The organism is Burkholderia sp. AU33423 (assembly GCF_002223135.1).
Lineage (GTDB): Bacteria > Pseudomonadota > Gammaproteobacteria > Burkholderiales > Burkholderiaceae > Burkholderia > Burkholderia lata_D.
In genome coordinates this window covers 1,766,658-1,879,334 of the sequence record NZ_NKFH01000004.1, presented here as the reverse complement: position 1 = coordinate 1,879,334, position 112,677 = coordinate 1,766,658, and the positions used below count along the sequence as shown (strand labels likewise).

General features: G+C 66.9%; 104 protein-coding genes and 7 tRNA genes (2 of these 111 running past the window's edge). 72 read left to right on the top strand and 39 right to left on the bottom strand.

Translation table 11 applies throughout. From position 1 onward, the window contains the following. The 3 genes in view from cyoB to cyoD are tightly spaced (each overlapping or abutting the next) and all read left to right on the top strand, a layout consistent with a single transcriptional unit that may run on beyond the window. Nucleotides 1-1,269, top strand: partial view of a cytochrome o ubiquinol oxidase subunit I gene (gene cyoB / locus CFB50_RS11455; protein WP_069248320.1) — the 3' portion only. 738 nt of this gene lie to the left of the window's left edge; the window shows 1,269 of its 2,007 coding nt (coding positions 739-2,007); its start codon lies off the left edge, out of view; its stop codon occupies nt 1,267-1,269. Next, a complete protein-coding gene (cyoC, locus tag CFB50_RS11450; RefSeq protein WP_069248319.1) occupies nt 1,269-1,877 on the top strand; it encodes a cytochrome o ubiquinol oxidase subunit III in 609 nt (202 codons plus the stop codon). Before cyoB ends, cyoC begins: the two co-directional genes overlap by 1 nt. Next, on the top strand, nt 1,878-2,210 hold the full coding sequence (gene cyoD, locus CFB50_RS11445) for a cytochrome o ubiquinol oxidase subunit IV (RefSeq protein WP_009692722.1): 333 nt from the start codon (nt 1,878-1,880) through the stop codon (nt 2,208-2,210). 107 nt (nt 2,211-2,317) lie between these two features. On the opposite strand, the gene CFB50_RS11440 is transcribed toward cyoD, so the two are convergent. Next, complete coding sequence (locus CFB50_RS11440) at nt 2,318-2,617, bottom strand: DUF4148 domain-containing protein (protein ID WP_089445898.1); 300 nt, start codon at nt 2,615-2,617, stop codon at nt 2,318-2,320. A gap of 216 nt (nt 2,618-2,833) precedes the next feature. Here CFB50_RS11440 and CFB50_RS11435 point away from each other — a divergent pair, with 216 nt between their 5' ends. The 3 genes from CFB50_RS11435 to CFB50_RS11425 are packed head-to-tail and all read left to right on the top strand — an operon-like array spanning nt 2,834 to nt 5,596. Continuing rightward, entirely contained in the window at nt 2,834-3,508 is a 675-nt protein-coding gene (locus CFB50_RS11435) for a response regulator transcription factor (RefSeq protein WP_089445897.1), read from the top strand. An 11-nt stretch (nt 3,509-3,519) separates the two neighbouring features. Next, entirely contained in the window at nt 3,520-4,911 is a 1,392-nt protein-coding gene (locus CFB50_RS11430) for a sensor histidine kinase (RefSeq protein ID WP_089445896.1), read from the top strand. A gap of 19 nt (nt 4,912-4,930) precedes the next feature. Beyond that, nucleotides 4,931-5,596 carry a response regulator transcription factor gene (locus CFB50_RS11425; protein WP_089445895.1) on the top strand — a complete coding sequence of 222 codons (666 nt, stop codon included), beginning with the start codon at nt 4,931-4,933 and terminating at the stop codon, nt 5,594-5,596. 73 nt (nt 5,597-5,669) lie between these two features. On the opposite strand, the gene CFB50_RS11420 is transcribed toward CFB50_RS11425, so the two are convergent. The 4 genes from CFB50_RS11420 to CFB50_RS11405 all read right to left on the bottom strand — a co-directional run bounded on the left by CFB50_RS11420 (nt 5,670) and on the right by CFB50_RS11405 (nt 11,832). Further along, nucleotides 5,670-5,927, bottom strand: a complete 258-nt coding sequence (locus CFB50_RS11420) for a hypothetical protein (RefSeq protein WP_089445894.1) — start codon at nt 5,925-5,927, stop codon at nt 5,670-5,672. A gap of 113 nt (nt 5,928-6,040) precedes the next feature. Continuing rightward, a complete protein-coding gene (locus tag CFB50_RS11415; RefSeq protein ID WP_089445893.1) occupies nt 6,041-7,456 on the bottom strand; it encodes an efflux transporter outer membrane subunit in 1,416 nt (471 codons plus the stop codon). Then, a complete protein-coding gene (locus CFB50_RS11410) occupies nt 7,449-8,624 on the bottom strand; it encodes an efflux RND transporter periplasmic adaptor subunit (RefSeq protein WP_089445892.1) in 1,176 nt (391 codons plus the stop codon). Before CFB50_RS11410 ends, CFB50_RS11415 begins: the two co-directional genes overlap by 8 nt. After that, the gene (locus CFB50_RS11405) at nt 8,614-11,832 is read right to left on the bottom strand and encodes an efflux RND transporter permease subunit (RefSeq protein ID WP_089445891.1); all 3,219 of its coding nucleotides are present in this window, start codon (nt 11,830-11,832) and stop codon (nt 8,614-8,616) included. The genes CFB50_RS11410 and CFB50_RS11405 overlap by 11 nt, the downstream gene beginning before the upstream one ends. A gap of 296 nt (nt 11,833-12,128) precedes the next feature. Here CFB50_RS11405 and CFB50_RS11400 point away from each other — a divergent pair, with 296 nt between their 5' ends. The 6 genes from CFB50_RS11400 (at nt 12,129) to CFB50_RS11375 (ending at nt 19,171) form a co-directional block, all read left to right on the top strand. Next, the gene (locus tag CFB50_RS11400) at nt 12,129-12,494 is read left to right on the top strand and encodes a hypothetical protein (RefSeq protein ID WP_089445890.1); all 366 of its coding nucleotides are present in this window, start codon (nt 12,129-12,131) and stop codon (nt 12,492-12,494) included. A gap of 141 nt (nt 12,495-12,635) precedes the next feature. Beyond that, a complete protein-coding gene (locus CFB50_RS11395; RefSeq protein ID WP_089445889.1) occupies nt 12,636-14,507 on the top strand; it encodes an extracellular solute-binding protein in 1,872 nt (623 codons plus the stop codon). A gap of 52 nt (nt 14,508-14,559) precedes the next feature. Beyond that, nucleotides 14,560-15,603 carry a microcin C ABC transporter permease YejB gene (locus CFB50_RS11390; protein WP_089445888.1) on the top strand — a complete coding sequence of 348 codons (1,044 nt, stop codon included), beginning with the start codon at nt 14,560-14,562 and terminating at the stop codon, nt 15,601-15,603. Between the two features lie 48 nt (nt 15,604-15,651). Further along, nucleotides 15,652-16,749: an ABC transporter permease gene (locus CFB50_RS11385; RefSeq protein ID WP_089445887.1), complete on the top strand. Its 1,098-nt coding sequence runs from the start codon at nt 15,652-15,654 to the stop codon at nt 16,747-16,749. Next, entirely contained in the window at nt 16,746-18,368 is a 1,623-nt protein-coding gene (locus CFB50_RS11380) for an ABC transporter ATP-binding protein (RefSeq protein ID WP_089445886.1), read from the top strand. The genes CFB50_RS11385 and CFB50_RS11380 overlap by 4 nt, the downstream gene beginning before the upstream one ends. A gap of 128 nt (nt 18,369-18,496) precedes the next feature. Continuing rightward, nucleotides 18,497-19,171, top strand: coding sequence for a C40 family peptidase (locus CFB50_RS11375; protein ID WP_069248306.1), 675 nt, complete (start codon nt 18,497-18,499; stop codon nt 19,169-19,171). Nucleotides 19,172-19,321: 150 nt separating this feature from the next. Here CFB50_RS11375 and CFB50_RS11370 read toward each other — a convergent pair whose 3' ends face one another. Then, nucleotides 19,322-20,236 carry a patatin-like phospholipase family protein gene (locus CFB50_RS11370; RefSeq protein WP_089425949.1) on the bottom strand — a complete coding sequence of 305 codons (915 nt, stop codon included), beginning with the start codon at nt 20,234-20,236 and terminating at the stop codon, nt 19,322-19,324. Nucleotides 20,237-20,514: 278 nt separating this feature from the next. Here CFB50_RS11370 and gltX point away from each other — a divergent pair, with 278 nt between their 5' ends. The 9 genes from gltX to CFB50_RS11325 all read left to right on the top strand — a co-directional run bounded on the left by gltX (nt 20,515) and on the right by CFB50_RS11325 (nt 23,901). Continuing rightward, nucleotides 20,515-21,924 (top strand): glutamate--tRNA ligase, encoded by a 1,410-nt coding sequence (gene gltX / locus CFB50_RS11365; RefSeq protein ID WP_069248305.1) that lies wholly within the window; start codon nt 20,515-20,517, stop codon nt 21,922-21,924. A gap of 128 nt (nt 21,925-22,052) precedes the next feature. Further along, nucleotides 22,053-22,128, top strand: a tRNA-Ala gene (locus CFB50_RS11360). 138 nt (nt 22,129-22,266) lie between these two features. Continuing rightward, nucleotides 22,267-22,342: transfer RNA gene (locus CFB50_RS11355), tRNA-Glu, on the top strand. A 79-nt stretch (nt 22,343-22,421) separates the two neighbouring features. Beyond that, nucleotides 22,422-22,498: transfer RNA gene (locus CFB50_RS11350), tRNA-Asp, on the top strand. Nucleotides 22,499-22,561: 63 nt separating this feature from the next. Further along, nucleotides 22,562-22,637, top strand: a tRNA-Glu gene (locus tag CFB50_RS11345). A 78-nt stretch (nt 22,638-22,715) separates the two neighbouring features. Then, nucleotides 22,716-22,792 (top strand) — tRNA-Asp (locus tag CFB50_RS11340). A gap of 66 nt (nt 22,793-22,858) precedes the next feature. After that, a tRNA-Glu gene (locus tag CFB50_RS11335) sits at nt 22,859-22,934 on the top strand. Between the two features lie 73 nt (nt 22,935-23,007). After that, nucleotides 23,008-23,084 (top strand) — tRNA-Asp (locus tag CFB50_RS11330). Nucleotides 23,085-23,436: 352 nt separating this feature from the next. Further along, complete coding sequence (locus CFB50_RS11325; RefSeq protein ID WP_179254171.1) at nt 23,437-23,901, top strand: GNAT family N-acetyltransferase; 465 nt, start codon at nt 23,437-23,439, stop codon at nt 23,899-23,901. Nucleotides 23,902-23,927: 26 nt separating this feature from the next. On the opposite strand, the gene CFB50_RS11320 is transcribed toward CFB50_RS11325, so the two are convergent. Next, nucleotides 23,928-24,803, bottom strand: coding sequence for an AraC family transcriptional regulator (locus tag CFB50_RS11320; RefSeq protein WP_089446091.1), 876 nt, complete (start codon nt 24,801-24,803; stop codon nt 23,928-23,930). Between the two features lie 258 nt (nt 24,804-25,061). On the opposite strand from CFB50_RS11320, the gene CFB50_RS11315 reads away from it, so the two are divergent. Continuing rightward, on the top strand, nt 25,062-25,475 hold the full coding sequence (locus CFB50_RS11315) for a gamma-glutamylcyclotransferase family protein (RefSeq protein WP_089445884.1): 414 nt from the start codon (nt 25,062-25,064) through the stop codon (nt 25,473-25,475). A gap of 135 nt (nt 25,476-25,610) precedes the next feature. On the opposite strand, the gene aceB is transcribed toward CFB50_RS11315, so the two are convergent. Then, nucleotides 25,611-27,203, bottom strand: coding sequence for a malate synthase A (aceB, locus tag CFB50_RS11310; protein WP_089445883.1), 1,593 nt, complete (start codon nt 27,201-27,203; stop codon nt 25,611-25,613). A gap of 67 nt (nt 27,204-27,270) precedes the next feature. After that, complete coding sequence (locus tag CFB50_RS11305) at nt 27,271-28,032, bottom strand: haloacid dehalogenase type II (protein ID WP_089445882.1); 762 nt, start codon at nt 28,030-28,032, stop codon at nt 27,271-27,273. A gap of 157 nt (nt 28,033-28,189) precedes the next feature. Between CFB50_RS11305 and CFB50_RS11300 the strand changes: the two genes are divergently transcribed. Together CFB50_RS11300 and CFB50_RS11295 are read left to right on the top strand one after the other, a co-directional pair. Beyond that, the gene (locus tag CFB50_RS11300) at nt 28,190-29,095 is read left to right on the top strand and encodes a LysR family transcriptional regulator (RefSeq protein WP_069248301.1); all 906 of its coding nucleotides are present in this window, start codon (nt 28,190-28,192) and stop codon (nt 29,093-29,095) included. 159 nt (nt 29,096-29,254) lie between these two features. After that, nucleotides 29,255-29,689 (top strand): universal stress protein, encoded by a 435-nt coding sequence (locus CFB50_RS11295; RefSeq protein ID WP_031399397.1) that lies wholly within the window; start codon nt 29,255-29,257, stop codon nt 29,687-29,689. Between the two features lie 199 nt (nt 29,690-29,888). On the opposite strand, the gene aceA is transcribed toward CFB50_RS11295, so the two are convergent. From aceA to CFB50_RS11280, 3 genes are all read right to left on the bottom strand, one after another. Further along, nucleotides 29,889-31,196, bottom strand: a complete 1,308-nt coding sequence (gene aceA, locus CFB50_RS11290) for an isocitrate lyase (RefSeq protein ID WP_069248300.1) — start codon at nt 31,194-31,196, stop codon at nt 29,889-29,891. A 411-nt stretch (nt 31,197-31,607) separates the two neighbouring features. Next, nucleotides 31,608-33,158: a DEAD/DEAH box helicase gene (locus CFB50_RS11285; protein WP_089445881.1), complete on the bottom strand. Its 1,551-nt coding sequence runs from the start codon at nt 33,156-33,158 to the stop codon at nt 31,608-31,610. A 363-nt stretch (nt 33,159-33,521) separates the two neighbouring features. Beyond that, the gene (locus CFB50_RS11280) at nt 33,522-33,791 is read right to left on the bottom strand and encodes an acyl-CoA-binding protein (protein WP_011352486.1); all 270 of its coding nucleotides are present in this window, start codon (nt 33,789-33,791) and stop codon (nt 33,522-33,524) included. 148 nt (nt 33,792-33,939) lie between these two features. Here CFB50_RS11280 and tsaB point away from each other — a divergent pair, with 148 nt between their 5' ends. The 4 genes from tsaB to CFB50_RS11260 are packed head-to-tail and all read left to right on the top strand — an operon-like array spanning nt 33,940 to nt 37,190. Next, nucleotides 33,940-34,707: a tRNA (adenosine(37)-N6)-threonylcarbamoyltransferase complex dimerization subunit type 1 TsaB gene (gene tsaB / locus CFB50_RS11275; protein WP_089445880.1), complete on the top strand. Its 768-nt coding sequence runs from the start codon at nt 33,940-33,942 to the stop codon at nt 34,705-34,707. Continuing rightward, a complete protein-coding gene (gene rimI, locus CFB50_RS11270; protein WP_069248297.1) occupies nt 34,704-35,204 on the top strand; it encodes a ribosomal protein S18-alanine N-acetyltransferase in 501 nt (166 codons plus the stop codon). Before tsaB ends, rimI begins: the two co-directional genes overlap by 4 nt. After that, nucleotides 35,191-36,228: a uracil-DNA glycosylase gene (locus CFB50_RS11265; protein WP_089445879.1), complete on the top strand. Its 1,038-nt coding sequence runs from the start codon at nt 35,191-35,193 to the stop codon at nt 36,226-36,228. The genes rimI and CFB50_RS11265 overlap by 14 nt, the downstream gene beginning before the upstream one ends. Then, nucleotides 36,225-37,190 (top strand): DUF1853 family protein, encoded by a 966-nt coding sequence (locus CFB50_RS11260; protein WP_069248295.1) that lies wholly within the window; start codon nt 36,225-36,227, stop codon nt 37,188-37,190. Before CFB50_RS11265 ends, CFB50_RS11260 begins: the two co-directional genes overlap by 4 nt. Before the next feature lie 18 nt (nt 37,191-37,208). Here the strand turns inward: CFB50_RS11260 and thiD are convergent, their stop codons facing one another. Further along, nucleotides 37,209-38,018 (bottom strand): bifunctional hydroxymethylpyrimidine kinase/phosphomethylpyrimidine kinase, encoded by an 810-nt coding sequence (gene thiD, locus CFB50_RS11255; protein ID WP_089445878.1) that lies wholly within the window; start codon nt 38,016-38,018, stop codon nt 37,209-37,211. Nucleotides 38,019-38,076: 58 nt separating this feature from the next. Further along, nucleotides 38,077-39,384: a lysophospholipid transporter LplT gene (gene lplT, locus CFB50_RS11250; RefSeq protein WP_069248293.1), complete on the bottom strand. Its 1,308-nt coding sequence runs from the start codon at nt 39,382-39,384 to the stop codon at nt 38,077-38,079. Between the two features lie 218 nt (nt 39,385-39,602). Here lplT and alr point away from each other — a divergent pair, with 218 nt between their 5' ends. The 3 genes from alr to CFB50_RS11235 all read left to right on the top strand — a co-directional run bounded on the left by alr (nt 39,603) and on the right by CFB50_RS11235 (nt 42,473). Further along, nucleotides 39,603-40,673: an alanine racemase gene (alr, locus tag CFB50_RS11245; RefSeq protein ID WP_069248292.1), complete on the top strand. Its 1,071-nt coding sequence runs from the start codon at nt 39,603-39,605 to the stop codon at nt 40,671-40,673. An 11-nt stretch (nt 40,674-40,684) separates the two neighbouring features. Next, nucleotides 40,685-42,061 (top strand): DNA repair protein RadA, encoded by a 1,377-nt coding sequence (gene radA, locus CFB50_RS11240; RefSeq protein ID WP_069248291.1) that lies wholly within the window; start codon nt 40,685-40,687, stop codon nt 42,059-42,061. A gap of 145 nt (nt 42,062-42,206) precedes the next feature. Further along, on the top strand, nt 42,207-42,473 hold the full coding sequence (locus CFB50_RS11235) for a DUF2866 domain-containing protein (protein WP_039342663.1): 267 nt from the start codon (nt 42,207-42,209) through the stop codon (nt 42,471-42,473). Between the two features lie 194 nt (nt 42,474-42,667). On the opposite strand, the gene CFB50_RS11230 is transcribed toward CFB50_RS11235, so the two are convergent. After that, nucleotides 42,668-44,599, bottom strand: a complete 1,932-nt coding sequence (locus CFB50_RS11230) for an ATP-binding cassette domain-containing protein (RefSeq protein ID WP_089445877.1) — start codon at nt 44,597-44,599, stop codon at nt 42,668-42,670. 136 nt (nt 44,600-44,735) lie between these two features. Between CFB50_RS11230 and CFB50_RS11225 the strand changes: the two genes are divergently transcribed. Beyond that, nucleotides 44,736-45,215 carry a glutathione peroxidase gene (locus CFB50_RS11225; RefSeq protein WP_047850708.1) on the top strand — a complete coding sequence of 160 codons (480 nt, stop codon included), beginning with the start codon at nt 44,736-44,738 and terminating at the stop codon, nt 45,213-45,215. Nucleotides 45,216-45,278: 63 nt separating this feature from the next. Here CFB50_RS11225 and cls read toward each other — a convergent pair whose 3' ends face one another. The 6 genes from cls to dapC form a co-directional block, all read right to left on the bottom strand. Then, nucleotides 45,279-46,718, bottom strand: a complete 1,440-nt coding sequence (gene cls, locus CFB50_RS11220; protein WP_089445876.1) for a cardiolipin synthase — start codon at nt 46,716-46,718, stop codon at nt 45,279-45,281. 108 nt (nt 46,719-46,826) lie between these two features. Then, the gene (gene prmB, locus CFB50_RS11215) at nt 46,827-47,735 is read right to left on the bottom strand and encodes a 50S ribosomal protein L3 N(5)-glutamine methyltransferase (protein ID WP_089445875.1); all 909 of its coding nucleotides are present in this window, start codon (nt 47,733-47,735) and stop codon (nt 46,827-46,829) included. Nucleotides 47,736-47,746: 11 nt separating this feature from the next. After that, a complete protein-coding gene (gene dapE / locus CFB50_RS11210) occupies nt 47,747-48,886 on the bottom strand; it encodes a succinyl-diaminopimelate desuccinylase (RefSeq protein ID WP_089445874.1) in 1,140 nt (379 codons plus the stop codon). A gap of 90 nt (nt 48,887-48,976) precedes the next feature. Next, nucleotides 48,977-49,345: an ArsC family reductase gene (locus tag CFB50_RS11205; protein ID WP_069248286.1), complete on the bottom strand. Its 369-nt coding sequence runs from the start codon at nt 49,343-49,345 to the stop codon at nt 48,977-48,979. Then, on the bottom strand, nt 49,345-50,172 hold the full coding sequence (dapD, locus tag CFB50_RS11200) for a 2,3,4,5-tetrahydropyridine-2,6-dicarboxylate N-succinyltransferase (protein WP_006478479.1): 828 nt from the start codon (nt 50,170-50,172) through the stop codon (nt 49,345-49,347). Before dapD ends, CFB50_RS11205 begins: the two co-directional genes overlap by 1 nt. A gap of 43 nt (nt 50,173-50,215) precedes the next feature. Next, nucleotides 50,216-51,448 (bottom strand): succinyldiaminopimelate transaminase, encoded by a 1,233-nt coding sequence (gene dapC, locus CFB50_RS11195; protein WP_089445873.1) that lies wholly within the window; start codon nt 51,446-51,448, stop codon nt 50,216-50,218. 159 nt (nt 51,449-51,607) lie between these two features. Between dapC and CFB50_RS11190 the strand changes: the two genes are divergently transcribed. From CFB50_RS11190 to def, 5 genes are all read left to right on the top strand, one after another. Then, nucleotides 51,608-52,549 carry a DMT family transporter gene (locus CFB50_RS11190; protein WP_089445872.1) on the top strand — a complete coding sequence of 314 codons (942 nt, stop codon included), beginning with the start codon at nt 51,608-51,610 and terminating at the stop codon, nt 52,547-52,549. A 139-nt stretch (nt 52,550-52,688) separates the two neighbouring features. After that, a complete protein-coding gene (smc, locus tag CFB50_RS11185; RefSeq protein ID WP_089446090.1) occupies nt 52,689-56,201 on the top strand; it encodes a chromosome segregation protein SMC in 3,513 nt (1,170 codons plus the stop codon). Nucleotides 56,202-56,286: 85 nt separating this feature from the next. After that, the gene (locus CFB50_RS11180; protein WP_089445871.1) at nt 56,287-57,570 is read left to right on the top strand and encodes a cell division protein ZipA C-terminal FtsZ-binding domain-containing protein; all 1,284 of its coding nucleotides are present in this window, start codon (nt 56,287-56,289) and stop codon (nt 57,568-57,570) included. 166 nt (nt 57,571-57,736) lie between these two features. Beyond that, on the top strand, nt 57,737-59,812 hold the full coding sequence (gene ligA, locus CFB50_RS11175) for an NAD-dependent DNA ligase LigA (protein ID WP_089445870.1): 2,076 nt from the start codon (nt 57,737-57,739) through the stop codon (nt 59,810-59,812). Further along, nucleotides 59,809-60,342, top strand: coding sequence for a peptide deformylase (gene def, locus CFB50_RS11170; RefSeq protein WP_089445869.1), 534 nt, complete (start codon nt 59,809-59,811; stop codon nt 60,340-60,342). The genes ligA and def overlap by 4 nt, the downstream gene beginning before the upstream one ends. A 92-nt stretch (nt 60,343-60,434) precedes the next feature. Here the strand turns inward: def and CFB50_RS11165 are convergent, their stop codons facing one another. From CFB50_RS11165 to map, 3 genes are read right to left on the bottom strand one after another with little or no spacing between them, the layout of a single operon-like run. Further along, the gene (locus CFB50_RS11165; protein ID WP_089445868.1) at nt 60,435-62,441 is read right to left on the bottom strand and encodes a pseudouridine synthase; all 2,007 of its coding nucleotides are present in this window, start codon (nt 62,439-62,441) and stop codon (nt 60,435-60,437) included. A gap of 16 nt (nt 62,442-62,457) precedes the next feature. Continuing rightward, nucleotides 62,458-65,034, bottom strand: coding sequence for a [protein-PII] uridylyltransferase (locus CFB50_RS11160; RefSeq protein WP_089445867.1), 2,577 nt, complete (start codon nt 65,032-65,034; stop codon nt 62,458-62,460). 45 nt (nt 65,035-65,079) lie between these two features. After that, nucleotides 65,080-65,895: a type I methionyl aminopeptidase gene (gene map / locus CFB50_RS11155; protein WP_012328760.1), complete on the bottom strand. Its 816-nt coding sequence runs from the start codon at nt 65,893-65,895 to the stop codon at nt 65,080-65,082. Nucleotides 65,896-66,273: 378 nt separating this feature from the next. Here map and rpsB point away from each other — a divergent pair, with 378 nt between their 5' ends. The 16 genes from rpsB (at nt 66,274) to CFB50_RS11070 (ending at nt 81,895) form a co-directional block, all read left to right on the top strand. Continuing rightward, nucleotides 66,274-67,014 (top strand): 30S ribosomal protein S2, encoded by a 741-nt coding sequence (gene rpsB / locus CFB50_RS11145; protein WP_006752149.1) that lies wholly within the window; start codon nt 66,274-66,276, stop codon nt 67,012-67,014. A gap of 163 nt (nt 67,015-67,177) precedes the next feature. Beyond that, nucleotides 67,178-68,059: a translation elongation factor Ts gene (gene tsf, locus CFB50_RS11140; protein ID WP_069248279.1), complete on the top strand. Its 882-nt coding sequence runs from the start codon at nt 67,178-67,180 to the stop codon at nt 68,057-68,059. A gap of 163 nt (nt 68,060-68,222) precedes the next feature. After that, on the top strand, nt 68,223-68,936 hold the full coding sequence (pyrH, locus tag CFB50_RS11135) for a UMP kinase (protein ID WP_011352459.1): 714 nt from the start codon (nt 68,223-68,225) through the stop codon (nt 68,934-68,936). 91 nt (nt 68,937-69,027) lie between these two features. Continuing rightward, nucleotides 69,028-69,588, top strand: a complete 561-nt coding sequence (frr, locus tag CFB50_RS11130) for a ribosome recycling factor (protein ID WP_039342717.1) — start codon at nt 69,028-69,030, stop codon at nt 69,586-69,588. A gap of 49 nt (nt 69,589-69,637) precedes the next feature. Continuing rightward, complete coding sequence (gene uppS / locus CFB50_RS11125) at nt 69,638-70,420, top strand: polyprenyl diphosphate synthase (RefSeq protein WP_069248278.1); 783 nt, start codon at nt 69,638-69,640, stop codon at nt 70,418-70,420. Continuing rightward, nucleotides 70,414-71,235, top strand: a complete 822-nt coding sequence (locus CFB50_RS11120) for a phosphatidate cytidylyltransferase (protein ID WP_089445866.1) — start codon at nt 70,414-70,416, stop codon at nt 71,233-71,235. The genes uppS and CFB50_RS11120 overlap by 7 nt, the downstream gene beginning before the upstream one ends. Nucleotides 71,236-71,250: 15 nt before the next feature. Beyond that, nucleotides 71,251-72,447 carry a 1-deoxy-D-xylulose-5-phosphate reductoisomerase gene (locus CFB50_RS11115; RefSeq protein WP_089445865.1) on the top strand — a complete coding sequence of 399 codons (1,197 nt, stop codon included), beginning with the start codon at nt 71,251-71,253 and terminating at the stop codon, nt 72,445-72,447. Between the two features lie 11 nt (nt 72,448-72,458). After that, a complete protein-coding gene (gene rseP, locus CFB50_RS11110) occupies nt 72,459-73,829 on the top strand; it encodes an RIP metalloprotease RseP (RefSeq protein WP_089445864.1) in 1,371 nt (456 codons plus the stop codon). A gap of 61 nt (nt 73,830-73,890) precedes the next feature. Then, a complete protein-coding gene (bamA, locus tag CFB50_RS11105; protein ID WP_069248274.1) occupies nt 73,891-76,200 on the top strand; it encodes an outer membrane protein assembly factor BamA in 2,310 nt (769 codons plus the stop codon). Between the two features lie 64 nt (nt 76,201-76,264). After that, a complete protein-coding gene (locus tag CFB50_RS11100; protein ID WP_179254170.1) occupies nt 76,265-76,762 on the top strand; it encodes an OmpH family outer membrane protein in 498 nt (165 codons plus the stop codon). A 16-nt stretch (nt 76,763-76,778) separates the two neighbouring features. Further along, nucleotides 76,779-77,858, top strand: a complete 1,080-nt coding sequence (gene lpxD, locus CFB50_RS11095) for a UDP-3-O-(3-hydroxymyristoyl)glucosamine N-acyltransferase (protein ID WP_089445862.1) — start codon at nt 76,779-76,781, stop codon at nt 77,856-77,858. A gap of 129 nt (nt 77,859-77,987) precedes the next feature. Next, nucleotides 77,988-78,455 (top strand): 3-hydroxyacyl-ACP dehydratase FabZ, encoded by a 468-nt coding sequence (gene fabZ / locus CFB50_RS11090; RefSeq protein WP_011352450.1) that lies wholly within the window; start codon nt 77,988-77,990, stop codon nt 78,453-78,455. Between the two features lie 58 nt (nt 78,456-78,513). Continuing rightward, nucleotides 78,514-79,302, top strand: a complete 789-nt coding sequence (gene lpxA / locus CFB50_RS11085; RefSeq protein WP_089445861.1) for an acyl-ACP--UDP-N-acetylglucosamine O-acyltransferase — start codon at nt 78,514-78,516, stop codon at nt 79,300-79,302. Between the two features lie 3 nt (nt 79,303-79,305). Further along, nucleotides 79,306-80,475, top strand: coding sequence for a lipid-A-disaccharide synthase (gene lpxB / locus CFB50_RS11080; protein ID WP_046545976.1), 1,170 nt, complete (start codon nt 79,306-79,308; stop codon nt 80,473-80,475). Beyond that, nucleotides 80,472-81,116, top strand: coding sequence for a ribonuclease HII (gene rnhB / locus CFB50_RS11075; protein ID WP_089445860.1), 645 nt, complete (start codon nt 80,472-80,474; stop codon nt 81,114-81,116). Before lpxB ends, rnhB begins: the two co-directional genes overlap by 4 nt. Beyond that, nucleotides 81,113-81,895, top strand: coding sequence for a TrmH family RNA methyltransferase (locus CFB50_RS11070; protein ID WP_089445859.1), 783 nt, complete (start codon nt 81,113-81,115; stop codon nt 81,893-81,895). The genes rnhB and CFB50_RS11070 overlap by 4 nt, the downstream gene beginning before the upstream one ends. Before the next feature lie 96 nt (nt 81,896-81,991). On the opposite strand, the gene ppsR is transcribed toward CFB50_RS11070, so the two are convergent. Continuing rightward, nucleotides 81,992-82,807: a posphoenolpyruvate synthetase regulatory kinase/phosphorylase PpsR gene (gene ppsR / locus CFB50_RS11065; RefSeq protein ID WP_011352445.1), complete on the bottom strand. Its 816-nt coding sequence runs from the start codon at nt 82,805-82,807 to the stop codon at nt 81,992-81,994. A gap of 376 nt (nt 82,808-83,183) precedes the next feature. Between ppsR and ppsA the strand changes: the two genes are divergently transcribed. The 3 genes from ppsA (at nt 83,184) to CFB50_RS11050 (ending at nt 87,239) form a co-directional block, all read left to right on the top strand. Next, complete coding sequence (gene ppsA, locus CFB50_RS11060; RefSeq protein ID WP_069248268.1) at nt 83,184-85,583, top strand: phosphoenolpyruvate synthase; 2,400 nt, start codon at nt 83,184-83,186, stop codon at nt 85,581-85,583. Between the two features lie 252 nt (nt 85,584-85,835). After that, nucleotides 85,836-86,270: an NfeD family protein gene (locus tag CFB50_RS11055; RefSeq protein ID WP_046545972.1), complete on the top strand. Its 435-nt coding sequence runs from the start codon at nt 85,836-85,838 to the stop codon at nt 86,268-86,270. Nucleotides 86,271-86,303: 33 nt separating this feature from the next. Then, on the top strand, nt 86,304-87,239 hold the full coding sequence (locus CFB50_RS11050) for an SPFH domain-containing protein (protein WP_069248266.1): 936 nt from the start codon (nt 86,304-86,306) through the stop codon (nt 87,237-87,239). A gap of 240 nt (nt 87,240-87,479) precedes the next feature. Here CFB50_RS11050 and smpB read toward each other — a convergent pair whose 3' ends face one another. Further along, nucleotides 87,480-87,926: an SsrA-binding protein SmpB gene (smpB, locus tag CFB50_RS11045; protein ID WP_039342760.1), complete on the bottom strand. Its 447-nt coding sequence runs from the start codon at nt 87,924-87,926 to the stop codon at nt 87,480-87,482. 98 nt (nt 87,927-88,024) lie between these two features. Between smpB and CFB50_RS11040 the strand changes: the two genes are divergently transcribed. Both CFB50_RS11040 and CFB50_RS11035 read left to right on the top strand, forming a co-directional pair. Next, nucleotides 88,025-88,462, top strand: a complete 438-nt coding sequence (locus CFB50_RS11040; RefSeq protein ID WP_034188832.1) for a type II toxin-antitoxin system RatA family toxin — start codon at nt 88,025-88,027, stop codon at nt 88,460-88,462. A gap of 4 nt (nt 88,463-88,466) precedes the next feature. Further along, on the top strand, nt 88,467-88,790 hold the full coding sequence (locus CFB50_RS11035; RefSeq protein WP_069248265.1) for an RnfH family protein: 324 nt from the start codon (nt 88,467-88,469) through the stop codon (nt 88,788-88,790). 54 nt (nt 88,791-88,844) lie between these two features. On the opposite strand, the gene CFB50_RS11030 is transcribed toward CFB50_RS11035, so the two are convergent. From CFB50_RS11030 to CFB50_RS11020, 3 genes are all read right to left on the bottom strand, one after another. Continuing rightward, nucleotides 88,845-89,828: a DMT family transporter gene (locus CFB50_RS11030; protein ID WP_089445858.1), complete on the bottom strand. Its 984-nt coding sequence runs from the start codon at nt 89,826-89,828 to the stop codon at nt 88,845-88,847. A gap of 136 nt (nt 89,829-89,964) precedes the next feature. After that, nucleotides 89,965-90,651 (bottom strand): Vgb family protein, encoded by a 687-nt coding sequence (locus tag CFB50_RS11025; protein WP_089446089.1) that lies wholly within the window; start codon nt 90,649-90,651, stop codon nt 89,965-89,967. A 31-nt stretch (nt 90,652-90,682) separates the two neighbouring features. Further along, the gene (locus CFB50_RS11020) at nt 90,683-91,903 is read right to left on the bottom strand and encodes a helix-turn-helix domain-containing protein (protein WP_089445857.1); all 1,221 of its coding nucleotides are present in this window, start codon (nt 91,901-91,903) and stop codon (nt 90,683-90,685) included. 114 nt (nt 91,904-92,017) lie between these two features. On the opposite strand from CFB50_RS11020, the gene CFB50_RS11015 reads away from it, so the two are divergent. The 6 genes from CFB50_RS11015 (at nt 92,018) to guaA (ending at nt 97,712) form a co-directional block, all read left to right on the top strand. Then, the gene (locus CFB50_RS11015) at nt 92,018-92,782 is read left to right on the top strand and encodes a DUF899 domain-containing protein (protein WP_089445856.1); all 765 of its coding nucleotides are present in this window, start codon (nt 92,018-92,020) and stop codon (nt 92,780-92,782) included. 28 nt (nt 92,783-92,810) lie between these two features. Then, nucleotides 92,811-93,617 (top strand): DUF2182 domain-containing protein, encoded by an 807-nt coding sequence (locus CFB50_RS11010; RefSeq protein ID WP_089446088.1) that lies wholly within the window; start codon nt 92,811-92,813, stop codon nt 93,615-93,617. 73 nt (nt 93,618-93,690) lie between these two features. Next, on the top strand, nt 93,691-93,852 hold the full coding sequence (locus CFB50_RS39490) for a hypothetical protein (RefSeq protein ID WP_179254145.1): 162 nt from the start codon (nt 93,691-93,693) through the stop codon (nt 93,850-93,852). Between the two features lie 51 nt (nt 93,853-93,903). After that, entirely contained in the window at nt 93,904-95,364 is a 1,461-nt protein-coding gene (gene guaB, locus CFB50_RS11005) for an IMP dehydrogenase (RefSeq protein ID WP_011352433.1), read from the top strand. Between the two features lie 6 nt (nt 95,365-95,370). Continuing rightward, on the top strand, nt 95,371-95,976 hold the full coding sequence (locus tag CFB50_RS11000; protein WP_089445855.1) for a hypothetical protein: 606 nt from the start codon (nt 95,371-95,373) through the stop codon (nt 95,974-95,976). Nucleotides 95,977-96,092: 116 nt separating this feature from the next. Then, on the top strand, nt 96,093-97,712 hold the full coding sequence (gene guaA / locus CFB50_RS10995) for a glutamine-hydrolyzing GMP synthase (RefSeq protein WP_089445854.1): 1,620 nt from the start codon (nt 96,093-96,095) through the stop codon (nt 97,710-97,712). 56 nt (nt 97,713-97,768) lie between these two features. Here the strand turns inward: guaA and CFB50_RS39485 are convergent, their stop codons facing one another. Then, nucleotides 97,769-97,939 (bottom strand): hypothetical protein, encoded by a 171-nt coding sequence (locus CFB50_RS39485; protein ID WP_179254169.1) that lies wholly within the window; start codon nt 97,937-97,939, stop codon nt 97,769-97,771. A gap of 264 nt (nt 97,940-98,203) precedes the next feature. On the opposite strand from CFB50_RS39485, the gene CFB50_RS10990 reads away from it, so the two are divergent. Further along, complete coding sequence (locus tag CFB50_RS10990; protein WP_089445853.1) at nt 98,204-98,497, top strand: hypothetical protein; 294 nt, start codon at nt 98,204-98,206, stop codon at nt 98,495-98,497. A 156-nt stretch (nt 98,498-98,653) separates the two neighbouring features. On the opposite strand, the gene CFB50_RS10985 is transcribed toward CFB50_RS10990, so the two are convergent. The 9 genes from CFB50_RS10985 to CFB50_RS10945 all read right to left on the bottom strand — a co-directional run bounded on the left by CFB50_RS10985 (nt 98,654) and on the right by CFB50_RS10945 (nt 105,799). Beyond that, nucleotides 98,654-99,271: a 3'-5' exonuclease gene (locus tag CFB50_RS10985; RefSeq protein WP_089445852.1), complete on the bottom strand. Its 618-nt coding sequence runs from the start codon at nt 99,269-99,271 to the stop codon at nt 98,654-98,656. 350 nt (nt 99,272-99,621) lie between these two features. After that, nucleotides 99,622-100,086 (bottom strand): acetyltransferase, encoded by a 465-nt coding sequence (locus CFB50_RS10980; protein WP_089445851.1) that lies wholly within the window; start codon nt 100,084-100,086, stop codon nt 99,622-99,624. A 115-nt stretch (nt 100,087-100,201) separates the two neighbouring features. Next, a complete protein-coding gene (locus CFB50_RS10975; RefSeq protein ID WP_089445850.1) occupies nt 100,202-100,693 on the bottom strand; it encodes an NUDIX hydrolase in 492 nt (163 codons plus the stop codon). A 50-nt stretch (nt 100,694-100,743) separates the two neighbouring features. After that, nucleotides 100,744-101,628: an NAD(P)-dependent oxidoreductase gene (locus tag CFB50_RS10970; RefSeq protein ID WP_089445849.1), complete on the bottom strand. Its 885-nt coding sequence runs from the start codon at nt 101,626-101,628 to the stop codon at nt 100,744-100,746. A 97-nt stretch (nt 101,629-101,725) separates the two neighbouring features. Further along, nucleotides 101,726-102,013 carry a gamma-butyrobetaine hydroxylase-like domain-containing protein gene (locus tag CFB50_RS10965; protein WP_089445848.1) on the bottom strand — a complete coding sequence of 96 codons (288 nt, stop codon included), beginning with the start codon at nt 102,011-102,013 and terminating at the stop codon, nt 101,726-101,728. Then, entirely contained in the window at nt 102,010-103,005 is a 996-nt protein-coding gene (locus CFB50_RS10960) for a HEAT repeat domain-containing protein (RefSeq protein WP_089445847.1), read from the bottom strand. Before CFB50_RS10960 ends, CFB50_RS10965 begins: the two co-directional genes overlap by 4 nt. Before the next feature lie 31 nt (nt 103,006-103,036). Further along, nucleotides 103,037-103,282, bottom strand: coding sequence for a 4Fe-4S dicluster domain-containing protein (locus CFB50_RS10955; RefSeq protein ID WP_089445846.1), 246 nt, complete (start codon nt 103,280-103,282; stop codon nt 103,037-103,039). 10 nt (nt 103,283-103,292) lie between these two features. Further along, nucleotides 103,293-105,032, bottom strand: a complete 1,740-nt coding sequence (locus tag CFB50_RS10950; protein ID WP_089445845.1) for a fumarate reductase/succinate dehydrogenase flavoprotein subunit — start codon at nt 105,030-105,032, stop codon at nt 103,293-103,295. Continuing rightward, nucleotides 105,029-105,799 (bottom strand): GntR family transcriptional regulator, encoded by a 771-nt coding sequence (locus CFB50_RS10945; RefSeq protein WP_089445844.1) that lies wholly within the window; start codon nt 105,797-105,799, stop codon nt 105,029-105,031. The genes CFB50_RS10950 and CFB50_RS10945 overlap by 4 nt, the downstream gene beginning before the upstream one ends. A 323-nt stretch (nt 105,800-106,122) precedes the next feature. Between CFB50_RS10945 and CFB50_RS10940 the strand changes: the two genes are divergently transcribed. From CFB50_RS10940 to CFB50_RS10910, 7 genes are all read left to right on the top strand, one after another. Further along, complete coding sequence (locus CFB50_RS10940; RefSeq protein ID WP_089445843.1) at nt 106,123-107,343, top strand: MFS transporter; 1,221 nt, start codon at nt 106,123-106,125, stop codon at nt 107,341-107,343. A gap of 277 nt (nt 107,344-107,620) precedes the next feature. Then, nucleotides 107,621-108,022: a DnaJ family domain-containing protein gene (locus CFB50_RS10935; RefSeq protein WP_006478536.1), complete on the top strand. Its 402-nt coding sequence runs from the start codon at nt 107,621-107,623 to the stop codon at nt 108,020-108,022. After that, entirely contained in the window at nt 108,019-108,615 is a 597-nt protein-coding gene (tadA, locus tag CFB50_RS10930) for a tRNA adenosine(34) deaminase TadA (RefSeq protein ID WP_089445842.1), read from the top strand. The genes CFB50_RS10935 and tadA overlap by 4 nt, the downstream gene beginning before the upstream one ends. 118 nt (nt 108,616-108,733) lie before the next feature. Next, entirely contained in the window at nt 108,734-109,672 is a 939-nt protein-coding gene (gene ldcA, locus CFB50_RS10925) for a muramoyltetrapeptide carboxypeptidase (RefSeq protein WP_089445841.1), read from the top strand. Nucleotides 109,673-109,981: 309 nt separating this feature from the next. After that, nucleotides 109,982-110,686: a GntR family transcriptional regulator gene (locus CFB50_RS10920; RefSeq protein WP_089445840.1), complete on the top strand. Its 705-nt coding sequence runs from the start codon at nt 109,982-109,984 to the stop codon at nt 110,684-110,686. 150 nt (nt 110,687-110,836) lie between these two features. Continuing rightward, nucleotides 110,837-112,321, top strand: coding sequence for an NCS1 family nucleobase:cation symporter-1 (locus tag CFB50_RS10915; RefSeq protein WP_089445839.1), 1,485 nt, complete (start codon nt 110,837-110,839; stop codon nt 112,319-112,321). 10 nt (nt 112,322-112,331) lie between these two features. After that, nucleotides 112,332-112,677, top strand: partial view of an aspartate/glutamate racemase family protein gene (locus CFB50_RS10910; RefSeq protein WP_089445838.1) — the 5' end (the start) only. 446 nt of this gene lie beyond the right edge of the window; only the first 346 of its 792 coding nucleotides appear in the window; its start codon is at nt 112,332-112,334; the stop codon falls past the right edge of the window.

Genomic DNA, 112,677 nt, shown 5'->3' with positions numbered 1-112,677 from the left:
GCGACGCTCGCGCTGCTCGGCCTCGACCGTTACCTCGGCATGCACTTCTTCACGAACGAAGCCGGCGGCAACGCGATGCTGTACCTGAACCTGATCTGGGCATGGGGTCACCCAGAGGTGTACATCCTGATCCTGCCGGCGTTCGGCATTTTCTCGGAAGTCATTTCGACGTTCGCGAAGAAGCCGCTGTTCGGCTACAAGACGATGGTGTACGCGACCTGCGCGATCATGGTGCTGTCGTTCCTCGTGTGGCTGCACCACTTCTTCACGATGGGCTCGGGTGCCAACGTGAACGCGTTCTTCGGCATCATGACGATGATCATCGCGATCCCGACCGGCGTGAAGGTGTTCAACTGGCTGTTCACGATGTATCGCGGCCGGATCGAATTCACGACGCCCGTGCTGTGGACGATCGGCTTCATGGTCACGTTCACGCTCGGCGGCATGACCGGCGTGATGATGGCGATCCCCGGCGCGGACTTCGTGCTGCACAACAGCCTGTTCCTGATCGCGCACTTCCACAACGTGATCATCGGCGGCGTGCTGTTCGGTTATCTCGCGGGCTTCAACTACTGGTTCCCGAAGGCGTTCGGCTTCAAGCTGAACGAGAAGCTCGGCAAGGCGGCGTTCTGGTTCTGGCAGATCGGTTTCTACGTTGCGTTCGTGCCGCTCTACGTGCTCGGCTTCATGGGCATGACGCGCCGGATCAACCATTACGACAACCCGGCCTGGCATCCGTGGCTGCTGGTCGCCGCATTCGGCGCCGTGCTGATCGCGATCGGCATTGCATGCCAGCTGCTGCAACTGGTGGTCAGCATCCGCAACCGCAACCTGCCCGAGTATCGCGACACGACGGGCGATCCGTGGGGCGGCCGCACGCTGGAGTGGGCGACCTCGTCGCCGCCGGCCGACTACAACTTCGCGGTGATCCCGCACGTGCGCACGCTCGACGCGTATGCGGACATGAAGGCACACGGCGAAGGCCGGCCGAACCCGGCCGCGATTCGCGACATCCACATGCCGTCGAATACCTGCGCGGGCCTCGTGGTCGCGATCTTCAGCCTGGTGCTCGGCTTCGCGCTGGTGTGGCACATCTGGTGGATGGCGATCGGCGGGCTCGTCGGGATCGTCGCGACGCTCGTGATCTACAGCTCGCGTGACAACGACGGCTATTACATCCCCGCGTCGACGGTGCGGAAGATCGAAGACAAGCAGCCGACGAAGCGCGTGGCTGCGCGCGTCGACGACGTGGAACTGGAGGCCAACTGATGTTGCAGAAAACCTTGAGCGCAACCCTGCTCGAGCACGACGACCATCCGCCGTCGCATTCGGTGTTCGGGTTCTGGCTGTACCTGATGACCGACTGCGTGATCTTCGCGGCGCTGTTCGCGACGTTCGCGGTGCTCGGCCAGCAGTATGCGGGCGGCCCGACCGCGAAAGACCTGTTCGATATCCCGGGCGTCGCGGTGGAAACGGGCGCGCTGCTGCTGTCGAGCATCACGTACGGTTTCGCGATGCTCGCTGCGTACAAGCAGCGGCGCGGCGCGCTGCTCGCGTGGCTCGCGGTGACGTTCGTGCTCGGCGCGGCGTTTCTCGTGATGGAGCTGCGCGAGTTCTCGCACCTGATCGCGGAGGGCGCAGGCCCGCAGCGCAGCGCGTTCCTGTCGGCGTTCTTCACGCTGGTCGGCACGCACGGGCTGCACGTGACGGCCGGCCTGCTGTGGATGATCGTGCTCGCCGGGCAGATCGTGTTCCGCGGCGGCGACCTGACCGATCGCGACCTGCGACGCCTGACGTGCCTGAGCCTCTTCTGGCACTTCCTCGACATCGTGTGGATCTGCGTGTTTTCCTTTGTCTATCTCGCGAGCGTGATCTAAATGGCCCATTCGCATTCGTCTCAACTCGAAGAAGGGCACGGCAGTGTCGGCGGCTACGTCGCCGGTTTCATCCTGTCGGTGCTGCTCACGGCCGCGTCGTTCGGCCTCGTGATGGGCGGCGTGCTATCGCCGCACGCGTCGCTGGTCGCGCTGGCGGTGCTCGCGTTCGTGCAGATCGTCGTGCACCTCGTGTACTTCCTGCACATGAACGGCTCGTCGGGCCAGCGCTGGAACGTGATGGCGTTCAGCTACACGGTGCTGACCGCGGCGATCCTGATCGTCGGCACGCTGTGGGTGATGCACAACGTCAGCATGAACATGATGTCGCGCTGAGCGGCAGCAAAGCGCAGCGATCGATATCCATGCGCGTTCACGAACAAAAGGCGGCACGCGAGTGCCGCCTTTTGTTTTTCCGGGCCGTGTTGTGCCGGGCAGCGGGATCAGTGCCGTGCGCCCGCATCCGCCGTCAGCGCATGCGTGCAGTCGGCGCGGTACTCGGCGGCGAGCCGATCTTTCGCACCATCGAGATCGTCGGGGTAATACGGGCTCGCATGCGCTGGCTCGTAGCCGACCTGTTCGAGTTCGGTCAGCTCGCGCACGAGGTCCGTATGCGTGACGCCGTGACCGGTGTGGACGAACGGATACGCGTTGCATTCCTGCGGCGTCAGGTGCGGTGCCGCGAACGCGGCGGTGCTGGCGCATGCGAGCAGCATGCAGGCGACGGTAGTCGACAGTTTCATCCGGTAGCTCCTGGTTGCGCGGCCCGATGCCGCATGACGCCAGCGTAGGCGGCGCGCACGACGGGGCGGGCGACGCACGGATGAAACATGTTTCACGCGTGCGCCTCCGCACCGGATGAAGCATTTTTCATGTAACGCCGAACGGCGATCAGGGCGTCTACGATAGTCGCGGGCGCCTCGCGTGCGCCCGTCATGATGTTCATTGCGAGGGCAACCATGCGAGTACTGACGGTCGAGGATGATGCGGTGACCGCGAACGAAATCGTCGGCGAACTGACCGCGCGCGGGTTCGAGGTCGACTGGATCGACAACGGCCGCGAAGGCATGCTGCGCGCGATGAGCGCGTCGTACGACGCGATCACGCTCGACCGGATGCTGCCGGGCGCGGACGGCCTCGCGATCCTGACCGCGATGCGCACGGTCGGCATCGATACACCGGTGCTGATGCTGAGCGCGCTCGGGGATGTCGACGAGCGCATCCGCGGGCTGCGCGCGGGTGGTGACGATTACCTCACGAAGCCGTTCGATTCCGGCGAGCTGAGCGCCCGCATCGAGGTGCTGCTGCGTCGCCGGCAGGCGTCGGGCGTGCCGCAGCAGACGCTGTTGAAGGTCGGCCCGCTCGAACTCGACCTCATTTCGCGCTGCGCGCGTCGAGGGGCCGACGAGATTCCGCTGCTGCCGACCGAGTTCCGCGTGCTCGAATTCATGATGCGCAATGCGGGGCAGACGATCACGCGCACGATGCTGTTCGAGACCGTGTGGGGCTATCACTTCGATCCCGGCACCAACCTGATCGACGTCCACATGGGCCGGTTGCGCAAGAAGATCGATCCGCCCGGCGCGACCCCGATGATCCAGACGGTACGCGGCTCGGGCTACATGCTCGCATGACGGAGGCGCGGATGGATGCGGCTCGCGCGGCGAACTTCACGCGCCGCTGGCACACGACGACGTTCCGGTGGCTGTGCGCGTATGCGGCGATCTTCTCGGTTTCGCTGCTCGTGCTCGCGGGCGTGATCAGCGTGGCCGCGACGCACACGATGGCGCGCGACACCGACGAGGTGCTCGCGTGGCAACTGATCTATTTCGATTCGATTCCCGATGCGGAGCTGCCGCTCGCGATCCACCGGAGGCTCGAGCACGAGCACATGCATACCAGTTTCTACGGGCTGTTCGACACGAACGGGCGCCGCGTGGCCGGCGACATCGCGACGCTGCCCGCGCTGCGCACGGATCGCCACGGACGCACGCTGAACCGCACGCTTGCGCCGCTCGACGGCCAGCCCGCGCCGATCACGCGCGCGATGGCGGTACGCCGCGACAACGGGATGACACTGGTGGTGGCACGCGACCTGTCGCATTTCATCCAGATCCGCGATGTCGCGATCCGCGGGCTCGTGATCGGCGGCGTGATGATCCTGATCGCGGGCATCGCGGGCGGCAGCATGCTCGGCATGCGGCAGATGCGCCGCGTCGCCGCGATCCGGCGCGTCACGCGGCAGATCGCCGAGGGCGATCTCGGCAAGCGGCTGCCGGTCGGACGCTACGACGAACTCGACCTGCTCGCGCATCTCGTGAACCACATGCTCGACGAAGTCGAGCGGCTGATGGGCGAGGTACGCCATACCTGCGACGGCATCGCGCACGATCTGCGCACGCCGCTCGCACGCGTGCATACGATGCTGGCGCGGCTCGCGGAGCAGCCGTTTTGCGCGGATGATCCCGCGTCGTCGGCATTGCTCGCGTCGGCGCGCGACGAGACCGACCGCTTGCTCGAGCGCTTTCGCGCGATGCTGCGGATCTCCGAGATCGGTACGTTGAGCCGGCGCGGAGGCTTTGCCGCGGTCGACGTCACGGCCTTGCTGCGCGACGTTTGCGAGCTTTATGAACCGCTGGCCGAAGCCGTCGACGTGTCGTTCGAACTCGCCGCGACATCGGTCGACCGCATTCACGGCGATCGCGCGTTGCTGTTCGAGGCATTCAGCAATCTCGCGGACAACGCGATCAAGTTCACGCCGCCGGGCGGCCGCGTGCGCGTCGCGCTCCATTCAACGCCGAGCGGGCCGCTCGTGCGGATCGAGGACACCGGGCCCGGCATCCCGCCCGGTGAACGCGACGCGGTGCTCGAGCGTTTCTATCGGGGCGAGCGCACGCGCCATGTGAGCGGCTCGGGGCTTGGGCTGAGCATCGTCTCGGCGGTGATGCGCGTGCACGGCTTTGCGCTGCGAATCGGCGATGCACCGCTGGCCGGTGCGGCGATCACGGTCGAATGCTGGCCGCGCTCGCTCGCATGACGGCGTCGGGGAACGAACGATGCGCATCCTGCTGATTTCTCCGCCGAACCCGGAGGCCGCGCGGCTCGACAAGGCATTTCGCGAGAGCACGCATGGCGTCGAGCGCGTTGACGAATGGCGCGACGGCTGTTTCGTGGCGGAGCAGGACCGGTTCGATGCCATCGTGATCGTTGCGCCCGACACGGCCGCCGCCCCGGTGATGCTCGAGGCATTGCCGCGACTCGCCGCATCGGCCGGCGGCGCGACGCTTGCCGCGATCGTTGCCGGCACGACACCTGCGCAGCGCGCACGGATGTTGCAGGCCGGTTGCGATGTGTGTCTTGCCCATCCCTGTTCGTTCGTGGAACTGCACGAGCGGTTGCGCGCGCTGTGGCGCCGAACTGGCGTAATCGGGATGCGCGAGCCGGTCCGGCTCGACACGGCCACGCGCGCACTCGAGGAGCGTGGCCGGAGGCTGGCGCTCAGCACGCGGGAATTCCGTCTCGTCGAATGCCTGCTGCGGGAAGCGGGGCGACCGGTCGGACGCGACGCCGTGCTGCGTTATGCATGGGGCGATGCCGACGTCGAACCCGAGACGGTCAATGCGCTGGTCGTGCGATTGCGGCGCAAGCTGGCCGCACACGCGTTTTCCGCGCGCATCGAAACGGTCGCGCGATTCGGGTTCAGGTTCGACGCGGGCGGATGACGATGCGGGATCGCGCCGGGCTGGTGGAGGGTGCGCATGCCGCGCGTCGCGCGGCAGGCTCGAGTGCGTGCGGTCAGTGCGAATAGAGTTCGCGGTTGAGCTGCGCGAGCTGGCCGTCGTGTTCGGCGCGGACGAGTTGGCGATACACCTGCGCGCGTGTCAGCGGCGTGGCCGGCCGTGCGTTCCATGCCGGTTGGGACGACGACGGTGCGGTCGCGGTCGCGGCGAACGTCCGCGGTGCAGTCGCGGTGTCGGGCTGCGTTGCGCTGGCCCGGCCGGGCAGCGCGACACACAGGGCGGAGAGCAGGGTGGCGAACATCAAAGTCCTCATGGCGTGATCCTTGTCGAAGGTCGGAGGAGACCGGTGTCGCGGATGCGATACCGGCCTGAAACACGTTATCGGGTGCGCCCGTGCGGGCGCCGGGCGCGCCGATGAAGAAACGTTCATGAACGCGCGTCGTGCCAGCCGCCGCCGAGCGCGCGCACGAGCCCGACGGATGCTTGCAGGCGTCGGGCGTCGACGTCGAGCGCCGCGATCTGCGTATCGAGTTCGGTCGTCTGCGCGGTGACCACGTCGAGATAGCTGACCGCGCCGTCGCGATAGCGCGACATCGCCAGCGCAAGCGAATGCCGCGCCGCGATGAGTGCCGCGTTGTCCTGGTCCGATTCGTCGCCGAGGCGGTGCAACTGGGCAAGATCGTCCTCGACGTCGCGGAACGCCTGCAGCACGACCGCGCGGTAGCGCGCGCCCTGTTCGTCGAACTGCGCGCGCGCATGGCGTACGCCGGCGGCACGCCGGCCCCCGTCGAACAGCGTCATCGCGAGACGCGGCCCGATCGACCAGATCGCGTTGGGCGCGGCGAGCCAGGGCGAAAACGTATCGCTCTGGAACCCGGCGTCGAGGCCGAGCGACAGGTCGGGAAAGTACGCGGCGCGTGCGACGCCGATCCGCGCGTTCGCGGCCGCGACGCGGCGTTCGGCGGCGGCGACGTCGGGCCTGCGTTCGAGCAGGGTCGACGCGAGTCCCGTCGGAATCGACGGCACGCCCGGCAGCGCAGCAACGGGCGGCAGCAAGAACGTCGACGCGGATTCCCCGACGAGTGCCGCGATCGCATGCTCGTCGAGCGCGCGACGCGCGGCGATGTCGGACGCACGTGCCTGGGCGAGCGCGAGTTGCGTTTGCGCACGCGAAACGTCGAGTCCCGATGCGAGGCCGCCGTGATGGCGGCTGACCGTCAGTTGCCACGCACGGCGGTATGTGTCGATCGTCTGCGCGAGCGTGTCCGCTTCACGGTCGAGCCCCGCAAGGTCGAAGTAGGTGCTGGCGACGCCGGCCTGCAGGCTGAGCCGGACCGACGCGAGATCGTCGTCGGCCGCCTGCGCGTCGTCACGACCGGCCGCGACCGCGTTGCGGACCTTGCCCCACAGATCGACGTCGTAGCCGAACCCCGCTTCGAGCGAGTTCGACTCATAGGTATCCGGCTGACCGCTGCCGCGCAGCGGCCGGCGCGCGGACTGACGGTCGCGGTCGGTCTCGGCATCGATCCCCACGGTCGGCAGCAATGCCGCATGCGCCTCGTCGAACAGCGCGGCGGCTTCATCGTGCCGCGCGACGGCGGCGGCCAGGTCGGGATTCGCGCGCGCGACGAGCGGTTCGAGCCGGTCGAGTGTCGCGTCGCCGTACACGCGCCACCAGCCGTCACGCGGCAGGCGATCGGCTGGTACGGCATCGACCCACGCGCCCGTTTCGCGAAACGCGGTCGGTACCGGAACGGCCGGCGCGCGATAGGCCGGTGCCAACGAGCAGCCGGCGAGCAGTGCGATGCTGCCCAGCCACACAGCGAGCAGACGGTCAGCCATGCGCACGCTCCGTCGCCGCGGTGCCGGCGATACGCACGGGGTCGCCATCCGCGAGCGAATCGGGTGGATTGTCGATCACGCGGTCGGCGGCCGCGAGCCCCGATGCGATCTCGACGCGCGTGCCGAGATCGGTCGCGATCGATACGTTGCGCAGCCGCGCATGCCCGGTGGCATCGAGCACGGCGACTTGCAACCCGTCGTGGCGGAAGATCAGCGTGCTTGCCGGAATCGACAGCGCATGCGCGGCGCCGGGCATCGCGATCCGCACCTGCGCGTACTCGCCCGGGAACAGCGTGCCTGCCGGGTTGGCGATCGAGAACTGCGCGAGCAGCGTGCCGGAAGCCGGATCGATCGATTGGGCGGAATCGGCGAGCGTGGCGTCGAACGTCATGCCGGGCCGCTCGGGCACGGTCAGCGCGACACGCATGCCTGCGCGGATCGCGGCCGCGTCGTCTTGCGGCACGTGGACGTACAGCCGCAGCCGCCGCGCGTCCGAGACGGTGAAGAGCTCGGCGCCGTTGCCGCTGCCGGCGTCGATCAGTGCGCCGACATCGGTCTTGCGGGCCGTCACGATGCCGTCGAACGGTGCGGTGAGCCGCTTGAACGATTCGAGCGCTTCCAGCCGCCGTACATTGGCGGTGCTCGCCGCGACGGCCGCGCGTTTCGCGTCGAGGTCGCTGCGTTTCTCGTCGGCCTCCTGCTGCGAGACGGAATCCTGCGCGAGCATCTCGGTCCAGCGGGCGGCCGTGACGGCCGCAAGCCGTTCGTTCGCGGTCGCGCTCTCCAAGTCGGCACGTGCCTGCTGCAACTGCTGGTCGAGATCGGGCGTGTCGATCGACGCGAGCAACTGGCCGGCTTTCACATGCGCGCCGATGTCGGCGTACCACGCGTGCAGGTAGCCGGGCACGCGCGCGTAGATCGGCGCGTCGACGTACGCGTCGAGCCGGCCGGGCAGCACCAGCGCGTCGGCCGCGGCCGGCTGCGGCGCAACCGTCGCGACGGTCGGGATGGCCTGTTGCACGGTCCAGGCGGCGACCGCGTGCGCATCGTGCATGCGGGCGACGAGGCCGGCCGCCGCGACGGCGAGCGCGGCGATGGCGCCCGCGATCGCGAGCGGTTTCAGATAGCGCGGCGTGCCAGGGGGGCGGACGTCGAATTCAGTGGACATGCTGTTCTCCCGGAGTGAGGGGCAGGGATTCGGAACGGGGCGCGCGATCGCGCCGGTGGACGAGACTGAACACGACGGGCACGAACACGAGCGTGGCGACGGTCGCGCACAGCAGGCCGCCGATGACCGCACGGCCGAGCGGCGCGTTCTGCTCGCCGCCGTCGCCGAGACCGAGGGCCATCGGCGCCATGCCGATGATCATCGCGAGTGCGGTCATCATCACAGGCCGAAAGCGCGTGAAGCCGGCCTCGAGCGCGGCGACCGCCGCATCGGCGGTGTGCGCGAGCCGTTCGCGCGCGAAAGTCACGACGAGGATGCTGTTCGCGGTCGCGACCCCCATGCACAGGATCGCGCCCGTCAAGGCCGGCACCGACAGCGGCGTGCGCGTGACGAACAGCATCCAGACGATGCCGGCGAGTGCCGCGGGCAGGCCGCTCACGATCACGAATGCGTCGCGCCACGAATGGAAGTTGACGACGATCAGCAGGTAGATCAGCAGGACCGCGCCGGCGAGGCCCGCGAGCAGCCCGCCGAATGCGCCGTTCATCGTCTGTACCTGGCCGCGCACGGTCACGCGCGATCCCTTGGGCAAGCCGGCCGCGCTCGCGCGCAGCACGCGTTCGATGTCGGCGCTGACCGCGCCGAGATCGCGATCCTGCGTCGTCGCGAAGATGTCGTACAGCGGGGCGACGTCGTAGTGCGACACCACTGCGTCGGTCTGTCCGCGCACGATCGTCGCGAGGCCGCCGAGCAGTTGCGGCGCGCCCGAGCGGCCCGTGACGGGCAGCGCGCGCAGGTCCGACAGCGACGTCATCCGGTACTGGGGCGTCTGCGCGACGATCGGATACGACACGCCGTTGTGCGGATCGAGCCAGTAGGTCGGCGATACCTGGCTCGTGCCGGACAGGCTGGCGACCACGGCATTGGTGACGTCCTGCTCGGTGATGCCGAGTTGCGCGGCCCGCGTACGGTCGACCGATACGGTGAACTGCGGATAGGTCGACGCCTGCTGCACGCGGGCGTCGGCCACCCCCGGCACGCTGCGGATGCGCCGCAACAGCTCGGTCGCATAGGCGCGGTTGGCGGCGCGATCGGGGCCGGTTACCTGCACGTCGATCGGCGCGGGCGCGCCGAAGTTGAGGATCTGGCTCACGATGTCGGCGGGCAGGAACGAGAACGTCACGCCAGGAAACGCGCGCGGCAGCAGCGTACGCAACTGCTTGACGTAGTCGGCGGTCGGCGCGTGGTCCCCCGTGAGCGACACGAGGATATCGCCGTCCTGCGGGCCGATCGTGCCGCTGTTGCTGTACGTGAGGTTGATCCCGCTGTTCGGCAGCCCCATGTTGTCGACGATGCTCGCGATCGCGTGGGGCGGCACGACGCCGCGTACCGTCTGCTCGACGTGGTCGAACAGCGCGGCCGTCTCCTCGATGCGCGTGCCGATCGGTGCGCGCACGTGAATCGCGATTTCGCCCGCGTCGACCGACGGGAAGAAATTGCGGCCGAGCCAGGGCACCAGCACGAACGACACGGCCACCGCCGCGAGGAACAGCGCGACGAAACGTGCGCGGTGGACGAGTGCGAGGCCGAGCACGACGCGGTAGCCGGCGCGCAGTGCGGCGAAGCGGCGCTCGAACCCCTGCTGGAACGCCACGAGCGGATTGCGCGCGCGTGGCGGCGGGAAAGGCGCGCCGTGCGGCGCGAGTGCGGCCGCCGGATGCGCGGCATGCGGTTTCAACAGGTAACGGGCCATCATCGGCACGAACGTGCGCGACAGCACGAACGACGCGATCATCGCGAAGATCACGGCTTCGGCCATCGGCACGAACAGGAAGCGGGCCACGCCGTCGAGCAGCAGCATCGGCACGAACACGATACAGATGCACAGCAGCGACACGAAGGCCGGCGCGACGATCTGCGACGCGCCGTCGAGGATTGCATCGCGCACCGCCTTGCCCTGTTCGAGGTGCCAGTTCACGTTCTCGATCGTGACCGTGGCATCGTCGACGAGAATGCCGACCGCGAGTGCGAGCCCGCCGAGCGTCATCACGTTGAGCGTCTCGCCCGCGGCCGCGAGCGCCGCGATCGCGGCCAGCACGGCGAGCGGAATGGACGCGGCGATGATCAGCGTCGAGCGCCAGCTGCCGAGAAACAGCAGGATCATCGCGGACGTGAGCGCGGCGGCGATCAGGCCTTCGCGCGCCACGCCGCTGACGGCGCCCTTGACGAACACGGACTGGTCGCCCATCACGACGAGCCTGAGCGACGGCGGCAGGGTCGCCTCGATGCGCGGCAACTGCGCCTTGACGCCCGAGATGATGTCGAGCGTCGACGCCGAGCCGCTTTTCAGTACGCTCATCAGCACCGCGCGCCGGCCGTCGACGCGCACGATGTTGCCCTGCGGCGGATAGCCGTCGCGCACGTGCGCGACGTCGCGCATGAAGATCACCGCGCCGTTCACGCTCCGGATCGGCAGCGCATTGAGCTGGTCGATGGTCAGCGGGCTGTCGTTGAGCCGGATGTTGTACTCGAAGCCGCCGATCTTCTGCGTGCCGGCCGGGATGATCTGGTTCTGCTGCGCCAGCGCGGTCGCGACATCCTGCGCGGACAGCCCCTTGGCCTGCAGCGCCTGCGGATCGAGATCGATCTGCACCTGGCGCACCTTGCCGCCGTACGGCGACGGAATCGCGACACCCGCGACCGACAGCAGCTGAGGCCGGATCACGTTGGTCGCGTAGTCGCCGAGCTGCTGTTCGTTCAGCGTGTCGCTCGTCAGCGCCAGTTGCAGCACGGGCACGGTCGATGCGTTGTAGTTGAGGATCTGCGGCGGCGTGGTGCCCGGCGGCATCTGCTTGAGCACGGTCTGCGAGATCGACGTGACCTGCGCGGTCGCGGTGCGGATGTCGACGCTCGGCTGGAAGAAGATCTTGACGATCCCGAAGCTGCGGAACGATTGCGACTCGATGTGCGCAACGTCGTTGACCGTCGTGCCGAGCGTGCGCTCGTAGTAGGTGACGATGCGTCCGGCCATGTCGGCCGGTTGCAGGCCCGCGTAGTTCCACACCACGCTGATGACCGGAATCCGGATGTCGGGGAAGATGTCGGTCGGCGTGCGCAGCGCCGCGAGCGGCCCCGCGATCAGGATCAGCAGCGCGAGGACGATGAACGTGTAGGGGCGCGCGAGCGCGAGTCGGACGAGTTTCAGCATCGGCGAGGTCTCCGCCGGCGCGGGGCGCCGGCCTGTCAGCGAAGTGCCGAAGCGCGGCGGGAGCCCGGTTCGGCTCGCGCAGTGTGCGTGGCGCCGCTTAACGCGGGGCGCGGGGCAGGATGAAAGATGTTTTAGGAATGGTCCGTGAGGGGCCGGACGGGCGCCGATTGTTACAAGACGTTAGCGCGGGCTTCTCGTTGCGATGCCGCGCATCAGTTCTTACAAAGTGGAAATATGCGGGGACGGCGCTTGCCGTTATAGTCGAATCACACATGAAACAACCAGAAGAGGAATCCATGAAGACCTTGCGTGTTGCCTCGCTCTTGACCGGTATGACGGCCTTGTTCGTGTCGGGCGCAGCAATGGCGGGAGTCAATGTCGGGATCAATCTCGGCGTTCCGGCGCCGGTCTACGTCGCGCCCGCACCCGTGTATGCGCCGCCGCCTCCGCCGCCGGTCGTCTATCAGCCTGCGCCGGTCTACGCGCCCGCCCCGGTGTACGCACCGGGACCGACCGTCGTGATCGGCTGGCACGGCGACCGCTACTGGGACGGCCGTCGCTACTGGGGCCGTGACGAGTGGTACCGCCGTCACGGCCGCGGCTGGGGCGATCGTGGCGATCGCGGCCACTGGGACAGCGGCCGCCACAACGGCTGGCGCTGATCGGCAGGGCGCGCCCGCGTGACGCGCGCCCCCGATCCGCTCGTGAAGAAACCGCCCGCGTGGCGGTTTTCTTTTGGCTCGCCGGCTTGAATGGGTAGAATCGTCCCTCGTTACTACCCTCATTCGACCGACAGGGCCTCTATGACGAAGGGTTCGCCCCGGGCCGCCGCCGCGCGCGTCCGCCGTGCGATACGAACTGCCGGCCGCACGGCCGTGGTGTTCGTGCTGCAGGCGGTGCTGGCCGCGACCGCCGCGCACGCGGTCTACGCCATTGCGCAGTACGGCGAGCCGAAGTATCCGCCGGGCTTCAGGCATTTCGACTACGTCAACCCGGATGCGCCGAAGGGCGGCACGCTGGTGCTCGCGAACCCGAACCGGCTGACGTCGTTCGACAAGTTCAACCCGTTCACGATGCGCGGCAATTCCGCGCCGGGCCTCGACATGCTGTTCGAGAGCCTCGCGACCGGCAGCTCGGACGAGCCGGCCTCCGCGTACGGGCTACTCGCCGACGACATCGACATCGCACCGGACCGCCGGTCGGTTACGTTCCACCTGAATCCGCGCGCGCGCTTCTCGAACGGCGAGCGCGTCACCGCCGACGACGTCAAGTTCTCGTTCGACACGCTGAAGAGCAAGCAGGCCGCGCCGCAGTTCGGCGCCTATTTCGCGGAGATCGCGAAGGCCGTGGTCGTCGATCCGGCCACCGTGCGCTTCGAATTCCGCAGCACGAACCGCGAATTGCCGCTGATCGCCGGCGGCGTGCCGGTGTTTTCTCGCAAGTGGGGCTTGCGCGCGGACGGCTCGCGCATCCCGTTCGACCAGCTCGCGTTCGAGCAGCCGATCGGCAGCGGCCCGTACCTGATCGACCATTACGACAACGGCCGGACGATCACTTACCGGCGCAATCCGACGTACTGGGGCGCCGAGCTGCCGGTGCGGGTGGGCACCAACAACTTCGAGCGGATCGTCTACAAGCTGTACGGCGACGGCGTCGCGCGGCTCGAGGCGTTCAAGGCCGGCGAATACGACGTGCTCGTCGAGTACATCGCGCGCAACTGGACGCGCCGCGACGTCGGCAAGCGTTTCGACAACGGCGAGCTCGTCAAGCGTGAATTCCGCCAGCACAACGGCGCCGGCATGCAGGGCTTCTTCATGAACCTGCGCCGGCCGCTGTTTCGCGACGTGCGCGTGCGCCAGGCGCTCGATCTCGCGTTCGACTTCGAATGGCTGAACCGCCAGCTGTTCTACAGCGGCTACACGCGTATGAACAGCTACTTCGCCGACACCGACCTGCAGGCAACCGGCACGCCCGGCCCGGGCGAGCTGAAGCTGCTGGAGCCGCTGCGCGCGCAGCTCGACCCGGCCGTGTTCGGTCCGATGGTCACGCAGCCGAACACGAATCCGCCGGGCTCGCTGCGCGCGAACCTGCTGAAGGCGCGCGCGCTGCTCGTGCAGGCCGGCTGGACCTATCGCGACGGCGCGCTGCGCAACGCGAAAGGCGAGCCGTTCACGTTCGAGATCCTCGACGATTCCGGCGCGGCGATGGAAGGGATCGTGGCGGCGTACCAGCGCAACCTGGCGAAGCTCGGCATCGACGCACGTTTTCGGACGGCCGATTACGCGCTGCTGCAAAAGCGCCTCGACGCGTTCGACTACGACATGACGACGATCCGCTTGCCGGGCGTGCAGGTGCCGGGCGCCGAGCAATACTCGCGTTACGCGAGCAAGTTCGCCGACGAGCCGGGCTCCGACAACTTCATCGGGCTGAAGTCGCCGGCCGTCGACGCGCTGCTGCACGCGCTCGGTACCGCGCAGACGCGCGAAGACCTGCTCGACGCGACGCACGCGCTCGACCGCGTGCTGATGCACGGCTACTACGCGGTCCCGCAGTGGTACAGCACGACGCACCGGGTCGCGTACAAGCGCACGCTTGCCTATCCGCAGACGCTGCCGCTGTACTATTCGGCCGAGGGCTGGGTCGTGTCGACCTGGTGGGCGAAGCCCGATCACTGACCCACGCCGCCCTGACGTCCAACCCCGCCTACCGATCGCGAGTCGACGCCCTATGTGGAGCTACATCCTCAAACGCCTGCTGCTGATGATCCCGACGCTCATCGGCGTGCTGACCCTCACGTTCGCGGTGATCCAGTTCGTGCCGGGCGGCCCCGTCGAACAGGCCGTGCAGGAATTGCGCAAGGGCGCGACGGAGCAGGGCGCGGTGCCGTTCGGGTTGCGGGCGCACACCGGCGTCGACGCGCAGCAGCTCGCGCAGCTCAAGGCGCTGTACGGCTTCGACAAACCGCCGCTCGAACGCTACTGGCTGATGCTCAAGCGCTTCGCGCGCTTCGATCTCGGCGACAGCTATTTCCGCCACCAGAGCGTGTGGTCGCTGGTCGTGCAGAAGCTGCCCGTGTCGATCAGCATCGGGCTGTGGACGTTCTTCCTCACGTACCTGATATCGGTGCCGCTCGGCATCGCGAAGGCGGTGCGCAACGGTTCGCCGTTCGACGTCGCGACGAGCCTCGTCGTGCTCGTCGGCTATGCGATTCCGGGCTTCGTGCTCGGCGTGCTGCTGCTCGTGCTGTTCGGCGGCGGCTCGTTCTGGCAGCTGTTCCCGCTGCGCGGGCTCACGTCGGACAACTTCGCGCAGCTGTCGCTCGTCGGCAAGGTGCTCGACTACCTGTGGCACATCGCGCTGCCGATCACGGCGTCGGTCGTCGGCAGCTTCGCGGTCGTCACGATGCTCACGAAGAATGCGTTCCTCGACCAGATCCGCCGGCAATACGTGCTGACCGCGCGTGCGAAGGGGCTCTCCGAGCGCAACGTGCTGTGGAAGCACGTGTTTCGCAATGCGATGCTGCCGCTGATCGTCGGCTTTCCGGCCGCGTTCATCGGCGCGTTCTTCACCGGCAGCCTGCTGATCGAGACGCTGTTCTCGCTCGACGGCCTCGGGCTGCTGTCGTACGAATCGGTCGTGCGGCGCGACTATCCGGTCGTGCTCGGCACGCTGTACCTGTTCACGCTGATCGGGCTCGCGACCAAGCTGATCTCCGATCTCTGCTATGTGTGGGTCGATCCGCGCATTCAATTCGACACCCTGGAGCGCTGACATGAAACCGTCCGTCTGCATGCCCGGCGTCACCGGGCGAGGTGAGCGATGAACCGGGCCGTCGTGTCATCCCGCATCGACGCGGCGCGCGCCCGCGTGTCGCCGTCGCCCGCGCGCCGCGTATGGCAGCGCTTCAGGCAGCAGCGCCTCGGCTACTGGAGCTTCGTGATCTTCTTCGTCGCGTTCGCCGCGAGCGTGGCGGCGCCGCTGTGGTCGAACGACAAGCCGCTCGTCGTGCGTTACGACGGCCAGTACTATTTCCCGCTGTTCCACGCGTATCCGGAGACGACCTTCGGCGGCGATTTCCCCACGCCGGCCGACTATCTCGATCCGTACGTGCGCAAGCGGCTCGAGGCGCCCGGCAACTTCGTCGTCTACCCGCCGAACCGTTACAACTACGACACGCTGAACTACTTCTCGAACGTGCCGAACCCCGCGCCGCCGTCGCGCGCGAACTGGCTCGGCACCGACGCGCAGGGGCGCGACCTGCTCGCGCGGCTCGTGTACGGGTTCCGCGTGTCGGTCGAGTTCGGGCTGATCCTGACCGTGATCGGCACGCTGCTCGGGATCGCCGCGGGCGCCCTGCAGGGCTTCTTCGGCGGGCGCATCGACATCGTCGGGCAGCGGCTGATCGAGATCTGGAGTTCGCTGCCCGAGCTGTACCTGCTGATCATCTTCGCGTCGATCTTCGAGCCGAGCTTCCTGCTGCTGATCGTGCTGCTGTCGCTGTTCGGCTGGATCGGGCTCGCCGACTATGTGCGCGCGGAATTCCTGCGCAACCGCACGCAGGACTACGTGCGCGCGGCCCGTGCGATGGGCCTCACGAACTGGCAGATCATCTGGCGCCACGTGCTGCCGAACAGTCTCACGCCGGTGATCACGTTCCTGCCGTTCCGGATGAGCGGCTCGATCCTCGCGCTCACGAGCCTCGATTTCCTCGGACTCGGCGTGCCGCCGCCAACCCCGAGCCTCGGCGAGCTGCTCGCGCAGGGCAAGGGCAACCTCGACGCGTGGTGGATCTCGCTGTCGACCTTCGGCGTGCTGGTCGCGACGCTGCTGCTGCTGACCTTCATGGGCGATGCGCTGCGCAACGCACTCGATACGCGGATCGCCGATTCGGTGCGCGCGGCGGGAGGCCAGCGATGAGCGAACCGGTCGTATCGACGCAGCACGAGCCGCTGCTGGCGCTCGAGCATCTGAACGTGCGCTTCGGCGACACGGTCGCGGTGGACGACGTGACGCTCGCGATCGGTCGCGGCGAGCGCGTCGCGCTGGTCGGCGAGTCGGGCTCGGGCAAGAGCGTGACCGCGCTGTCGATCCTGCGGCTGCTGCGCGACGCCGACGTGCGCGGCGCGATCCGCTTCGCCGGACAGGACCTCGTCGGCAAGAGCGAGCGCGAGATGCGCGGGCTGCGCGGCTCGGACATCGCGATGATCTTCCAGGAGCCGATGACCGCGCTCAACCCGCTGTATACGATCGGCGTGCAGATCGGCGAGACGATCGTGCTGCACGACGGCGTGTCGGCGGTCGAGGCGCGCAAGCGCGCGATCGCATTGCTTGCGCGCACGGGCATCGCGGAGCCGGAGAAGCGCGTCGACAGCTATCCGCACCAGTTGTCGGGCGGCCAGCGCCAGCGCGCGATGATCGCGATGGCGCTCGCCTGCCGGCCGCGCCTGTTGCTGGCCGACGAGCCGACCACCGCGCTCGACGTGACGATCCGCGCGCAGATCGTCGATCTGCTGCTCGAACTGCAGCGCGAGGAAGCGGAAAAGCGCGGGATGGCGATCCTGCTGATCACGCACGACCTGAATCTCGTGCGGCACTTCGCGGATCGCGTCGCGGTGATGGAGCACGGCCGGCTCGTCGAGAGCGGGCCCGTCGAGCGGATCTTCGCGGAACCCGAGCATCCGTACACGCAGCGGCTGCTGAACAGCCGGCCGCAACGCACGGTCACCCCGGTGATGCCGATCGCGCCCGTCGTGCTCGACGCGCAGCACGTGAGCGTGCAGTTCGCGCGCAAGCGGCCGGGCATCGCGGGCTGGTTCGGCTCGGTGCCGGTGACGGCCGTCGCGGACGTGTCGGTGTCGGTGCGGCAGGGCGAGACGCTCGGCATCGTCGGCGAATCGGGGTCCGGGAAGTCGACGCTTGCGATGGCGCTGCTCGGCCTGCAGAAGACGGCCGGCGGCACGATCGAATTCCAGGGGCGCGCGCTGTCGACCTATCGCGGCCGCGAACAGACTGCGCTGCGCTCGAACATGCAGGTCGTCTTTCAGGATCCGTTCAGTTCGCTTTCGCCGCGTCACACGATCGAGCGGATCGTCGGCGAGGGGCTCGAGCTGCATCGCCCGGACATGACGCCCGACGCGCGGCGTGCGAAGTCGCTGGCGGTGCTGCGCGAAGTCGGCCTCGACCGCACGGTGCTGCACCGTTATCCGCACGAATTCTCGGGCGGGCAGCGCCAGCGGATCGCGATCGCGCGGGCGCTGGTGCTGGAGCCGCGCATCCTGATCCTCGACGAACCGACGTCCGCGCTCGACGTGTCGATCCAGCAGCAGGTGCTGAAACTGCTCGCGAATTTGCAACAGAAATACAACCTCGGCTATGTCTTCATCAGCCATGACCTGGAGGTGATCGGGGCGATGGCGCACCGCGTCGCGGTGATGCAGGACGGGGCCGTCGTCGAGTCGGGAGAGGTGACCGATATCTTCACCAGGCCGTCACATCCTTACACACAAAAGCTGTTGAAAGCGGTCTGGAAAGCGTGATAGGCGGCCAATGGTCTGACCATCTCGATTGTATTTATTAATTTGTTTTGACAAACGATTACGCGCTGGCTAGTATCGACCGAAATTTTCCGCCAATCAGCTGATTTTTAAGCAAATTCCATCGACCAATGCAGCATCGATCCCTGACCCAGGCATGCGCGCGCACCATCGCCGGGCTGTTCATCGGCGCCCTGTTTGCAGCAGCTCCCGGCGCGTTCGCCGACGAAGTCAGCAGTTTTAACCAGAATGTCACGAATTCGACGCAGAACGCGTCGAGTTCCTCCCTCCAGCAGACCAGCGCGCAGCCGTCGAGCGGCGGCGCGAAGTCGTTCCTCGCGGGCATGGCCGGCAAGGCAGGCGACGTGGTCGTCGGCGCGCTGAACATGATCGGCGTGCGCTATCGCTGGGGCGGCAACTCGCCGGATTCGGGCCTCGACTGCAGCGGCTTCGTGCGCTACGTGTTCCAGGACACCCTCGGCATGTCGCTGCCGCGTCGTGCGGAAGAGATGAGCCGCGTCGGCGAGAAGGTGAGCATGAGCAACCTCAAGCCGGGCGACCTCGTGTTCTTCAACACGATGCGCCGTACGTTCTCGCACGTCGGCATCTATATCGGCGACAACAAGTTCGTGCACTCGCCGTCGACGGGCAGTACGATCCGCGTCGACGATCTCGACAGCGGCTACTGGGAAAAGCGATTCACCGGCGCGCGCCGGCTCGAATCGGAGTTCCCGATGAAGCCGGAAGACCTGCGTCAGCGCGTGCGCGCGACGATCGGCGACGATTCGGCGAACGGCAACAACTGACGTTCGACGGCCGGTCCGGCCGGATCGAAAAAACCCTGTCACCGAAAGGCGGCAGGGTTTTTTGTTTTGGCGCGGTGCAAAAAACGGTGAGCTGAAAACCGTTTCGCCGTTGGCAGGCCGGCGGCGCGCGCCGGCCCGCGCATCGCGTGGTTACGCGGCAGCCACGCCGCGTGCTGCCGCGAGCTTGCGCTGCAGTTCCGGCATGATCCGCGCGACGGCTTCCTCTCCTGCGAGAATCGCCGCGTTGCGCTGGTTGAAGTCGCTGCCGCCCATCGCGTTGAGATTCGGACGGATCACGACGTCCGCGTACTTGTCGAGTTCGTAGGTCTTGATCGTCTGGCCCATGATCGTGAAGGTCTGCAGCAGCATCTCGATCGGGTTGTTGGTTGCCGCGCCGTCCGGCCGGGACGAGATGTCGACCGCGATCACGAAGCTCGCGCCCATCTTGCGCGCATACGACGCGGGCACCGGGCTCACGAGGCCGCCATCCACATACTCGCGGTTGCCGATCTTCACCGGCTCGAACACCGACGGCACGCTGCACGATGCGCGCACGGCGAGCCCCGTATTGCCTTGCTGGAACAGGATCGGCTGGCCGTTCTGCAGATCGGTCGCGACGATGCCGAGCGGCTTCGCCATCTTCTCGATCGGCCGGTTGTTGAGTGTCTTGTTCAGGAAGTTCTGCAGCGCGACGCCTTGCAGCAGCCCGCGCGAGCGGAACGGCAGCGCCCAGTCGCTGATCGCCGCCTGATCCATGTCGAGCGCGATCTTGTTGATCTGCAGTGCGCTCATGCCCGATGCATAGAGTGCGCCGACCACCGAGCCCGCGCTCGTGCCCGCGACGATCTCGATCGGGATGCCACGCGCCTCGAGCGCTTTCAGCACGCCGATGTGCGAGAAGCCGCGCGCGGCGCCGCCGCCGAGGGCGATGCCGATCTTCACGGGCTTTTCCTGCGGCAGCGCAGCGCCGGGGCGGGATTTGTCGCCGAACGACGTGCAGGCGGCGAGGCTGGCGGACGCGGCGGCGATCGTGAAGTGGCGGCGCGACAGGCGAGGGGACGACATCGAATGGTTCTCCGGCGGCTTGGCGGCGGGTTACACGGCCCGCGGCGGCGATAGGTTCCGAGCGGCCGCGCAGGGGTTCCGTGCGGCCGGCGCCGCGCCGGCTGGCGGCCGCGGCGCGCACATCATAAAGCAAGCGGCGCGCTTGGCGCGATGTCCGGCGCGAGTATAATTCCGGCTTCTTTCCCGTTCCGGGCGTCGCCGGCCCCTTGCTGTCCGGGCTGCCGCCGTCGATCCCGCGTCGAATCATTCATGCGCCCCAGGCGTTCGAGTTACCGTTTATGACCCGTCCTGTCCGTACCCGCTTCGCGCCGAGTCCCACCGGCTTCATCCACCTCGGCAACATCCGCTCCGCGCTCTATCCGTGGGCGTTCGCCCGCAAGATGAAGGGCACGTTCGTGCTGCGCATCGAGGATACCGACGTCGAGCGTTCGTCGCAGGAAGCGGTCGACGCGATCCTCGAAGGGATGCAGTGGCTCGGCCTGGATTTCGACGAAGGCCCGATCTACCAGATGCAGCGGATGGACCGCTATCGCGAGGTGCTCGCGCAGATGCTCGAGAAGGGCCTCGCGTACCCGTGCTACATGTCGGCCGAAGAACTCGACGCGCTGCGCGAACGCCAGCGCGAGGCCGGCCTGAAGCCGCGCTACGACGGCACGTGGCGTCCGGAGCCCGGCAAGGTGCTGCCGGAGCCGCCGGCCGGCGTGAAGCCGGTGCTGCGCTTCCGCAATCCGTTGACCGGCACGGTCGTGTGGGACGACGCCGTGAAGGGGCGTGTCGAGATCTCGAACGAGGAACTCGACGACCTCGTGATCGCGCGCCCGGACGGCACGCCGATCTACAACTTCTGCGTGGTGGTGGACGACATGGACATGGGCATCACGCACGTGATCCGTGGCGACGACCACGTGAACAACACGCCGCGCCAGATCAACATCCTGAATGCGCTCGGCGGCGAGCCGCCCGTCTATGCGCACTTGCCGACCGTGCTGAACGAGCAGGGCGAGAAGATGAGCAAGCGGCATGGCGCGATGAGCGTGATGGCGTACCGCGACGCGGGCTTCCTGCCCGAAGCCGTCGTCAACTATCTCGCGCGCCTCGGCTGGTCGCACGGCGACGCCGAGATCTTCTCGCGCGAGCAGTTCGTCGAGTGGTTCGATCTCGAGCATCTCGGCAAGTCGCCCGCGCAGTACGACCACAGCAAGCTGAGCTGGCTGAACGCGCATTACATCAAGGAAGCCGACAACGCGCGCCTCGCCGAGCTGGCGAAGCCGTTCCTCTCCGCGCTCGGCATCGACGATGCGGCGATCGCGACGGGCCCTGCGCTCGAAGCGGTGGTCGGTCTGATGAAGGATCGTGCGACGACGGTCAAGGAGATCGCGGAAGGCGCCACGATGTTCTACCGTGTGCCGGCACCGGAAGCCGATGCGCTTGCGCAGCACGTGACCGATGCGGTGCGTCCGGCGCTGGCCGATCTCGCTGCTGCGCTGAAGGCGGCCGACTGGACGAAGGAGGCCGTGTCCGCCGCGCTGAAGTCGACGCTCGGCACGCACAAGCTGAAGATGCCGCAACTCGCGATGCCGGTGCGCCTGCTGGTGGCGGGTACGACGCATACGCCGTCGATCGATGCGGTGCTCGTGCTGTTCGGTCGCGATGTCGTGGTGTCGCGCATCGAGGCGGCGCTGGCCTGAGGTTCGACGGCGAGCGAAGCTGCCCGAGCGTGACATCGCGGCAGCTTCGCAAAAAATTTCGCTCGAATCGCAAAAAGGGTATTTACAAGTTCGAAGTAGCTCCATATAATCTCATTTCTGTTCTGCAAGGGGGTATAGCTCAGCTGGGAGAGCGCTTGCATGGCATGCAAGAGGTCAGCGGTTCGATCCCGCTTACCTCCACCATCAGAACAAGCTGGGTTGATTTGCGAAGCAGTGGTAGTAATAAATGCTTCACAAAATGATTCAAAGCAGTTAGAATTTCGGCCTTCGCTGTTGATTGAAAAATGAATAGCGAAAGTCAGACAGATCTGAAAAGATTTTGTCCCCTTCGTCTAGAGGCCTAGGACATCACCCTTTCACGGTGAGTACAGGGGTTCGAATCCCCTAGGGGACGCCAGATTCAGCGGCGTTTCGTAGAAATGTCGCAACGCTTGCAGGAACGTAACCGACGTCCTGCAGGTGAGGGTAAGAAAGCTGGAGCGGTAGTTCAGTCGGTTAGAATACCGGCCTGTCACGCCGGGGGTCGCGGGTTCGAGTCCCGTCCGCTCCGCCAGAACGAAGCCCGTTCAAGACGTTTTTGAGCGGGCTTTTGTATTAAGGATGTAAGCAGTACGTTGTCCCCTTCGTCTAGAGGCCTAGGACATCACCCTTTCACGGTGAGTACAGGGGTTCGAATCCCCTAGGGGACGCCAGATTCAGCGGCGTTTCGTAGAAGTGTCGCAACACATGCAGGAACGTGACGATGTCCTGCAGGTGTGAGTAAGAAAGCTGGAGCGGTAGTTCAGTTGGTTAGAATACCGGCCTGTCACGCCGGGGGTCGCGGGTTCGAGCCCCGTCCGCTCCGCCAGAACGAAGCCCGTTCAAAGAACGATTTTTGAACGGGCTTTTGCATTAAAGATGTAAGCAGTACGTTGTCCCCTTCGTCTAGAGGCCTAGGACATCACCCTTTCACGGTGAGTACAGGGGTTCGAATCCCCTAGGGGACGCCAGATTTCGGCGTCGTTCGAACAAACGATGCGCCGGCAGGAAGCAACCGACGCCTGCCAGGCAAGTAGCAAGACTGGAGCGGTAGTTCAGTCGGTTAGAATACCGGCCTGTCACGCCGGGGGTCGCGGGTTCGAGTCCCGTCCGCTCCGCCAAAAAAATGAAGAAGCCCGCCTTGTGCGGGCTTTTTCATTTGCGTTTCCGGTTGCGCCCGCTGGCGGGCGCGTGACTGCGGAGTGGAGGAAGCTGCCTGCGCAGCTTCCGGCGGGACTCGAAGGGATGCGCGTGCACGCGCAGCCGCGGCCTGCGGGATGTAGGCGAGTCCCGTCCGCTCCGCCAGAAAATGAAGAAGCCCGCCCTGAGCGGGCTTTTTCATTTGCGTTTCCGGTTGCGCCCGCTGGCCGCGTAACCGCCGGTCATCCTGTGTCGAGCCGCTACGAGAAATCCGCGATTGCATCCGCACGCGACTGCGCTATCGTGGCGGCATGCGTTCTTGACCCCTGCGCGATGCTCGATCCGACCGACCTGCGACTCCTTTATCAGCTCCGGCCCGCGGAGGCTGGCGATTTTCCGTTTGCCGAAGCGCTGACGCACGGCAACATGGGCGGCTACTACAAGCGGCATGGGCTCGTGTGGCGCAGTGACCTGTTCTACGCGAGCTGGCGCGATTCCGAGAACTTCATCCTGGAAGCTGACGGCGAGCGCATCGGCGTGCTGCGCGTGACCGAGGAGGGCGACTCGCTGCACATCCGCGACGTACAGATCGCGGCCGGTCACCGCGGGCAAGGCGCCGGCACCTACTTGCTCGACATGTCGCACCGCTGGGCGCGCGCGCGCGGGCTGCACGAACTGCAACTGCGCGTGTTCGTCGACAATCCAGCCGCGCGTCTCTACCTGCGCATGGGCTATCAGGTTACCGGGTCGCGGCTCGCGCAACTGGGCTCGATCCGCCACATGGTGCGACCGGTCTGAAGTCCTGACGACCTGGCGCGAGGCGTTCAGCGGGCAGCGTCGATCGCGTCGTCGTCGGGGGTTTCGTCGTCCGCGCGGCTGCCTTCCGGGCCGCGGTGCTCATAGCCGCGCAGCATGAATGCGCGCGGGCTTTCTCCGAATGCACGCCGGAACATCGCCGAAAACGCGCTCTGGCTCTGGTAGCCGAGTTCGCGCGCGATATGCGACAGCGGGCGCCCCTGGTTCAGCAACGGAATGGCCCGCGCCAGCAGCGCCTGCTGGCGCCACTGCGAAAAGCTCACACCCAGTTCCTGCTTGAAGAGCCGCGAAATCGTGCGCGTGCTGGCACCGACCTCGCTGGCCCAATGCTCGAGCGACTCCGCGTGGGCCGGTTGCGCGAGGACCGATTCGCACAGCATGCGCAGCCGTTTTTCGTCGGGCATCGGCACCGCGAGCGGCAGCGGCTCGGCGTGACTCAACTCGTCGAGCACGAGTCCGCACAGCAGGCGCTCGCGCGTGGCGCTCAGGTCGCGCGCGTCGAGTGCGACGATCAGTTCGCGCAGGAGTCCCGTCACTTCGACGACGCGGCACGCGTCGAGCCCGTCCGGCACGATCGACTCGTCGATATACAGCGTGCGCAGATACGCCTCTTCGACGATCACGACCTCATGCGTCACGCGCGGCGGCACCCAGATCGCGCGGGACGGTGGCACCATCCATGTCGTGCCGGTTGTCGCGACGCGCAGCACGCCGCGCGAGGCGTACGCGAGCTGCGCCCACGCATGCGTATGCAGCGGGATGCGGTGCCCGGTATCGACCTGCCGGGCGCGCACGCGCATCGGATGGGCGGCGGTCGGCGCGAATTCGGGCGGAATGTCGATGACGTACGGGTTCGGTACGTCGGCTTGGAACGGCGGGTTCATGGACGATTCGGGCAGCGCGGCGGCGATGCCGTTATTGTAGAAGGCGCCGCGAAAGTGCATGCGGCGGTTTGTCGGGCGATCATGCCGCGTTCAAATGAACTTTGTGTGGGGCCCCGGCGATTTTCGGACTGCCCCGGGGCCGGGCGCGCTTGCGGGTTCGAACCATCCGGCCGGTATCGTGGTCTATCGATGCGCGGGCGATTTCGCCACGAATCGCGTGCGAACACGGCAACATACGAATCAAAGAGGAGAACCACGATGCGCTACGTATTCGTCTACGGCACCCTGAGAAACGGGGAGGTCAACGACATCGGCCACGCGGCCGCCAAGTACGGGATTGCCGCGCCGACGCTGCTCGGTGCCGCCGCGCTGCCGGGCGAACTGTACGATTTCGGCACGTATCCGGGAATGATCGCCGGGTCGGCCGGCAAGTCGCTGGTCTGGGGCGACGTCTACGAGGTCGACGACCAGCTCGTTCCCGTGCTCGACGAAATCGAGCGCGTGTATCCGGGCGTCGACTCGCTGTTCAAGCCGGAAGACGTGACCGTCGAGCTCGGCGGCCGGCAGTACGCCTGCCTTTACTATCCGGTCGCCGAGCACGCGATTGCCGGGCGTCCGCGCATTGCGTCGGGCGACTGGGTTCAGCACCGGCGCGAGCGGGAAGCCGTCTGACCGGTTGCGCGGCCGCCGCGGTAGCGGATCCGGCCGCAAAAGAAAAAGCGCCCCGAGGGGCGCTTTTTTTGATGCCGTCATCGCATGCGACCGGCGCAGACGCAGGGCCGGCCCCGGTCGAGGCGGGCAGCGACGTCAGATTTCCTCGTACAGCGGCAGCGTCAGGAATTCGGTGAAGCCTTCCGACGTCGACATCTGCTCGAAGATCGCCGCGGCGCGCTCGTACGGCTGCGTGTTGCCGCCGACCGAGCGCTTCACGTTGTCGAGTTCGGCCTTCGCGAATTCACGCACGAGTTCCGCGGTGACCTTGCGGCCGTCGTCGAGCACGCCCTTCGGCGAGCGGATCCATTGCCACACCTGCGAACGGGAGATCTCGGCCGTGGCCGCGTCTTCCATCAGGTTGTGGATCGGCACGCAGCCGTTGCCGTCGAGCCATGCGCCGAGGTAGTGGATGCCGACGTTGATGTTGTTGCGCAGGCCGGCTTCGGTGATCGGCGCTTCCGGCTGGAAGTCGAGCAGGTTCTTGCCTTCGACCTGCACGTCGTCGCGCTGCTTCGCGATCTGGTTCGGCTTGTCGCCGAGCACCTTGACGAACTCTTCCATCGCGATCGGCACGAGGCCCGGGTGGGCCACCCAGCCGCCGTCGTAGCCGTCGGTCGCGTCGCGCTGCTTGTCCGAGCGCACGCCGCCCATGGCCTTGTCGTTCGCTTCCGGATCGTTCTTGATCGGGATCAGCGCGCTCATCCCGCCGATCGCCGGCGCGTTGCGCTTGTGGCAGGTCTTCAGCAGCAGCAGCGCGTACGCGCGCATGAACGGCACCGTCATCGTGATCTTCGAACGCTCGGCGAGGCAGAAATCGCGGTCGTTCTTGAACTTCTTGATGGCCGAGAAGATGTAGTCCCAGCGGCCGGCGTTCAGGCCCGAGCTGTGTTCGCGCAGTTCGTACAGGATCTCGTCCATCTCGAACGCGGCGAGGATCGTCTCGATCAGCACCGTCGCGCGGATCGTGCCGCGCGGCACGCCGACGCCTTCCTGCGCGGCGACGAAGATGTCGTTCCACAGGCGCGCCTCGAGATGGCTTTCCATCTTCGGCAGGTAGAAGTACGGGCCCGAGCCGCGCGCGAGCAGTTCCTTCGCGTTGTGGAACAGGAACAGCGCGAAATCGAAGATGCCGCCGGACACGCGCTGGCCGTCGACCGTCACGTGCTTCTCGTCGAGGTGCCAGCCGCGCGGACGCACGATCAGCGTCGCGACCTTGTCGTTCAGCTGGTACGACTTGCCGTTCTGCTCGAGCGAGATCGTGCGGCGCACCGCGTCCTTCAGGTTGATCTGGCCGTCGATCTGGTTCGTCCAGCTCGGCGCGTTCGAATCCTCGAAGTCCGTCATGTACGAATCGGCGCCCGAGTTCAGCGCGTTGATGATCATCTTGCGCTCCACGGGGCCCGTGATCTCGACACGGCGGCATTGCAGGTCGGCCGGCAGCGGCGCGACCTTCCAGTCGCCTTCGCGGATCGCCTTCGTCTCGGCCAGGAAGTCTGGGCGCTCGCCCGCGTCGAGGCGTTTCGTGCGCTCGACGCGCGCCTGCAGCAGCGCCTGGCGGCGCGGCTCGAACGTGCGGTGCAGCGCTGCGACGAGTGCGAGCGCTTCGGGCGTCAGGATTGCTTCGTAACCCGGCTTGATTTCGCCGGTGATCGCCATGCCTTGCGGCAGCGTGATCGGGGTGCTCATGAGTCTCATCTCCTTGGTCGGTCAGTTGCGGTTTCGGTGAAGGGGGAAGGCGGCAGCGCTGCGAACGTCATGCACCCGGGCTGGGGCGCGTGCGGTTTGCGGGTCTGCCGGACGGAGCCGGGGTGGCGAGGAATGCGAGCAGGTCGGCCATGCCGGAGCCGGTGCCGTCGGGCGGCGCGCCGAGTTCCTCGGCGGGCGCGCCCGTGCGGTTGAGCCAGAACGTCGTGTAGCCGAACCAGACGGCGCCGGCGACGTCCCACGCGTTCGACGACACGAACACGATGCCGCGCCGGTTCGGCCCGAACGCGTCGGTGCCGAGCGCGTAGGCGGCCGGGCTCGGCTTGTACGCGCGCACGGTGTCGGCCGACAGCACGCGATCGAACAGCCCGGACATGCCGGCGCTCTTGATCGCGATGTCGAGCATCTGCGGCGTGCCGTTCGACAGGATCCCGAGCGGCGGGCGCGGGTCGAGCGCGCGCAGCTTGCGCAGCGCGGGCACCGTATCGGGATAGGTGGACAGGCACGCGTATTCGTCCATCAGCCGCTTCTCGGCCGCGCCGTTCAGCGCGAGCCCGAGCCGGCGCGCGGCGAACCGCAGCGCATCGAGCGTGATGTCCCGGAACGGGCGATAGCGGGCGCCGGCCGGATCGGCGAGCGTGCGCAGTTGCGAATATTCGATTTGCTTGCGTCGCCACAACTGCGACAACCGTTCCCCGTGACCGGGAAACATCTGCTCCGCCGCGGCCAGGACCGCACGCACGTCGAACAACGTGCCGAATGCGTCGAAGAGGATTGCGTCGGGAGAGGAGAGTGTCGTTGTGGCCGACATAGCCTTGCGCTCCAGTTTCAGAGGTCAGGTGAATTCTATTCGTGATCGTATGTGCTAAAAAAGACGCTAAACATCACTTGATCTTTTACTTTCATATACATAATCTTGAGCGGTTTAAGCCATTTGAAGGGCGGCAGCGCGCCGCCCCCTGTGAGTCATGGACCGGTTCAAGCAGATCGAAACGTTCGCCGCGGTCGCGGCAAAGGGCAGCCTGTCGGCGGCCGCGCACGCGGAAGGTGTCGCGCCGGCGATCATCGGCCGCCGGCTCGACGCGCTCGAGGAGCGGCTCGGCGTGAAACTGCTGGTGCGCACGACGCGCAAGCTCACGCTGACGTTCGAGGGTTCGGCGTTCCTCGAGGATTGCCAGCGCGTGATCAACGACATGCAGAACGCGGAGGCGAGCGTGTCCGCCGGCGGCGTCAAGGCGAGTGGCCACCTGCGCATTTCCGCGCCGGCCGGCTTCGGCCGGCGGCACGTCGCGCCGCTCGTGCCCGAATTCAGCGTCGGGCATCCGGACGTATCGGTCACGCTCGACCTGTCCGACCGGATGGTCGACCTCGTCAACGAGGGGTTCGATTGCGCGGTGCGGCTCGGCGAGCTGCCCGACTCGTCGCTCGTGTCGCTGAAGCTCGGCGAGAACCGCCGCGTGTGCGTCGCGTCGCCCGCGTATCTCTCCCGGCGCGGCACGCCGGCCACGCTCGCCGAGCTGGCGCGGCACAACTGCCTCGCGCTCGCGGCAAATGCGAACCAGCAACGCGGCTGGACGTTCCAGGAAGACGACAAGGTCGTGTCGATCCGCGTGAACGGCACGATGGAATGCTCGGACGGTGCGGTGCTGCACGAGTGGTGCCTCGAGGGTCATGGGCTCGCGTGGCGCTCGTGGTGGGAGGTCGGCGAGGACATCGCGGCCGGCCGGCTCGTCAGCGTGCTCGACGCGTTCGCTGCCCCGCCGATCGGCATCCACGCGGTGTTCCCGCAGCGCAGGCATCTGCCGCTGCGCGTGCGGCTGTTTCTCGATTACCTGAAGCACACGTACGAGCAGCCTGGATATTGGGGCGAGTAGGCCACGCGTGCCCGCGCGTTTCCGATATGAGGGCGAACCCGCTGCGCGGCCCGGCCGCGTGCTTTCACGTCCTACAATCGAAACTGGCATGCTCCACGCGACGCAGCCGGACCGCCCGGAAGCGCGGCGCGCGGAGTGCGATTGACGAAGGAGGGCGCGATGTTCCGGCACATCCTCGTTCCAACCGACGGTTCCGAACTGTCGCAGAAGGCGATCGACGGCGCGATCGACCTGGCGCGCGCGGTCGGTGCGCGGGTTACGGCCTACGCGTGCCTGCCGCAGTATCCGTACTCGCCGTTTTCCGAAGTGATCATCGAGCCGCCCGCCGATTTCCGGGCGCGCAGCGAGCGCGAGGCGCGCGCGCACCTCGACGAGGTCGAATCGGCCGCGAAGGCGGCCGGCGTCGATTGCGACACCTGGACGAGCGTGCATCCGTCGCCGTATCTCGGCATCATCGAGGCGGCCGAACGCGGCGGCTGCGACGTGATCTTCATGGCGTCCCACGGTCGCCGCGGGCTTGGCAGCTTGCTGATCGGCAGCGAGACGCAGCGCGTGCTGACCCATACGAAAATTCCGGTGATCGTGTATCGGTAGGGCGGCGCCCTGGAAAAAAGGCGCGCCGGACGGAGCCGGCGCGCGTCATTGCTGGCGGCCCGCAGGCCGCGCGGCCGGTCGCGCGATCGGTATCGCGCGCCTGCCGTCTCCTCCCTGATTGTTGTTCGGTGGCCGATGCCCGCCGTCGCAAGACGAGGTCGGGCATCGGCATGACGCGTGGCGCGTCGTGTTTTTCTGCTTACGCGACCTTCTTGCCGTCGAAGAACTGTTCGTCCTCGGTCGAGCCGTGCAATGCGGTGGTCGATGCTTCGCGCTCGACCGTCTGCGTCACGGCGTCGAAGTAGCCGGTGCCGACTTCGCGCTGGTGCTTGACCGCCGTGAAGCCCTTGTCCGCCGCCGCGAACTCGGCCTGCTGCAATTCGACGAACGCGCTCATCTGGGTGCGGGCATAGCCGTGCGCGAGGTTGAACATCGAGTAGTTCAGCGCATGGAAGCCGGCCAGCGTGATGAACTGGAACTTGTAGCCCATCGCGCCGAGCTCCTTCTGGAATTTCGCGATCGTCGCGTCGTCGAGGTTCTTCTTCCAGTTGAACGACGGCGAGCAGTTGTACGACAGCAGCTTGCCCGGGAACTGCTTGTGGATCGCTTCCGCGAACTTCTTCGCGTACTCGAGATCCGGCTTGCCCGTTTCGCACCAGACCAGGTCGGCGTACGGTGCGTACGCGAGACCGCGCGAGATCGCCTGTTCGATGCCCGGCTTCGTGCGGAAGAAGCCTTCCACCGTGCGCTCGCCCGTCAGGAACGGCTTGTCGTTGTCGTCGACGTCGGACGTGATCAGGTCGGCCGCTTCCGCGTCGGTGCGGGCGACCAGCACGGTCGACGTGCCCATCACGTCGGCCGCGAGACGTGCGGCCGACAGCTTCGCGACGGCCTCACGCGTCGGCACGAGCACCTTGCCGCCCATGTGGCCGCACTTCTTCACCGAAGCGAGCTGGTCCTCGAAGTGGACGCCCGACGCGCCGGCTTCGATCATCGCCTTCATCAGTTCGAACGCGTTCAGCACGCCGCCGAAACCGGCTTCCGCATCAGCGACGATCGGTGCGAAGAAGTCGACATAGCCTTCGTCGCCCGGGTTCTTGCCTTCCGACCACTGGATCTGGTCGGCGCGCGTCAGCGTGTTGTTGATGCGCTTCACGACGAGCGGCACCGAGTTTGCCGGGTACAGCGACTGGTCCGGGTACATTTCGCCCGCGACGTTCGCGTCGCCGGCCACTTGCCAGCCGGACAGGTAGATCGCCTTCAGGCCGGCCTTCACCTGCTGCATCGCCTGGTTGCCGGTCAGTGCGCCGAGTGCGTTGACGAACGGCTCGTTGTTGACGAGGCTCCACAGTTTTTCCGCACCGCGCTTGGCGAGCGTGTGCTCGATCGGGATCGAACCACGCAGCCGGACCACGTCCTCAGCCGAGTAGCTGCGCTTGATGCCTTTCCAGCGCGGATCGGTTTCCCATTGCTTTTGCAGTTCCTGTGCCTGTTGCTGTCGCGACATGATGAGCTCCTTGATGCGGTGCGATGCCTGATGGGTTGACTCTGACGATGTTGAGGCTGTTCTCGAAGCCGGAAGCGGTGCGTTCGGTTTCGTGAGGTCTTGTATAAGAGTCTAGGCAAATCGACTGGAGCGGGACAGGGGGCGGGTGGAGGCGTCGGGTAAATTTTTAATTGTTTTAAATCAATAACTTGAAATTGTAATTTCGGGATAAGAAATGCTTTTTCCCATCCTGCAATCGCCCCGGTTGTGCCGCGCAGCATGATTTTTTACGACACAAAAAAATTTTCCGTATCGTGAAATGTAGGGCGGGGCGAAAAAAAACCGGCGCGGATGCGCCGGTTGGCTGGATGGGCAAGGCGGTTATCCGCGGGTCTGCCCTCCGTGGGGCGGCCCATGGCCGCCCGTGCGTGCTTACGACGCGGAGTTGCTGCGACGCGGGCCGCCGCTGCGCTGGCCGTCGCGACGCGGGCCGCCGTCGCGGCTGCCGCCCGGCTTGCCGCTCCAGCCGCCGCCATTGCCGCCACCGTAGCTGCGGCCGTTGCCGTTACCGTTGCCGCCATAACCGCCGCCCGGCTTGCCGCCGAAACGACGACCGCCGTTGCCGCCGCCCGGACGGCCACGGCCACCGGTGCCGCCGTTGCGCGGGGGCGCCTTGCGCGGCTCGAAGCCTTCGATCACGTTGACCGGCAGCGGCGAGCGCACGAAGCGCTCGATGCGCTTGAGCGCGCCTTGCTCGGCGTGGTGCACGAGGCTCACTGCCGTGCCCGAACGGCCTGCACGGCCCGTACGGCCGATACGGTGCACGTAGTCTTCCGCGAACTTCGGCAGGTCGTAGTTGAACACGTGCGTGATGCCCGGGATGTCGATGCCGCGTGCCGCGACGTCGGTGGCCACCAGCACGCGCACACGGCGCTCGCGCAGCGCACGGATCGTGCGGTTACGCGCGCCCTGCGGCAGGTCGCCGTGCAGCGCGGCCGATTCGAAGCCTGCGTCGGCGAGACGGCCGGCGAGCTGGTCGGCGTCGATCTTGGTCGCCGTGAAGATGATCGCCTGGTCGAGCGCGTCATCGCGCAGCAGGTGATCGAGCAGGCGATCCTTGTGGTCGCGGTCGTCGACGTAGTGCACGGTCTGCGCGATGTTCGCGCGCGACTCGAGGCGCTGCTGGATCTCGATACGTTCCGGATCCTTCAGCAGGCGGCTCGTCAGCGAACCGATCTTGCCGTCGAGCGTGGCCGAGAACAGCATCGTCTGGCGCGACGCGGGGGTGGCGGCGACGATCGTTTCGATGTCATCAATGAAGCCCATGTCGAGCATGCGGTCGGCTTCGTCCAGCACGAGCATCTTCAGCTCGGACAGGTCGATACGGCCGCGCTCGAGGTGGTCGAGCAGACGGCCCGGCGTGGCGACCAGGATTTCCGGGTTCTTCGCGAGCAGCATCAGCTGCTGGCCGTAGGCGACGCCGCCGAGGATGCTGACCGTGCGCAGGCGCTTCAGGTGCTTGCCGTAGGTCGTTGCGGCCGTGGTGACCTGCATCGCGAGTTCACGGGTCGGCGTCAGCACGAGCAGGCCCGGGCGCGCGACGGGTTGCGGGCGGCGCGCGCGGCGGTCGCCCTGGTTCGGTTCGCGCGGCGCGCGCGGTTGCTGCGCCTGCGCCTTCTGGAGCTGCGCGAAACGTTCGATCGCGGGCAGCATGAATGCGGCGGTCTTGCCCGAACCGGTCGGGCTCGAGACCAGCAGGTCACGGCCGGCGATGCCGGCCGGAATCGCGCGCTGCTGGACCGGCGTCGGCTTCACATAGCCGGCGGCCTGCAGCGCGGAGACGATCTCCGGCGACAACCCGAGCGACGCGAAGTTCGGCTCGTCCGACGCCGGTTCGACCGCGGCCGGTGCGGCGGCGTCGTCGAGACCGAGCGCCTGGTCGGCGATCGCGTTGAGCGGGCTGGAGTTGATGCTCGAAGTCATAACAATCCTTGAAACACAGTGGGTGAAACGTCGGCGCCAATCGCGCATACCCAAGTCGTCGGATTCAGCGAGCAAATCGGGAAACGGGGGTGCAATCCGCCGAACCGTCGGCGGATGAGGCATTAGAAGCTGTTTTGGGTGCGGCGCGCTTCAGGAGCGTGGCCGCCAGCCTGATAAGTGACGACCGTGAAGGTCGAAGCAGGAGGGGACAGGTTCTAAACCGGATTGGAGCTTAACGCTACGAGGCGCCAGGCCGGAACGGCTTGCGAGCCGAGCGCGGAAGATGACGCAGGCAGCATTATAAAGAGATTTGCTGCGCTGCGCCACTGATTTGATTGCCTATTGCGGCAGGGGGCGATTCGGTCAGGAAGCCGTGCCGTTCTTCAGCGATTCGACGAGTTCGATGTACTGCTGCTTCGCTGCATCCTGCGACGTGCCCTTCAGCGCATCCCACGCGTCGTATTTGTATTTGCCGACGATGTCGGTGAAGCCCGGCTTGTCGCCATGGGCGTCGCCGTCGGTCGCCTGCTTGAAGAGTGCGTACAGGCGCAGCAGGGTCAGGTTGCCCGGCCGTTCCGTCAGTTGCTTGACGTCGATCTGGGCCTGGTCGAATTGGGCGGTGAGTTCGCTCATCGGGTGTCTCCGTAAGGGTTTCAGGTCGGGCGATCTTAACAAGCGGACCGCCGCGCGGGGTCGAGCGATCCTTCCAAACCGCCACCCGGTGCGGCGCACACGCACGGAACGGGCCCGATCGCCCGTGGGAGCGGGGCGCCGCATTACAATGTCGCCCATGACGCAAACAGTGCTCCTCGCCATCGATACGTCGACCGAATACTGCTCGGTCGCGCTGCTGCGCTCGGCCCACGCCGATGACGCCGTTTCCACCCCGCAAACCTGGGTCCGCCACGAGCTGACGGGCGCCGTGTCGAGCACGCGCGTGCTGCCGGCCATCCAGGACCTTTTCGCCGAATCGGGGCTGACGCTCGCCGATTGCGACGCGATCGCGTTCGGCTCAGGCCCCGGCTCGTTCACGGGCCTGCGTACCGCGACAGGCATCACCCAGGGTCTCGCGTTCGGGCGCGGGCTGCCGGTCGTGCCGATCGGCACGCTGCTCGCGTGTGCCGAGCACGCACGTCTGCGCGCGCCCGGCACGACCCGCGTGCTGGCCGCGCTGGATGCGCGGATGGATGAAGCCTACTGGGCGGATTTCGCGTGGGACGACAGCACCGGCGACTGGCGCACGCTGCATCCGGCTTCGCTCGATGCGCCGGGCGCCGTCGGCGTGCCCGATGCACCGTTCACGCTCGCGGGCAATGCGGCCGCCGCGTTCGGCGCGCAGTTGCCGGCTGCGGCGCACGCGGCCGTGATCGACGGCGACGCGATGCCGCACGCGCTGGCGGTCGCCCATGCCGCCCTGCGTGCGTTCCGCGCCGGCCGTGCGGTGCCCGCCGACCAGGCCGCGCCGGAGTACGTGCGCGACAAGGTCGCGCAGACCACCGCCGAGCGCGTCGCGGCACGGGCCGCGCAGACGGGTGGAGCGAAGGGATGACGGGCGTCCTGCTGAGCGACCGCTATCTGGCGCCGATGACGGATGCCGATCTCGACGAGGTCGTCGCGATCGAGCACGTCGCATACGAATTCCCGTGGAGCCGCGGCAACTTTGAGGATTCGTTGCGCAACGGCTATCTGGGCGTGTGCCTGCGGCACGTGACGGGTTCGTTGATCGGCTATTGCGTGCTGATGCCCGTGGTCGACGAGATGCACCTGCTGAACCTGTGCGTCGCGCCGGCCGCGCAGTGCGCGGGCGCGGGCCTGGCGCTGCTGCGCGAGGCCGTGCGCATTTCGCGCGCGGAAGGGCTCGACGGCGTGCTGCTCGAGGTGCGGCCGTCCAATCTGCGCGCGATCCATCTGTACGAGCGTTTCGGCTTCTTGACGATCGGCCGGCGCAAGAATTATTACCCGGCGAAGCATCGCAGCCGCGAGGACGCGATCGTGATGCGTCTGACGCTGAACAAGGACAAAGGGGACGCGCATGGCATGGGCTGAAGCGGCGCTCGAGGAAATGGGCCTCGCGCAGATCTGGGTGCGGCGCGGGCAAAGCGCGGATGAAGGCACGGTCGAAGGCGCGACAACCGAAGCGCACACCGCCGCGCAAACCGGTGCCGTGGACGCCACACCGGCCGTCGCGACCGAGCGACCTGCGCGGACCGCGCGTACGCCGGTGCAAGGCGACGCACCGCCGGCGGTGGCGCGAAGCGTCGATGCGGCGCCGGCTCGCGAGCCGGCCGCCGCCCCGTCGCGCCGCGTCGACGACGGCGATCGCGCGCCTGCACCGGTCATGCCGGTCGCGTCGACCGACACGATGCCGCCGATGGACGACATGCCGCCTGCCGGACCCGACGATTTCGCGTGGTTCGATGCGGCGCCGCCGGGCGATCCCATGCCGGTGGCCGAATCGCGCCCCGTCGGTACGCCGGTTGCCGCGCTCGACTGGGATGCGCTGGCCGCGCGCGTGGCCGACTGCACGCTGTGCGGTCTGTGCGAGAAGCGGGCCAACACCGTGTTCGGCGTCGGCGACCGCGAAGCGGACTGGATGCTGATCGGCGAAGCGCCGGGCGAGAACGAGGACAAGCAGGGCGAGCCGTTCGTCGGCCAGGCCGGCAAGCTGCTCGACAACATGCTGCACTCGCTGTCGCTCAAGCGCGGCGACAACGTGTACATCGCGAACGTGATCAAGTGCCGGCCGCCCGGCAACCGCAATCCCGAGCCGGACGAGGTCGCGAGCTGCGAGCCGTATCTGCAGCGCCAGGTCGCGCTCGTGAAGCCGAAGCTGATCGTCGCGCTCGGCCGCTTCGCCGCGCAGACGCTGCTGAAGACGGACGCGAGCATTGCGTCGCTGCGCGGCCGCGTGCATGCGTACGAAGGCGTCCCGGTGATCGTGACCTACCATCCGGCATACCTGCTGCGCAGCCTGCCGGACAAGTCGAAGGCGTGGGCCGACCTGTGCCTCGCGCGCGACACGTTCCAGCGCGCAGAAGGCGGCGACGCGAACGGGCCGGCCGGACAATGACGACCGGCGCGGCGTTCGCATTCGTCGATACGCTGCACGACGTCGCGGTTCGGGATCTGGGCTGGCTGCTGGCCAGCCCGAGCCTGCTGACCGCGGTGCCGGACGCGCCGCTGGCGCGCCCGTGGCTGGATGCGGTGGGACAGTCGGCCGTCGAAGCATGGCTCGCCGCGCTCGATGCGCAGCCCGAGCCGCTGCATCGCGCGCTCGACGGTTTCCGGCCCACCCGGCTCGGCCGCTACGCCGAATGCCTGCTCGAGTATTTCCTGACGCACGGGCCGTCGCTGCGGCTCGTCGCGGCCAATCTGCCGCTGCGCAGCAACGGCAAGACGCTCGGCGAAGTCGATTTTCTCGTCGATGCCCCGGACGGGCAGCGCCTGCACTGGGAACTCGCGGTGAAGTGCTACCTGTGCGCACCGGTGCAAGCCGGTGCATCGCTTGCCGATTTCGTCGGCCCCAACCTCGTCGACCGGTTCGACCGCAAGCGCACTCGGTTACTCGAGCACCAGCTGCGGCTCGGCGATCGCGACGGGTTTGCGCGGCTCGGCTACGGCGCGCCGTCCGACGCGCAGATGTTCATCAAGGGCTGGTTGTTCTACCCCTACGGCGCTCCGCTGCCGCCGGTGTCCGCGGAAATCGCGCCGGATCACCCGCACGGTTTCTGGCTGACGCACGCGCAGTGGCCGGCCTGGGCGGCCGCCCAGCGTGCCGGCGTCGCATGGAGCGTGTTGCCGCGGCTTGCGTGGCTGGCGCCGCGACGGGCTGCCGCCGGTAGTGGATTCGAACCCGAAACGCTGGCGGCTACGCTGGAACTGCCGCCGGTGTTGACGACGCGCGAGGCACCCGCGCTGATCGGCATCCATGAAAAGGGTAGTGACGGCACGTGGCGCGAAACGGCGCGCGGCTTCGTCGTGCCGGACGACTGGCCGGTACGCGCCCAGGCGTTCGCGGCGCAGGATCACTGACGCCGCGCCAGCCGGCGCTCACCACCAGCGATGGAAGTGATGGACGGGGCCGACGCCGTGACCGACGTCGAGGTGGCCGCTCGCGGCGATCGCGCCGGTCAGGTAGGTCTTGGCTTCGCGTACCGCGCTTTCAAGGTCGGGCTGCTGCGGCAGCAGCGCGGCGATCGCCGACGACAGCGTGCAGCCGGTGCCGTGCGTGTTGCTGACCGGCAGGCGTGCGCCGTCGAGCCGGACCGTGCGGGTCGCTTCGACGAGCCAGTCGGGGCTCGCGGACGCGTCCGGCAGGTGACCGCCTTTCATCAGCACGGCGCGCGCGCCCGTCTGCAGCAACGCCTGGCCTTGCCGGACCATGTCGTCCTCGGTGGTTGCGGGCACATCATTCAGCAGCGCGGCCGCTTCGGGCAGGTTCGGCGTCACGACCGTCGCGAGCGGCAGCAGCGCGTCGCGCAACGCGTCGACGGCATCGGGTGCGAGCAGCGCGTGCGCGCTCTTCGAGATCATCACCGTGTCGAGCACGACGAAGCGCGGCGTGTAGCGCCGCAGCGCGTCGGCGACCGCGTGCACGATCGCCGCGTTCGCGAGCATCCCGATCTTGACCGCATCGATGCGGATATCGCCGAACACCGCGTCGAGTTGCGCGGTCACGAACGCCGCGTCCGGCGCATGCACACCCGTCACGCCGCGCGTGTTCTGCGCGGTCAGCGCGGTGATCACGCTCGCGCCATACGCGCCGAGCGCGGAAAAGGTCTTCAGGTCGGCCTGGATGCCTGCGCCGCCGCCCGAATCGGAGCCGGCGATCGTCAGGATGTTGGGTATCGGGTGCGTCATGAGGGCAACGCGCCGGTTCGAGGGCCGGCGCCGGCGGACGGAAACGGGAAGTGTAGCGTCAGTGCCGCGATTCGCCGATCAGCGCGACCGAGTCGAACTGGCGCTGGTTTGCCTGGTGCCGGCGCATCACGAGCCACATCGTCAGGCAGACGAACGTGCCGAACAGTACGATCACGACGCCGACCGGCACGTCGAGCCACACGAGCACCGCATACAGGCACAGCATCACGAGCACCGACAGGTTCTCGTTGAAGTTCTGCACCGCGATCGAGTGGCCGGCCGACAGCAGCACGTGGCCGCGATGCTGCAGCAGCGCGTTCATCGGAACGACGAAGTAGCCGGACAATGCGCCGACGCACATCAGGAAGATGTACGCGATGATCAGGTACACGGGCATGCGCAGGTGGCCGATGTGCACGGCCCAGTTCGACGGGAACAGGTCGCGCGTGTAGAACGCCATCAGCATCACCGCGATGCCCATGATGATGCCGACGGGCAGCACGGTCAGCGACTTCTTCAACGGGATTCGGGCGGCGGCGGCGATTGCGCCGGCCGCGACGCCCACGGCGACCACGGCCTGCAGGATCGCGCCTTCCGACAGCGACATGCCGAGCGACACTTCAGCCCACTTCAGCACGATGAACTGCAGCGTCGCGCCCGCGCCCCAGAACAGCGTCGTGACCGCCAGCGAGATCTGGCCGAGCTTGTCGCGCCACAGCACCATGAAGCAGTCGGCGAAATCCGTGAGGAGCTTGACCGGGCCGCGTTCCTGCTTCGGGTAGCGGGCGCCCGTATCGGGGATGCGCAGGTTGAACAGCGCGGCGATCACGTAGATCGCCATGATGATCGCCATCGCCGCTTCGGCGGGCGTGCCGATCCAGGCTGGCGTGTGTGCGATCACGTGCGACGCGATGTGCGGGCTGATCAGCGCACCGCCGAGCACGGTGCCGAGAATGATCGAGCTGACGGTCGTGCCTTCGATCCAGCCGTTCGCGGCGACCAGCCGGTCGGCCGGCAGCAGCTCGGTGAGGATGCCGTATTTCGCGGGCGAGTAGGCCGCCGCGCCGAAGCCGACGATCCCGTACGCAATCAACGGGTGGGCGCCGAACAGCATGATCATGCAGCCGACGACCTTGATCGAGTTGGTGATGAACATCACGCGGCCCTTCGGGCGCGAATCCGCGAAGGCGCCGACATAGGCCGCCAGCACCACATAGGACAACACGAAGAACAGCTTCAACAGCGGTGTCATCCAGTTGGGGGCGTGGAGGTCTTTCAGCAGGGCGATGGCGGCGATGAGGAGCGCATTGTCGGCCAGCGACGAGAAAAACTGCGCGGCCATGATGGTGTAAAAACCTTTTTTCATCTGATGCGATGCTTTCGTCGCTGCGGCAGGGCCGCGTAGGCCGCCTGGTATGCGATCGGCTTATTCCGTTCGAAATGGGTTGTGCGCACGGCTTTATAACATGAAAATACGCCAATTCGGACTAGCAAGATTCCCCGATCGTTCCGCAAATTGTCGGCTTCAGTGCTCAAAAGGCGCGGTAAGCTGATGATTCGCAAGCGTCTTTACGTAAATTTCCCATGCCGCGCCCGATCTCCGCCACCATCCATACCGCCGCTCTCGCGAACAATCTCTCCGTCGTCCGCCGCTTTGCCGGCCCGTCCAAGGTCTGGGCGGTCGTCAAGGCCAACGCGTACGGTCATGGTCTCGCGCGTGTGTTTCCCGGCCTGCGCGGCACCGACGGCTTCGGCCTGCTCGACCTCGACGAGGCCGTCAAGCTGCGCGAGCTCGGCTGGGCCGGCCCGATCCTGCTGCTCGAAGGGTTCTTCCGCTCGACCGACATCGACGTGATCGACCGCTACAGCCTGACGACGACCGTCCACAACGACGAGCAGATGCGGATGCTGGAAACGGCGCGGCTGTCGAAGCCCGTCAACGTGCAGCTCAAGATGAACAGCGGGATGAACCGGCTCGGCTACCAGCCGGAAAAATACCGCGCCGCTTGGGAGCGCGCCCGCGCGTGCCCCGGCATCGGCCAGATCACGTTGATGACCCATTTTTCGGACGCGGACAACGAGCGCGGCGTCGCCGAGCAGCTCGCCACGTTCGAGCGCGGCGCGGAAAGCATCGCCGGCGCGCGCAGCCTCGCGAACTCCGCGGCCGTGCTGTGGCATCCGGACACGCACTTCGACTGGGTGCGCCCGGGGATCGTGCTGTACGGCGCGTCGCCGTCCGGGCTGTCGTCGGACATCGCCGATACCGGGCTGAAGCCCGCGATGACGCTTGCGTCCGAGCTGATCGCGGTGCAGACGATCGGGAAGGGCCAGGCGATCGGCTATGGCTCGACGTTCTCCGCGCAGGCACCGATGCGGATCGGCGTGGTCGCGTGCGGTTACGCGGACGGCTATCCGCGGGTCGCACCCGAAGGCACGCCGGTGATCGTCGACGGCATCCGCACGCGGATCGTCGGTCGCGTGTCGATGGACATGATCACCGTCGACCTGACCCCGTGCCCGCAGGCCGGCGTCGGTGCGCGCGTCGAGCTGTGGGGCAACGCGCTGCCGATCGACGACGTCGCCCGCCATTGCGGCACGATCGGCTACGAGCTGATGTGCGCGGTCGCCGGCCGCGTGCCCGTGCGCGCGGAATAAGGGCGTCGCGCGTGGCCAAACAGAAAACCGTATACGTCTGCAGCGAGTGCGGCGGACAGACCCCGAAGTGGCAGGGCCAATGCCCGTCGTGCCAGGCCTGGAACACGCTGGTTGAATCGGCCGCCGAGGCGCCGTCGGCCCACCGTTTCCAGTCGCTCGCCAAGCGGGCGCCCGTCCAGCGTCTCGTCGACATCGAAGCGGCCGACGTGCCGCGCTTCTCGACCGGTATCGGCGAATTCGACCGCGTGCTCGGCGGCGGGCTGGTCCCGGGCGGCGTCGTGCTGATCGGCGGCGATCCGGGCATCGGCAAGTCGACGCTGCTGCTGCAGTCGCTCGCGGATATCGCGAGCGAGCGGCGCGCGCTCTATATCAGCGGTGAGGAGTCGGCCGCGCAGATCGCGTTGCGCGCGCAACGGCTTGCGCTGCTCGACGGCGGTGCGGCGGCGGATGAACTGAAGCTGCTCGCCGAGATCCAGCTCGAGAAGATCCAGGCCGCGATCGACACGGAACGGCCGGACGTGGCCGTGATCGACTCGATCCAGACCGTCTATTCGGAAGCGCTCACATCGGCGCCGGGCTCGGTCGCGCAGGTGCGCGAGTGCGCGGCGCAGCTCACGCGCATCGCGAAGCAGTCGGGCACCGCGATCATCATGGTCGGGCACGTGACGAAGGAGGGCAACCTGGCCGGCCCGCGCGTGCTCGAGCACATCGTCGACACCGTGCTGTACTTCGAAGGCGACACGCATTCGTCGTTCCGGCTCGTGCGCGCGTTCAAGAACCGCTTCGGTGCGGTCAACGAACTCGGCGTGTTTGCGATGACCGAGCGCGGGCTGCGCGGCGTGGCCAACCCGTCCGCGCTGTTCCTGTCGCAGCACGAGCAGGTCGTGCCCGGTTCGTGCGTGCTCGTCACGCAGGAAGGCACGCGCCCGCTGCTCGTCGAAATCCAGGCGCTCGTCGATACGGCGCACGTGCCGAACCCGCGCCGGCTCGCGGTCGGCCTCGAGCAGAACCGGCTCGCGATGCTGCTCGCCGTGCTGCACCGGCACGCGGGCATCGCGGCCTTCGATCAGGACGTGTTCCTCAACGCGGTGGGCGGCGTGAAGATCACCGAGCCGGCCGCCGACCTCGCGGTGCTGCTGGCGATCCATTCGTCGATGCGCAACAAGGCGTTGCCGAAGGGGCTGATCGTGTTTGGCGAAGTCGGGCTGGCGGGCGAGATCCGGCCGTCGCCGCGCGGGCAGGAACGGCTGCGCGAAGCCGCGAAGCTCGGTTTCACGTCCGCGCTGATTCCGAAGGCGAATGCACCGAAGCAGCCGATCGAAGGGCTGAACGTGATGGCCGTCGATCGGCTCGAACAGGCGATCGACCGCGTACGCGATCTCGAGTGACCGGCCCAGAGGGCGCCCGGCCATGCGTGCGGGCGATCTGTCGCGTAATTCGTTGTAAAGAAGATGTAGGCTTCTGTAACCCGACGGACATCGCTTTTCCCTATCCTTTGCCGGATTGTCGAACCGCGCAATGCGAAGGGATCCTATGTTGAAATCGTATGGGGAAGCGCCGAGCGGACGCCTTTACAACCTGCGTGGCTGCCGCGTGTCGGAGCCGATTCGCCAGCCCTGGGGCGGCGGATGCCGGATCGTCGAATGGATCGACGACGAGGGGCGCCTGGCGCGCAAGGTCGTGTCCGAGGACGTGACGGAAGCGGAAGTCGCTGCGGCGATCCGGCGGCCAACCGAAGGGCGCCGGCACCTGATGGGCGACGACGAGCAGATGCCGCGCGACACGTTGCCTCGACGCTGAGCCGGCAACTCGGCGAATCGGGTGACTGCGGTAATGAATGAACAGGCCGGGCCGGCGCGCCCGGCCTTGTCGTATCTGGGGCCGCCTACGGCCCGATGGTCTGTCGAGGTACTGCGATGCCGAGGTGTCGCGGCGCGGAGCCAGTCGGCACGCAGGGCTGGGCGGCGTATCGGTTGGCCGTGCCGCGACGGCGGTCAGCCGATCTGCTCGAGTTCTTCCTGCGCGGCGAGCCAGTCGGCCTCGACCGTTTCGAGACGCGTGTTGACGTCCCCGAGCTTGCGGATCGCATCGGTCAGTTCCGTCTTGCGCTCGGCCTCGTAGCTCGCCGGATCGGCGACGAATGCGTCGAGGCGCGCCTTCTGCGCGTGCAGCGTCTCCATTTCCTTTTCGAGCTTCGTGATGCGCGTCTGCAGCGGCTTCTTCAGCACCGACAGGCGCTGCCGCTCCTCGGCGGCCTGACGCTTCTGGTCCTTGCGGTTGGCCGCGGCACCCGCGCCCGCCGACGCCGCGCTGTCGGCCTTCGCGGCGGCGCGCTGCTCGGCCGCGTGCTGCAGCAGCCAGTCACGGTAGTCGTCGAGGTCGCCGTCGAACGGCTGCAGCCGGTGCTTCGCGACCAGCATGAACTGGTCGGTCGTCGCGCGCAGCAGGTGGCGGTCGTGCGAGACGAGGATCAGCGTGCCTTCGAACTGCGCGAGCGCCATCGTCAGCGCATGGCGGGTTTCGAGGTCGAGGTGGTTGGTCGGTTCGTCGAGCAGCAGCAGGTTCGGCTTCTGCCAGATGATCAGCGCGAGCGCGAGGCGTGCCTTTTCACCGCCCGAAAACGGCCCGACCGGGGTGGTCGCCATGTCGCCCGAGAAGTTGAAGCCGCCGAGGAAGTCCCGCAGCTCCTGTTCGCGCGTGTCGGGCGCGAGCCGTGCCAGATGCGCGAGCGGGGAATCATCTTCGCGCAGCGTTTCGAGCTGGTGCTGCGCGAAATAGCCGATCGTCAGCCCCTTGCCGTCGCGGACGTGCCCCGACAGCGGCGCGAGCGTGCCGGCCAGCGTCTTGATCAGCGTCGACTTGCCCTGGCCGTTCGCACCGAGCAGGCCGATGCGCTGGCCGTTCTGGATCGACAGCGCGACGCGCTCGACGATCGGGATTTCCGCTCCGCCGTCGGCGTGGTAGCCGCAGCGGACGTCTTCCATCACCATCATCGGGTTCGGCGCGGCATCGGGCGTGCGGAATTCGAACGTGAACGGCGACGCGATGTGCGCGGGCGCGATCAGCTCCATCTTCTCCAGCGCCTTCATCCGGCTCTGCGCCTGCTTGGCCTTGGTCGCCTTGGCCTTGAAGCGGTCGACGAAGCTCTGCAGGTGTTCGATCGTCTTCTGCTGCTTTTCGTAGGCGCTTTGCTGCAGCGCCAGTTGCTGCGCGCGCAGCACTTCGAACTGCGAGTAGTTGCCGCCGTAGCGCTTCACCTGGCGGTTTTCCAGATGCAGCGTGACATTGCAGATCGAATCGAGGAATTCGCGGTCGTGCGAAATCACGACGAGCGTGCCGGGGTAGCGGTGCAGCCAATCCTCGAGCCAGACGATCGCGTCGAGGTCGAGGTGGTTCGTCGGTTCGTCGAGCAGCAGCAGGTCGGAGCGGCACATCAGCGCCTGCGCGAGGTTCAGGCGCATGCGCCAGCCGCCGGAGAAGCTCGCGACGGATTCGCGCGTCTGCGCGAGCGTGAAGCCGAGGCCGAGCAGCAGCGCCTCGGCACGGGCAGGCGCGGTATAGCCGTCGGCGTCGGCGAACGCCGCGTGCGCGTCGGCTTCGGCGGCGCCGTCATGTGCGGCGGAGGCGGCGGCGATGCGGGCCTCGATCTCGCGCAGCGCGGCGTCGCCGTCGAGCGTGTAGTCGAGCGCCGAGCGGTCGACCGCGGGCGTTTCCTGCGACACATGGGCGATCCGCCACGACGGCGGCATCGAGAAATCGCCGCCGTCCGAGTGCAGCTCGCCGCGCAGGACCGAGAACAGGGTCGACTTGCCGGCGCCGTTCGCGCCGATCAGGCCGGCTTTCTCGCCGGGATTGAGCACGAAGGAGGTCGACTCGAACAGCGGCTTGGTGCCGCGCGCAAGGCTGAACTGATTGAAACGGATCACGGCGGAAATGACTGGCCAAAACCGCTATTCTAGACTGCGCGCCGCTCGCGCCGGGCATTGGCCATTCGGCGGATGCCGCAACGGGGCAATTTCGCCTAGACTCCACGTCGATCCGGTTTCGTAAAAGGAGTGCCCGATGTCCACCCTGTATTCGTTCAGCGCAGAGACGCTTGCCGGCGCGCCGGCCTCGCTCGATGCGTATCGCGGCAAGGTGCTGCTGATCGTCAACACCGCGAGCGAGTGTGGTTTCACACCGCAGTACGCGGGCCTGCAGAAGTTGTACGACCAGTACGCGGCACGCGGCTTCTATGTGCTCGGCTTCCCGTGCAACCAGTTCGGCAAGCAGGAGCCCGGCGACGCCACACAGATCGGCGCGTTCTGCGAGCGCAATTACGGCGTCACGTTCCCGATGTTCGCGAAGATCGACGTGAAGGGCGACCATGCGCATCCGCTGTACCGCTACCTGACCGACGAGGCGCCCGGCATTCTCGGCCTCAAGGCGATCAAGTGGAATTTCACGAAATTCCTGGTCGATCGCGAAGGGCGCATCGTCAAGCGCTACGCGCCGTCGACCAAGCCGGAGGAAATCGCCGCGGATATTGACAAGCTGCTGTGACGGCTGCCGGCGGCGTTCACGGCGCCGGTGCGGGTCGCACGGGCGCCGCCGCCGTCCGGGCCGTCAGAGGATCGGTGCGAACAGTCGCGCGACGTGCATCGCGATGCGCCGCCAGGCGGGCGATTGGCGGTATTCGCTCGCATCGACCTCGTACGCCTGCGCGAAATCGGCATCGAGCATCGTCTCGACCTCGTCGGCGAACGTGCGATCGACGGTCAGCACCATGATCTCGAAATTGAGGCGGAACGAACGGTTGTCTAGATTCGCGCTGCCGATCGCCGCCGCGATGCGGTCGATCAGCACGACCTTCTGGTGCAGGAAGCCGGGCCGGTAGCGGAACACCTTGACGCCCGCATCGACCAGGTCGCGCGCGTACAGCTTCGACGCCTCGAATACCACGTAGTGATCGCGCCGGCTCGGGATCAGGATGCGAACGTCGACGCCACGCATCACGGCGAGCTTCAGCGCGGAGATCACGGCTTCGTCGGGGACGAGGTACGGCGTGGTGATCCAGACCCGCTCGCGCGCGGCGTTGATCGCCTCGACGAAGAACAGCGAGCCCGTCTCCTGCTTGTCGGCTGGCCCCATCGGCACCGCGAGGCAATGCATGTTGTCGCCGGGCAGTGCGGGCGGCGGCAGCGCGAGCGGCGGCAGCTTCTGCGTTGCCCAGTGCCAGTCTTCGGCGAACACGTACTGGATGCTCGCGACCACCGGGCCGCGGATCTCGATGTGCGTGTCGCGCCACGGCGACAGGCGCGGCTTCGCGCCGAGATACTCGACGCCGATGTTGTGGCCGCCGACGAACGCGCGATTGCCGTCGACGACGACGATCTTGCGGTGGTTGCGGAAGTTGAGCTGGAAGCGGTTGACGAACGTCCGGTTGGTCGCGAACGGGTGGACCTCCACGCCGCCCCGGCGCAGCGTGTCGACGTAGCTGTGCGGCAGGTCGAAGCTGCCGATGCTGTCGTACAGCAGGCAGCAGCGCACGCCCGCTGCCGCACGCGCGAGCAGTGAGTCGCGCATCATCCGGCCGAGTGCATCGTCGCGCACGATGAAGAACTGCACCACCACGTAGTCGCGCGCGGCGTCGATGGCCGCCAGGATCGCCGAGAACGTCGCGTCGCCGTTCACGAGCGTGCGCACCGAATTACCGCCGAGGAACGGCATGCCGCCGAGCCGCGTGAGCGCGAGCACCGCGGCCTGGCCGATTGCGTCGGCGGCCGGCCCGTCGGTCGCGTCGGTGCTGAGCCAGGGCGAGCGCGGTGTGTGCATGCGCAACATTTCCAGCTCGTGGCGCCGGGCGTCGACGTAGCCGGAGAACTTGCTGCGGCCGAGGAACAGGTACGGAATGAGCGTCAGGTACGGCATGGCTGCGAGCGAGACGGCCCACGCGATCGCGCCTTGAGACGTGCGCGTATTCATGATCGCGTGGAATGCCGCGACGATCCCGAGCACGTGGATGGTCAGGATCAGGGTGCCGAGATGTAGCCAGTCGAGGGTCATGGGCGCGTGACGGACTCCTGAGGTCGTGCGGCCGGGCGGCCGCCTACGCGCATCTTACCCAACCGTGCGGCGCAACGGTGCACCGCACGGTGGGCGAGCCGGACAGGCTCAGGCCTTGCGGGGCAGGTCCGACGCCTGGATCAGGAACACGGCGTCGTCGCCCGCGCTGGTGGGCAGCCACGTGAGCTCGAGGCCGCCGAACGCGGCTTCGACGTGTTCGCGCTCGTTGCCGATCTCGACGACGAGCACGCCGTCGTCGTGCAGCCAGCGATGGGCCTCGGCGACGATACGTCGCACGATGTCCATCCCGTCATCGCCACCCGCGAGCGCCATCTCCGGCTCGTGCCGGTACTCGGGCGGCAGCGCGGCCATCGACGACGCGTTCACGTACGGCGGGTTCGTCAGGATCACGTCATAGCGCGAGCCCGGATCGGTGCGGAACGCGGGCAGCGGCGCGTAGAGGTCGCCGCGGTGCAGCGCGACGCGGTCTTCGAGGCCGTAGTCGCGTACGTTGATCTCGGCGACTTCGAGGGCCTTGTCGGACAGGTCGACCGCATCGATCTCGGCGTTCGGGAACGCGCTCGCCGCGAGGATCGCGAGGCAACCGGAGCCCGTGCACAGTTCGAGCACCGCGCCGACCTGCTCGGGGTCGGCGACGTACGGCTGCAGCCCGTCGTCGAGCAGTTCGCCGATGAACGAGCGCGGCACGATCACGCGTTCGTCGACGTAGAAGCGGTGGCCGTGCATCCACGCTTCATGCGTGAGGTACGCGGCCGGCACGCGGTCGGTCGCGCGCCGTTCGATCACGGCGAGCACGGCCGCGATTTCGTCGGGCAGCAGCCGCGCGTCGAGGAACGGCTCGAGCGTGTCGAGCGGCAGGTCGAGCGTGCGCAGCACGAGGTAGGCCGCTTCGTCGTACGCATTGTCGGAGCCGTGGCCGAACGCGAGCTTCGCCTTCGAGAAGCGCGTGACCGCGTAGCGCAGCAGGTCGCGAACAGTGGCAAAAGGTGTCGTCATGCGAGGCTCCATCAGGCGATCAGTTGTTCGAGCACGCTGCGGTACACGTTCTTCAGCGGGTCGACGAAGCGCACTTCGATGTGCTCGTCGATCTTGTGGATACTGCCGTTAGGCGGGCCGAACTCGATCACCTGCGGGCAGATGCGCGCGATGAAACGGCCGTCCGACGTGCCGCCCGTGGTCGACAGCTCGGTCGTGATGCCGGTCTCGGCGCGGATCGCGTTTTCCAGTGCGCCCGACAGCTCGCCGCGCGGCGTGAGGAACGGCAGGCCGCTCACCGACCACTTCAGCGTGTATTCGAGGCCGTGCTTGTCGAGGATCGCGTGCACGCGTGCCTGCAGGCCCTCGACCGTGCTGGCGGTCGAGAAGCGGAAGTTGAACAGCAGGTCGGCGTGGCCCGGAATCACGTTGGTCGCGCCGGTGCCGGCGTGCAGGTTCGACACCTGCCAGGTGGTCGGCGGGAAGTATTCGTTGCCTGCGTCCCACTGCTCGGCGGCGAGCTCGGCGAGCGCCGGCGCGAGCAGGTGGATCGGGTTCTTCGCAAGGTGCGGATACGCGATGTGGCCCTGCACGCCCTTGACGACGAGTTCGCCCGACATCGAGCCGCGGCGGCCGTTCTTCACGACATCGCCGAGCTCGGTGGTCGACGTCGGCTCGCCGACGATGCAGTAGTCCATGCGTTCGCCGCGCGCTTCGAGCAGCTCGACGACCTTTACGGTGCCGTCGGTGGCGGGGCCTTCCTCGTCGCTCGTGATCAGGAACGCAACCGTGCCGCGGTGGCCGGGATGGGCCGCGACGAATTCCTCCGACGCGACGACGAATGCCGCGAGCGACGTCTTCATGTCGGCCGCGCCGCGGCCGTACAGCTTGCCGTCGCGATGGGCGGGGATGAACGGCGGCGAGCTCCACTGCTCGAGCGGGCCGGTCGGCACGACGTCGGTGTGGCCCGCGAACGCGAGCAGCTTGCCGTCGCGGCCGTCGGTGCCGCGCTTGACGGCCCACAGGTTGGTCACGCCGTGCGACGCGATGGTCTCGCATTCGAAGCCGAGCGCCGCGAGGCGCTCGGTCATGATCTGCTGGCAATGCTGGTCGTCGGGCGTCACGGACGCGCGGGCGATCAGCTGTTCGGTAAGGGCTAGGGTGGCGGACATGGTTCGGACCACTTTCGATAAAAAATGCCGGCGCGGTGGCCGGCAGCGACAAGACGTCGGGCTGCGCCGACAGGCGCAGCGCGGGCAGCCCTATGCGGCAAACAGCGCCGCGTATTGATCGGCCACGAAGCCGAGCGATTTCACGCGGCCGTTGACCACCAGCACGGGGCGCTTGATGACCGACGGCTTGTGGATCATCAGCGCGACCGCGCCGGCCTTCGTTTCGGCGGCCGCCTTCATCGCGTCGTCCAGGCCGCGCCACGTCGTGCCGCGCTTGTTGACGAGCGCGTCGAGCGACACGTCCTTCAGCCAGTCCTCGACGAGCGGTGCGCTGACACCGAGCTTCTTGAAGTCGTGAAACTCGAATTCGACGCCGTGATCGTCGAGCCACACGCGGGCCTTCTTCACGGTGTCGCAGTTCGGAATGCCGTAGACGACCACGGTGTGCGGCTTCGCCATCAGTCGCCTCGCAGCAGCTCGTTCAGGCCGACCTTCGCGCGCGTCTTCGCGTCGACCTTCTTGACGATCACCGCGCAGTACAGGCTGTGCGAGCCATCCTTCGACGGCAGGTTGCCGGCGACGACGACCGAGCCGGCCGGGATGCGGCCGTAGCTGACTTCGCCCGTCTCGCGGTCGTAGATCTTCGTGCTTTGGCCGAGGTACACGCCCATCGAGATCACCGAGTTTTCCTCGACGATCACGCCTTCGACGACTTCCGACCGCGCGCCGATGAAGCAGTTGTCTTCGATGATGACCGGGTTCGCCTGCAGCGGCTCGAGCACGCCGCCGATGCCGACGCCGCCCGACAGGTGCACGTTCTTCCCGATCTGTGCGCACGAACCGACCGTTGCCCACGTGTCGACCATCGTGCCTTCGTCGACGTACGCGCCGATGTTGGTGTACGACGGCATCAGCACGACGTTCTTCGCGATGAACGAGCCGCGGCGCGCGATGGCCGGCGGGACGACGCGGAAGCCGCCCGCGGCGAAATCTTCGGCGGTGTAGTTCGCGAACTTCGACGGCACCTTGTCGTAGAACTGCGAGTAGCCGCCGGCGGGCATCGGCGCGTTGTCCTCCAGGCGGAACGACAGCAGCACGGCCTTCTTCAGCCACTGGTGCACGGTCCAGTTGCCGTCGATCTTCTCGGCCACGCGCAGCGCGCCTTTGTCGAGCTGCTCGATCGCGTGCGCGACGGCTTCGCGGACGTCGGCCGGTGCGGCCTTCGGCGACAGCTCGGCGCGGTTTTCCCAGGCGGTATCGATGATTTGCTGAAGTTGTTGCGACATGTTCGTTTTCGCAGGAGATGGATGGAATTGATCGGATGGACGATTACCGCGCGAGAGAGCGGCAGAAATCGACGATGCGTTGCGCGCCCTCGACGCATTCGGGGGTGCCCGCGACGAGCGCGATCCGGATGAAATCGCGGCCCGGATTCGTGCCGTGCGCATCGCGCGCCAGGTACGAGCCGGGCAGAACCGTCACATTATAGTCGGCGTACAGGCGGCGGGCGAACTCGGTGTCCGACAGCCCGGTGCGCGACACGTTGGCCCACAGGTAGAACGCCGCGTCGGGCAGCTTCACGTCGATCACGTCGGCGAGCATCGGCGTGACGGTATTGAACTTCTGCAGGTACAGCGCGCGGTTCTCGCGCACGTGCGCCTCGTCGTTCCACGCGGCGATGCTCGCGTGCTGCCAGACCGGCGACAGCGCCGCGCCGTGGTACGTGCGGTACAGCAGGAATTGCTTCAGCAGCGCCGCGTCCCCGGCGACGAAGCCCGAGCGCATGCCCGGCACGTTCGAGCGCTTCGACAGGCTCGACAGCATCACGAGGCGCTCGAAGCCGCGGCCGAGGCGGTGCGCGGCCTCGAGGCCGCCCAGCGGCGGCGCTGCTTCGTCGAAATAGATTTCCGAATAGCATTCGTCGGACGCGATCACGAAACCGTGGCGGTCGGACAGCGCGAACAGCTCGCGCCAGTCGTCGAGCGTCAGCACGGCGCCCGTCGGGTTGCCCGGCGAGCACACGTACAGCAGTTGCGTGCGCGCCCAGACTTCGTCCGGTACGGACGCGTAGTCGCACGCGAAGTTGCGGGCCGGGTCGCTGTTCGCGAAATAGGGTTCGGCACCGGCCAGCAGCGCCGCGCCCTCGTAAATTTGATAGAAAGGATTCGGACAGAGTACGATCGCCTTCTCGCCCTGTTCGGCCGGGCGGGCGTCGATCACCGTCTGCGCAAGCGAGAACAGCGCCTCGCGCGACCCCGACACGGGCAGCACCTGCGTGGCCGGATCGATGGCCGGCAGCCCGTAGCGGCGCTCGAGCCAGTGCGCGATCGACGTGCGCAGCGCGTCCGAGGCGGCGGTGGCCGGGTACGACGCGAGACCGTCGAGCGCGGCCACCACGGCGTCGCGGATCAGCGCCGGGGTCGCATGTTTGGGCTCGCCGATGCCGAAGCTGATCGGTTTGAGGGCGCCGGAGGGCGTCACGTCCTTGAACAGGGCGCGCAGCTTTTCGAAGGGATAGGGCTGGAGCGAGTCGAGTCGAGGGTTCACGGGCGAAGCGGCCATCGCGGCCGGTTGGAGCGAAAGAAGCGGCGTGCGCGCCGCGCGGCTGCGAACGGGCGCCGATGGCGCGCGGGTCGCAACGGACGATTATAGCGTGACGGAATGCGGTCACGGCCTGCCGGAACGGCGGCCGGGCCGGTCGAATAAAGGGTATCGAACCAAATGAATAACGCGGTACGCGGCAGCCTGCCGACGCTGGCCATCCTGATCGGCGCATCGGTATGGGGCCTGATCTGGTATCCGCTGCGGATCCTGGCGTCGCTCGGCGTGACGGGCACGCTGGCGAGCGCGCTGACGAGCCTCGTCGCCTTCCTGTTCGTGATCGTCGCGCGCCACCGCACGATCGCGACGCTGCGCTGGCACTGGGTGCTGCCCGGCATCGCGGTGACGGCCGGCGTGACGAACCTCGGGTTCGTGTGGGGCACGATCCACGGCGAGGTGCTGCGCGTGATGCTGTTGTTCTACCTGACCCCTGCATGGACCGCGATCTACGCGCACTTCCTGCTGCGCGAGCGGCTGACCTGGGCCGGCGCGGGGCTCGCGGCGCTGTCGATCGGCGGCGCGATGCTGATGCTGTGGTCGCCGGCGCTCGGCCTGCCGCTGCCGGCCACGCCGGCCGAATGGGCAGGTCTCGCGGCCGGGTTGAGCTTCGCGATGAGCAACGTGCTCGTGATCAAGGCGAGCCGCGAGCTGCCGGAGATGCGCGCGGAAATGCGCACGGCGACCCTCTTCGGCGGTGCGGCGGTGTTCGGCGCGATCGCGTCGCTGTTCGAGGGGATACCGGCTGCGCCGCCGGGCGGCCAGCTCGGCACGGCCGCGCTGATCATCGTCGCGATCGGCGTGACGATGGCGTCGAACAACCTGCTCGTGCAATACGGGCTGGCGCGCGTGCCGGCGAACCGTGCGTCGATCATCATGCTGTTCGAGATCGTGATCACCGCGCTGTCGGCATGGGTGTTCGCGAACGAGCTGCCGACCGCGCGCGAGTGGGCGGGCGGCGCGTGCATCGTGCTGGCGACGCTGCTGTCGAGCCGGGTCCATCGTGCCGCGCCGGCACCGGACAAACCCGGCGACGGTCGGGACGGCGCACGCGCGATGGTATGATGGAAGCCGTTTGCGGGGCCCAACGCTGTATGCGCGCGGCCCCGCTTTTGAATTCCGGGGCGCATCGCGCGCATGGGCTGTCCGGCCTCGCGCAGTGCGGCTCCGTCCGTTTCACACCTTCTTCACATCCGATACCGCCGTGCGTCTGAGCTCGATCAAACTCGCTGGCTTCAAATCCTTTGTCGATCCCACGCATTTCCAGGTTCCGGGCCAGCTTGTCGGCGTGGTGGGCCCGAACGGGTGCGGCAAGTCCAACATCATCGATGCCGTGCGCTGGGTGCTCGGCGAGTCGCGCGCTTCCGAGCTGCGCGGCGAATCGATGCAGGACGTGATCTTCAACGGCTCGACCGCCCGCAAGCCCGGCAGCCGGGCCAGTGTCGAACTGATCTTCGACAACTCCGACGGCCGCGCGGCCGGCCAGTGGGGCCAGTACGGCGAGATCGCCGTGAAGCGCGTGCTCACCCGCGACGGCACGTCGAGTTACTACATCAACAACCTGCCGGCGCGCCGCCGCGACATCCAGGACATCTTCCTCGGCACCGGCCTCGGGCCGCGTGCGTACGCGATCATCGGGCAGGGCATGATCGCGCGGATCATCGAGGCGAAGCCGGAAGAGCTGCGCGTGTTCCTCGAGGAAGCCGCGGGCGTGTCGAAGTACAAGGAACGCCGCCGCGAGACCGAGAACCGCCTGCACGACACGCGCGAGAACCTGACGCGCGTCGAGGACATCGTCCGCGAACTCGGCGCGAACCTCGAGAAGCTCGAGGCGCAGGCCGTCGTCGCGACCAAGTACAAGGAACTCGTCGCCGACGGCGAGGAGAAGCAGCGCCTGTTGTGGCTGCTGCGCAAGAACGAGGCGGCCGGCGAGCAGCAGAAGCAGCAGCGCGCGATCGAACAGGCGCAGATCGACCTCGAGGCGCAGACGGCGAAGCTGCGCGAGGTCGAGGCGCAGCTCGAGACGCTGCGCGTCGCGCATTACTCGGCAAGCGACGCGATGCAGGGCGCGCAGGGTTCGCTCTACGAAGCGAACGCCGAGGTGAGCCGCCTCGAAGCCGAGATCAAGTTCATCGTCGAATCGCGCAATCGCGTGCAGGCGCAGATCGCCGCGCTGAATGCGCAGCGCGAGCAATGGCGCGCGCAGGCCGAGAAGGCGCAGGACGAGCTCGAGGAAGCCGAAGAGGCGCGCGCGATGGCCGACGAGAAGGCCGCGCTCGCCGAAGACAACGCTGCCGCGAAGCACGACGCGCTGCCGGCGCTCGAGGCGAAATTCCGCGATGCGCAGGCGCAGCTCAACGACGAGCGCGCGCGGATCGCGCAGACCGAACAGTCGCTGAAGCTCGAAGCCGCGCACCAGCGCAACGCCGACCAGCAGCTCCAGCAGCTGCAGCAGCGCCATGAGCGCCTGAAGAGCGAAGCGAGCGGGCTCGACGCGCCGGACGAGGCGCAGCTCGAAGAGCTGCGCATGCAGCTCGCCGAGCAGGAAGAGATCCTGGCCGAGGCGCAGGCGCGCCTCGCCGACGCGCAGGAAACGGTGCCGCGCCTCGATGGCGAGCGCCGTGCCGCGCAGGAGCGCGTGCAGGCCGAAGCCGCGCAGATCCACCAGCTCGAGGCGCGTCTCGCCGCGCTGAAGCAGCTGCAGGAAAACGTGCAGACCGAAGGCAAGGTGCAGCCGTGGCTCGACAAGCACGAGCTCGGCGCGCTGCCGCGTCTGTGGAAGAAGCTGCATGTCGAAGCCGGCTGGGAAGCGGCGCTTGAAGCCGTGCTGCGCGAGCGCCTCGCCGCGCTCGAAGTGTCGAATCTCGACTGGGTGAAGGCTTTTGCCACCGACGCACCTCCCGCGAAGCTCGCGTTCTACGCGCCGCCCGCGGCTGGTGAACCGCCGGCGGCCGTGGCCGGCCTGCGTCCGGTGCTGTCGCTCGTGCGCATCGACGATGCGGGCATCCGCGCGGTGCTGAACGACTGGCTCGGCAACGTGTATGTCGCCGACGACGTCGCGCAGGCACTCGCGACGCGCACGCAGCTGCCGGCAGGCGGCGCGTTCGTCGTCAAGGCCGGCCATATCGTCACGCGCGTCGGCGTGCAGCTGTATGCCGCCGATTCGGAGCAGGCCGGGATGCTGGCCCGCCAGCAGGAAATCGAAAACCTGACGCGCCAGGTGCGTGCGCAGGCGCTGCTCGCCGACGAGGCGCGCACGGCCGCGGTACGTGCCGAAGCCGCGCACACGCAGGCCACGCAGGCGCTCGGCGATGTACGCGCGCAGGCCGAGCGTGCGACGCAGCGCGTGCACGCGCTGCAGATGGACGTGCTGAAGCTCGCGCAGGCGCACGAACGTTACACGCAGCGCAGCACGCAGATCCGCGAGGAACTCGAGGAAATCGGCGCGCAGATCGAAGAGCAGCGCGCGATGCGCGCGGAGTCGGAAGCGAATTTCGAGCGTTTCGACGGCGAACTTGCGGAACTGCAGGCGCGCTTCGAGGACAACCAGCTCGCATTCGAAGCGCTCGACGAATCGCTGACGCAGGCGCGTCAGGAAGCGCGTGACCTGGAGCGCGGCGCGAACGACGCGCGCTTCGCCGCACGCAATGCCGTGACGCGGATCGACGAACTCAAGCGCAGCATCCAGGTCGCACACGAGCAGAGCGAGCGCGTCGCCGCGTCGCTGGAAGACGCACGCGCCGAGCTCGAGACGATCAACGAGCAGACCGCGCACACGGGCCTGCAGGATGCGCTCGAGATTCGAGCGGTGAAGGAAGAGGCGCTGCAGGCCGCGCGGATCGAACTCGACGACCTGACCGCGAAGCTGCGCGCGTCGGACGAGCAGCGACTCGTCGCCGAGCGCTCGCTGCAGCCGCTGCGCGACCGCATCACCGAATTGCAGTTGAAGGAGCAGGCTGCGCGCCTGTCGGTCGAGCAGTTCGCGGAGCAGCTGACGACGGCCGAGGTCGACGAGGAAGCGCTGCGCGAGAAGCTCACGCCGGATCTGAAGCCGTCGTACCTGCAGGGCGAGGTTACGCGCCTGAACAACGCGATCAACGCGCTCGGTCCGGTGAACATGGCCGCGCTCGACGAGCTGAAGGCCGCGAGCGAGCGCAAGGTGTTCCTCGACGCGCAGTCGGCGGACCTGATCGACGCGATCACGACGCTCGAGGACGCGATCCACAAGATCGACCAGGAAACCCGCACGCTGCTGCAGGGCACCTTCGACGAGGTCAACCGTCACTTCAGCGACCTGTTCCCGCGTCTGTTCGGCGGCGGCCAGGCGAAGCTGATCATGACGGGCGACGAAATTCTCGACGCCGGCGTGCAGGTGATGGCGCAGCCGCCGGGCAAGAAGAACGCGACGATCCACCTGCTGTCGGGCGGCGAGAAGGCACTGACCGCGACCGCACTGGTGTTCGCGATGTTCCAGCTGAACCCGGCGCCGTTCTGTCTGCTCGACGAGGTCGACGCGCCGCTCGACGACGCGAACACCGAGCGTTTCGCGAATCTCGTGCGCGCGATGTCCGACAAGACGCAGTTCCTGTTCATCTCGCACAACAAGATCGCGATGGAAATGGCGCAGCAGCTGATCGGCGTGACGATGCAGGAGCAGGGCGTGTCGCGGATCGTTGCGGTAGACATGGAAACCGCCGCGGGTTTTGCCCAGAATTGACGTTTGACGAAACCGGACCGCGTTCGCGCGGCGCATGGGCGCCCGTTCGCGGTTCCGACGAACAAGAATTGCTGATGGAGCGTGCATGGACGAGTTGACACTCGGTTTGATCGGCGCGGGCGCGGTCGTGGTGGGCGGCGTCGTGGTCTACAACGCATGGCAGGGCGCGAAGGTGCGGCGCAGGATGCCGCGCCCGATGCCGGAGGAAGCGGCCGAGGCGATGAACCGCCCCGAACGCGAGGAAGAATTGCCGTTCATCGAGCCGGTGCGCCAGCCGGTGCGGCGCGAGCCCGCGGCACCGGCCCCGGCGGCCGCCACGGGCGGCACGCCGGCCGAAGTCGCGCGCGTCGAGCCGACGTTCGGTGGAGCGGCACCTGCCGACATGCCGGCCGATCTGCAGGCCGAGGCGACCGGCGTCGATGCACCGTCCGAGTCGGTCGAGCCGGTTGCCGGCGAAACAGCCGTGCCGGCTTCCGCGCACGACACGCACGCTGAACCGGCCGAGCCGGCCGAACCGGTGCTACCGGCCGCCACGACGATCTCGTCGGCCCCGCCGGCGATCGTCGACCGCCGGATCGACTGCATCGTGCCGATCCGCCTCGGCGGGTCGCTGCCGGGCGACAAGATCCTGCCGGCCGCGCAGCGGCTGCGCCGCGCGGGCAGCAAGCCCGTGCACATCGAAGGCAAGCCGGAAGGCGGCCAGTGGGAGTTGCTGCAGAACGGCGTGCGCTACGAGGAACTGCGCGCGGCCGCGCAGCTCGCGAACCGCAGCGGTGCGCTGAACGAGCTCGAGTTCTCCGAATTCGTGACGGGCGTCCAGCAGTTCGCCGACGCGATCGACGGCGCCCCCGAATTCCCGGACATGATGGAAACGGTCGCGATGGCGCGCGAGCTCGACGCGTTTGCCGCGCAGTGCGACGCGCAGCTGTCGATCAACGTGATGTCGGACGGCGCGCCGTGGTCGGCGAACTACGTGCAGGCGGTCGCGTCGCAGGACGGGCTGCTGCTGTCGCGCGACGGCACGCGTTTCGTGAAGCTCGACGCGAAGCAGAACCCCGTGTTCATGCTGCAGTTCGGCGACACGAACTTCCTGCGCGACGACCTCACGTACAAGGGCGGCAACATGATCACGCTGGTGCTCGACGTGCCGGTCGCCGAAGAGGACATCCTGCCGTTCCGGCTGATGTGCGATTACGCGAAATCGCTGTCCGAACGGATCGGCGCGCGGGTCGTCGACGATTCGCGGCGGCCGCTGCCGGAATCGACGCTGGTCGCGATCGATCAGCAACTGATGAAGCTGTACGCGAAGCTCGAGGAAGCCGGCATCCCGGCCGGTTCGCCGGTCACGCGCCGCCTCTTCAGCCAGTAACGCGCGCCCGGCGGGCGGCGGCTTCCGGCGCCGTCGCCCGACGCTGCCATGCACCGTGCTTGTGTGCACTGCAGCGGGCCCGCGCGGCACGCATCGCGTGCCCCCGCTGCGGCGTCAAACTGAGATAATCGGAATTCCGATTTTTCAGAACGACTCTGCCGCCAGCATGGCCCGAACCCAAGCCGAACCGCCAGCCAGCCAGCCCGACGCGCGCGCCGCGTGGCTGCGCGATCAACTCGAGCGGGCGAACTACGCCTATTACGTGCTCGACCAGCCGGATCTGCCAGACGCCGAATACGACCGGCTGTTCCGCGAATTGCAGCAGCTCGAGACCGACCATCCCGAACTCGTGACGCCCGATTCGCCGACGCAGCGTGTCGGCGGCGAGGCGGCCGGTGGCTTCACGCCGGTCGTCCATGACGCGCCGATGCTGTCGCTGAACAACGGTTTCGCCGACGAGGACATCGTCGCATTCGACAAGCGTGTCGCCGACGCGCTCGACAAGACGACCGATCTCGCCGGCTCGGTGACGGAGCCCGTCGAGTACGCATGCGAACTGAAGTTCGACGGTCTCGCGATCTCGCTGCGCTACGAGCAGGGGGTATTCGTGCAGGCGGCCACGCGCGGCGACGGGACGACGGGCGAGGACGTGACCGAGAACGTGCGCACGATCCGCTCGATTCCGCTGAAGCTGAAGGGCAAGAACGTGCCGGCCTTGCTCGACGTGCGCGGCGAGGTGCTGATGTTCAAGCGCGATTTCGCACGCCTGAACGAACGCCAGCGCGCGGCCGAGCAGCGCGAATTCGCGAACCCGCGCAACGCGGCGGCCGGCAGCCTGCGCCAGCTCGACTCGAAGATCACCGCGCAGCGGCCGCTGTCGTTCTTCGCGTACGGGATCGGCGTGCTCGACGGGATGCCGATGCCCGATACGCACCGCGCGCTGCTCGACTGGTACGAGTCGCTCGGCCTGCCCGTGAACCGCGAGCGAGCGGTCGTGCACGGCGCCGAAGGCTTGCTCGACTTCTTCCGCAAGGTTGGCGAGAAGCGCGAGTCGCTGCCGTACGACATCGACGGCGTCGTCTACAAGGTGAACCGGCGCGACGAACAGGAGCGCCTCGGCTTCGTGTCGCGCGCGCCGCGCTTCGCGCTCGCACACAAGTTCCCCGCGCAGGAAGCGCTGACCAAGCTCGTCGCGATCGATGTGCAGGTCGGCCGCACCGGCGCGATCACGCCGGTCGCGCGCCTCGAGCCCGTGTTCGTCGGCGGTGCGACCGTGACGAACGCGACGCTGCACAACGAGGACGAGGTGCGCCGCAAGGACATCCGGATCGGCGATACCGTGATCGTGCGCCGCGCGGGCGATGTGATCCCCGAGGTGGTCGGCGCGCTGCTCGACCGGCGACCGGCCGATGCGGCCGAGTTCGTGATGCCGACCGAATGCCCGGTGTGCGGCTCGAAGATCGAGCGCCTGCCGGACGAGGCGATCGCCCGCTGCACGGGCGGCCTGTTCTGCCCGGCGCAGCGCAAGCAGGCGCTGTGGCACTTCGCGCAGCGCCGCGCGCTCGACATCGACGGGCTCGGCGAGAAAATCATCGACCAGCTCGTCGAGCTGAATCTCGTGCGCACGCCGGCCGACCTGTTCAATCTCGGCTTTGCGACGCTCGCCGAGCTCGACCGGTTCGCCGAGAAGTCGGCACAGAACCTGCTCGACTCGCTCGAGAAGGCGAAGCACACGACGCTCGCGCGCTTCATCTATGGGCTCGGCATCCGTCACGTGGGCGAATCGACCGCGAAGGATCTGGCGAAGCATTTCGGCTCGCTGACGCCGATCATGGACGCATCGATCGAAGAATTGCTCGAAGTCAACGACGTCGGGCCGATCGTCGCCGAGTCGCTCCATCAGTTCTTCGCGGAAGAGCACAACCGGACCGTGATCGAGCAGTTGCGCGCGCCGGGCAAGGTGACGTGGCCGGAAGGGCCGCCCGCGCCGAAGGCGCCGCAGGGCGTGCTGGCCGGCAAGACGGTCGTGCTGACGGGCACGCTGCCGACGCTCACGCGCGATGCCGCGAAGGAAATGCTCGAAGCGGCGGGCGCGAAAGTGGCCGGTTCGGTATCGAAGAAGACGGATTACGTGGTCGCGGGCGCCGAAGCCGGCAGCAAGCTCGCGAAGGCCGAGGAACTCGGCATCCCCGTGCTGGACGAAGACGGCCTGCACCAACTCCTGGAGGGTAATACGCCATGATTCGCGAGATCCTGAAGATGGGCGATCCGCGCCTGCTCGAAGTCGCCAAGCCGGTCGAGCGGTTCGATACACCCGAACTGCACGAGATCGTCGCGGACATGTTCGAGACGATGCACCATGCGAACGGCGCCGGCCTGGCCGCGCCGCAGATCGGCATCGGGCTGCAGATCATCATCTTTGGCTTCGGCAACAACAACCGCTACCCGGACGCGCCCCCGGTGCCCGAGACCGTGCTGATCAACCCGAAGATCGAGTACATGCCGCCGGACATGGAAGAGGGCTGGGAAGGCTGCCTGTCGGTGCCGGGCATGCGCGGCGTCGTCAGCCGCTACGCGAAAGTGCGCTACAACGGCTTCGACCAGTACGGCGAGAAGATCGACCGCGTGGTCGACGGTTTTCACGCACGCGTCGTCCAGCACGAATACGATCACCTGATCGGCAAGCTGTATCCGATGCGGATCACCGACTTCACGCGCTTCGGCTTCACGGAAGTGCTGTTCCCGGGGCTCGATCCGGCTTCCGACGATTGATTGCCGCACTGGCTTCTCAGCTTCTCGCAGACAAGAAAAAGCCCGCTTGCGCGGGCTTTTTCATTGCGTGGCGCACGGGTGTGCGCCCGCGATCAGAACGTCTCGTCGGCCGACAGATAGCGCCATTGACCCTGCGGCAGTGCGCCGAGCATCACGCGGCCCATCCGGACGCGCTTCAGGCCGATCACGTCGAGGCCCACCAGCTCGCACATGCGACGGATCTGGCGCTTCTTGCCTTCGCGCAGCACGAAGCGCAACTGCTCGCCGTTCTGCCAGCTCACCATCGCGGGCTTCAGCGCGACGCCGTCGAGCTCGAGGCCGTGGCGCAGCTTTGCGAGCGATTCCGCGGGGAAGTGCTGGTCGATGTCGATGAGCCGTTCGCCGAAGCGCACGCGCACCAGGTACTCCTTGTCGATGTCCGATTGCTCGCCGATCAGCTGCTTCGCGATCACGCCGTTTTGCGTCAGCACGAGCAGGCCGGTGGAGTCGATGTCGAGACGACCGGCCGGTGCGAGTGCGTGCAGGTGCTGCGGCGAGAAACGCACCGGCGAATGATCGCCGCTCCAGCGGTTCGCGCGCGTGATCAGCACGGCCGCCGGCTCGTAGCCGTCTTCCGCCTGGCCCGACACATAGCCGACCGGCTTGTGCAGCAGGATCGTCACTTGCGCGGCCTGTGCGGCGCTCGCCCGTTCGTCGATCTCGATCTTCTGGTCCGCGCGTACCTTGGTGCCGAGCGTGTCGATGCGTTCGCCGTCGACGAGGACCCAGCCCTTTTCGATCCATTCGTCGGCTTCGCGGCGCGAGCACATGCCGAGCTCGGACATCCGTTTCGACAGGCGCATCAGGCCCGATTCGTCACCGTAGTCGATATCGGCGGCGGCGCGCTTGACCGGTTGCGCGGTCTTGACCGCACCGAACGAGCGGCGCTCGCCGTCGCGCGCGGGGCGGGCCGGGCGGTCGCCGAAGCTGCGCTTCGCACCTTCGCCGGCAGGCTTGTCGCGATACGACGGGCGCTTGCCGTCGTCGGCGCCTGCGCGGCGCGGGCGGCCATCGTCATCACGGCGCGGCGGGCGATCGGACGACGTGCGGCGGTCGCCGAAGCTGCGCTTCGCGCCTTCGCCGGCTGCCTTGTCGCGATACGGCGCGCGTGCGCTGCCTTCACTGGAACCTGCGCGACGCGGACGTGCATCGTCATCGCGGCGCGGCGGGCGATCGGACGACGTGCGGCGGTCGCCGAAGCTGCGCTTTGCGCCTTCGCCGGATGCGTTGTCGCGATACGGCGCGCGTGCGCCGCCTTCACTGGAACCTGCGCGGCGCGGGCGGGCATCGTCATCGCGGCGCGGCGGGCGATCGGACGACGTGCGGCGGTCGCCAAAGCTGCGCTTCGCGCCTTCGCCGGTTGCCTTGTCGCGATACGGCGCGCGTGCGCCGCCTTCACTGGAACCTGCGCGGCGCGGGCGGGCATCGTCATCGCGGCGCGGCGGGCGATCCGACGACGTGCGGCGGTCGCCGAAGCTGCGCTTTGCGCCTTCGCCGGATGCGTTGTCGCGATAGGGCGTGCGTGCGCCGCCTTCGCCACCTGCACGACGCGGGCGGGCATCGTCGTCGCGGCGGGGCGGGCGATCCGACGACGTACGACGGTCACCGAAGCTGCGCTTTGCGCCTTCACCGCCGGCGTTGTCGCGATACGGCGCGCGTGCGCCGCCTTCGCCACCTGTGCGACGCGGCCGTGCGTCGTCATCACGGCGGGGCGGGCGATCGGACGACGTGCGACGGTCGCCGAAGCTGCGCTTCGCGCCTTCGCCGGATGCGTTGTCGCGATAAGGGGCGCGCGTGCCGCGTTCCGCACCGCCGTCACGCGGCGCACGCTTGGCCGGTGCGCGATCCGCGCCCGGGCGCTCGGCGCCCGCCGCAGCGCGCGGCTTGAACGTGCGTTCGCCGGCGGCGGCCGGGGACGCCTTCTTCGGGCGGGCCGGCTTATCTCCGGCGGGAGGCGTAGCGGGACGCACCGCCTTGCGGGCGACGAGGCTGCCGGAGCGGACAGGGGCGCGGGTCGGCGACGCCGGCTTCGGATTCTTGACGGTTAATTTGGTGCGCATAAACGCTGGGATTCATTCAGACTGCGATCGCACGCAGCAATTCGGTTTCGAGCTGGATCTGCAGGCGGTTGTCGGACAGGCCGGCACCCGCGAGCAGGAAAATGTCCTCGACGCGTTCGCCGAGCGTATTGATCCGCGCCGCGTGGACGCCGATCCGATGCTCGGCGAGTACGCGCGCGATCGAATAGAGAAGGCCCGGCCGGTCGTTGGCCGACACGGACAGGATGTAGTACTGGCCGCGCTCGTCGGCCCGCAGGTCGACGCGCGGCGTGATCGGAAACGTCCGGGACAGCCTCGACAGGCGGCCCTTGGACGGCTCCGGCAGCGGCGCGGTTTCGGTGAGTCGCGACGCGAGTTGCTGCTCGACGAGATTCGCGATGTCGCGATACCGCACGTCACGCTCGGTCTGCGTGACGATGAAATTGTCGAGCGCATAGCCGTGCCGCGTCGTGCTGATGCGGGCGTCGAGCACCGACAGCCCGTTGCGGTCGAAATACGCGCAGATGCCCGCGAACAGGTCGGGGCGATCCTTCACGTACACGAGCACCTGCAGCGCATCGCCGATCGGCGACGGCCGCGCGCGGACGATCGCGGTTTCGGCATTCACGTGCCGGTACAGCACGCGTGTCTGCCACGCGATGTCGGCCGCGTCGTGACGCAGGAAGAAGCCGACGTCGAGCTGGTCCCACAGCGCGCGATGCGCGTCGTCGGGTACGGTCTCGAGGCGCAGCAGCGCGAGCGCCTGTTCCTGCCGCGACTTCAGCTCCGAATGCGCGTCGGGGTTGGCCCCGCCGAGCACCGCGAGCGTGATGCGGTACAGGTCCTCGAGCAGCTTGCCCTTCCACGTGTTCCACACCTTCGGGCTCGTGCCGCGGATATCGGCGACGGTCAGCAGGTACAGCGCGGTGAGGTACCGCTCGTTGCCGACGACTTCCGCGAAGCGCTTGATGACTTCGGGGTCGCTCGTGTCCTGCTTCTGTGCGACCTGGCTCATCGTCAGGTGATGCTGGACGAGCCACACGATCAGCGCCGCATCGTCGCCGGCGATGCCGTGCTCGCGGCAGAAGCGTCGTGCGTCGGCCATCCCGAGTGTCGAGTGATCGCCGCCGCGGCCCTTCGCGATGTCGTGGAACAGCGCCGCGACATACAGCACCCACGGGCGCTCGAAGTTGCCGATCAGCTGGCTGCAGAACGGATATTCGTGCGCGTGCTCGGCCACCGCGAAGCGGCGGATGTTGCGCAACACCATCAGGATGTGCTGGTCGACCGTGTACACGTGGTACAGGTCGTGCTGCATCTGGCCGACGATGCGGCGGAAGTTCAGCAGGTAGCGGCCGAGCACGCTCGTCTGGTTCATCAGCCGGAACGCGTGCGTGATCCCTTCGGGTTGCTGCAGGATCCGCATGAACGTGTCGCGGTTCTGCGGATCGCGGCGCCACGCGTTGTTCATGATCTCGCGCGAGTTGTACAGCGCGCGCAGCGTGCGGGCGGACAGCCCCTTCACGCCGCGGGTCGTCTCGTACAACAGGAACGCTTCGAGGATCGCGTCGGGGTGGCGTTCGAACACGCCGTCGTCGACGATCTCGAGCATGCCCTGCTTCTCGACGAAGCGGTCGGGCGACAGCACGCGCGTAATGCCGCTCGTCGCGGGGAACAGCTGCGCCTCGATGTTCTGGATCAGGATCGTCGCGAGCTGCGTGACGGCTTTCGCAGCCCAGTAGTAGCGGCGCATCAGCTGTTCGCTCGCGCGCTTGGCCTGCGTCGGCTGGTAGCCGAAGCTCTCGGCGGCCTGCGTCTGCAGGTCGAACACGAGCATGTCCTGGCGGCGGCCGGCGATCACGTGCAGCCGCGCGCGCAGCGTTTTCAGGAAACCTTCGTTGCGGCGCAGCTCGCGCGCCTCGCGGTCGGAGATGAGGCCACGCGTGTCGAGTTCGCGCCAGCTGCTGCCGAAACCGGCCGCGCGCGCGATCCACAGGATCGTCTGCAGGTCGCGCAGCCCGCCGGGGCTTTCCTTCACGTTCGGCTCGAGGCTGTACGGCGTGTCCTGGAACTTCGCGTGGCGCTGGCGCATCTCGAGCACCTTCGCGGTGAAGAACGCGCGGGCGTCGAGCGCCTCGTGGTAGCGCACCGTGAAGCGTTCGAACAGCGCGGTGCTGCCGACGATGCGGCGCGCTTCCAGCAGCGAAGTCTGTACCGTGACGTCCTGCGACGCCTCCTCGATGCACTGCGCGACCGTGCGCACGCTGCTGCCGATCTCGAGGCCGAGATCCCACGCCATGCCGATGAAGCGCTCGATGCGCGCATCGAGCGCCGGGTCGTGCGCATCGGGCAGCAGCACGAGGATGTCGACGTCGGAATAGGGCGCGAGCTCGCCGCGCCCGTAGCCGCCGACGGCGACGAGCGCGAGCGTCGCGGGCAGCCCGCAGTCGTCCCATACGCGCTTCAGCGCTTCGTCGGTGAGTTTCGACAGCGCGTGCATCAGCGACGCGACGTTCGCCGCGCGGCGAAAGCGCTCGAGCATCTCCGTCTTGGCGGCCTTGAATTCGGCGCGCCGCGACAGCGCTTCGGGCGAGGGGGCGGCGTGAGCGCTCATGTGCGGCCGTTCAGGTGCGGGTGGGGCGGGCGGGCGCGACGGCGCTCAGACGGCGGCGGCCGGTTGCGCGAACACGGGGCGCGCCGGCGTGCCGGCCGATACGGTCAGCACCTCGTAGCCGGTTTCGGTGACGAGCACCGTGTGCTCCCACTGCGCGGACAGGCTGCGGTCGCGCGTCTTGACCGTCCACTGGTCGGGCATCGTGCGGATATCGCGCTTGCCGGCGTTGATCATCGGCTCGATCGTGAAGATCATCCCGGCCTTCAGCTCGATGCCCGTGCCCGGGCGGCCGTAGTGGACGACCTGCGGATCTTCGTGGAACACCGTGCCGATGCCGTGGCCGCAGTATTCGCGCACGACGCTGTAGCCCTGCGCTTCCGCGTGCTTCTGGATCGCGTAGCCGATGTCGCCGAGGTGCGCGCCCGGCTTGACCTGGTCGATGCCGAGCCACATGCATTCGTAGGTGGTCTGCACGAGGCGCTTCGCGAGGATCGACCCCTCGCCGACGATGAACATGCGGCTCGTGTCGCCGAAGTAGCCGTTCTTGATCACGGTGATGTCGATGTTCAGCGCATCGCCGTTCTTGATCACCTTCTCGCCGGGAATGCCGTGGCAGATCACGTCGTTGACCGAAATGCAGGTGGCCTTCGGGTACGGCGGGTAGCCGGGCGGCTGGTAGTTCAGCGGCGCCGGGATCGTGCCCTGTTCGTTGAGCATGAACTCGTGACAGAGGCGGTCGAGTTCGGCGGTCGTGACGCCCGCGACGACGTGCGGCGTGATGAAGTCGAGCACTTCGCTCGCGAGACGGCAGGCGACGCGCATCTCGGCGATATCGTGTTCGTTTTTGAGCGTAATAGCCATCGAGGTATGCCTGGAATGCGGTGAATTGATGGATTATCGCACCTTCTGGCAGGCGTCGCAGCCCCTGCCGGCGGTGCGGATGCGGGTTTTCGCTGATTGTCCGGCCGGCTGCCGCGCGGCAAGCGAAAGTGGTGAGCGACTTGAGAGCGGACAAATCGGCGTGCTATACTCTTTGGCTAAGTCGATATCCAATTGCCGAGCTTTCCCCGTGTTGGGGCGGCATCGCGGATAGAAGGCTTGCGGCACGGGCGTTTGCACGTGCCGAATCGCAAGCCGGCGCAACCAGGGTGCCGGCCGCGCGGAATTCGCGCCCTTGGGGGTGGGATCGCGCGGCGGTACGGCGGCCGGCTTAAGACCCAACCCTCGTGGAGAATTTACATGGCAGTTACGATGCGCCAAATGCTGGAAGCGGGTGTCCACTTCGGTCACCAGACGCGCTTCTGGAACCCGAAGATGGCTCCGTTCATTTTCGGTCACCGCAACAAGATTCACATCATCAACCTCGAAAAGACGCTGCCGATGTTCACGGACGCACAGAAGTACGTGCGCCAGCTGGCAGCGAACCGCGGCACGATCCTGTTCGTCGGCACGAAGCGTCAATCGCGTGACACGATCGCTCAGGAAGCGCAGCGCGCAGGCATGCCGTTCGTCAACGCACGCTGGCTCGGCGGCATGATGACCAACTTCAAGACGCTGAAGGTATCGATCAAGCGCCTGAAGGACATGGAAGCGGCAGTCGAGGCAGGTGAGCTCGAAAAGATGAGCAAGAAGGAAGCGCTGCTGTTCGAACGCGAAATCGCCAAGCTGCAAAAGTCGATCGGCGGCGTGAAGGACATGGGCGGCATTCCGGACGCGATCTTCGTCGTCGACGTCGGCTACCACAAGATTGCTGTCACCGAAGCGAACAAGCTGGGCGTGCCGGTCATCGCCGTGGTCGATACGAACCACTCGCCGGAAGGTGTGGATTACGTGATCCCGGGTAACGACGACTCGAGCAAGGCAGTCGCGCTGTACGCTGAAGGCGTGGCCGATGCGATCCTCGAAGGCCGTGCGAACGCGGTCAACGAAGTGGTCCAGGCCGCACGCGGCGACGACGAGTACGTCGAGGAAAACGCGTAACTGGCCCCGAGCCGGCGCAAAAAGGGGGGCTCTCAACAGGCCCCCTTTTTTTAAGCTTGTGCGCCGGACCTGATCGCGCCGAATGGGTGCGGGTCCGGAAACGAATCTCGGCCGTTCGCGTCCAAGCGGGCGGCGTTGTGAATACAGACTCAAGGAGCGAATGATGGCGGCAATTACCGCAAGCATGGTGGCAGAACTGCGCGCAAAGACCGACGCACCGATGATGGAGTGCAAGAAGGCGCTGACGGAAGCCGACGGCGATCTGGCCAAGGCTGAAGAACTGCTGCGCGTCAAGCTCGGCAACAAGGCGAGCAAGGCGGCATCGCGCGTGACGGCAGAAGGCGTCGTCGCATCGTTCGTCGGCGGCAACGCAGGTTCGCTGGTCGAACTGAACTGCGAAACCGACTTCGTCGCGAAGAACGACGACTTCCTCGCATTCTCGAAGACGGTTGCAGAACTCGTCGCGACGCAAAACCCGGCCGACGTGGCTGCACTGTCGGCGCTGCCGCTCGACGGCTCGACGGTCGACGCAGTGCGCCTGGCACTGGTCGGCAAGATCGGCGAGAACGTCTCGATCCGCCGTTTCGTCCGTTTCGAAACCGCAAACAAGATCGCAACGTACCTGCACGGCGCGCGTATCGGCGTGATCGTCGAGTACACGGGCGCGGACGAGCAGGTCGGCAAGGATGTCGCGATGCACATCGCGGCAATGAAGCCGGTCGCGCTGTCGTCGGCTGACGTGCCGGCGGAACTGATCGAGACGGAACGCCGCGTGGCCGAGCAGAAGGCCGCGGAATCGGGCAAGCCGGCTGAAATCGTCGCGAAGATGGTCGACGGCAGCGTCCAGAAGTACCTGAAGGAAGTGTCGCTGCTGAACCAGACGTTCGTGAAGAACGACAAGCAGACGATCGAGCAGATGCTGAAGGCAGCGGATGCCGCAGTGCAGAAGTTCGCACTGTTCGTCGTCGGCGAAGGCATCGAGAAGCGCCAGGACGACTTCGCCGCCGAAGTGGCCGCGCAAGTCGCAGCAGCAAAGCAGCAGTAAGCCGTAAGCAGTCAGGCAGTATCCGCGGCGGGCGTCCGCTCCGCCGCGGTCGGCGCCGCCGCCGGCCGGCCGGGAAACCCGGTCCGACCGTCGGCGCTTGCCCGAATCAGTATTTCGCCCCTACAGTTCGTGGTTGTCATCCTCTCGTCGCTCGGAAGCCCCTATGTCCAATGCCTATAAACGCGTCCTCCTCAAACTCTCCGGCGAAGCGCTGATGGGCGACGATGCCTTCGGCATCAATCGCGCGACGATCGAACGGATGGTGGCCGATATCGCCGAAGTCGTGCGTCTCGGTACGCAGCTCGCGGTCGTGATCGGTGGCGGTAATATTTTCCGCGGTGTCGCGGGTGGCGCGGCCGGCATGGATCGCGCGACGGCAGACTACATGGGGATGCTCGCGACGATGATGAACGCGCTGGCGCTGCAGGACGCGATGCGCCACGCCGGCATCGAGGCGCGTGTGCAGTCCGCGCTGCGGATGGACCAGGTCGTCGAGCCGTACATCCGGCCCCGCGCGATCCGCCAGCTCGAGGAAGGCCGCGTCGTGATCTTCGCGGCCGGTACGGGCAACCCGTTCTTCACGACGGACACGGCCGCCGCGCTGCGCGGTTCGGAAGTGGGCGCCGAGGTCGTATTGAAGGCGACCAAGGTCGATGGCGTATATTCTGCCGATCCGAAGAAGGATCCGTCGGCCACGCGTTACACGACGATCACTTTCGACGAGGCGATCAGCCGCAACCTGCAGGTGATGGACGCGACGGCCTTTGCGCTGTGCCGCGACCAGAAGCTGCCGATTCGCGTGTTTTCGATCAACAAGCCGGGCGCGCTCAAGCGCATCGTGCTGGGCGAGGACGAAGGTACGCTCGTCCACGTGTAAACTCCCGCGGATGCGGGCTATCGGCCGCGGCGCATCCGATGCGCCGGGCAGGGCCCGTGTTCTTTGAAGGTTAGAAGGTTCGGAGGTTGAAATGAGTGTCGCTGATACCAAGAAGGGCGTCGAGCAAAAGATGCAGCGCTCGATCGAAGCGTTCAAGAACGATCTGGCAAAGATCCGTACGGGCCGTGCACACACCGGTCTGCTCGATCACGTGCAGGTCGACTACTACGGCTCGATGGTGCCGATCTCGCAGGTCGCCAACCTGACGCTCGTCGATGCGCGCACGATCGGCGTGCAGCCGTGGGAAAAGAACATGGTCGCGAAGGTCGAGAAGGCCATTCGCGAAGCCGACCTGGGCCTGAACCCGGCCACCGCCGGCGATCTGATCCGCGTGCCGATGCCCGCGCTGACGGAAGAGCGCCGCCGCGAGCTGACCAAGGTCGTCAAGAGCGAAGGCGAAACGGCCAAGGTCGCGATCCGCAACCTGCGCCGCGACGCGAACGAAGCGCTCAAGAAGCTCGTGAAGGACAAGGAAATCTCGGAAGACGACGAGCGCCGTGCGAGCGATGACGTGCAGAAGCTGACCGACAAGCACGTTGCCGAAATCGACAAGCTCGTGCAGAGCAAGGAAGCCGAGATCATGACGGTCTGACGACCGTCCTCGCGCGCCGCCTTCTTCCCGCATTACTGTCTCAACGGCCATGACCTATACCAGCTCTACCGTTCGCGTGCCTGACGTCGGCGTCGTGCCGCGTCACATCGCGATCATCATGGACGGCAACGGCCGTTGGGCGACCGAACGCCGCTTGCCGCGCGTCGCGGGGCACACCCGCGGCGTCGATGCCGTGCGGGCGGTGGTCGAAGGCTGCGCGCGCGCCGGCGTCGAATACCTGACGCTGTTCGCGTTCAGTTCGGAGAACTGGCGCCGTCCGAACGACGAAGTGTCGTTCCTGATGCGCCTCTTCATCACCGCGCTCGAGCGCGAGGTCGGCAAGCTTCACGCGAACGGGATCCGCCTGCGTGTCGTCGGCGATCTCGACCGCTTCGAGCCGCGCATCCGCGAACTGATTCGCCGCGCCGAAACCAAGACGGCGCGCAATACCCGTCTTACGCTCACCATCGCGGCCAACTACGGCGGCCGGTGGGACATCCTGCAGGCGACGAAGAAGCTCGTCGAGCAGGCCGTGCGCGAGGGCCGCGAGGTCGAAGTGACCGAGGAGGCATTCGCGCCGCACCTGGCGATGGCCTATGCGCCGGAGCCCGATCTCTTCATCCGTACCGGTGGCGAGCAGCGCGTCAGCAACTTCCTGCTGTGGCAGCTCGCGTACGCCGAATTCTATTTCACCGACAAATACTGGCCGGATTTCGACGGCGCGGCACTGGCCGACGCCATCGCGTCGTATACGGAGCGCGAGCGCCGTTTCGGCCGCACGAGCGCGCAGCTCGAACCGCAATCGCAGAACGCCGACTCCCTTTCATGCTGAAAACCCGTGTAATCACGGCGATCGTGATGCTGGCGGTCCTGCTGCCGGTGACGCTGTTCGCGCCGCTCACCGCGTTCGGCGCGCTGATCGGCGTCGTGCTCGTGTTTGCCGCATGGGAATGGGCGCGCCTGCTCAAGCTCGGTGGCCCCGGCCCGGTCGTCTATGCCGTCGTCGCGGCGCTGGCGCTCGCGGCAACGGCGCCGCTCGGCGTCGATGCGGCTTCGTCTCGTCCCCTTTTTATGGCAGCCGGCGTGTTCTGGCTGCTGGTTGGCCCGTTCACGCTGCGGCGCAAGCCGGCGCTCGCGGGCGGCGTATGGCGGCCGTTCCTGCTCGCGGCCGGCCTCGTGGTCTTCGCGGCCTGCTGGCATGCGCTCGTCGCGGCGCGTGCGCAGGGCGTGCCGTTCGTGTTGTCGCTGCTTCTGGTCGTCTGGCTCGCCGATATCGGCGCATACTTCGCGGGCAAGGCGTTCGGAAAGCGTAAACTGGCCATCACGATCAGCCCCGGCAAGAGCTGGGAAGGCGCGATCGGTGGCTGGCTCGCGGTGATGGTCGTCGCCGGTGTCGCGATGGCCGTGCATGCGTTCGAGCCGACCCTGTTTTCCGCGTTCGCCGTGCGCTACGGGATGCCCGGCGCGTGGGCCGCACTGACGCTGCTGGTCGCGTACAGCGTGATCGGCGACCTGTTCGAGTCGTTGCTGAAGCGGCAGGCGGGCGTGAAGGATTCGAGCGGACTGCTGCCGGGCCATGGCGGCGTGCTCGACCGTGTCGACGCGCTGCTGCCGGTGCTGCCGCTCGCGATGCTGCTGCTTGGTTAAACCACTAATTCTGTTATGCAAAAACGTCTGACATTGCTCGGTTCCACGGGCTCGATCGGAGACAGCACGCTCGACGTGGTCGCGCGCCATCCCGAGCGCTTCTCGGTCTATGCGCTGACCGCACACCGCAACGGCGACAAGCTCGTCGAGCAATGCCTGCGCTTCGCGCCCGAAGTGGCGGTGGTCGGCGATGCCGAGACGGCCGCGCAGGTCGACGCGAAACTGCGCGCGGCGGGCAGCAAGACGACCGTGCTGTACGGGCCGCAGGCGCTCGTCGACGTGTCGAAGAGCGATGGTTGCGACACGGTGGTCGCGGCGATCGTCGGTGCGGCCGGCATGGCGCCGAGCCTCGCGGCCGCGCGCGCCGGCAAGCGCATCCTGCTCGCGAACAAGGAAGCGCTGGTGATGTCGGGCGCGATCTTCATGGACGCCGTGCGCGACCATGGCGCGATCCTGCTGCCGGTCGACAGCGAACACAACGCGATCTTCCAGTGCATGCCGCGCGACGCGGCCGAGCACGGCGGGATCTCGAAGATCATCCTGACCGCGTCGGGCGGCCCGTTCCGTACGCGCGAACCGGCCACGCTCGTCGACGTGACGCCGGACGAGGCGTGCAAGCACCCGAACTGGGTGATGGGCCGCAAGATCTCGGTCGATTCCGCGACGATGATGAACAAGGGTCTCGAGGTGATCGAGGCGCACTGGATCTTCGGGCTGCCGGGCGACCGCATCGACGTGCTGATCCACCCGCAGAGCGTGATCCATTCGCTCGTGTCGTATCGCGACGGCTCGGTGCTGGCCCAGCTCGGCAATCCCGACATGCGCACGCCGATCGCGCACGCGCTCGCGTTCCCCGAGCGTGTCGATGCGGGCGTCGAGCAGCTCGATCTCGCGCAAATTGCGCAGCTGTCGTTCGAAAAGCCCGATTACGCGCGCTTCCCGTGCCTCGCGCTTGCGCTGAAGGCGCTTGAGGAAGGCGGCATCGCGAGCGCCGCATTGAACGCGGCGAACGAAGTCGCGGTCGAAGCGTTTCTCGAGCGCCGCATCGGCTTCATGACGATTGCGGCGACGGTCGACGCCGTGCTCAACGCGCTGCCGAACCGTACGCCCGAGGGGCTCGAGGACGTCCTGGCGGCGGATGCCGAGGCACGCCGCCTCGCCGTCGAAATCATTGCGAAAGCGCCTGCGCCACGCGTGGAGCGCACTGTCTGAATGGAGTGCTCATGAACGTGCTGGTCGAACTGATCGCGTTTGCCGTGGCGATCGGGGTGCTGGTCGTCGTGCATGAGTACGGACACTATCGCGTCGCGCGCTGGTGCGGCGTGAAGGTGCTGCGTTTCTCGATCGGCTTCGGCCAGCCCGTCGCGCGCTGGGTCAGCCGCAGGACGGGCACCGAGTGGACGCTGTCGGCACTGCCGCTCGGCGGCTACGTGAAGATGCTCGACGAGCGCGATCCCGGGCCCGGCATCCCGCCCGAGGAACTCGGCCAGGCGTTCAACCGGCAATCCGTCTACAAGCGCATCGCGATCGTCGCAGCCGGACCGATTGCCAACTTCCTGTTGGCAATCGCGCTGTTTGCCGTCGTATTCGCCACCGGCGTAACCGAGCCCGCCGCGATCGTCGCACCGCCGGCCGCCGGCACGGTCGCTGCGCGCGCGGGCTTCGACGGCAGCGAGAAGATCGTGTCGATCCGCAACGCGCAGGGCGGCGAGGCCGAGCCGGTGCGGTCGTGGTCGGACCTGCGCTGGAAGCTGCTGGCGGCCGCGTTCGATCACCGCGAGATCGTGCTCGGCGCCCGCGACGGCAACACGACGTTCGATTTCCGCGTCGACCTCCGCAATGTTCCCGAAAGTCAGCTCGACGACGATTTCATGGCCCATCTGGGCTTCGAGACCGGCGGCGGGACGTTGTCGGTCGCGTCCGTGCAGCCCGGCAGCGCGGCGGAGCAGGCGGGCCTGAAGTCGGGCGACAAGCTGGTCGCGCTCGACGGCAAGCCGATCGGCGGCGCGTCGCGCTTCATCGATTTCGTGAAACACCATGCGGGCAAGCCGCTCGACCTGCGGATCGAGCGCGACGGCGCCGCGCAGACGGTGTCGATCGTGCCGCAGATGCAGCGCGACGACGAATCGGGGCAGCAGGTCGGCCGTATCGGCGCGGCGCTGTCGATGCATGCGCCGTCCGTCGACGTGCGGTACGGGCCGATCGAGAGCCTGGAGCTCGGCGCGCACCGTACGTGGGACATCTCCGTGTATTCGCTGAAGATGTTCGGGCGCATGATCACGGGCAACGCATCGCTGAAGAACCTGTCCGGCCCGGTGACGATCGCGGACTACGCGGGCAAGAGCGCGCGGCTCGGTCCGTCGGCGTTCCTGTCGTTCCTCGCCCTTGTCAGCATTAGCCTTGGCGTCCTGAACTTGTTGCCGATTCCCGTTTTGGACGGGGGGCATCTGTTATATTATGCGGTTGAAGCCGCGACCGGGAAGGCTGTCTCGGAGCGCTGGCAGCTGATTCTGCAAAGAGCCGGGTTGATCTGCATCGTCGCATTGTCGGCGATCGCGCTGTTCAACGATCTGGCTCGGTTAATCCATTTCTGAAGCGTCAGGCGGCGCCCGCTGGGCAGCCGCCTGATTTGATGCAGCTAAATACTGGGGATGCATGTTGTTCAAACCTCATCGCTTTGTACCTAAGACAGTTGCAGCGGCCGCGCTCGCCGCGCACGGCCTCGCGGCCCATGCAGCGGCACCGTTCGTGGTGCAAGACATCAAGATCGAGGGGCTGCAGCGCGTCGAAGCGGGTTCGGTGTTCGCCTACCTGCCGATCAAGCAGGGCGATACCTTCACGGACGACAAGGCATCCGAAGCAATCCGCGCGCTGTACGCGACGGGCTTCTTCAACGACGTACGCATCGCCACGCAGGGCAACGTCGTGATCGTGCAGGTGCAGGAGCGTCCGGCCATCGCGTCGATCGACTTCACCGGCACGAAGGAATTCGACAAGGACAACCTGACGAAGGCGCTGCGCGCAGTCGGTCTCGCCGACGGCCGCTACTACGACAAGGCGCTCGTCGACAAGGCGGAGCAGGAACTCAAGCGCCAGTACCTCACGCGCGGCTTCTACGCGGCCGAGGTCAAGACGACGATCACGCCGGTCGACGCGAACCGCGTGTCGATCCTGTTCGCGGTGGCCGAAGGCCCGAGCGCGAAGATCCGCCAGATCAACTTCATCGGCAACAAGGCTTTCAGCACCAGCACGCTGCGCGACGAGATGCAGCTGTCGACGCCGAACTGGTTCTCCTGGTACACGAAGAACGACCTGTACTCGAAGGAAAAGCTCACCGGCGACCTTGAGGCGGTGCGCTCGTACTACCTGAACCGCGGCTATCTCGAGTTCAACATCGATTCGACCCAGGTGTCGATCTCGCCCGACAAGAAGGACATGTACCTGACGGTCACGCTGCACGAAGGCGAGCCGTACACGGTGTCGGGCATCAAGCTGTCGGGCAACCTGCTCGATCGCGAAGCCGAACTCAACAAGCTGATCAAGATCAAGCCGGGCGATCGCTTCTCGGCCGAAAAGCTGCAACAGACCACCAAGTCGATCGTCGACAAGCTCGGTGAGTACGGCTACGCATTCGCGACCGTCAACGCGCAGCCGGACATCGACCAGGCGAACCACAAGGTGAACCTGAACCTCGTCGTCGATCCGAGCCGCCGCGTGTACGTGCGCCGTATCAACGTCGTCGGCAACACGCGCACGCGCGACGAAGTGGTGCGCCGCGAAATGCGCCAGCTCGAAAGCTCGTGGTTCGATTCGAACCGCCTCGCGCTGTCGAAGGATCGCGTGAACCGTCTCGGCTACTTCACCAACGTCGACGTGACGACGGTGCCGGTCGAAGGCACGAACGACCAGGTCGACGTGAACGTGAAGGTCGATGAAAAGCCGACCGGCGCGATCACGCTGGGCGCCGGCTTCTCGTCGACGGACAAGGTCGTGCTGTCGGCCGGCGTGTCGCAGGACAACGTGTTCGGTTCGGGTACCAGCCTGTCGGTGAACGTCAACACCGCGAAGAGCTACCGTACGCTGACCGTCACGCAGGTCGACCCGTACTTCACGGTCGACGGCATCAAGCGGATCACGGACGTCTTCTACCGCACGTACCAGCCGCTCTACTATTCGACGAGCTCGAGCTTCCGGATCATCAGCGCGGGCGGCAACCTGAAGTTCGGCATCCCGTTCTCGGAAGTCGACACCGTCTACTTCGGCGCGGGCTTCGAGCAGAACCGTCTCGACGTCGATTCGAACACGCCGCAGAGCTACCAGGATTACGTGAACCAGTTCGGCCGCGTGTCGAACACGGTGCCGCTGACGGTCGCGTGGTCGCGCGACGCGCGTGACAGCGCGCTGATTCCGAGCCGCGGCTACTTCACGCAGGCGAACATGGAGTACGGCGTGCCGGTCGGCAAGATCCAGTACTACAAGGCCGACCTGCAGGCCCAGTACTACTATTCGTTCTCGCGCGGCTTCATCCTGGGCCTGAACCTGCAAGGCGGCTACGGTAACGGTATCGGCAACCCGTACCCGATCTTCAAGAACTACTACGCGGGCGGTATCGGCTCCGTGCGTGGCTACGAGCCGAGCTCGCTGGGCCCGCGCGACACGAAGACGAACGACCCGATCGGCGGTTCGAAGATGGTCGTCGGCAACATCGAGCTGACGTTCCCGCTGCCGGGCACGGGCTACGACCGCACGCTGCGCGTGTTCACGTTCCTCGACGGCGGTAACGTGTGGGGCAACGCGCCGGGCGGCACGAGTACGGGCGCCAACGGCCTGCGTTACGGCTACGGTGTGGGTCTCGCGTGGATCTCGCCGATCGGCCCGCTGAAGCTGAGCCTCGGCTTCCCGCTGCAGAAGCACGAAGGCGACCAGTACCAGAAATTCCAGTTCCAGATCGGGACGGCGTTCTGACCGAACGCATGACAACAGCAACGAGAGGGTAATTTTGCTAACCGGTAAGTTTTCGAAACGAGTGATGTGCGCGCTGACCGTTGCGCTGGCCTTGGGCGCGGCAACGGCGCACGCACAGGACGTCGCCCGCATCGCGGCGGTCAATTCGGATCGGATCCTGCGCGAGTCGGTGCCCGCGAAGGCGGCGCAGACGAAGCTCGAAGCCGAGTTCGCGAAGCGCGACAAGGATCTGCAGGATCTGGCGGCGCGCCTGAAGTCGATGTCCGATTCGCTGGACAAGAACGGCGCGTCGCTGTCGGCGGGCGACCGCGCGCAGAAGCAGCGTGATCTCGCCCAGCTCGATACCGACTTCCAGCGCAAGCAGCGCGAATTCCGCGAAGACCTGAACCAGCGCCGCAACGAGGAGCTGGCGGCCGTGCTCGAGCGGGCGAACAAGGTCATCAAGCAGATCGCCGAGCAGCAGAATTACGACCTGATCGTGCAGGAAGCCGTGTACGTCAGCCCGCGCATCGACATCACCGACAAGGTGCTCAAGGCGCTCGCGTCCGGCTCGACGAACTGAACGGAGCAGACGACGAATGGCATTGACGCTTGAGGAACTCGTAAAGCGGTTCGGCGGCGAGATCGCCGGCGACGCACAGTGCAAGGTGGGCGCACTCGCGCCGCTCGACCAGGCAGGCCCGCAGCATCTCGCGTTCCTCGCGAATCCGAAGTACCTGTCGCAGGTCGAGTCGACCCGCGCCGGCGCGGTGCTGATCGCGCCGAAGGATCTGGAAAAGCTGGGCGCGGCCGCTACCGGCCGCAATTTCATTGTCACGCCGAATCCATACGCGTACTTCGCGCGCGTCGCGCAGATGTTCATCGACCTGGCCACGCCGCAGCGCGCCGCCGGCGTGCATCCGAGCGCGACGATCGATCCGGCCGCGCAGGTCGCCGCGAGCGCGGTGATCGGCCCGCACGTGACGGTCGAGGCCGGTGCGGTGATCGAAGACGGCGTGCAGCTCGATGCGAACGTCTTCATCGGCCGCGGCACGACGATCGGCGCGGGCTCGCACCTGTATCCGAACGCGTCGGTGTACCACGGCTGCAAGGTCGGCGCGCGCGCGATCATCCATGCGGGCGCCGTGATCGGCTCCGACGGCTTCGGCTTCGCGCCGGATTTCGTCGGCGACGGCGACGCGCGCACCGGCAGCTGGGTCAAGATCCCGCAGGTCGGCGGCGTCACGATCGGCCCGGACGTCGAGATCGGCGCGAACACGACGATCGATCGCGGCGCGATGGCGGATACCGTCATCGAGGAGTGCGTGAAGATCGACAACCAGGTCCAGATCGGCCACAACTGCCGGATCGGCGCGTACACGGTGATCGCCGGCAGCGCCGGGATCGCGGGCAGCACGACGATCGGCCGCCACTGCATGATCGGCGGCGCGGCCGGGATCGCCGGCCACGTGACGCTCGGCGACTATGTCATCATCACCGCGAAATCGGGCGTATCGAAGTCGCTGCCGAAGGCCGGCATCTATACCAGCGCGTTCCCGGCCGTCGACCACGGCGAGTGGAACAAGAGCGCCGCGCTCGTGCGCAACCTCGACAAGCTGCGCGAGCGCATCAAGGCGCTCGAAGCCGCGCTCGCCGCCCAGGGCGGCACGGACGCCTGAGCGCATCATGCGAGACCTCGAACCGGGCACGGCCAGCGCAACCGGCCCGGTTTGCCAGACTGGGCCGCACGACGGCCCGCCTCAGCCTTTGCATCACCACCGCGCAGCCTCTGCGTGAGACGAACCATCATGAGCACTGAAAAAATCAATCTCGACATCCACAAGATCCTCACGCTGCTGCCGCATCGCTACCCGATTCTGCTCGTCGATCGCGTGCTCGAACTCGAACCGCACAAGGGAATCAAAGCGCTGAAGAACGTGTCGATCAACGAGCCGTACTTCCAGGGACATTTCCCGAAGCGGCCGGTGATGCCGGGCGTGCTGATCCTCGAAGCGCTCGCGCAGGCCGCGGCGCTGCTGACCTTCTCGGAAGAGCAGCCGAAGGATCCGGAGAACACGCTGTACTACTTCGTCGGGATCGATGGCGCGCGCTTCAAGCGTCCGGTCGAGCCGGGCGACCAACTGATTCTGAACGTGACGTTCGAACGCTACATCCGCGGCATCTGGAAGTTCAAGGCGGTGGCGGAAGTGGACGGCAAGGTGGCGGCGGAGGCCGAACTGATGTGCACGGTCAAGACGACCGACGTGGCGCCCTGAGCGACGCGGCACGGACAGGCAACGCAACGCGACACATCACATCGAGAGGCAACGGCGCATGACCAGGATTCATCCCACCGCGATTGTCGAACCGGGCGCGCAGATCGACGAATCGGTCGAGATCGGCCCGTACGCGATCGTCGGTCCGCACGTCACGATCGGCGCGCGTACGACGATCGGCTCGCACAGCGTGATCGAAGGCCATACGACGCTCGGCGAGGACAACCGCATCGGCCATTACGCGTCGGTCGGTGGTCGTCCGCAGGACATGAAGTACAAGGACGAGCCGACGAAGCTCGTGATCGGCAACCGCAACACGATCCGCGAATTCACGACGATCCACACGGGCACCGTGCAGGACGTCGGCGTGACGACGCTCGGTGACGACAACTGGATCATGGCCTATGTGCACATCGGCCATGACTGCACCGTCGGCAGTCACGTGATCCTGTCGAGCAACGCACAGATGGCCGGCCATGTCGAGATCGGCGACTGGGCGATCGTCGGCGGGATGTCGGGCGTCCACCAGTTCGTGCGCATCGGCGCGCACTCGATGCTGGGCGGCGCGTCGGCGCTCGTACAGGACATTCCGCCGTTCGTGATCGCGGCAGGCAACAAGGCCGAGCCGCACGGGATCAACGTCGAAGGGCTGCGCCGGCGCGGTTTCTCGCCCGACGCGATCTCCGCGCTGCGCAGCGCGTACCGCCTGCTGTACAAGAACGGCCTGTCGCTCGAGGAAGCGAAAGTGCAGTTGCGCGAGCTGGCGGCGGCGGGCGGCGAGGGCGACGCACCCGTGACGGCGCTCGTCGAGTTCATCGACGCGTCGCAACGCGGCATCATCCGCTAAGCGATGCCGCTTCCGACCACTCAGCTCCGGCTCGCGATGGTGGCCGGCGAACCGTCGGGCGACCTGCTCGGCGCGTCGCTGCTCGGCGGGCTGCGCGAGCGGCTGCCCGAATCGGCCCAGTACTACGGGATCGGCGGGCCGCGGATGATCGCGCAGGGCTTCGACTCGCACTGGCAGATGGACAAGCTGACGGTGCGCGGCTATGTCGAGGCGCTGGGCCAGATTCCCGAGATCCTGCGGATTCGCGGCGAGCTGAAGCGCCAGTTGCTCGCCGAGCGGCCGGACGCGTTCATCGGCGTCGACGCGCCCGACTTCAACTTCAACGTCGAACAGGCAGCGCGCGACGCGGGCATCCCGTCGATCCACTTCGTGTGCCCGTCGATCTGGGCATGGCGCGGCGGCCGGATCAAGAAGATCGCGAAGTCGGTCGATCACATGCTGTGCCTGTTCCCGTTCGAACCGGCGATTCTCGACAAGGCAGGCGTTGCCTCGACCTACGTCGGCCATCCGCTCGCCGACGAGATTCCGCTCGAACCCGACACGCACGGTGCGCGCATCGCGCTCGGACTGCCGGCCGACGGCCCGGTGATCGCCGTGTTGCCGGGCAGCCGGCGCTCGGAAATCGCACTGATCGGCCCGACGTTCTTCGCGGCGATGGCGCTGATGCAGCAGCGCGAGCCTGGCGTACGGTTCGTGATGCCGGCGGCCACGCCCGCGCTGCGCGCGCTGCTGCAGCCGCTCGTCGATGCGCATCCGCAGCTCGCGCTGACGATCACCGATGGCCGCTCGCAGGTCGCGATGACGGCTGCCGACGCGATCCTCGTGAAGAGCGGCACGGTCACGCTGGAAGCCGCGCTGCTGAAAAAGCCGATGGTGATCTCGTACAAGGTGCCCTGGCTGACCGGGCAGATCATGCGCCGGCAGGGTTACCTGCCGTACGTCGGCTTGCCGAACATCCTGGCGGGGCGTTTCGTCGTGCCCGAGCTGCTGCAGCATTTCGCGACGCCCGAGGCGCTCGCCGATGCGACGCTCACGCAGCTGCGCGACGACGCGAACCGCCGCACGCTGACTGAAGTCTTTACCGAAATGCATCTTTCGCTGCGGCAGAACACGGCCGCGAAGGCGGCCGAAGCGGTCGTACGCGTGCTCGAACAACGCAAGGGGCGCGCATGACCGCAGTACGTGCACCACGCCGCCGCGCGTCGAGCGACGTGCAAGGCGGTTTCGATTTCAGCCGTCCCGACGAGATCGTCTGCGGCGTCGACGAAGCGGGCCGCGGCCCGCTCGCCGGGCCGGTGGTGGCCGCCGCGGTGATTCTTGATCCGGCGCAGCCGATCGACGGGCTCGACGATTCGAAGGCGCTGTCCGCGAAGAAGCGCGAGTCGCTGTACGAGCTGATCGTCGCGCGCTCGCTGTCGTATTGCGTCGCGTCGGCGAGTGTCGACGAGATCGACACGCTGAACATCCTGCACGCGACGATGCTCGCGATGAAGCGGGCGGTCGAAGGGCTGTCGGTCCTGCCGACGCTCGCGCAGATCGACGGCAACCGCTGCCCGACGCTGACGGTGCGCGCCGAGGCGATCGTCAGCGGCGACGCGCTCGTGCCGAGCATCTCGGCCGCGTCGATCCTCGCGAAGGTCACCCGTGACCGCATGCTCGTCGACCTGCACGAACGCTTCCCCGTGTACGGCTTCAACGTGCATGCGGGCTACGGCACCGAGAAACACCTTGCCGCGCTGCGCGAGCACGGCCCGTGCGAAGCCCATCGGCGCTCGTTCGCGCCGGTTCGCGCGGCACTCGACCTGATTCGATGAAAAGCATTACTTCCCGCGACAACCCGCTGTACAAGCGCCTGAAGGCGCTCGCGGGTTCGACGTCCCATCAGCGCCGCGGCGGCCAGGCGCTGCTCGAAGGATTCCATCTCGCGAGCGCGTACCTCGACACGGGCGCGACGCCCGAGCTGTGCGTCACGACCGAAGGCGCACTCGGCCACGCCGAGGCCCAGGTGATCGTCGCGCGCATCGATGCGCAGCGAATCGTCACGCTGCCCGACGCGCTGTTCGGACAGTTGTCGAACGTCGTCAACGGCGTCGGCTTCCTGCTGCTCGTCGACCGGCCGGCGCAGCCGCTGCCGGCGCGCGTGACGCAGTCGTCGGTCGTGCTCGACGGCGTGCAGGACGCCGGCAACGTCGGCTCGATCCTGCGCAGCGCGGCGGCCGCAGGCGTGCGCCACGTGTTCTGTGCACCGGGCACCGCGTATGCATGGTCGTCGAAGGTGCTGCGCTCGGGCATGGGCGCGCATTTCCTGCTGTCGATCCACGAGGACGTCGAAGCCGGCGCGCTCGCCGAGCGCCTCGCTGTGCCGGTCGCGCTGACCGACTCGCACGGCGCGCAGGCGGTCTATGACTGCGACCTGTCGGGGCCGGTTGCATGGGTGTTCGGCAACGAGGGGGCGGGCGTGTCGGCGTTCTGGCGCGACGCGGCCACGCATCGCGTGACGATCCCGCAGCCGGGCGGGATGGAGTCGCTGAATGTCGCGGCCGCGGCTGCGGTCTGCCTGTTCGAGCAGGTGCGTCAACAGCGGCGTGCGTGACGCCACACGCGTGCTTGCCGCGCACCATGAAAAAGGCCGCGTTCGACGCGGCCTTTTTGTTGCCGGCGGCGGCCAGGCGGCCGCCAGCGCTCCGGCTTAGTACGACTGCCGGTCGAGGCGGATTTCCTGCAGGATCGTCGTCGCGATTTCCTCGATCGACTTGTGCGTCGACGACAGCCACTTGATCCCCTCGCGGCGCATCATCGCTTCGGCCTCGTTGATCTCGTAGCGACAGTTCTCGGGCGCCGCGTATTTGCTGCCCGGCCGGCGCTCGTTGCGGATCTCCGACAGGCGCTGCGGGTCGATCGACAGCCCGAACAGCTTCTCGCTGTACGCGGCGAGCGCCGACGGCAGCTTGCCGCGCTCGAAATCCTCCGGAATCAGCGGATAGTTTGCCGCCTTCACGCCGTACTGCATCGCGAGATACAGGCTCGTCGGCGTCTTGCCGCTGCGCGACACGCCGACGAGGATCACGTCGGCTTCCGACAGGTTGCGGTTCGACTGGCCGTCGTCGTGCGCGAGCGAGAAGTTGATCGCCTCGATCCGGGTCTTGTATTCCTCGGTGTCCGCGTTCTGGTGACCGCGGCCCATCGCGTGGCTCGACTTGAGCTCCAGTTCCTGCTCGAGCGGTTCGACGAAGCGCTGGAACATGTCGAGCACGAGTGCGTTCGAGCGCTTGACGATGTCGTTCGACTCGCTGTCGACGAGCGTCGTGAACACGATCGCGCGGCGGCCGTCGTGCACGGCGGCCTCGTTGATCTTCTCGACGGTCGCATAGGCCTTGTCGAGCGAGTCGACGAACGGCACGCGCACGAGACGGAATTTCTGGTCGAACTGGGAGAGGATCGAATGCGCGAAGGTTTCGGCAGTGATCCCGGTGCCGTCGGAGACGATGAATACGGTAGGCAGCATGAATCTGGGCGTCGAACGTGAAGGGCGGTTGCGCGGGCGGCTGGAGGTTCGCCTCCAGACGCAGTGACAAGGTCGCGCCACATCCGGCAGCCGGCACGGTAGAATAGCGGCAACCTGTTGGATAAGCAATTGCGGGGGCAGGGCGCGAACGGCGCCCCGGACTTCGCCGCTCGATTCCAAAATTCCCGGCAAGTTTGGCGATTTGTCTGCAAATATCGCCCTTCTTCCGGGATTTTTGCAAATCGGGTCGGAAGATTGTCCGCCGCTGCGATTGTTTCTCCAACAGGTTGCGCAAGACGCGCCGCGCCTTTTTGCAAGCGCCCGCGTCCAAGCCCACTTGCGCAATCGAGCATTTTTTTCACACTTAGGGGCTTGTATGACTAACGCAGCAAACGTCGCAAAGGACCAGGCGTATGTAATTCCGTTCGAGCAGTTGCGGATGACCGATGTGGAGATCGTCGGCGGCAAGAATGCGTCGCTGGGCGAAATGATCAGCCAGCTTTCCGAAGCAGGCGTTCGCGTACCCACCGGTTTCGCCACGACCGCGCTCGCGTTCCGCGATTTCCTCAAGCACAACGACCTTACCGACCGTATCGCTAAGCGTCTCGAGTCGCTCGACATCGACGACGTGAAGGCGCTCGCCGAAGCCGGAGCCGAAATCCGCAAGTGGATCGTCGATGCGCCGATGCAGGCACGTCTCGAGCAGGAAATCCGTGAGCAGTTCGACATCCTGAAGAACAGCTCGCCCGGCGAGCTGTCGTTCGCCGTGCGTTCGTCCGCTACCGCGGAAGACCTGCCCGACGCATCGTTCGCCGGCCAGCAGGAGTCGTACCTGAACGTCGTCGGCATCGAAGACGTGCTCGACCGCATGAAGCACGTGTTCGCGTCGCTGTACAACGACCGCGCGATCTCGTATCGCGTGCACAAGGGCTTCACGCACGCGGAAGTGGCCCTGTCGGCCGGCGTGCAGCGCATGGTCCGCTCGGACGTCGGCGCGGCCGGCGTGATGTTCACGATCGACACCGAATCGGGCTTCAAGGACGCCGTGTTCATCACGTCGAGCTACGGCCTGGGCGAAACCGTCGTGCAGGGCGCAGTGAACCCGGACGAGTTCTATGTGTTCAAGACGACGCTCGCACAGGACAAGTACCCGATCATCCGCCGCTCGATCGGCTCGAAGCTGATCAAGATGGAATTCACGCAGCCGGGCGAGCCGGGCCGCGTGAAGACGGTCGACGTGCCGCACGAGCAGCGCAACCGCTACTCGATCACCGACGAAGACGTGATCGAGCTGGCGAAGTACGCGGTCATCATCGAGAAGCACTACCAGCGTCCGATGGACATCGAGTGGGGCAAGGACGGCCGCGACGGCAAGATCTTCATCCTGCAGGCACGTCCGGAAACCGTGAAGAGCCAGGCGACCGGCAAGGCCGAGCAGCGCTTCAAGCTGAAGGGCCAGTCGCAGGTGCTGGCAACGGGCCGTGCGATCGGCCAGAAGATCGGTGCGGGCCCCGTGCGCGTGATCCAGGATCCGTCGGAAATGGAACGCGTGCAGCCGGGCGACGTGCTGGTGGCCGACATGACCGACCCGAACTGGGAGCCGGTGATGAAGCGTGCAGCCGCGATCGTCACGAATCGTGGCGGCCGGACCTGCCACGCGGCAATCATCGCGCGTGAACTCGGCGTGCCGGCAGTCGTCGGCTGCGGCGATGCGACCGACATCCTGAAGGACGGCGCGCTCGTCACCGTGTCGTGCGCGGAAGGCGACGAAGGCAAGATCTACGACGGCCTGCTCGAGACGGAAGTCACGGAAGTGCAGCGCGGCGAACTGCCGGAAATCCCGGTCAAGATCATGATGAACGTCGGCAACCCGCAGCTCGCGTTCGACTTCTCGCAACTGCCGAACGCCGGCGTGGGTCTCGCGCGTCTCGAGTTCATCATCAACAACAACATCGGCGTTCACCCGAAGGCGATCCTCGAGTACCCGAACATCGACCAGGACCTGAAGAAGGCCGTCGAGAGCGTCGCGCGCGGTCACGCATCGCCGCGTCAGTTCTACGTCGACAAGCTGACGGAAGGTGTCGCGACGATCGCGGCGGCGTTCTATCCGAAGCCCGTGATCGTGCGTCTGTCCGACTTCAAGTCGAACGAGTACAAGAAGCTGATCGGCGGTTCGCGTTACGAGCCGGACGAGGAAAACCCGATGCTGGGCTTCCGCGGCGCGTCGCGTTACATCGCTGAAGACTTCGCGCAGGCGTTCGAGATGGAGTGCCGCGCACTGAAGCGCGTGCGCGACGAGATGGGCCTGACCAACGTCGAGATCATGGTGCCGTTCGTGCGTACCGTGAAGCAGGCGGAGCGCGTCGTCGGCCTGCTCGAGAAGTTCGGCCTGAAGCGCGGCGAAAACGGCCTGCGCCTCGTGATGATGTGCGAAGTCCCGACCAACGCGATCCTCGCCGAAGATTTCCTGCAGTTCTTCGACGGCTTCTCGATTGGCTCGAACGACCTCACGCAGCTCACGCTCGGCCTCGACCGCGATTCGGGCATGGAACTGCTGGCTGTCGACTTCGACGAACGCGACCCGGCCGTCAAGTTCCTGCTGAAGCGCGCGATCGATACCTGCCGCAAGATGGGCAAGTACGTCGGCATCTGCGGCCAGGGCCCGTCCGATCACCCGGACTTCGCGCAATGGCTGACCGACGAAGGCATCGTGTCGATCTCGCTGAACCCCGACACGATCATCGATACGTGGCAGGCGCTCGCCAACCGGAAGTAACGGTCGGTCATGCACCTTTGACGGAAGCGCGGTGGCACCGTGCTTCCGCTGAAGGCAAAATGCAAGGTTCATGCTATAAACACCCCGGTAGGCACCGGGGTGTTTTTATTTGTGGGTACGCACCGGGCCGGCCCACGCGCATTGGCCGTCTCCTCGGGGGCGGCGAGCATGTTGAACCGGAGTCGCGCTTCAACGCGTATTCTGGTTGCTTGCACGGCAAGTGAGCACGGGGATGTTTTTCTGGAGACCACAATGATGTCGGGGCATCTGTTCTGGTGGGTCGCGGTGGGCGTGCTGGTCGTGGCCGAGTTGCTGACGGGCACGTTCTACCTGCTGATGATCGCGCTCGGCTTTCTCGCGGGCGGGCTGCTGCAGCTGGCCGGTTTCGCGCCGCACGTGCAGTTCGGTGCGGCGGCGGTGGTCGCGATCGTCGCGATGGTCGTGTTGCGGCGTTCGGGGCTCGGCCGCAAGCAGAAGCGCGACACGTCGACGAATCCCGACGTCAATCTCGATATCGGCGCGACCGTCACGGTCGACGCGTGGCGTGACGGCCGCGCGCGCGTGCAGTATCGCGGCGCCGACTGGGACGTCGAGCTCGAGAACGGCGAGCGCGACGATGCGCACGTGTATCAGGTGAGTGCCGTGCGCGGCAATTGTCTCGTGGTCGTGGCGAAACCCGCGGGCTGATCGTCCGCCGATACAACAAGGAGGGAATACTTCATGGATTCGCTGATCATCTGGGTTGTCCTGCTCGTCATCGCGATCGTGATCGTGTCGAAGACGGTGAAGATCGTGCCGCAGCAGCATGCGTGGGTACTCGAGCGCTTCGGGCGCTATCACGCGACGCTGTCGCCCGGCCTGAACATCGTGCTGCCGTTCGTCGATCGCATCGCATACCGGCACGTGCTGAAGGAAATCCCGCTCGACGTGCCGAGCCAGGTCTGTATCACGCGCGACAACACGCAGCTGCAGGTCGACGGCGTGCTGTATTTCCAGGTGACCGATCCGATGAAGGCGTCGTACGGGTCGAGCAACTTCGTGCTCGCGATCACACAGCTCGCGCAAACGACGTTGCGCTCGGTGGTCGGCAAGCTCGAACTCGACAAGACGTTCGAGGAGCGCGACTTCATCAACCACAACATCGTGTCGGCGCTCGATCAGGCCGCGGCGAACTGGGGGGTGAAGGTCCTGCGCTACGAGATCAAGGACCTGACGCCGCCGAAGGAAATCCTGCACGCGATGCAGGCGCAGATCACCGCGGAGCGTGAAAAGCGCGCGCTGATCGCCGCATCCGAAGGCCGCAAGCAGGAGCAGATCAACCTCGCGTCGGGCGCGCGCGAAGCGGCGATCCAGAAATCCGAAGGCGAGCGGCAGGCCGCGATCAACCAGGCGCAGGGTGAAGCAGCCGCGATTCTGGCGGTGGCCGAGGCGAACGCTCAGGCGATCCAGAAGATCGCGAACGCGATGCAATCGCAGGGCGGGATGGACGCGGTGAACCTGAAGGTGGCCGAGCAGTATGTCAGCGCATTCTCGAATCTCGCGAAGCAGGGCAACACGCTGATCGTGCCGTCGAACCTGTCGGATCTCGGCACGGCGATCTCGTCGGCGCTGACGATCGTCAAGAGCGCGGGGGCGGCTTCGGGCGGGAAGGCCTGAGTCCGGATTGACGCGGTGCGCAGGTGGTCGCCGCATGCGATCGGCATGCGGCGAATCGTCGCGCAGCCGGGGGCGGATGATGCCCGGGCGGTGCCGTCGCCGGTGCCTTTCTTCGGCCGAAACCGGCGGCGTGGCGTGCCGGGGATCGCTCTTGTAGCCGGCGCGCCCGATTCACCTGACCACAAAGCAACACGGCCCGCTTCTAGCGGGCCGTATCGTTTGTGGTGCGTGTCGCGCAGGTCAGGTGCCGGCGCGCATGATGCGTGCCTTTTCGCGTTCCCAGTCTCGCTTCTTCTCGGTTTCGCGCTTGTCGTGCAGCTTCTTGCCCTTCGCGAGCGCGATGTCGCACTTCACGCGACCGCCCTTGTAGTGGAAGTTCAGCGGCACGAGCGTGTAGCCACGCTGCTCGACCTTGCCGATCAGTTTCTTGATTTCCTCGCGGTGCAGCAGCAGCTTGCGCGTGCGGACCGGGTCGGGCGTGATGTGGGTCGAAGCCTCGGGCAGCGGGCTGATATGGGTACCGATCAGGAAGATCTCGGCGTGCTTGATCACGACGTAACCCTCCCTGATCTGGCCGCGCCCGGCGCGCAGCGCCTTGACTTCCCAGCCCTCTAGCACGAGCCCCGCCTCGTAGCGTTCCTCGATGTGGTAATCGAAGTGCGCTTTCCTGTTGTCGATGATGCTCATGAAAGGATCGGGCCAACTCGTTTAAAATCACGATTTTAGCAAAGCGGGGCGGGAATCGCCCGGCTTGCGTTCTCACCTTAAGCGATGCCGCGCGATTTATGGCAGATGTCCAGAAAACCGTATTGATCCGTCATTCGGCGGAACAGATGTTCGACCTCGTCACCGACGTGGCCGACTACCCCAATTTCCTGCCCTGGTGCGGCGGTGTCGAGATTCGCCGTCAGGACGAGAGCGGGATGGAAGCGCGCATCGACATCAACTTCAAGGGCATCAAGCAGCATTTCGCGACGCGCAACACGCAGCAGCGCCCGACGCGGATCGACATGGAGTTCACGGACGGCCCGTTCAAGAAGTTCACGGGCTCGTGGCGCTTCACGGCACTGCGTGCCGATGCCTGCAAGATCGAATTCGCGCTGCACTACGAGTTCTCGAGCATCCTGCTCGAGAAGATCATCGGGCCCGTGTTCAGCCATATCGCGAACACGTTCGTCGATTCGTTCGTGAAGCGCGCCGACCAGCGCTACGGGAAGGGGTGACGCGATGCTGTCGATCGAAGTCTGCTACGCGCTGCCGGATCGGCAGACGCTGATTCCACTGTCGCTGCCCGAAGGGGCGACCGTTCGTTCGGCGATCGATGCGAGCGGCGTGCTCGCGCTGCACCCGGAAATCGATCTCGCGAACGCGAAGACGGGCGTGTACGGCAAGCTTGCGCCGCTCGACACACCGCTCGCCGACCACGACCGCGTCGAGATCTACCGCCCGTTGATCGTCGATCCGAAGCTCGCGCGCCAGCGGCGCGTCGACAAGTCGCGCCGCGCCGGCTCCATCGAGGGTCGCAAGTGGATGCACAAGGACGCGCGCTGACACGGGCCCATCCGCGCCTTTCGTCCCGATTCGTCCGATCAAACGCCGCGGCGCTCAGTGGGCCGCGGCGTTTGCGTTTGCCGGCGTGCTTCCCGTCGTATCGCCGCCGGCGGGCGTGTCGCCATGCTGCCGCACCGATCCGTAGACGCCCGCGAGCAGCAGCACCAGCGCGGCGATCTCGAGTGCATGCGGCATCCGCTGGTCGTACACGAACGCGTAAAGCATCGCGAACACGGTTTCGAACACGATCAGCTGGCCCGACAGCGTGAGCGGCAGCCGCTTCGACGCGGCATTCCACAGCCCGTTGCCGAGCCACGACGCGCCGATCGCGAGCACCAGGTTCAGCAGCCAGAACAGCTGCCAGCGCGACGCGGGGACCGCCGCCTGCACGGTGCCGGCCGGCAGCGCGAGGATCGCGATCCAGACGAGCCCGCCGATCAGGCCCGTCACGACACCCCACAGCACCGACCACTCGTTGCCGCCGAAATGATGATGGCGCTGCAGATAGCGTGCGTTCGCGACCGCATACCAGGTCCAGCTCGCGAGTGCACCGGCCGCGCAGGCGATGCCGGCGAGCTTCTGGCCGAGCGTCGTCGCATGCGCGGCCTCGGAGGTGAACAGGTCGACGTTGATGCAGACGATGCCCGCGATCACCAGCGCGAGCGGGGCGGCGAGCCGCCGCAGCGGCACGGCGCCGTGGTCGCCGAGGCCCGCGAGCGTGACCGTGACGGGCAGCACGCCGACGATCAGCGAACTGGGCGCGATGCCGATCAGGTGCACGGCGCCGGACAACAGCATGTAGTACGCGACATTGCCGACGACGGCGAGCCTGACCAGCGCGACGAGATCCTCGCGGGTCAGCCGCGCGAGCAGCGAGCGGGCGGCCGGCAGTGCGGCCGCCAACGACACGAGGCCGTACATCGCGTAGCGGCCGGCGCTCAGCAGCAGCGGCGAGAAGTCGGTCAGCAGCCGAGGAACGAGAAACACCATGCCCCACAGGGCACCTGCCAGGACACCATAGACCACACCGCGTCGCATCGACCGCTCCGAACACATGATTGACGAGCGCGCAGCTTAGCGACGCGGTCGCGACGTCGTCTTGTTCATTCCTGCACTCGGCGCAGGGCGGAGCGCAGCTGTGCTGCGCCCCGGAGCGATCACGGCAGGCTGCGGATCATTCGTCAGCCGAATCGGGCGATGCGCCCGCATTGTTGGCCGACGCCCCGGCCCGCGCCGGCCGACGCACGGCGCGCAACGTGCCGCTGTTGCCGCCGCCGCAGTAGAAGCGGTCGTGGCCGTCGGATTCGAGCCCCGATACGCCGACGCCTGCCGGCATGTCGATCTGTTCGAGCACCTGGCCGGTGCGCGGATCGATGTGGCGCAGGTCGGCCTGGTCGGCTTCCCAGGTACCGTGCCACAGCTCGCCGTCGACCCACGTCACGCCGGTGACGAAGCGGTTCGATTCGATCGTGCGCAGCACGGCACCCGTTTGCGGGTCCACCTGATGAATCTTGCGTTCGCGGTACTGGCCGACCCAGAGCGCGCCTTCGGCCCAAGCCAGCCCGGAATCGCCGCCCTTGCCGGGAGCGGGGATCGTCGCGAGCACGCGGCCCGATTCGGGATCGATCTTCTCGATGCGGTCCTCGACGATCTGGTACAGGTGGCAGCCGTCGAACGCCGTGCCCGCATGCGCGGCGACGTCGAGCGAGCGGACGGTCGTGCCGCGTTCCGGGTCGAGCGCATTCAGCTTGTCGCCGGACGCGTACCACACGTATTGCCCGTCGTACGTGACGCCGTGTACGCCGTCGACGCCCGGAAACGGGCCGTATTCGCGAAGGATGTCTGCGCGGGAGCGTTTCATGTTCGTCACCTCGTCGTTCGGTGAGGTCATCCTAATCGCCCGGGAGCGGGGCGGGGAGTAACAAGGTCGTCGCGAAACCGGGCAATGGCGGCGTCATCCAGCGGCGCGCGCGGCCGCGGCCCAGCGCCTGGACCTTGTCGGCTTCGGCGAGCGCGTCGAGCGCGCGCTGTACGGTGCGCTGGCTCGCGCCGAGGGCCAGCGCCAGCGCGGAGCTCGACCACGCTTCGCCATCGGCGAGGAGCGCGAGCACGGCTGCGTGGCGATCGTCGACCGGGCGCGCCAGCACGACGGTCTCGCGTATGCCGAGCGGTTCGAGCGCGAAGCCGCAGGGCGTGGCGATGACGTTCGCGAGCGGCCGCAGCACCGCGCGCAGCCGGCCGATCTCGACGCGCAGGCGTGCGCGATGCGATTCGTCCGCGTGTTTCGCGCGGAACGCGACAGCGACGAGCGCGTTGCGCGACACGTCGGCCGGCCATGCCTCGCCGAGCGCGCGGGCAAGCACGAACAGCACGGGCCGCCGCGCAAGCGACACGGTCGTGCGCGCGTCGCGTACCGTGTGACGGCACGCATCGACGACGAGCGCGTTCGACGCGAATAGCGTCTCGACTTCATCGAGTGACACGAGCCGCGATGTCCCGCGTGTGACAAGGCGCGCGGCCGGTGCGTCGAGCACGCGTGCCGCGGTGTCGACCTCGGCCGTCAGCGCGGCGATACCGGCGTCGTGGGCGGCTGCGCGCGCACGGGCAAGCGCTGCGCGGGCCGCGTGCGTGCGGATGCGGCGCATCGCGATGCCGGCCGCGATCAGCTCATGGGCGGCGCGCGATGCAGCCGGCAGTGGCGCGGGATCGAGATTCGCGAGCATCCGCTCGGCATCGTCGAGCTGGCCGATCAGCAGCAGCCGGCGCACGCCGAGATAGCGCGCATGCGCGGCGTTCGCGCGGTCGCCGTGCGCGTCGAGCGTCGCACACGCGGCATCGAGCGCGCGCGTCGGCCAGCGCAGGTCGCGCGACGCGAGCGCGATCTCGGCTTCCGCGACGACGCAGCGCGCACGCGCCACGGCCTCCCTGACGCCGAACGCACGAGCGGCGCCGCGCACGAGTGCGCGAGCACGTTCGAAATCGCCGAGTTGCGCCATCGCGATCCCGCGCAGCGCGAGCGCCGGCGCATCGTCGCGCAGCGCGACGCGGTTCAGCGCGCCGAGCGCGTCACCGGCCGCGAGCGCGCGCGCGGCCGCCGTGATCAGCGAATCCATCCGAATCCCGACACACTTGTCACTCCCTCTGGTCCGATGTCCGCCACTAATCTAGCACCACGCACACGGCACCGGACGCCGTGCCCGGATACCCATCGGAAGGAGGAACCCGCCATGACGACCCATCTCACCGGAACGCGCGACGAATGGCTGGCCGAGCGCCGCGCACTGCTCGACGCGGAAAAGGCGCTGACGCGGCAAAGCGACGAACTCGCGCGGCGACGCCAGGCGCTGCCCTGGGTGCGCGTCGACAAGACCTACCGGTTCGACACCGAAGACGGGCAGGCAACGCTCGACGACCTGTTTCGCGGCCGTTCGCAACTGCTCGTCTATCACTTCATGTTCGGCCCCGACTACAAGGCCGGCTGCCCGTCGTGTTCGTCGATCGCCGACGGTTTCGACGGCTTCGCCGTGCATCTGGCGAACCACGACGTGACGCTCGCCGCCGTGTCACGCGCGCCGCTCGCGAAGCTGCTCGCGTACCGGCAGCGGATGGGGTGGCACTTTCCGTGGGTGTCGTCGGTCGGCAGCGATTTCAACTTCGACTTCAACGTGTCGTTCACCGAAGCGCAGCAGCGCGCGGGCGACGTCGAGTACAACTACACGCGGGCCGGTCATGCGATGGACATGGATCCGCCCCCGGCACCCGTCGTGGAGTTCGCTGCGACGTGCGGCACGGACGCGGTCACGTATTCGCTCGACCGGCCGGGGATGAGCGCGTTCGTGCGCGAGGACGGCGCGGTTTATCACACGTATTCGACCTATGCGCGCGGCCTCGACGCGCTGTGGGGGATGTACCAGTGGCTCGATCGCGCACCGCGCGGGCGCAACGAGACCGGCCCGTGGTGGCGCCGTCATGACGAGTACGCGCGCGGCTGAGCGCGCCGGCGACGGGCGGGGGCGGGCGATGGCTCGGTCTGCGGCCGGCGGTGCGGGCCCCGATCCGCGAGCCTTCGCGGTGGCGCTCGCGGCCGTGTTCGCCGTTGCCGTTGTTGCGACCGTGACGCAGCACGTGTCGATGGCCGCGATGGGCGGCACACCGGTGTCCGGCGGCTGGATGACGTCGGCGGCATGGCAGCAGCCGTGCGGATGGGGCGCCGGCCGCACGTTCGCGGCGTTCGCCGGCATGTGGGGCGCGATGACGGTGACGATGATGCTGCCCGTGCTGGCGCCGGTGCTGTGGCGATACCGGCAGAGCGCCGGCCCGTTGGCGGCGGCGCGTTCGACCTGGCTGGTCGCCGTGGCGGGCGCCGGGTATTTCGCCGTGTGGATGGCAGTCGGCGCGCTCGTGTTTCCGGCCGGCGCCGCGCTGATGAGCGCAGCCGCACGGCTGCCGGTGCTCGCTCGCGCAATGCCGTTCGTGGCTGGCACGGTCGTATTGGCCGCAGGCGTCCTGCAATGCTCCGGATGGAAGGCGCGCCGGCTGACGTGCTGCCGGCACGCGGCGACCTGCGTGCATCCGCCGCACGCGGAGACCGGTGCGGCATGGCGGCACGGCGTGCGAGCCGCGATCCGATGCGGCGCGTGTTGCGGGAACCTGATGGCGGTCGCGCTGGCGGCCGGCATGATGGATCTGCGCGTGATGGCGGTCGTGACGGTTGCGATCGCCGCCGAGCGCCTTGTGCCGGCCGGCGGGCAGGTTGCGCGGATCGTCGGCGGTGTCGCGATCGGCGGCGGCATGGTGATGATCGTCCGCGCGGCCGGGCTGCCGTGAGGCGGGACGGTAGGCCCGTTCGGCCTATTCGGCCCGTTGCCGGGCCGGGCTTCATCGTCGCCGCGACCGCCGCGTGGCCCGTCCGCAACAGGCGGATGGGCCGTTTCGTGGCCGGCTGCGCGAATGGCTCGATGCGGCGGTGAAACGAAAAGCGATCGAAAACGAACCGAACGGCGATCCGAACGATTCGGCCCCCGAACGGCCGAAACCGGCTAAGCCGTTGTTCGTGTTGTGAAAATTCACGGCGCTTCGCGTATAATTCGCTTTTGCGCCCATAGGATTTGCCATGCGTCTGATCCAAAAAGCACTCACTTTCGATGACGTGCTCCTCGTTCCCGCCTTCTCCGACGTTCTCCCGCGCGACACCAGCCTCAAGACCAAGCTGACCCGCAACATCTCCCTGAACATGCCGCTCGTGTCCGCCGCGATGGACACGGTCACCGAGGGTCGCCTTGCGATCGCGATGGCACAGCAGGGTGGCGTCGGTATCGTCCACAAGAACCTGACGCCGGCCGAACAGGCCCGCGAGGTCGCGAAGGTCAAGCGTTTCGAATCGGGCGTCGTCCGCGATCCGATCACGGTACCGCCGCAAATGAAGGTGCGCGACGTGATCGCGCTGTCGCGCCAGCATGGCATCTCGGGCTTCCCGGTCGTCGAAGGCCCGCAGCTCGTCGGTATCGTCACGAACCGCGACCTGCGTTTCGAAACCCGCCTCGATGAGCCGGTCAAGTCGATCATGACGCCGCGCGAGCGCCTCGTCACGGTCAAGGAAGGCACGCCGCTCGCCGAAGCGAAGGCACTGATGCACAGCCACCGCCTCGAGCGCGTGCTGGTCGTCAACGACGCGTTCGAACTGCGCGGCCTGATGACCGTCAAGGACATCACGAAGCAGACCGAGCACCCGGACGCGTGCAAGGACGAACACGGCAAGCTGCGCGCAGGCGCGGCGGTCGGCGTCGGTCCCGACAACGAAGAGCGTGTCGAGCTGCTGGTGCAGGCCGGCGTCGACGTGATCGTCGTCGATACCGCACACGGCCACAGCAAGGGCGTGCTCGAGCGCGTTCGCTGGGTCAAGCAGAACTTCCCGCACGTCGAAGTGATCGGCGGCAACATCGCTACGGCCGCCGCCGCGAAGGCGCTCGTCGAATACGGCGCGGATGCGGTCAAGGTCGGTATCGGCCCGGGCTCGATCTGCACGACGCGGATCGTCGCCGGTGTCGGCGTGCCGCAGATCAGCGCGATCGCGAACGTCGCGGAAGCGCTGAAGGGCACGGGCGTACCGTGCATCGCCGACGGCGGCGTGCGCTTCTCGGGCGACGTGTCGAAGGCCCTCGCGGCCGGCGCGAATGCGGTGATGATGGGCAGCATGTTCGCGGGCACCGAAGAGGCGCCGGGCGACGTGTTCCTGTACCAGGGCCGCCAGTACAAGTCGTATCGCGGCATGGGTTCCGTCGGTGCGATGAAGGATGGCGCTGCAGACCGCTACTTCCAGGACAACTCGGCGAACATCGACAAGCTCGTGCCGGAAGGCATCGAAGGCCGTGTCGCGTACAAGGGCTCGGTCAACGCGATCCTGTTCCAGCTGGTCGGCGGCGTGCGCGCGAGCATGGGCTACTGCGGTTGCAAGACGATCGACGAGCTGCACGACAAGGCCGAATTCGTCCAGATCACCGCGGCGGGCATGCGCGAGTCGCACGTGCACGACGTACAGATCACGAAGGAAGCGCCGAACTACCACGTGGACTGATCGCCGATGAAACCGCTGCTGCGAGCCGTGCTGATCATCGATGCCGTCCTGCTGCTGGCGTTCGGCGTGCTGTTCGTGCTGACGCCCTGGCAGTCGCTCTTCAACGCGCTGCAGCTTGCGAACGTCCAGCCGGCGATGCTCGGCCAGGCGTTCGGCATCGCGTTGCTCGGGCTCGCGTGGCTCGCGTTTCATGCAGCGTTCAACGGGGATCTCACGGCGCCGGTCGCGCGATCGGTCGGCCATGTGTATTGGCTGACCGGCGCGCTGACGATCGTCTGGTCGATCGGCGCCGGCAGCGGTCCCGCGCTCGCGGCCGCCGGCCGCGTGCTGTCGGCCGTGGCCGGTGTCGCGCTGATCGTGCTCGGCCTCGGCGGCGTGCGGCTCGCATCGGCCGTGCGCCAGCGCGAAAAAGCGCAGGCGCTCGAGGCACGCGCGCCGGCGCAGCGTCCGGCCGAGCCGGCGATGGCGCCCGCGTCGTCGCCCGCACCGCAGCGCGTCGAACCCGTCGTCAGCCGCCCGGCAGCGTCCGCTGCATCGTCGTCACCGGTCGCATCCCGCCCATCGTCGTCCGGCACCGTCGCACTCGACGAGCGCCCGCCGATGCAGGATTGACCGGTCATGCGTCGAGCGTGCTGCCTTCCGCCCGACGCCGCTGTCCATGCTATTGACGCAGCGCATGATGAAAATGATGCGCTGCTTTTCTTATTCTCTTCATCCCGTCCGCAGCCATGCACGACAAAATCCTGATTCTCGACTTCGGTTCGCAAGTCACCCAACTGATTGCGCGACGCGTGCGCGAAGCGCACGTCTACTGCGAAATCCATCCGAACGATGTGTCCGACGACTTCGTCCGCGAGTTCGCGCCGAAGGCGGTGATCCTGTCGGGCAGCCATGCGAGCACGTACGAAGACCATCAGCTGCGCGCGCCGCAGGCCGTGTGGGATCTCGGCGTGCCGGTGCTCGGCATCTGCTACGGCATGCAGACGATGGCCGTGCAGCTCGGCGGCAAGGTCGAGTGGAGCGACCACCGCGAATTCGGTTACGCGGAAATGCGCGCGCACGGCCATACGCGCCTGCTCGACGGCATCGAGGACTTCAAGACGGACGAAGGCCACGGGATGCTGAAGGTCTGGATGAGCCACGGCGACAAGGTTGCCGAGCTGCCGCCGGGCTTCGCGCTGATGGCGTCGACGCCGAGCTGCCCGATCGCCGGCATGGCCGACGAGGCACGCGGCTACTACGCGGTGCAGTTCCATCCGGAAGTCACGCACACGGTGAAGGGCCGCCAGATCATCGAACGCTTCGTGCTGCAGATCGCCGGTGCGAAGCCCGACTGGATCATGAGCAACCACATCGAGGAAGCCGTCGCGAAGATCCGCGAGCAGGTCGGTGACGAGGAAGTGATTCTCGGCCTGTCGGGCGGTGTCGATTCGAGCGTTGCCGCTGCGCTGATCCATCGCGCGATCGGCGACCAGCTCACCTGCGTGTTCGTCGACCACGGCCTGCTGCGCCTGAACGAAGGCAAGATGGTGCTCGACATGTTCGAGGGCCGCCTGCACGCGAAGGTCGTGCACGTCGACGCGTCCGACCAGTTCCTCGGCCACCTGGCCGGCGTGACCGATCCGGAAGCGAAGCGCAAGATCATCGGCCGCGAATTCGTCGAGGTGTTCCAGGCGGAGGCGCAGAAGCTGTCGAAGGCGAAGTGGCTCGCGCAGGGCACGATCTACCCGGACGTGGTCGAATCGGGCGGCACGAAGACGAAGAAGGCGACGACGATCAAGAGCCACCACAACGTCGGCGGCCTGCCGGAAACGCTCGGCTTGAAGCTGCTCGAGCCGCTGCGCGACCTGTTCAAGGACGAAGTGCGCGAGCTGGGCGTTGCGCTCGGCCTGCCGCCGGAGATGGTGTACCGCCATCCGTTCCCGGGCCCGGGCCTCGGCGTGCGGATTCTCGGCGAAGTGAAGCGCGAGTTCGCGGACCTGCTGCGCCGTGCGGACGCGATCTTCATCGAGGAACTGCGCAACACGACCGCGACCGCGCAGGATGCGGCCGCCGGCCTATGCGGCGAAGCCGATGTCGGCAAGAGCTGGTACGACCTGACGAGTCAGGCGTTCGCGGTGTTCCTGCCGGTGAAGTCGGTGGGCGTGATGGGCGATGGCCGCACGTACGACTACGTGACGTCGCTGCGCGCAGTGCAGACGACCGACTTCATGACCGCACACTGGGCGCACCTGCCGTACGCGCTGCTTGGCCGGGCGTCGAACCGGATCATCAACGAGGTGCGCGGGATCAACCGTGTGGTGTATGACATCTCGGGCAAGCCGCCGGCGACGATCGAGTGGGAGTAATTGGACGTCCGGCACGTGCCGGTACGACCTGACAGCAGAACACATCAAAGCCCGCTTCACAGCACATCAAAGCCCGCTTCACAGCGGGCTTTTTTGTTTTTGGCCCGATCGGCGCCACCGCCCGATTGGCGCATCGCGTGGATGGCGTGTTTCATCGACCAGAACACACCGAGAGCATTCGTGCGCCATGAGGCGTCGCGGGTGCCTTTATTTCCGTTCTTGTTCAACCAGCGGCTCCGCGCATTGACTGCACCATGCCGGAAAACGACGTGCCGCTACCTTCCGATTTCGCCGCGACTGTAATCAAGTGTAATTGATTGCTCCGCGCGCTCAGCCTAATTTCTTCCCGGCAGGGCTCTTCGTGGATGGCTGATCCAAGCCACTGCGGAGATTGTGATGAACGTTATCGATGCGTGATGCACGCAAACCAGATTCGGCCTATACGACCCTGGTTTTCGGCTTTCTTTCAACTCACTGCAGGAGAAATTGTCATGTCGAACGAAAATTTCAGCGAAATCCAGAAGTTCGCGGAGCAGGCGGACAATTTGACGCGGGTAGATGTTCAGTCGATTCAGATGGGCTATTGGGACAATCAGGATACCGTTCCGTTCATGCTCAATAACGAGGGCGGGTATTCGTTTTCAGTGAATACCTCGAACACGGCGTTGCTGATCCAGATCGGAAACGCGCTCACAGCGCTTGGACAGAAGCAGAAGGTCGTTGCCTTTCTGGGAGACCTCCAGCATGGAGGTGTTCTCAAAGTGCTCCTTATCGGCCTTGCATAGTACGAAAAACAAGACGCGACTCAGTTGGTCGGCCTGACGGCAGGTCACGACGGAATCAACCGGAAGACTGCTGCGACAAGAAAACGGCTTGGCAGGTTGCCAAGCCGTTTTTTCATTCATGGATTGCGCGAGTCGGAACCCTCGCGACCCGGATGCTCACGCGTGCGAACCCATGAGCGACCGCAGGTACGTCGGCACTTTCGCCTTCGCCGTGGCCTGCACACGCGTCATGAGCGCGTGATCGATGCGATTCAGTCCGTAAGTCCGCGCAATGTCGTGCTGCAACCGGCACCACAGGTGCCCGGCCATCTCGGCATCGACCATCGCCCGGTGCGCACGGCCCGATTTCGGCAACCGCAGCATATCCACCAGGCTCGACAGGCGGTGACTCTGGGCATCCGGGTAGATACGTCGCGCCACGAGCATCGTGCACGCAAAGGCATGTTCGGCCGACATGCCCAGAAGCCCGAGCTCGGATTGCCAGAACCGTTTGTCGAAACCGGCGTTGTGGGCGACGACGGCATGCTTGCCGACGAACGCCGCGGCTTCCTTCATGACTGTCGACGCCGGCGGCGCGGCTGCGATCATCTCGTTCGTGATGCCGGTCAGTGCGACGACATCGGACGGTATGCGCCTGCCTGCATTCATCAGGCTCTGGAAACGATCGACGACTTCCCCGTCCCGGAGCAGGATGACGGCGATTTCGGTCGCTCGGTCGCCCATGTTCGGCGAAAGTCCGGTTGTTTCGAAGTCCAGTACCGCAACGGTTTGCATGGTCGAATCCTGTTGCTTCACGCGGTGTCGTTTAGAGTGGCCGAGAGGGTAGCATCTTCAGGCCCGCGACAGGCTCGTTCAGCTCGAGAAACGACCATCCGTGCGGCGCACGTCGACCCAATCGATAGCTCTGAACGCCCGCGAATTCGTCTCGATCGGCCGTCGATTCGACAGGACGCACGACGATGCGACAGGATGCTGGCTGCCGACTATTGGCCGCTCATTGATCCGCGCGTCATGCCGCAAGCCCGTTATCGCCCTCAACCATCCGGATCGGGCCCGTGGTTTGTCCCGTACCCTGCCTGATGCCGAGCTCGATCAGGTCCTCGTAAATCCCGCGCCGGACACGGCTATGCGTGCTGCGGCGAGGTCAGGGGTGCCGCGCGATAGCGCAGGTGGATCAACGGATAGGCGCGCCCCTGCCCATCGAGCGCCGATCGCCCGGTGCGTTCGAAGCCGAGCCGTTCATAGAATCCCGCTGCCGCTTCGTTCTGTTCGTTGACGTCGGTCGACAGGTCGGGGTGACGCTTGAGCGCGTCTTCCACAAGCAGGCGTCCGACACCCGCGCCATGGTGAGCGGGATCGACGAACAGCGCTTCCATGTGATTGCCGTCGAGCAGCATGAATCCGATCGCGCGGTCGGTATCGTCGACGGCGAGATCGAGCGGTGCACCGGGCAGGAACGCGACGACTTCGGATTCGATCGCGCGTCGGTCGTCATCGCTGAGGAAATGGTGCGTGGCGTCGACCGCGTTGCGCCAGATATCCAGCACGTGTGTGCCGTCGGCCGGGGTGGACTTGCGAATTCTGATCATGGGTTGGCCCGTCTTTGATGTGTAATGGGAAGTTCGTCGGCGCGTAGCCGGCACCGTCATGGTCCCGGTCGGGCCGCTCGCAACGGCTGCGTGAAAGACGGCGGTATTTCAGGTTTCAAGTATTGGCCGGACGCTGCGCGTGACCCAGGACCGCCGCACGCTCGATCGCGCGTCGTGCGACATCGCGAACGCCTGCGCTCATCGGCAAGTCATCGCGGTCGAGTTCGGCGAGATCGAACCAGCGCGCGTCGAGCGCATCATCGCCGGCGGCAGGCGTGCCGCGCAACCATCGGCACAGCACCGCGACCATCACGAAATGCTGACGCACGTCGCCGCCGGCATCGTAATCGAACGCATCCAGCGCGGTAAAGGCGTCGAGCGCTTCGACGTCCATGGTCGTCTCTTCGGCGATCTCGCGCACGACCGCGTTTGCAATCGATTCCCCCGCTTCGATCTTGCCGCCGGGAAAGCCCCAGCAGCCCGCATCGGGCGGATTGGCGCGACGCACCAGCAGCACGTCGCGCTCCCGCAGGACGATGCCGATCACGGCGGGAATCGGGCGGACGGAAGCGGGGGCGCTGGTTGGGGAGCGGGGTGAGTCGGACATGTGGTGCTATGCGCGGGTGCGTTCGAGTGTATGGGGCGGCCGGTGAAGATTCATTGCGCGCCGTCGGTGCGCTGCTCGATCGCGCGGATCACGGCGACCATGTCGTCCGCGCCATGTCCGGCCTGCTCGGTCTCGCCGTAGAGTGCATGGCAGATGTCGAGCAGTGGCGACGCGATGCCGATGCCGCGCGCGGATTCGGCGACGAGGCGCGCATTCTTCAGCACGTCGGTGATCGCGGCCTGCACCGAGAAATCGGCCGCGACGAGCTTGCCGAGCTTCACGCGCGACACGTCGCTCGCCATCGGACCCGCGTTCAGCACGTCGGCGAAGCGGGCGAGATCGATGCCGTGGCGTTGCGCAAAATGCGTGGCTTCGGTCAGGCCGGTGACCATCGTGATCAGGAACAGGTTCACGGCGAGCTTCATCGTCAGCGCCGACGGCACGTCGCCGCACACGAAGCTGTCGCGGCACAGCGGCTTCACGAGCGCACGGACGGCGTCGACGTCGTCCGGTGCGCCGGCGAGCATCACGACGAGTTGACCGGCTTCGGCCGGCTTGCGCGACCCCGACACGGGCGCTTCGACATAACGGCCCGACGCGGTGGCGATGTCGTCGGCCAGTGCGCGCGAATACTCGGGTGCGTTCGTGCCCATGTTCACGATGGTGTGGCCGCCGACACGGGCGGCGAAACCGGTCGTGCCGCGCGCGAGGGCGCCGTCGATCGCCGCGTCGTTCGCGAGCATCAGGATCACGGTGCGGCAGGCCGCGAACACGTCGTCGATGTGCTCGGCCACGCGCGCGCCTGCGTCGCGCAGCGCATCGTCGCTGCCGTGCGACCGGCTCCATACGACGAGCGGCGTGCCGGCCCGCGCAAGATTGAGCGCCATCGGCGTGCCCATTACGCCGAGGCCGATGAATCCGACTGCGGTTTGCATGTTCTGGCTCCCACGGTGGGTGGAGACGATCGTGGGCGTCAGTATCGCAGCGTTTCCGCAGGCCTGCCATGTCATCCGCGCAGCCGCGGGAGCGACGTCACGGCCGCGCCGTCATGCCCGCCAGATACGGCCACGGATAGATGCCGCGCGCATGACCGTCGCCGAACACCACGCGGATGCCGTAGCCGGCTGTTTCAAGGCTGTCCAGCGTCAGGTCGGGTCGCGCATCGACACGACCGCCGTCGTGCCGGATCCGTCGACATTCCGCACACGGGCAATCGCCGCGCAACCGGGCATAGCTGACGCGTTGCGTGTGACCGTCCGGCCAGCGGAGTGTCAACGTGCGCGCCGGATGATCGAGCACGATGTCGGTCGGGGAGATCATCGCGACGCCTCGTCGATCTGCCGGATCGCGATCCGCACGGCCTTGCGGACTTCCGGATCGTGATCCTCCAGTGCGTGGGTCAGTGCGGGTAACGTCGCGCAGTCCCGCAATTCACCGAGCGCAAGCGCAGCTTCCTTGCGCAGGTTGCTGATCGCGTGCGAGAGCAGCACGACGACGGCCGGCGCCGCGGCCGCATCGCGCAGTTGCCCGAGCGCACGCGCGGCACGCAGGCGCACCTGCCAGTAGTCGTCATCGAGCGCGGCGACGAGCGGTTCGCACGCGGTCGCGACGCGCAGCTTGCCGAGCGTCGTGGCCGCTTCCTCGCGCACCTGCCATTCGCGGTCGCGCAACGCGGCAAACAGCGCGTGGATGACGGTCGCATCGTCGGGTGTCGCGAACCCGATCGCGCCAACCGCAATACGTCGCACCTCCGCCGCGGCATCGGTTGTCGCGGTGCGCGCGAGCGGCGGCAGCGCACGCGGATCCTTGAGCCAGCCGAGCACCGCCACGGCTTCGACGCGCACCTCGGCGTGTTCGGCATCGAGCGCGTGCAGCGCGGGCGCGAACGCGCCGGGGTCGCGCACCTCGCGCAATCCGCGCAGCACGGCACGGCGCACGAACGGCTCGGGCCGGTCGGCCCATCGGCACAGCACGGCGCCCGATGTAGCGTCCTTCAGTTCGGACAGGCTCTGCGCGGCGGCGTCGCGCACGTCGGCGTCCGGATCGAGCAATGCGCTGCACAGCGCGTCGACGACGTCGGGCTGCTCCCACGCGCCGAGCACGCGGGCGGCTTCGCCGCGCACGTCGGCCGACGGATCGTCGCTCAGCGCGGCGACGAACGCGGGCACGAACCCCGGGTCCTCGAGATCGGCGAGTTCGAACAGTGCGACGCGGCGCACGGCGGCATCGGGCGCGGCGAGGCGGGCGACGAGTGCGGCTTCGTCGGGGGCGTGTACGCGGGGCAACGCGGTAGTGAAGGAGGAGTCGGTCATGGGCGACGGGAGAGAGCGTTGAAGGACACGGTCAGCGCAGCAGATAAGGGATGTCGACCTTGACCGCGCCGGTCGGGCAATCGCGTTCGCATGGCATGCAGTACCAGCATTCGTCGAACTGCATATAGGCCTTGCCTTTGGTCACGTCGATCGCGAGCAGGTCGAGCGGGCATACGTCGACGCAGACAGTGCAGCCCTTGTCGGCGATGCACAGGGTCTCGTCGATCGTCACGGGTGCGCTGCTGCGCTGGAAGACGTCGTGCGGGGTATGGGGCATGGCAGGTTCCTCAAAGGGCGGCCGCGAGCGCGGCCGGCTCGCGGATGCGCAGATTCGTGTAGGCGCCGCGCTCGTCGTCGGCAAGCGGCACGACATACGGTTCGACCGGCCGCTTCTCGCTGCCCATCGCGCCGTCGGCGTCCTTGCGCAACCAGGTATGGCAGAACCATTCGGCGTCGTTGCGATGTGGAAAGTCCACACGGTGGTGGTATAGCCCCCAGCGGCTTTCGGTGCGGAACAGCGACGCGCGCGCGGCCATTTCCGCGCAGTCGCGGATCGCACGCACCTCGGCGGCGCGCATCAGTTCGTGCGGATGGTTCGCCTTTATCTCTTCGATATCCTCAGTAATGGCGTCAAAACGTTGAAGACCGATTTCCATCTTGCGTGTCACCTTCGGCGGTTGCAGATAGTCGTTCACCATGCGGCGCAGCTTGTATTCGACCTGCGCCGGCGCGAGGCCGCGCTCGCGCAGCAGCGGGGCAAGCACACGGGTGCGTTCGGCGGCGACCTGTTCGTCGTTCACCGGCGCATGCTCGCGGCCGGCCACGTAGTCGGCCGCATTCTGGCCGGCAAACCAGCCGTACGTGAATGCGCCGAGCATGTAGTTGTGCGGGACGGCCGCCATGTCGCCGGCCGCGTAGAGCCCGGGCACGGTCGTCTCCGCGCGGGCGTTCACGTACACGCCGGATGCGCTGTGCCCGCTGCAGAAGCCGATCTCGGAGATGTGCATCTCGACCATCTGGCTGCGGTAATCGGTGCCGCGCCCGGCATGGAAGCGGCCGCGGCTCGGCCGCTCGTTCGTATGCAGGATCTGCTCGATGGTCTGGATCGTTTCTTCCGCGAGATGGTCGAGCTTCAGGAACACGGGGCCGTTGCCGCTTTGCAGTTCCTGGTAGAACTCCCACATCATCTGGCCGCTCCAGTAATCGCATTCGATGAAGCGTTCGCCCTTGCCGTTCGCGGTGAAGCCGCCGAGCGGGCCCGTCACGTACGCGCACGCGGGGCCGTTGTAGTCCTTGATCAGCGGATTGATCTGGAAGCATTCGAGATTCGCGAGCGCGGCACCGGCGTGATACGCCATCGCATAGCCGTCGCCCGCGTTGGTCGGATTCTCGTAGGTGCCCATCAGGTAGCCCGAGGCCGGCAGGCCGAGGCGACCGGCTGCGCCGCAGCAGAGAATCACGGCCTTCGCGCGGATCACGTGGAACTCGGCGGTGCGGCAGTCGAAGCCGAGTACGCCGCTCGCGCGACCCTGCGCGTCGGTCAGCACGCGCGTTGCGACGATCCGGTTCGTGATCGCGATGCGCGCGCGCTTCAGCTGCCGGTACAGCACCTTCTTGATGTCGTGTCCTTCCGGCATCGGCAGCACGTACGAGCCCATGTGATGGACCTTCTTCACCGCGTAGTCGCCGGTGCCGTCCTTCTCGAACTTCACGCCCCAGCGGTCGAGCTGCTCGATCGTAGCGAAGCTGTGCGTCGCATACGCGTATACGGCTTCCTGGTCGACGATCCCGTCATTGGCGATCGTGATCTCGCGCGTGTACTGTTCGGGCGTCGCATGCCCGGGGATCACTGCGTTGTTCAGGCCGTCCATCCCCATCGAGATCGCGCCGCTGCGCTTCACGTTGGCTTTCTCGAGCAGCAGCACGCGCAGGGACGGGTCGCGCTCCTTCGCCTTGATCGCCGCCATCGGGCCGGCGGTGCCGCCGCCCACCACGACGATGTCGTATTCGAGCACATGGGTAGTCATCGCTGTTTCCTTGCAGGTTTGCGCGGTTTCTGCCGGTCGATGCGCAGCCGGTACTGGAAGGCGTCGCCGCGGAAGTAGAGGTATTCGAAGTCGATCGGTGCGCCTGATGCGTCGTGCGTGAGGCGCTCGATGCGCAGCACGGGGCTGCTTTCCTCGACGTGTAGTGCATCGACGATCTCGTCGTCGGCGAGGATCGCGTCGATCGACACGTCGGCATGGCCGAGGGGGATGCCGCAGTCGTTTTCCAGGACCAGGAAAATGTCGCGGGTCGCGAGATCGGCGCCCGCGAGGCGCTTGCCGAGGGCTTCGGGCACCCACGTCTGTTCGAGCGACACGGGCTCGCGATTGAGCAGCCGCACACGATGAATCTCGACGAGCGGCGCGCCTTCGGGCACGTTCAGCTTCGTGGCGAGATGGCGGTCGGCCTTGACGGTGCGGAAGCTGCGCACCTGGTTGACGATCTCGTAGCCCATCGACGACATCGCCTCGGCGAAGCCCTGCAGTGAGGTCACGTTCTGGAACGCCTTCGGCTTCGACACGAAGGTGCCCTTGCCGTGCAGCTTGAACAGCAGTCCTTCCTTTTGCAGATCGCCGAGCGCCTGGCGCACCGTGATGCGACTGACGTCGAACATCGTGCAGAGTTCGTGCTCGGAAGGCATCCGGCTGTGCGGCGCATAGGTGCCGTCGAGAATGCGCGTGCGCAGCGTGTCCTTGATCTGCACATAGAGCGGGGCCGCTGACAGCGGCACGACGTTGGGGGAGGTCATCGGTCAACTTGTTATGACAAGATCGCTCGAGTGTAGTCAGCCGGGTCGTGCGCCCCAACCAACTATTTCTGATTTCGACTTTCCGATTCCGGAAAAGCGCGGCGCCAAGGGCCGGACCGAACGGTCGAACCGGCCTGCGGCGACGGCCGGTCCGCCCGTTGCGGGCGGAGCGGATCCGCGGACAATCAGAAAATTAGCCGGCGTGTGTGCCGCGCATGTCGATTTCGCGGTGCGCCGTCCGTCGTATCCATGTCGACCGAGCATTGCGCGAAGCAGGTGGCGCCCGGTTCCCGAGGATCGCCGTAACGAAAAGGAGGTACCCCATGCCGGATTCCCGATACCGCTGGGTCATCGTCGCCGCGGGCGGCCTGATGGGCTGCATCGCGATCGGCGCGATGTTTTCGCTGCCGGTGTTCCTGCGCGCGATCGCGCGCGACACGGGCTGGTCGATGACCGGCATTTCCGGCGCGATGACGCTCGGCTTCATCGCGATGGCTTTCGCGAGCATGGGGTGGGGCAGCCTGTCGGACCGCATCGGCACGCGCCCGGTCGTCATCACGGGCGCCGTCCTGCTGTCGGCAAGCCTGGCGCTGGCGAGCCGCGCGCCGTCGCTGCTCGCGTTCCAGCTCACTTTCGGCCTCGCCGTCGGCGGCGCGACGGCTGCGATATTCGCGCCGATGATGGCGTGTGTGACGGGCTGGTTCGACACGCACCGCAGCCTCGCGGTGTCGCTCGTGTCGGCCGGCATGGGGATGGCGCCGATGACGATGGCCCCGCTGGCCGCGTGGCTCGTGTCGGTGCGCGACTGGCGCACGTCGATGCTGCTGATTGCGGCGCTGGCGGCCTTCGTGATGATTCCGGTGTCGCTGCTGGTACGCCGGGCGCCCGCGCTCGACGGCGCGCAGGCGGCTCCTGCGGCGTCGGCGCCTGCCGGCGAGCCTGCGGCGATGTCGGTCGCGGATGCGCTGCGTTCGCCGCAGTTCATCGTGCTGCTGCTGACCAATTTCTTCTGTTGCGCGACGCATTCGGGCCCGATCTTCCATACGGTCAGCTACGCGGTGACCTGCGGGATCCCGCTGATCGTCGCGGTGTCGATCTACAGCGTCGAAGGGCTCGCCGGCATGGCCGGACGGATCGCATTCGGGATCCTGGGCGACCGCCTCGGCGCGAAGCGCATGCTGGTGGCCGGGCTGCTTGCGCAGGCGCTTGGTGCGCTCGGGTACTACTTCGTGCGCACGCTCGACGGGTTCTACGCGGTCGCGATCGTGTTCGGCTTCATCTACGCGGGCGTGATGCCGCTGTATTCGGTGCTTGCGCGCGAGAACTTCCCGCTGCGGATGATGGGCACCGTGATCGGCGGCTGCGCGATGGCCGGCAGCCTCGGGATGGCCGCGGGCCCCGTCGCCGGGGGCCTGATCGTCGATACGTTCGGCAGCTACGGCTGGCTGTATCTCGGCTCGTTTGCGATCGGTCTCGGCGCGTTCCTGATCGCGATGATGTTCCGCCCGTTCGCGAATGCGCGGCGGGAAACGGTGGCTGCGTGACCCTGCGACCGAAGCGGGGACGGCTTCCGTTTCACCGGATCGGCGCGGCGTGGTCGGCGTTGCCACAGAAAAACAGGGCCCCACACCGTACCCGTTGGACGGTGTGCGAACGGCCCGCAGCCCGCTGCGGCGCAGCAGAGCGGCAAATGAGACCGATCGGCGTGCACGCCCCGCGATTCGGCCCCTAAAAATACAATATCGAGCATATATTCGAAGGGCCTGTCATACCTGCGTCACCCTGCTAGAATTCGGCCTGCCGCATTGTTCCGATTGACTGATGAGATTGCTTGACGCCCTGGTCGAACAACGTATTGCCGCCGCCGCCGCGCGGGGCGAGTTCGACGATTTGCCGGGTACCGGCGCGCCACAGGCGCTGGACGACGACCTGCTCGTGCCCGAGGAGGTGCGGGTGGCCAACCGTATCCTGAAGAATGCGGGCTTCGTGCCGCCGGCCGTCGAGCAATTGCGCGCGCTGCGCAACCTGCACGACGAAGTGCAGGCGGTCAGCGACCGCGCCGCGCGGTGCCGGCTGCAGGCGAAGATCCTCGCACTCGACATGGCGCTCGAATCGCTGCGCGGCGGCCCGATGGTGATGCCGCGCGACTACTGCCGGCGCATTGCGGAGCGCCTGTGCGAGCGCGGGCTCGACGAAGCGTCCGCCGAAGCGGGGCCGATGTGACGTCCGACGCGCTGCACGACGCAGCCCGGTCGGCAACCGCCCCGGCGGCCGAACCCGCCGCCGATTCCCCCGTTCCCGAAGCCGCGCCCGTATCGGCGCGCGACCTGCATTTCATGCGTCTCGCGCAGGCTGCCGCCGAAGAGGCGCGCGCGGCCGGCGAAGTGCCGGTTGGCGCGGTGCTCGTGCGTGGCGACGAAGTAATCGCACGCGGCTTCAACCATCCGATCGGCGGGCACGACCCGTCGGCCCATGCGGAAATGGCCGCGCTGCGCATGGCCGCGCAGCATCTGCAGAATTACCGGATGCCCGGCTGCGAGTTGTACGTCACGCTCGAGCCGTGCCTGATGTGCGCGGGCGCGATCATGCATGCGCGCATCGCACGGGTCGTCTACGGTGCCGCCGATCCGAAGACGGGCGCGTGCGGCAGCGTGATCGACGCATTCGCGAATCCGCAACTGAACCACCATACCGAAGTGACCGGCGGCGTGCTCGCCGACGAGTGCGGCGCCGCGCTGAAGTCGTTCTTCGCCGAGCGCCGTCGCGCGCTGCGCGAAGCACGGCTCGCCCGCGACGCCGAATCCGGCGCGTCATAGGCCCGCCCGCCGCGCCCGTCGCTCGATGCTCTACGCGAGCCGGGCGCACACGGTTCCGTGAACCGGAGACGGTTCGGACCCTCTAAGCAGGTTTGACGACCCGACACCTTTCTTCGCCATGTCCTTCCAGCCCGCCGCGTCCTACACCATCCGCCTGCTTGCGCCGTCCGGCTATCCGCACGACCCGGATGCGATCAATCGCGCGCTCGAGCGCCTCAGCACTGCACAGCATCGCATCGAGAACATCGAAGCGACGCAGCGGCGCTTCCAGCGGTTCGGCGGCACCGACGGCGAACGGGCAGGCGACCTGAACCGTCTTGCCGATCCCGAGCGGCCGCTGCCGGACATCGCGCTCGCGGTGCGTGGCGGCTATGGCGCCGCGCGCATCCTGCACGGGCTCGACTATCGCGGGCTCGAGCGCAGGCTGCGCGACCAGCCGGTCGCGCTCGTCGGCCACAGTGATTTCACGGCGCTCCAGCTTGCGCTGTACGCGAAGGCGCGCATCAAGACGTTCGGCGGCCCGATGCTGTCCGCCGACTTCGGCGCGGAAACGCCGAGCGACTTCACGATGCAGCACTTCTGGCAGACGCTGACGCAGCCGAGCACGACGATCATCGCCGAAGCGCCGCAGGTGCAGAGCGTGAACGTGACGGGCACGCTGTGGGGCGGCAACCTCGCGATCCTCACGTCGCTCGTCGGCACGCCGTACATGCCCGACATCGAAGGCGGCATCCTGTTCATCGAGGACGTCAACGAGCAGCCGTTCCGGATCGAACGGATGATCTATCAACTGCATCTGTCGGGGCTGCTCGCGCGCCAGCAGGCGCTCGTGCTCGGCCAGTTCACCGGCGCGCGGCCGTTCGAGTACGACAACGGCTACGACATGCAGGCGATGATCGAACAGGTGCGCGCGGTGATCGGGATTCCGGTCGTGACGGGGCTCCAGTTCGGCCACGTGCCTGACCTGCTGACGCTGCCGTTCGGCGCGCAGGCGCAACTGGTCGCGAATGCGCACGGTTTCCGGCTCACGTTGTCGGACTATCCGCACCTCGGTTGAGGCGGTCGGAGTCGGTCGAAAGGCGGGGGGTTCCCGCCTTTTTCTTTATGTAAGTGCGCAACTAACGGTCAAGTATTTTCGTCGACAGCAGCAAGGTCGTCACCGGATCTTGCACCAGTTTTGTCAACAAAATGACCGGGAGGGTATACGACGAGAAGCGCGCCTGTCATACGTCTCAGCCTTGTCATGCATGGATTCGACGCATCGTGCACCGGACAGGGTCACGTCGATGCACACCGATTGTGCGCAATGCCGGAAAAGAATTGTTGACAATCTTTATGTCCACCCTAGGATGAGGATCATCACACGATGCCGATCATGAACGAGCCCGAATCCCAACCGTCCGGTGCAGCCAGTCCCGAAGCGATCGCCGAGCGGATCCGCATGGCGATCCTTGAGCATCGGCTCGCGCCGGGCGCGAAGCTGACGGAGGCGCAGCTCTGCGACGTGTTCAACGTGAAGCGCGGCGCGATCCGCCAGGCGCTCGCGCAGCTCGCGACCGACAAGCTGGTCGATCTCGAGCCGAACCGCGGCGCGTTCGTCGCGAGCCCGACGCTGCAGGACGTGCACGAGGTGTTCGAGATGCGCCGGATCATCGAGCTCGCCGTGGTCGAGCGGCTCGCGACCGGGCCCGGCGCGAAGCGGCTGAAGGGCGTCGCCTCGCTGATCGAGAAGGAACGCAAGGCGTTCGAGCGGCAGGACTTCGCGGCCTGGATCCGCCTGTCGGGCGAATTCCATACGGCGCTCGCCACGCTGATGGGCAATGCGACGCTCAGCGAGTGCCTCGAAGGGCTCGTCGCACGCTCGACGCTGATGTCGGCGCTGTACGAGTCGCACGGGCGCAGCCCGTGCTCGTGCGACGACCACGACGAGATCCTCGGTGCGCTGGAGGCCGGCGATCCGAAGCGGGCGGTGACGCTGATGGCGCACCACCTGCAGCATGTCGAACTGAAAATGCTGGACCGGCCCGCACAAGGGCAGGTCGATTTGCGCGAAGTGTTCGGCGGCGCCTGAGCGGCGACGCGAACCCGGCCACGCGCCACAAGAACGAGCGAAATGCAGGCCCGCGGCGTTTGCCGCGGGCCGCTGGTCCGACTCCGGGCGTCGATCCGGAGCGATATCGATGACGGTGGAGCGGCCTCCCGGCCGCGTCAAGGAGAAGTCATGGCTCAGTTCAGTGTGGCGCACGATAGCGCCTATCCGGCGGAAGAAGGCGGCGAGGGCGGCGATCCGACACTGCCGAATGGTTACAGCGAACGTCTGTACAACGAAGATTTGGCACCCCTGAAAAATCAGACATGGGGTTCGTACAACATCTTCGCGTTCTGGATGTCGGACGTGCACAGCGTCGGCGGCTACGTATTCGCGGGCAGCCTGTTCGCGCTCGGGCTGACGAGCTGGCAGGTGCTGATCGCGCTGATCGTCGGGATCGGCTTCGTGAACCTGCTGTGCAACCTGATCGCGCGGCCGAGCCAGCAGATCGGCGTGCCGTATCCGGTCGCATGCCGCGCGACGTTCGGCGTGCTCGGTGCGAACGTGCCGGCCGTGATCCGCGGGCTGATTGCGATCGCGTGGTACGGGATCCAGACCTATCTCGCGTCGAGCGCGCTCGTGATCGTCGTGCTGAAATTCTTCCCGCAATGGCTGCCTTACGCGGACGTGCATCGCTACGGCTTCCTCGGGCTGTCGGCGGTCGGCTGGGCCGGCTTCATGCTGCTGTGGGTGCTCCAGGCGTTCGTGTTCTGGAACGGGATGGAGACGATCAAGAAGTTCATCGACTTCGCGGGCCCGGCCGTCTACGTCGTGATGTTCATCCTCGCCGGCTACATGGTGTGGCGCGCGGGCTGGCGCAACATCGGCCTCAACCTCGGCGGCGTGAAGTACCACGGCGCGGAAGTGATTCCGGTGATGATCACGGCGGTGTCGCTGGTCGTGTCGTACTTCTCCGGGCCGATGCTGAACTTCGGCGATTTCTCGCGCTACTGCCGCTCGTTCGGCGAAGTGAAGCGCGGTAATTTCTGGGGGCTGCCGGTCAACTTCCTCGCGTTCTCGCTCGTCACGGTGATCACGACGGCCGCGACGCTGCCGGTGTTCGGCGAACTGATCACCGATCCCGTCGAGACGGTCGGCCGCATCGACCATCCGACCGCGGTGATCCTCGGTGCGCTGACGTTCACGATCGCGACGATCGGCATCAACATCGTCGCGAACTTCGTGTCGCCCGCGTTCGACTTCTCGAACGTCGCGCCGCGGCTGATCAGCTGGCGCGCGGGCGGGATGCTCGCCGCCGTCGCGTCGATCTTCATCACGCCGTGGAACCTGTTCAACAACCCGGCCGTGATCCACTACACGCTCGACGTGCTCGGTGCGTTCATCGGTCCGCTGTACGGTGTGCTGATCGCCGACTTCTACCTTGTCAAGCGCGGCCGGCTCGTGCGCGACGACCTGTACACGATGTCGGAAAGCGGCACGTACTGGTACACGGGCGGCGTGAACCGCCGCGCGCTTGCCGCGCTGTTGCCGGCCGCGGTGATCGCGATCGTCTGCGTGATGGTGCCGGGCTGGCAGGGCGTCGCGAACTTCTCGTGGTTCATCGGCGCGGGGCTCGGCTTCGTGTTCTACCGGCTGCTCGTGAGCACGAAGGCCTGAGGAGCGTGCGATGAAGATCCGACTGATCAATCCGAATACGACGCAGCGGATGACCGACGCGATGGGCCGCTGTGCGCGCGAGGTCGCCGCTGCCGGCACGGAGATCGTCGCGGTGAGCCCGCCGATGGGGCCGCCGTCGATCGAAGGGTATTACGACGAGGCGCTCGCGACGCCGGGGCTGCTCGCCGAGATCGCGCAGGGCGAGCGCGACGGCTGCGATGCGTACGTGATCGCGTGCTTCGGCGATCCGGGCCTGTACGCGGCGCGCGAGCTCGCGCGCGGGCCGGTGATCGGCATTGCCGAGGCCGCGATGCATGCGGCGAGCGTGCTCGCGCCGGGCTTCTCGGTCGTCACGA

Excerpts from the sequence above, each read along its gene's own strand:
- CFB50_RS11160 (WP_089445867.1), bottom strand. The coding sequence starts at position 65,034 with ATGAGCGCTCACGCCGCCCCCTCGCCCGAAGCGCTGTCGCGGCGCGCC.
- CFB50_RS11040 (WP_034188832.1), top strand. The coding sequence starts at position 88,025 with ATGGCAGATGTCCAGAAAACCGTATTGATCCGTCATTCGGCGGAACAG.
- cyoD (WP_009692722.1), top strand. The coding sequence starts at position 1,878 with ATGGCCCATTCGCATTCGTCTCAACTCGAAGAAGGGCACGGCAGTGTC.
- CFB50_RS10920 (WP_089445840.1), top strand. The coding sequence starts at position 109,982 with ATGCCGATCATGAACGAGCCCGAATCCCAACCGTCCGGTGCAGCCAGT.
- CFB50_RS11000 (WP_089445855.1), top strand. The coding sequence starts at position 95,371 with ATGAAACCGCTGCTGCGAGCCGTGCTGATCATCGATGCCGTCCTGCTG.
- guaB (WP_011352433.1), top strand. The coding sequence starts at position 93,904 with ATGCGTCTGATCCAAAAAGCACTCACTTTCGATGACGTGCTCCTCGTT.
- smpB (WP_039342760.1), bottom strand. The coding sequence starts at position 87,926 with ATGAGCATCATCGACAACAGGAAAGCGCACTTCGATTACCACATCGAG.
- CFB50_RS10955 (WP_089445846.1), bottom strand. The coding sequence starts at position 103,282 with ATGCCCCATACCCCGCACGACGTCTTCCAGCGCAGCAGCGCACCCGTG.
- map (WP_012328760.1), bottom strand. The coding sequence starts at position 65,895 with ATGGCTATTACGCTCAAAAACGAACACGATATCGCCGAGATGCGCGTC.
- CFB50_RS11030 (WP_089445858.1), bottom strand. The coding sequence starts at position 89,828 with ATGCGACGCGGTGTGGTCTATGGTGTCCTGGCAGGTGCCCTGTGGGGC.
- tsf (WP_069248279.1), top strand. The coding sequence starts at position 67,178 with ATGGCGGCAATTACCGCAAGCATGGTGGCAGAACTGCGCGCAAAGACC.
- CFB50_RS10980 (WP_089445851.1), bottom strand. The coding sequence starts at position 100,086 with ATGATCAGAATTCGCAAGTCCACCCCGGCCGACGGCACACACGTGCTG.
- gltX (WP_069248305.1), top strand. The coding sequence starts at position 20,515 with ATGACCCGTCCTGTCCGTACCCGCTTCGCGCCGAGTCCCACCGGCTTC.
- dapE (WP_089445874.1), bottom strand. The coding sequence starts at position 48,886 with ATGTCCGCCACCCTAGCCCTTACCGAACAGCTGATCGCCCGCGCGTCC.
- CFB50_RS10965 (WP_089445848.1), bottom strand. The coding sequence starts at position 102,013 with ATGATCTCCCCGACCGACATCGTGCTCGATCATCCGGCGCGCACGTTG.
- CFB50_RS11205 (WP_069248286.1), bottom strand. The coding sequence starts at position 49,345 with ATGGCGAAGCCGCACACCGTGGTCGTCTACGGCATTCCGAACTGCGAC.
- CFB50_RS11295 (WP_031399397.1), top strand. The coding sequence starts at position 29,255 with ATGTTCCGGCACATCCTCGTTCCAACCGACGGTTCCGAACTGTCGCAG.
- ligA (WP_089445870.1), top strand. The coding sequence starts at position 57,737 with ATGGCCCGAACCCAAGCCGAACCGCCAGCCAGCCAGCCCGACGCGCGC.
- CFB50_RS11410 (WP_089445892.1), bottom strand. The coding sequence starts at position 8,624 with ATGTCCACTGAATTCGACGTCCGCCCCCCTGGCACGCCGCGCTATCTG.
- lpxB (WP_046545976.1), top strand. The coding sequence starts at position 79,306 with ATGCCGCTTCCGACCACTCAGCTCCGGCTCGCGATGGTGGCCGGCGAA.
- CFB50_RS11100 (WP_179254170.1), top strand. The coding sequence starts at position 76,265 with ATGTGCGCGCTGACCGTTGCGCTGGCCTTGGGCGCGGCAACGGCGCAC.
- CFB50_RS11285 (WP_089445881.1), bottom strand. The coding sequence starts at position 33,158 with ATGACTTCGAGCATCAACTCCAGCCCGCTCAACGCGATCGCCGACCAG.
- frr (WP_039342717.1), top strand. The coding sequence starts at position 69,028 with ATGAGTGTCGCTGATACCAAGAAGGGCGTCGAGCAAAAGATGCAGCGC.
- prmB (WP_089445875.1), bottom strand. The coding sequence starts at position 47,735 with ATGACGACACCTTTTGCCACTGTTCGCGACCTGCTGCGCTACGCGGTC.
- tsaB (WP_089445880.1), top strand. The coding sequence starts at position 33,940 with ATGTCGCCCATGACGCAAACAGTGCTCCTCGCCATCGATACGTCGACC.
- CFB50_RS11440 (WP_089445898.1), bottom strand. The coding sequence starts at position 2,617 with ATGAAACTGTCGACTACCGTCGCCTGCATGCTGCTCGCATGCGCCAGC.
- guaA (WP_089445854.1), top strand. The coding sequence starts at position 96,093 with ATGCACGACAAAATCCTGATTCTCGACTTCGGTTCGCAAGTCACCCAA.
- CFB50_RS10935 (WP_006478536.1), top strand. The coding sequence starts at position 107,621 with ATGAGATTGCTTGACGCCCTGGTCGAACAACGTATTGCCGCCGCCGCC.
- CFB50_RS10975 (WP_089445850.1), bottom strand. The coding sequence starts at position 100,693 with ATGTCCGACTCACCCCGCTCCCCAACCAGCGCCCCCGCTTCCGTCCGC.
- CFB50_RS11375 (WP_069248306.1), top strand. The coding sequence starts at position 18,497 with ATGCAGCATCGATCCCTGACCCAGGCATGCGCGCGCACCATCGCCGGG.
- CFB50_RS11115 (WP_089445865.1), top strand. The coding sequence starts at position 71,251 with ATGCAAAAACGTCTGACATTGCTCGGTTCCACGGGCTCGATCGGAGAC.
- CFB50_RS11260 (WP_069248295.1), top strand. The coding sequence starts at position 36,225 with ATGACGACCGGCGCGGCGTTCGCATTCGTCGATACGCTGCACGACGTC.
- dapD (WP_006478479.1), bottom strand. The coding sequence starts at position 50,172 with ATGTCGCAACAACTTCAGCAAATCATCGATACCGCCTGGGAAAACCGC.
- fabZ (WP_011352450.1), top strand. The coding sequence starts at position 77,988 with ATGAGCACTGAAAAAATCAATCTCGACATCCACAAGATCCTCACGCTG.
- CFB50_RS11015 (WP_089445856.1), top strand. The coding sequence starts at position 92,018 with ATGACGACCCATCTCACCGGAACGCGCGACGAATGGCTGGCCGAGCGC.
- CFB50_RS11370 (WP_089425949.1), bottom strand. The coding sequence starts at position 20,236 with ATGTCGTCCCCTCGCCTGTCGCGCCGCCACTTCACGATCGCCGCCGCG.
- CFB50_RS11315 (WP_089445884.1), top strand. The coding sequence starts at position 25,062 with ATGCGCTACGTATTCGTCTACGGCACCCTGAGAAACGGGGAGGTCAAC.
- CFB50_RS11010 (WP_089446088.1), top strand. The coding sequence starts at position 92,811 with ATGGCTCGGTCTGCGGCCGGCGGTGCGGGCCCCGATCCGCGAGCCTTC.
- lplT (WP_069248293.1), bottom strand. The coding sequence starts at position 39,384 with ATGAAAAAAGGTTTTTACACCATCATGGCCGCGCAGTTTTTCTCGTCG.
- ldcA (WP_089445841.1), top strand. The coding sequence starts at position 108,734 with ATGTCCTTCCAGCCCGCCGCGTCCTACACCATCCGCCTGCTTGCGCCG.
- CFB50_RS11300 (WP_069248301.1), top strand. The coding sequence starts at position 28,190 with ATGGACCGGTTCAAGCAGATCGAAACGTTCGCCGCGGTCGCGGCAAAG.
- CFB50_RS11070 (WP_089445859.1), top strand. The coding sequence starts at position 81,113 with ATGAAAAGCATTACTTCCCGCGACAACCCGCTGTACAAGCGCCTGAAG.
- CFB50_RS11180 (WP_089445871.1), top strand. The coding sequence starts at position 56,287 with ATGGACGAGTTGACACTCGGTTTGATCGGCGCGGGCGCGGTCGTGGTG.
- CFB50_RS11400 (WP_089445890.1), top strand. The coding sequence starts at position 12,129 with ATGAAGACCTTGCGTGTTGCCTCGCTCTTGACCGGTATGACGGCCTTG.
- CFB50_RS10990 (WP_089445853.1), top strand. The coding sequence starts at position 98,204 with ATGTCGAACGAAAATTTCAGCGAAATCCAGAAGTTCGCGGAGCAGGCG.
- CFB50_RS11390 (WP_089445888.1), top strand. The coding sequence starts at position 14,560 with ATGTGGAGCTACATCCTCAAACGCCTGCTGCTGATGATCCCGACGCTC.
- bamA (WP_069248274.1), top strand. The coding sequence starts at position 73,891 with ATGTTGTTCAAACCTCATCGCTTTGTACCTAAGACAGTTGCAGCGGCC.
- CFB50_RS11190 (WP_089445872.1), top strand. The coding sequence starts at position 51,608 with ATGAATAACGCGGTACGCGGCAGCCTGCCGACGCTGGCCATCCTGATC.
- lpxD (WP_089445862.1), top strand. The coding sequence starts at position 76,779 with ATGGCATTGACGCTTGAGGAACTCGTAAAGCGGTTCGGCGGCGAGATC.
- CFB50_RS10950 (WP_089445845.1), bottom strand. The coding sequence starts at position 105,032 with ATGACTACCCATGTGCTCGAATACGACATCGTCGTGGTGGGCGGCGGC.
- CFB50_RS10960 (WP_089445847.1), bottom strand. The coding sequence starts at position 103,005 with ATGACCGACTCCTCCTTCACTACCGCGTTGCCCCGCGTACACGCCCCC.
- CFB50_RS10945 (WP_089445844.1), bottom strand. The coding sequence starts at position 105,799 with ATGACCTCCCCCAACGTCGTGCCGCTGTCAGCGGCCCCGCTCTATGTG.
- CFB50_RS11020 (WP_089445857.1), bottom strand. The coding sequence starts at position 91,903 with ATGGATTCGCTGATCACGGCGGCCGCGCGCGCGCTCGCGGCCGGTGAC.
- CFB50_RS11305 (WP_089445882.1), bottom strand. The coding sequence starts at position 28,032 with ATGTCGGCCACAACGACACTCTCCTCTCCCGACGCAATCCTCTTCGAC.
- ppsA (WP_069248268.1), top strand. The coding sequence starts at position 83,184 with ATGACTAACGCAGCAAACGTCGCAAAGGACCAGGCGTATGTAATTCCG.
- ppsR (WP_011352445.1), bottom strand. The coding sequence starts at position 82,807 with ATGCTGCCTACCGTATTCATCGTCTCCGACGGCACCGGGATCACTGCC.
- CFB50_RS11320 (WP_089446091.1), bottom strand. The coding sequence starts at position 24,803 with ATGAACCCGCCGTTCCAAGCCGACGTACCGAACCCGTACGTCATCGAC.
- CFB50_RS11395 (WP_089445889.1), top strand. The coding sequence starts at position 12,636 with ATGACGAAGGGTTCGCCCCGGGCCGCCGCCGCGCGCGTCCGCCGTGCG.
- cls (WP_089445876.1), bottom strand. The coding sequence starts at position 46,718 with ATGACCCTCGACTGGCTACATCTCGGCACCCTGATCCTGACCATCCAC.
- CFB50_RS10940 (WP_089445843.1), top strand. The coding sequence starts at position 106,123 with ATGCCGGATTCCCGATACCGCTGGGTCATCGTCGCCGCGGGCGGCCTG.
- alr (WP_069248292.1), top strand. The coding sequence starts at position 39,603 with ATGCCGCGCCCGATCTCCGCCACCATCCATACCGCCGCTCTCGCGAAC.
- def (WP_089445869.1), top strand. The coding sequence starts at position 59,809 with ATGATTCGCGAGATCCTGAAGATGGGCGATCCGCGCCTGCTCGAAGTC.
- CFB50_RS11225 (WP_047850708.1), top strand. The coding sequence starts at position 44,736 with ATGTCCACCCTGTATTCGTTCAGCGCAGAGACGCTTGCCGGCGCGCCG.
- aceA (WP_069248300.1), bottom strand. The coding sequence starts at position 31,196 with ATGTCGCGACAGCAACAGGCACAGGAACTGCAAAAGCAATGGGAAACC.
- CFB50_RS11380 (WP_089445886.1), top strand. The coding sequence starts at position 16,746 with ATGAGCGAACCGGTCGTATCGACGCAGCACGAGCCGCTGCTGGCGCTC.
- CFB50_RS11415 (WP_089445893.1), bottom strand. The coding sequence starts at position 7,456 with ATGGCTGACCGTCTGCTCGCTGTGTGGCTGGGCAGCATCGCACTGCTC.
- rpsB (WP_006752149.1), top strand. The coding sequence starts at position 66,274 with ATGGCAGTTACGATGCGCCAAATGCTGGAAGCGGGTGTCCACTTCGGT.
- CFB50_RS11430 (WP_089445896.1), top strand. The coding sequence starts at position 3,520 with ATGGATGCGGCTCGCGCGGCGAACTTCACGCGCCGCTGGCACACGACG.
- CFB50_RS11405 (WP_089445891.1), bottom strand. The coding sequence starts at position 11,832 with ATGCTGAAACTCGTCCGACTCGCGCTCGCGCGCCCCTACACGTTCATC.
- uppS (WP_069248278.1), top strand. The coding sequence starts at position 69,638 with ATGACCTATACCAGCTCTACCGTTCGCGTGCCTGACGTCGGCGTCGTG.
- CFB50_RS10970 (WP_089445849.1), bottom strand. The coding sequence starts at position 101,628 with ATGCAAACCGCAGTCGGATTCATCGGCCTCGGCGTAATGGGCACGCCG.
- CFB50_RS11325 (WP_179254171.1), top strand. The coding sequence starts at position 23,437 with ATGCTCGATCCGACCGACCTGCGACTCCTTTATCAGCTCCGGCCCGCG.
- CFB50_RS11435 (WP_089445897.1), top strand. The coding sequence starts at position 2,834 with ATGCGAGTACTGACGGTCGAGGATGATGCGGTGACCGCGAACGAAATC.
- CFB50_RS11165 (WP_089445868.1), bottom strand. The coding sequence starts at position 62,441 with ATGCGCACCAAATTAACCGTCAAGAATCCGAAGCCGGCGTCGCCGACC.
- CFB50_RS10985 (WP_089445852.1), bottom strand. The coding sequence starts at position 99,271 with ATGCAAACCGTTGCGGTACTGGACTTCGAAACAACCGGACTTTCGCCG.
- rnhB (WP_089445860.1), top strand. The coding sequence starts at position 80,472 with ATGACCGCAGTACGTGCACCACGCCGCCGCGCGTCGAGCGACGTGCAA.
- CFB50_RS11235 (WP_039342663.1), top strand. The coding sequence starts at position 42,207 with ATGTTGAAATCGTATGGGGAAGCGCCGAGCGGACGCCTTTACAACCTG.
- CFB50_RS11280 (WP_011352486.1), bottom strand. The coding sequence starts at position 33,791 with ATGAGCGAACTCACCGCCCAATTCGACCAGGCCCAGATCGACGTCAAG.
- pyrH (WP_011352459.1), top strand. The coding sequence starts at position 68,223 with ATGTCCAATGCCTATAAACGCGTCCTCCTCAAACTCTCCGGCGAAGCG.
- CFB50_RS11025 (WP_089446089.1), bottom strand. The coding sequence starts at position 90,651 with ATGAAACGCTCCCGCGCAGACATCCTTCGCGAATACGGCCCGTTTCCG.
- CFB50_RS11035 (WP_069248265.1), top strand. The coding sequence starts at position 88,467 with ATGCTGTCGATCGAAGTCTGCTACGCGCTGCCGGATCGGCAGACGCTG.
- CFB50_RS11385 (WP_089445887.1), top strand. The coding sequence starts at position 15,652 with ATGAACCGGGCCGTCGTGTCATCCCGCATCGACGCGGCGCGCGCCCGC.
- cyoC (WP_069248319.1), top strand. The coding sequence starts at position 1,269 with ATGTTGCAGAAAACCTTGAGCGCAACCCTGCTCGAGCACGACGACCAT.
- dapC (WP_089445873.1), bottom strand. The coding sequence starts at position 51,448 with ATGGCCGCTTCGCCCGTGAACCCTCGACTCGACTCGCTCCAGCCCTAT.
- rimI (WP_069248297.1), top strand. The coding sequence starts at position 34,704 with ATGACGGGCGTCCTGCTGAGCGACCGCTATCTGGCGCCGATGACGGAT.
- CFB50_RS11420 (WP_089445894.1), bottom strand. The coding sequence starts at position 5,927 with ATGAGGACTTTGATGTTCGCCACCCTGCTCTCCGCCCTGTGTGTCGCG.
- aceB (WP_089445883.1), bottom strand. The coding sequence starts at position 27,203 with ATGAGCACCCCGATCACGCTGCCGCAAGGCATGGCGATCACCGGCGAA.
- CFB50_RS10915 (WP_089445839.1), top strand. The coding sequence starts at position 110,837 with ATGGCTCAGTTCAGTGTGGCGCACGATAGCGCCTATCCGGCGGAAGAA.
- CFB50_RS11425 (WP_089445895.1), top strand. The coding sequence starts at position 4,931 with ATGCGCATCCTGCTGATTTCTCCGCCGAACCCGGAGGCCGCGCGGCTC.
- thiD (WP_089445878.1), bottom strand. The coding sequence starts at position 38,018 with ATGACGCACCCGATACCCAACATCCTGACGATCGCCGGCTCCGATTCG.
- lpxA (WP_089445861.1), top strand. The coding sequence starts at position 78,514 with ATGACCAGGATTCATCCCACCGCGATTGTCGAACCGGGCGCGCAGATC.
- rseP (WP_089445864.1), top strand. The coding sequence starts at position 72,459 with ATGAACGTGCTGGTCGAACTGATCGCGTTTGCCGTGGCGATCGGGGTG.
- CFB50_RS11050 (WP_069248266.1), top strand. The coding sequence starts at position 86,304 with ATGGATTCGCTGATCATCTGGGTTGTCCTGCTCGTCATCGCGATCGTG.
- CFB50_RS11265 (WP_089445879.1), top strand. The coding sequence starts at position 35,191 with ATGGCATGGGCTGAAGCGGCGCTCGAGGAAATGGGCCTCGCGCAGATC.
- CFB50_RS11055 (WP_046545972.1), top strand. The coding sequence starts at position 85,836 with ATGATGTCGGGGCATCTGTTCTGGTGGGTCGCGGTGGGCGTGCTGGTC.
- CFB50_RS11120 (WP_089445866.1), top strand. The coding sequence starts at position 70,414 with ATGCTGAAAACCCGTGTAATCACGGCGATCGTGATGCTGGCGGTCCTG.